The sequence below is a fragment of the Paenibacillus sp. 1_12 genome (assembly GCF_900114475.1).
Classification (GTDB): Bacteria; Bacillota; Bacilli; order Paenibacillales; family NBRC-103111; genus Paenibacillus_S.
Window position 1 is genome coordinate 57672 of record NZ_FOTE01000005.1, and the last position, 115343, is coordinate 173014.

A 115343-nucleotide genomic window follows, 5' to 3' on the forward strand; every position below is an offset into this window, starting at 1 on the left:
ACGGGGCGCCCCAGTTTCTCCGAAGCTAGCTTTGCTGAGCGAATCAAAGTAATCGCCTTATAAATAACAAGGGCTTGACCGCTGAACAAGCCTGCTTGCTGTCCACCCACGATACAAAGCGTCTCCTGCTGCTTCAGCTTTCCTATCGCATCCAAAGCTTGTGGAGCATTGCCGATAGCTTTATTGTAGCTATGCAAAACCTCAACGAGTTGTCCTCGGTCGGCTGCCAGAGGATTCCCGCGATCGAGCCAAGCCGCACGTTCAGCCCAAGATGATTCGTTCCAAGGGTCATGCTCGAATAAGTCACTCACCTTGTCATAATCTTGAACGTAATCCTCAGTTAAAGGCAGGCTGGATTTCCAATGAATCGATTCCACTTTCAACAACGGAAGCCGCCTCACTTTATTTATAATATGTATCTACTTGATTGTACACATGTTCGATGAAATCGTCAAAAGTCTGGAGCTCTAAATTACAACAAATTTTTGAGACTTCGTTTCAAAACGGGTCGGTTTGGGGTACTTTATAGAATGATTCGATGTAAGTCACGACTCAACCATCCAATAATCCACGAAGGGAGTTATTCTTATGGTACAGGGAGTTAAAGAAACGCAGCTTCAGGAAAAGATCGTTAAAGCACTCAGTGGAAATCCAATCTGCTCGTTCGCAACAATTGAGGGCAATAAACCCAAGGTCCGCTACATGGCGCTTTTCAATGACAATTTGTCCATTTATCTGGCTACCAATAAGAAAACACACAAAGTGGAGGAATTGCAAAAAAATCCTCATGTGCACATATTGACCGGCTTTGACGGCAAGCCGTCATCCGTCATTTTACAGGTAGAAGGAACTGCGAAGATCTCACAGAATGAAAGCTTGAAAGAAAAATTGTGGCAGGACGATTTCAAAGCATATTTTGACGGAAAACAAGACCCCAACTATGTCATTATAGAAATCACACCGTCGCAGATTGAATATATGAATGGTGACGGCCAGCCTGAGGTTTGGCACGGCTAGTAGCCGCTTAGTTGATATGAGAAGCTCGTCTCTCATGTGGAGTCTCTCCCATGAGAACGGGCGCTTTTTAAATTTAAAAGGGGGATGTGAGCACAGGTCATTCAGACCGCTGCCACATCCCCTTTTCTATCCGATTTAATTGTATAAATGACAAGCTGCATAATGATCCGGTTCAATCTCTTTAAACTCTGGCATGATTGCGGCACATACGTCCATAACATAAGGACACCGGGTCCGAAAAGGGCAGCCGCTTGGCGGATTCAAGGGACTTGGAATTTCGCCCTTTAGAATAATTCGCTCCCGCGTACGCTCGATCTCAGGATCAGGAATCGGGATCGCCGACAGCAGCGACTGTGTATAAGGGTGCAGCGGTTTGGCATACAAAGCATCCGAAGTGGTTACTTCAATCAGCTTTCCTAAATACATAACGCCAATCCGATCCGATATATGCTTAACCATCGCTAAATCATGAGCAATAAACAAATAGGTTAAATCCCGTTCCTTTTGTAGCCGTTTGAACAAGTTAACAACCTGCGCCTGTACCGAAACATCCAATGCGGATATAGGCTCGTCCGCGATAATAAATTGCGGATTAATGGCTAGTGCTCGCGCAATACCTATACGCTGCCGCTGACCTCCTGAGAATTCATGAGGGAATCGGCTAGCATGCTCTTCATTCAAGCCCACGTCCTGCAGCAGCTGCACAACGCGTTCTTTCCGTTTGCTACCCGTGTAGAGCTTATTAATATCCATGCCTTCAGCAATGATGTTCCCTACAGTCATTCGCGGATTAAGCGAAGCATAAGGATCTTGAAATACCATCTGCATCTGACTACGAAACTCCTGCAGTTGGCTTCCACGAAGCTGATGCACATGCTGTCCGTTAAACAGAACTTCCCCGCCAGTTGCTTCATACAGACGAATAATGGTACGTCCTGCCGTTGATTTACCGCAGCCGGACTCACCTACCAAACCAAACGTTTCACCACGTTTGATAGAGAAGCTCAAATCGTCTACAGCCTTCAGCAGCTTACCGCCGCCCAGGTTAAAATGCTTTTGCAATTTGCGGACCTCTAATAATGGAGCACTGCTCATCGGGTAACACCTCCCGCTTCTATCGGACGATCCACTTCTGGTGCATCGGGATGCAGCAGCCAACAGGCTGCAGATTGTGTGTCCGACACACTCCTATGTTCAGGATCGGTTTGTACACAAACCTTCATCGCATAAGGACATCTTGCTGCGAAGGCACAGCCAGTCGGAGGCGCAAACAAATCCGGCGGTGTCCCTGGAATAGGCACCAAGTCACTATTAGCAGGCTGATCCAGACGAGGGACAGAACGAAGCAAGCCCCACGTATAGGGATGCTGAGGATTGTAAAACAGTTCATCCACCGTCCCCTGCTCAACTACTTTCCCCGCGTACATCACGAGAACTCGCTGTGCCATCTCCGCCACCACGCCAAGATCATGCGTAATGAGGATGATCGAAGCCTCGGTCTGCTCAGCCAACCTTTTCATCAGCTCGATAATTTGCGCCTGAATCGTAACATCCAGTGCCGTTGTCGGCTCATCCGCGATTAGGAGCTTCGGACTACAAGCAAGCGCAATCGCTATCATCACACGCTGACGCATTCCGCCTGAAAATTCATGAGGGTACTGCAGCATACGACCGTCCGGATTGGAAATGCCTACAAGCTTCAATATCTCAACAGCACGCTTGTTGGCCTCTGCAACGCTTACCTTTTCATGCTTAACTATACCTTCTGTGATTTGCTTGCCTATCGTCATCGTTGGATTCAATGAGGTCATCGGGTCTTGAAAGATCATTCCGATTTCCGACCCGCGAATCGATTCCATCTGCTTATTCGAGCATGTCGTAATCTCAGTTTTTCCGTTAAAACGAATGGATCCGTCCTTGATCACACTTGGCGGCGATGGATTCAGTCTCATAATCGTTTGTGCTGTTACCGACTTGCCGCAGCCGGATTCCCCGACAATTGCAAGCACCTCTCCTTTTTGCAGATCAAAAGATACACCGCGCACGGCCTGTACCTCTCCGGCATAGGTTTGGAAGGATACCCTGAGGTTCTGGACCTCCAATATGTTGTCTTTCATCGTCGTGTCCTCCTTGATTGTGGCATCCTGCGTTATTTTCGCATTTTCGGATCAAGTGCATCGCGCAAGCCGTCCCCAAGCAAATTAAAGCTCATCAAGATGAAGCTGAAAATAACTGTCGGAAAAATAACTCTATGAGGATACAAACGGATCGAATTCGCTCCGTCCGATAACAATGCCCCCAGGGATGCAAGCGGTACTCTTATTCCCAATCCGATAAAGCTTAAAAACGCCTCAACGAAAATAGCCGATGGCACTATGAACGTAATTTGTACAATGATAAGTCCAAGTGCATTGGGAACGAGATGCTTCAAAATAATGCGAGCTCCACCCGCTCCCAGCGTGCGTGCAGCCAGCACATACTCCTGTTCCTTTAAAGAAAGCACCTGACCACGAACAAGTCTTGCCATGGGCACCCAACCTGTGATTGCATAAGCAATAATGATCGTTTTGAACCCGGGTCCAAGCACCACGATCAGCAAAATCGAGATCAGCAGGAAGGGAATCGAATAGATGATTTCGATCACGCGCTGCATCATATCATCGACCCGTCCCCCATAATAAGCAGAGATACCGCCGTACATGACACCGAACACCAGATCAAGCAATGCTGCAGTAAGTCCGATCGCTAATGAAATGCGTGTCCCCCACCATACGCGAACCCACAAGTCCCGACCAAAATCATCCGTTCCAAACCAATGTGCCCAGGAAGGCTTTTGATTTTTAATATCATAATTTTGCGTTGCATAATCAAAATGGGATAGCAGCGGGCCGGCAATAGATAGTACAGCCAACGTAATCAAAGTGATTAGGCCGAACATCGCCAGCTTATTTTTCTTAAGCCTTCTCCAGGCATCCTGCCAATAGGTCATAGATGGTCTTACTAGGACTTCACGCCCTGTATTCTCTTTGACAAGAGGCTCAAACAAATCTTTAGATTCCATCACTTGCTGCCTCCTTGAGTCAGACGAATGCGGGGATCGACGAATCCGTATATGATATCTGTTACAAACAATACCGCCACCAGCAGAAAGGAATAAAAGATAGTCAGACCGGTGATCATCGTATAATCATTGGAGTAAATCGACTGAACAAAATGCTTCCCGAGCCCAGGCACGACAAAGATTTGCTCCACTACTAGTGTTCCCGTTATTAAATTGACAAAAACCGGACCCAATACGGTTACAACTGGCAGGATTGCATTGCGAAGGGTATGACGTATGACGATCGTACGCTGCGGCAATCCTTTGGCTTTAGCCGTCTTGATATAATCTAGGCTCAGTACATCAAGCATTGACGTTCGCATCAAACGGGCTAATATCGCAATCGTCCCGAAGGAAAGCGCGATAGCAGGAAGCACCCGACTTGATGGCCCTGTCCACATCCCGGTAGGTAGCCAGCCCAGCTTTACTCCAATAAAGTAGGAGAGCAGCGGGCCCAATACAAAGGAAGGAATCGAAATACCGATAACCGCCGTGAACATAGCTCCGATATCGGCACCTTTGTTATGGTTCAAGGATGCAATAACCCCTAATATAAGACCGACAATAATAGCGATCACTAACGCCCACAGTCCCAATTCTAGAGAGGCCGGAAAGCCTTGTGCAATGATATCTGTCACCTTGCGGGTAGGAAAAGCGTACGAGACACCCAAATCACCGTGTATGACATTGTTCATATATTTCAGATACTGCTCCCACATCGGCTTATCCAAGCCGTATTGCGCATACAGCAGCGTTTTTTGTTCAGCTGTGAGTTTAAGCGACTCTTCCCCGAACGGGTCCCCCGGCAAATTCTTCATCAACACAAAAGTAAACGAAACAATCACCCACAAAGTGATTATCATATAAATAAAACGCCGGAACGCATAGCGCAGCATGTTTATGGACCTCCTTAAAGTTTTCCGAAGGAAAACTAACTTCGTAAGCATTAGAACCCAGCAGAGGGCCGCTCCAACAATTGTCAGAATGGCCCCCTATCGAGCATGTAAATGTGTCTCACCCTTATTTAATTGAAACCCACTTCAGTTCCCATTCCTTGGACATTGCCGGCAATATCAAGCCTTCTACATTGACACGTTTTGCATATGGTCTTGTACGGAAATAAAGCGGCACCAATGGTGAATCGGTCATTAATAGCTTCTCAGCATCGACCAGCATCTTCGAACGCTTCACTAAGTCAAGCTCCTTATCGGCACCTTTAACCAGATCGTCATAAGCCTTGCTGTTATATTCCATATAGTTAAATGATTTATTGTCAGACACCCACATGTCGAGGAACGTCATCGGATCATTATAATCCGCTCCCCATAGTCCGATCAGCGCATCAAAGTTATATTCCTGCATATTTTTCACGCGAAGTGCAAATGGCAGTGGTTCACCAGTCACATCAACGCCGAGATTTTGTTTCCATTGTGCCTGGATAAATTCAATTGTTTTCTTTGAAGTTTCCGTATCATCTGAAGTAAGCTTGAATTTAGGCAAAGCCGTCATATTCAGCTCTTTCAATCCTTCAGCAAGCAGTTCTTTTGCTTTAGCGGTATCATACTTCGGCTGTGCTTCACCAGCGACCTTACGAAACTCTGTTTTGTTTCCGTCTAGTACCGTTCCTGGTACAAGACCTGTTGACGGAATTGAGGAACCGCCAAGCACAACATCATTAAGTGCTTTACGATCAATTGCCATACCCAAAGCTTCACGTACCTTCACATTAGCAAAAGCTGGCACTTTGTTATTTTGAAGCATCACATAAGCCGAAACAAATTCCTTTTTGAGTGTCAGCTCAGGTTTGCCTTGAAACATTTGGTACTGATCACCCTTCAGCTCAGTCAAGTCCACCTGATTCGTATCAAACATGTTAAGCGACGTGTTAGGGTCCTTGACCACGTTAACCGTTACTTTATTCAGCTTCACATTCGCTGCATCCCAATACTTGTCATTTTTGACCATCACAAGCTGCTGTTCATGATCCCATTTCTCCAGCTTGAACGGACCCGCACCGATTACCTTATCGGCATCAGCACCATACTTATCTCCTTGTGTCTTTACAAAGTCAGGCATTTGTGGGAAAAAGGTTGGCATGGAAAGCTGGTCAGTAAAAAAGGCAACTGGACGTTCCAATGTAATTTCGAGTGTTTTGTCATCAATAGACTTTACTCCAAGCGCTGCTTTCTTCGCTTCCAGCTCTTCAGGCTTCGCTTTATTCATCGCAGCTCCACCTTTAATCCAAGCCAGCATCGTTGCATATTTGGCTTTCGTAGCAGGGTCCAGCGTCCGTTTGTAAGCAAATTCAAAATCACTAGCCTTAAGAGGCGTGCCGTCTGCCCAAGTTAATCCATCTTTCAAAGTGATCGTGTAAACGAGACCATCAGTGGAGATTTTCGGCAGTTCCTTAGCAAGCGCTGGCTGAGGTTTTCCATCCGCATCCAATCGGTATAACCCCTCATTAATTGCATTCAAAATTGTGAAGGTTGGATTAGTTGTCGCAATTGAGCTATCCAAAGCAGGCGGCTCTGCTGACAGATTAATTCTGAACTCCTGCGGTACTGAGGCTTTCCCATCTGTACCTGTCCCCCCGGCTTGCTCCTTATTATTCGTACACCCTGCTGCTACCGAACCAAACATGACTGCTGCGGTTGCAATAACCATAACCTTTTTCCACTTCATAAAATGCCCTCCTTTTATTTTTTATGTAATTTAATGGAATATTTTTTCATTCAAAAAGTAATTTCTGAACTTAAATCCATCCTAAATCGTTATCAAGACAAAATTATACAACCAAAGGTCAAATAAATCCAATTGTAAAAATATCCAGTTTTCCTGAACTTCGACATACAAAAAAAGAAGCCTACTCCTAGGCTCCCGTAAATTGGCTAAAATTATTCTTTTATCTCGCTTAAATCCGAAGGGCGTTCCGTTTGTAGAACTTTTTCGATGGCGTAGGATAACTCCCGATATACATCCGTTTCCATCTGCGATCTCAGCTGGGTTTTGGCAAAAACCTCACCTTGCTGTGTAGACACATATTTGGCAGGCAGCCGATTCAAGACAATCGCCATCACATCGCTCTGCTGCTTTTCTTCAAGTGCCGACGCACTTACCTGATGCTGCATCAAATCTTTTAAACAACCCTTCACAATATCTTCCATGAGATTATGTACTTCCATGATTTGAGTCCCCCTCTAGCTGAATATTAAGTATTTACCAATACTGATACACAAAAGCAGTACGTAGCTCCCCGACAAAAAAATAAAACCAAATCGAAGCAGCGTCTTTGTAATTTTCAGAGGATTTACTTTTCCCTTTTTTCTTTCCTGCAGGTTGCCTACAAGTCCACAAACAATGAGAAAAACTAGAATGATTCCCCAAAACCCTATATTCGAGTTGAACAAATACCTCGAAACGATAGAAACAGAACCAATTAAAAATAAGGTCGTGACATCAATCGCACGGTGTGTCGCTTTTCGCTTATCACTGGATATCCAAAAGACAAAACCCCAGATCAAAAAAAATGGAACAAGTGGTACCAAAGCCAAATATTTGTATACCAATTGCAGCCATTCTACCAACGCACTCATTGCAGACCACCTGCTTTATTTTATATTATTTCAATCTGCTGTTCAATCGAACGCACCATCGCATACATAGCGGAATGGGTAGGAAGCTGTAGATGGAGTCGCCTCGCTGCCTTCAGCAGCCCTCCAGTAATCGCTTCGATTTCTGTCTCCCTGCCTGCCATTACGTCCTGCAGCATGGAGGAATGATTATCAGCAGTCTGCTCGCAGACGAGTATGACCTGCTCCCATATATCAGCTGCTAGCTCTACACCCAGCATGTCCGCCAATAAGGATGCTTCGTCCAACAAAGAACGCATCAAAGGTAAGGCAGCCGGAGTACGGGGAAGCACACCGTTACGAACCCGCAAAACAGCTGTTACCGGATTAATAACCGCATTCATGAGCAGCTTATTCCAAACCTTGCTATTGATGTTGTTCGACGCCTTTGTGCTAAATCCTGCAAGATTCAGCAGATTTTGCAGAATCTGCATATCCATATTTGATGAAGCGTCAGGCTGTGCAGAACCAAGCCAAGTCAACCCTTTCCCTGTGTGCCTTACATGATGTTCAGCCTGCTTGAATGCGCCTTCTGTCGTTACAGCTATCCATATTTGCTCCATAGCTATATAACGGCTAAGAATATCGATATGTCCAATCCCGTTCTGAAAGCATACCAGCCGGGTTGAGATTGTGAGCTGCTTACTCAGCTCAAGTGCCAGTTCATCCGTGATCGAGGTTTGCTTTACCATTAGCAGGATATAATCAGGAGAGTCCAAAGAAGAGTCTGACCTGACTTTAAGCTCAGAAGAAGCGTCCGTCTGAGGCACACTGGATACTTCTATTGACAGCGTTGAATTCTGTGATAACAGTTCTTCGATAGTATAAGCATGTACAGGCAGAATCGTATCCTGCTCCTCTATTTGCAGCTTGTTTTCCGATAGCTTTAGTCCGTCTGTACGAATTTTAACCGCTTGTCCAAGTGTTCGCGCAACAAGCTCCACCTTTACTCCAGACTGAAACAACCTCGCCGCCACCAGCAGGCCCATGGCTCCAGCCCCAATAATTCTGACCTTCATTTTGGTTCCTCCTATTGCCCTTACCCATTTGCAACTCTTACTCTTCTTCCTTATCATAAACAGACTACCAGACACAAATAAACCCCGCAAGCATAATGCCTGCAGGGCCACTCTCAATCTATTCTTTCTAAATTCCCATTTGCATCCATTTTAAATCGTGCCTTATGCTCATCTTCTTCCTCTACAAGAAAAGCCAGCTTGCGAGCCCGATCCATTATTTGAATCAAAGCTTTGTAATCATCATTGACTACACGATAGTCCGTCTCTACCTCATTAACCTGCTTGTTCAATACATCATTATCTCTGCGAAGCCGATCTAGCTCATCCTGCTTTTCATAAAGCTCTTTCTCCAAATGGCGGATATGACGCGACATTTCATGGTAGCTCCCCTTCCACTGCCGTAGAAACCGTATCACCGCATCCATCGAGATCGATTCCTCCGTAAAAGGTTCATTAGCCCTTCTAGCTTCTCCATGATCCAAAATTGCCGTATTGCTGCTGGAAACGGAAGCGTAAGCCGTATGTTTTTTGAACTGATTTCGCTTTTGACGCTGTGTCTTGGAAATTTGTATCGCCTGCTCGTAATTTTTCCTTACATAGCTATTCCAGCGAAAGCCGCAGGCTGCGGGTGTCCTGCCTATCTTCTCGCCTACTTCCTCAAAAGCGGACAGCTGTGTGCTCCCCTCCCGTATGTGCCTCAGAGTTACCTCCGCCAAAATCAAATCATCCTCTTCGCTCCATGCATCCTGCCTAATTGCCGTCATATAATAGCAGTCCTCCCAGCTCTCGTTAATCAAGCATTCTTAAACATCCATCTATCGAATATGATACTTGGAATGCTGCATTATTTAATCTCTATGCCCATAATAGAATTCATAGAATCGTTTTCTACTATTTTGTATTGCCAATTTTGTCCACGTCCATACCTGTTGGCAGCAGATCAACAATCGTCCTTTACGTATGCTGAAATCAGGATTACACATAACCCTTCTTGTATGTCCCGATACTTCAATAAATGTTTAAATTTCGTCACGGATTGGGCGTTTACACCAATGGACTCAAAAGGTATAATGTGTAATAGTAAAGAACCTCTGTTTGACGAATGCTGTCACTGCGATAATCTCCATCGTTTGGGGAATACTTACGAGGTCAACTTTCTTCGAAAAGTGAATAACGAGAACAATAAGGGGGTGCAACAATGGATCGCATGTTTCGCGTTCTTGGCTTTTGGACACTCATTATCGGATTGATGGCATTAGCCGGTGGTATGATTCCAATGGCTATGATCTTTTTTGCTCAAACGGTTATCTTTATGCTTTTGGGATATTTGGGCTTATCCGAACGTACCTACATACTGCTGTTCTGGGGGTACATGATTGTTTCATTTACCGGCTTTACGTATTGGTCTTTCTTCAGAATGTCAATTTAATCCGTATGTACAGCACTAAAAAAGGTGGGCCGCTTTTACAGCAGCTCACCTTTTTTTAGTATCAACACCTTGAACAGCTCACTCATCTGATCGCTTAGCAGCAATTGGCGAATCGCTCGGTTCCGGCGAGCTACAGCACTGAATGGATCTGTGGAATATGAATCCTGCAGCTTATCCAGCAAACCATTCTCTACTAAAAACTGTTTTTGTGTTAACAACTTTTCAGCATCCAGACCCACCTCGTGTCCTGCACGAATGAGCTCTGTAAAATTGACATGAGCCGTCATATCCTGCTTTCCAGGCATATCATAAGGTTCATCAGATGCAATATGGTTATGGTAGCACATCAAGGTTCCATTCATCCGATGCTCTCCATAAATTTCTGTAGCGTAGTCACCATAATCGATCGTTACGATTTGCCCGCTATCCAGACTCCGACCGACACGGAGTATCCATGCAGGTGCTGCCAGATTAACTTCAAAACGCTGGTTTTCCTGCAGTCTCACTTCCGATTCCAGGGCTTTGATATACAGATCCAGTGAAGTTCCGGGCTTTACTGGAACCCATATCTCTTTAAACTTCTCCCCCGCTTCATCACAAGCTACCCATATTTCATGAGCCAGCCCCTGTTTCATCTGTATTTGGTGGACAGGTAAAGCATCGTGAAACTCATTAGAGAAAATCATCGTTCGCTGCCACGGTCCGCCAGCTTCCCAATCTTCTTCAGTCATCCAGCTTACTCGACCAGCGGCATAATGCTCAGCAAGCTTCTCCGCCTGTAGTCTGCGATGATGGGGGCTAATCTCTACTGAGATATATGAGATGCGGGCATATACATGTGCGTAGCTATGCTTCAGCTCGTCCAATAGCTGCTGGGCAAGCCCACCATTACCGCCACCCCATTCCACCAAAGTGAGCGGCTGATCCGAAGCACCCCAGGCTTCTTGGCTTGTTTCTTCTGCCACATATTGTGCAAGCACTTCTCCCAGAAGCCCACCAATCGAAGTACTCGTATAAAAGTCTCCGGTTTTTCCGACTTTATCTCTACTGCTTGTATAATATCCAAGCTCCGGGTGGTACAAGCACAGCTCCATATAATCCCGGAATGAAATCGCCTGCTGAGAGCTTTGCTCCATGATTCCACGAATGATTTCTTGCAGCTTGTGATCGTCCTGCATGCTCCTCATCACTCCTTAGCCTAACTCGACACATTCCAACAAAACCTACTATTTCAACCGAAATAAGTCAAGAATTATTTACTTTTTACCCTATGCCTACGCAAAGACTTGCGTTTGGTGACAAAGACAACTGTAGTCGTTATAATAATGAGATAACAAATTCATTATATCGGAAGGAGTCCATTGTTTTGTCACTATCAGCATCAAGAACACGCAAATTCTCTGTCTATGCCTCATTCCTATTATCACTCAGTCTACTTTTACTCATAACCGGATGCACCGATTATAAGCAGCTAAAAACAGATCTGCTTCAGGCAGTAGCCAAGCAGGAGCAGGTTACAAGCTACCAATTCAAAGGATCCATTGAGCTAAAAGCAGACCCTTCATTGCTCGGAGCAACTAGTCCTTTTACCGCGACATTGTTCGCATTCCTAAAAGATAGCAAGATCGATTATAATGGACTAACCGCAATGGATCCCGCACAGCTGGAAGCGAACTTCAAAGTCACACCGTCCGGTGGTACCGTAATGGATATTCCCGTTCTTATTAAGGAGAACAAGCTTTTTTTTCGAATTCCTGCTTTAAACAAGGATGATGAGTACCTCGTGTTTCCAATTACGGGTAAGACAAGTCCGGCTGCCGGCAGCACCGAGGCTTTGAAGAATACCAATCATTTGACTTCTACTATTTATGATCAGCTATTAAATGGGATTAACGCTGAATGGCTCCAAACATCCAAAGATCCCGTCACATTGGCTGATGGTACCATCACCAAACGAATTACACTGGACATTAACAATAAAAACGAACAAGCCTTTAATAGTATTTGGAAGCAGGCGATTCCCGGATTTACAGAACTGCTCAAAAGTAACGGCCTCGCTTCGACTGCAAGCATAGATGGATGGCAGACAGCACTCAAGGAGGTACAATTCCGAGCACCTTCCTCATTGGAGTTTTTGATAGATAACCAGGGCTTTATTCATGAGCAAAAATGGAGCCTCACCTTTTCAGCCAATGGCAGCACAAATGAAAATCATCTGCTATGGACACAATCATTATCTGAATTAAATAAGGCACCTGTGTTCACAAAAGAAATTCCTACCAAGCAAAAATCACTGGAGGACCTGCTCAAGCTCGTCAAGCCAGCTCCAGCAGCCAAGAAACCATAAGTAAATCTCGTTATCCTTTTACTTCTTCTTCGGAAGAAGTATTTTTTTATCATTTTTTCCATAGAGATATGATAATCTAACAGTAGTGCTTTCGTTGTCTCAACTAGCACTCCGTTGAATATTTACCGCTGCGCGGCCAAATAACCTTCTTGGGTTCAGCTTACGAAGCCAGTTTGCTAAAAGTAAATTCCTAGCTGTTGAAATCGTGAAATGGGATGAGGTTGAGGCTTTTATTCACGATTTCAAAGGTGAGCGCTTGTGCTTCTTCAGGATTATTCGGCTAATCCGCTCGTTCTTCAACGAGATTTTAGTACACGCTTTCGAAGTTAGTTTTGCCTACGGCAAAACTTAGTGTATGCTTTCGAAGTCAGTTTTGCCTACGGCAAAACTTTAAGGAGGGGACCATCCATGAGGCCTTGGTATCGGGCGGCCACCATCCTGTTGTTATGCATCTGGATTGGCATTAGCCCCTGCCTCCGTGTGCTCGCGGCAAACGATGAAGAGGTCAAGCTTTTGCTGCAAAAGGGACTTACCGTATACGAAATTGATCAAGAATTAGCCAGAATACAGCTCGAGGAAGCCAGTATTACGAAACAGAAAACAGCCACCGAGCAGGAGCTTCAGCTTCAGCTGATCCGCTCTGAAGAAACAAAACGTCATGCCGCCAAGGTGCTGCGCGCTTACTATATGGGGGATCGCGACTCGCTATGGATGCTGCTTTTTACCATTTCCTCTTTTAAAGATGCCATCACTACGTTGGATTATTTACAAATGATCGTTCGCAACGACCACGAAGCCCTGAAAATGTACAGTGAAAGTAAACGGCAGCTAACCGAGCTTCAGCAAACATTGGTCAGCTCCCAAACCACGCTACAGCAAACAAAGCAACGCTACATCACTCAAAGAGAGCAAATGATAAAACTGCAAAAACAACTCGATGAGGATTTGTCCAAGCAAAAGGATGCGGCTTTGATAATCCAACAAATGGCACAGCTAACTTTATCATGGAAGGAAAAAGGAATCCCGCTTTTCAAAACGTATTTTCAGGCTTTAGCCACAGCCCTTAAGCAGCTGCCCGAGATTATTTCTGAGGATAGCAAGGGCATAACGAAGCATTTAATTATTAACGGCTTTCAATATACGTTTCAAATCACGGATGATGAATTAAATCAGTTTTTAAGAACTAAAAATCCACTGTTTCAGAATATGACCTTCCGATTTACAGATACTGAATTGATTACTGCTGGCACTCAGGATGGCATTGATATTTCCATTAAAGGAAAATACGAGCTGGCGACAAAAGAAGAGGGCAAAGGCAAAGCCTATATTCGTTTTAATATGACGCAGCTCCAATTCAACGGATTTGATCTGCCGATCTCGACGGTGGAAGCTATGGAGCAGGAATTCGATTTGGGCATCTACCCACAAAATTTGGCACCATTTTTATCGGTAACCGGTCTAAAACTCGAAGCCGGCAAGCTGAGCATTATGCTGAAAATGTCACTGTAATCAGTCATGCCATTATCTATTTATTTAGTTGAAGGGTCTGGGTTTGCTGTAGCTCATTTGTAGTCATTTAGGAACAAGAGGATGTGTATTATTGTACATGAAAATTGAGCAAAAATTTGCTTTGGTTTCAGATACAAGCGAAATTAGTCTTTCTGAGGTATGGAGCGGCTTCAGCCCAATGTGGGAAGGTGCTCCCGCTCTTTTCGATCACGATCAGGACCTGCTTATCTTCTCAACCGTTGAACATGCTGAAGTTGTTCGTTTGGAGTTGGAGGCGCAGCTTCTGGCTCCTGTGGAATCACTTCATTTATTACTGCTTCCCTCTGCAATGCATATGCGTAAGGAATTTACCGACTATGGCTTTATTAGCCACTCTAATCAGATTTACGGCTATGCGGATAACATCTTTCTGTTTACAGTCCATAGTGAGGATTCACAGGCCCAACCATACCAAGCATTGGAGCAGATGGAAGAACACTTACTGGCATCCTGCAGCGAGAATGGACTGGCCATCTATCTAACCGATCATCATTCGGATGAACTGATGCTGAGAATTGCCCGGGCTTACCATTGCTCGATTGAGGCCCTCCACCTATAATCCGGAAACGAGAAAAAAGCGCAGAAGAGACGCCCCTAAGGCTTACTCTCCTGCGCTTTTTTTGCAAGTTGGTTTACTTCAATTACAGCAGATCGGCAGCAAGCTGTGCCAAATGGGAACGCTCGCCACGCTCCAGCGTAATATGACCACTAATATTTTGATCCTTAAACCGCTCTACGACATAAGTGAGACCATTACTGGAAGCATCCAGATAAGGATGATCAATTTGATCCGGATCGCCCAGCAGTACAATTTTACTGTTCTCGCCAACTCTGGAAACGATCGTTTTGATTTCATGCTTCGATAAATTTTGCGCTTCATCAATAATGATAAATTGGCCTGGTATCGAACGACCACGAATATATGTGAGCGCTTCGACCTGAATACTGCCAAGACCTGCTAATATCTTCTCAATATCCCCCGGCTTTTTCGTATCGAACAAAAACTCCAGATTGTCATAGATCGGTTGCATCCATGGACGCAGCTTTTCATCTTTCTCACCTGGCAAATATCCGATATCCTTACCCATAGGGACAACAGGCCTTGCAATCAGCAGCTTTTTGTATTTACGCTCATCCTCAACCTTCATGAGTCCTGCTGCCAAAGTGAGCAGCGTTTTCCCCGTTCCGGCTTTCCCGGTCAAAGTCACGATTGGAATATCGTCATTAAGCAGCAGTTCCAGAGCCATACGTTGCTGCGCATTTCTTGCACCTATACCCCAAATCGGATCATTGCTTAGAAATAACGGCTCCAGCTTCTTGCCGTCAGCATTCAGCTTCAACAACGCAGATTTCGAGGTACCCATTTCATCCTTCAAAATAACAAATTCATGGGGATGAAGCGGATATGCAAGGTTCAGCGAGCTGACGTTCAAATAACGATAGGTATAAAATTCGTCAATGATTGCCGGATGAGCAAGTATTGTCAAATAGCCTGTGTACATATCCGGCATATTCACAATTCGATCCGTTAAATAATCTTGAGCAGTTAAACCGAGCACATCCGCTTTAATACGTACAAGCATGTCCTTACTCACGATAGCAACCGGCCTTGGACTCGGTTTTTCTTGCTGCTCCATGTGATAATTTAATGCAACCGCTAAAATTCTATTGTCATTCGTCGCTTCTGCAAAGGTTTCCTGCAGCTTCGCAAAGCTCTTGTGATTCAACTCAACCTTGACACTTCCGCCGCTTGGCAGCGTGATACCCTCGTACAATCTGCCTTGTGTGCGCAGCCCATCCAGCATTCTTGAAATCTGCCGGGCATTGCGGCCAATCTCATCCGCATTCCGTTTTTTGGAATCAATTTCCTCCAATACCGTAGCCGGTATCACAACTTCATTATCTTCAAACGCATATATCGCATTCGGGTCCTGCAAAAGTACATTCGTATCCAACACAAATATTTTTTTCATAGTAAGTCCGTCCCCTCCCAAGTATGGTGTATGGCTCTATAACACATAGGAATCAGCTAGAAAGGACAAACTAAGGAAAACAACTATAAGGTAGAAAGGAACGATGACTAATGAGACTATTTGTCTATAGCATTCTCGTGCTGTCCGTCTTGGCTGGATGCAATCAAACCAAACAAAATGCTAACTCCGTTCCAGGGAATGAAGCTAAACGGCAAGTTCAGATCAACCAGGCCGCAACACAGAAAAAAGAAATTGTCAACTCGCCTACTGTTGCCGAACATTTGGAACAAATCGCCACCAGTATTCCTCAGGTTGAAAGTGCCAAATGCGTGGTTTTTGGTAATATAGCGGTAGTCGGCATTAATTTGCCTCCAGATATGGACCGTTCCAAGGTAGGGACCATCAAGCTGTCGGTTGCAGAAGCTCTTAAGAAAGATCCTTATGGAGTCGATGCAATCGTCACAGCTGATATGGATTTAGCTGCACGAATTCGAAAAGTTCGCGAAGAAATAAAGATCGGCAGACCTATCAGCGGATTTACTGAGGAAATGTCAGAAATTATCGGACGAATCATTCCTCAACTGCCGCGGGACGTAGCCCCGGTTCCTTCACCGGAAAGCAAAGAACCACAGATGCCTAACACCAATTTGTAGGCTATTCCAATAAATAGAGATCAAGAAAAAGCCTAGAATGCTCAACGTTTCTAGGCTTTTTTCATCGCATCAAACACTTGCGTGTCCAGCTTATCGGCCGCACGCTTGTCATAGGTTTTCTCATATTCCGGTGCGGCTGAAATACGTGCGCCATAAAACATGGCATCCCGAACCGCTGAAATTTCAATATCAAAACAAGTTAACTTGAAAGGAACATCATTTAGTGCTTCTGTTACGATCTTCGCAGTGCCATAAATGGCATGGACCGAACCCGCGCCAACAAAAGTCAGATTCACTTGCGAATTACTTTTAATATTACTGACAATACGTGAACGTGAATCTACCGCAAAACGAACAGTGCCAGAATCTAATGCGTACAACCACGAAATGGCATTCATAGAAGGTGCGCCGGATTCGAAATCAATGGTACTTAGCAGTGCAAAGGATTCCTTTTGCAAGGCTGTATACAGTTGCTCCGGCAGTGCTGAGATCGTTTCTGCCATAGGTTACCCCTCCTGCGTCTATTAGGTTATTGGCAAGCTGTGTGACAACCCTATTATATCATAGGAATGGTCAGTCAACCACAGACACTTGCAGCCATTCTGATGGGCGAAGCCTGATTTATAGACCTCTCCATTGAACCTTGATTCACAGAAATTTATGTAGTCGGCTGCAACTTGCTGAGACAACTAATGCTTGCAGAAGCCGATAATGTATTGTATCGATTTACAGCTTAAATATGTCATTCATTGTTGTATTTCGGGTTAGAATACAGGAGCGATGGACAATGAAGCAGACCGTTGAACAAATATCAGTAGAGGAACATATTTCTGACCTTCTGGGTTGGACAAGGCGGTTACGTGAACGACTATGATCGACATGGTTTTTGTGTGTATTAACCGGCATATATCGACAAAATCATTTGAATATAACCTCCCATTGCCGGGTAAACTAGCCTAAAACTTTATGGCGGGTGACTCCATTGGATCGCACAATTAAGCAGTTGACATTGATCATTGAATTGCTGAGGGTAGAACTTCACCATCTTGCCGAAAACAAAGATCTTGCTGACCCAGAGCTGGTTGCCGCTAGTAAAATGCTCGATGTTGTCTTGAATGAGTACGACCGGGTTTTAAAACGAAATACGAAGTAAACTCTGCTGAGAGGCGTAAGGAGTACATTTAAAGACCGTAAGGGTCTTTTTTATTTACGACCCAACGACCGATTGGACTCAGCATTGGGATACGAGCTTTATTTGCAATCGTTCGATCATAAAATAAAAATTCGAAATCCTTTCGAGAGCTTAGTAAAAAATGGCTTTAAATTAGAAAAGTCCCCTTGCAGTTCAGTCATTTTTGCTTGGGGACTTTCTTTGCCCGTGCTTTGGAATAAAAAACTATATCTGGTATTGAATTCTGTCGTGCGATAAGGCTCCCTTGTATTGCTGCAGCATCATTTGGAAAATTGTTGAAATAAGGTTATAGGTACTGACTCCGCTGAAAAAATTATTGTATTTTACCCGCCCCTGCTGAGGAAGTAACGTTAGACTTCACATTGCTGGTGGAGTCGATGGTTCCATAAAGCGAAGGTGTCCAGCCCACGCTAGTGCTGAGTCCAAAAGCGCTGGACACCGTCACGTTGGAACCGTTAAGCTGGCTTCCGGTATCGTATAGTTGGGTGCCGCTAAATACACTGCCCAAATTGGCGGTACTTGCTCCTGTGATGTTAAAGACATTGTTTTGAGCGTAAATTTTGGAGTTAATGCCTATACCCCAAGCATAAGAGAAGCTATACGACGAGGCGCTTTTGCTTCCTTCATAGTAGTTGTTATAAATGTGTACTTGACCATAACGCACCCGAGGCGCACGCTGAACGATGTTCTGATAATAGTTGTGATGGAAAGTCACTCTGAGGTGTCCGCTGTCCCCGGTTGCGCTGTCGCTACCGCCTAATAGCGTGGTTTTATCGTGATCATGGAAGTAGTTATAAGAAACGGTAACATAATCCGATGCATTTGTAATATCGACTGTGCCGTCATGGTGCTGGTATTCACGGCCAAAATAAGTGCCGTTCTGGCTATCTGGATGGGAACCGTCATCAAATGTGCAGTGATCGATCCAGACATGCGTTGCGCCTTTCAACGTAATACTATCGTATTGCGAATTCCAGTTGCCGCTGCTTCCGTCCGTCGGGTCCCATTGAGGGAAATAGTCGTAAGCATCTTGGAATTCAATATTGCGGATAATGACGTTGTCGACGTTCTGAACCATTAAATTGCCGCCGACAATTTTGGCGTTTGTGCCGGAACCAACAATGGTCGTATTGGGGCCGACGTTGATTTGAACCCGGGCGCCTTGATTTTTTTGGGATTTGACACGTGCGGATTCCAGTGTACCGGATGGGACTTTGGATGTCCCCCAAACGGAGGGATCGTAGGCAGCTAAATATTTGTTGAAATCATATGCTGGGTCCGCGTAATTACTGAGTCCTAGCGTTTTGTTATTGTCATCCACGTTCATATTGATAGTGCCTGAAATATTGATGATTTTCGCAGTGGAATTGGAGGCGTTCTTGGAGTTATCTCCACCTAATGCCGTGACCAACTGAGCTCTGTTTGTTACAGTAAATACATGCGACGAATCGGCTTTAATACCTCCCGTCGTTCCTGTCGTGGCAGCTGCCCATCCGTCATTGGTAGTGAGCGTTTGATGACCAAGGTCCGTTGCTGCGCTTGCTGGAACCACTGCTATCAATGATGCGGCTACGGATGCAGCCAAGAACATGCTAATCCATTTCTTTCTCATAAATAAATACCTCCCGTATAAGTTATTTTCGCAAAGCTTACTTCATGATTTCTGCCTGCGGTAATATAGACGCTGTACCCTCCAAACACCCCCTTATACAATGAAATCTGTTTAACATTGAAGCCCGTATGCTCTTATGTAAGGTTCTTTTTGTAAGGGCTTTCAAAAATAAACTTTTACTGCATGCTTCGATAAGTCAACTCAACTCAATGAGAATGAATTGGAAACATAAGGAAACAATAATTTAATATTACTTTTTTTTATTAATTTTAACATCATTTAATTGTTACTGAAGGTGAATACGCTGCAATCCGTTGAACAAATTTAGCGAGAAGCAACCAGTTTGCATTTGAATTATTAATCCCAGATAATTTGCTCCTTGAAGGAATGGGCATTCATAACGCCGCGGCTATCTGTGGAATGCCAAATGAGTTCTCCTATTTTAAAAGTATGCCGTCCCAATACCATTGGCAAAAAAAGAATGCCAGAAAAAGAAAAAACTCCCTTCGGGAGTCTGGGAGCATGATGGACGCTACACATATCGTTATAGCGTTGAATTCATTTAGAAGAAAGCTGGTGAGCATACATGGTTGAAAGATATCACCGACGATGACTATCAACGTTTCTTAAGGAGAAAATGATATTACATCATATAACAATGGGACATTGTAAGCTTGGACCCGATCGTTTTGAGCGAATCATGTTATCATAATCACGTGGGTAACGTGTGGTTAACCTATCCATAAAAAAGTGATTGATTCGCTCAAAGTAAGGCTTTGTCATTCATTGTTGTATTTCGGGTTAGAATTAATATCGGTGAGCAGCTGCTCTGCCAGCTCCCTGTCAAACATAAGAGTCTTGTTCATTCCCTCATGCTGATAAGATATCGTAATTCTCATTTCATCCGTGCTTGTAGTCAAATCCGTTAATAAATGATCATCACGTAATATCTCTTCAAAAAAAAGCTTTGTCTCCTCAGCAGCCATATCATCCGTTCTAGCCTCGGCAACAATCTTAATCTGCAGCCAGTTAAAAAGCGCATCCTCAAGCCTCAAGCTAATCATCCTCCCGCAGCAAAATAATTTGGCTTCCTTGTGACACCCAAGCCTGCATCGCCGACAACCAATCACTTTCGATGCCATTCTCAAGTTCTGGGTACGATGACAAACGATCTCTCGCAATCTGGAGCCATTCGGTCATCTCCCTGATCGAGGGCAATCTGTCCATATAAGCCTCCGCACAATGTGACAGCTCAATTCCGTCCTGTCCGAACAAGATCGGTTCTTCAATATCACCCAAATCAAAAGGCAGCTCATCCACTCCACAAGCTTCTTCCGCATCCTCACTTAACAGCATATGAGACTTGAATAACAGCAGCATGCCAGGATGCACAGATTTCATTAGCGACAGGAATAAACCTCTGGCCTCATCAGGTATGAGAGCAATACGCCCTGCTTCCAACACCACCGTATTTTCTTCCACTCGAATAGGTGATAACCAATGTGTACTTATCGCATTTCACCTCATGCCTGCAGATTACTTCTTATTTAATCTTCGATCTTGAAAATAATAACGAATTCGTACCATTAGCATCAATCCGATCGCTACCGCCAAACATGGCACTATCGGCAGCGCACCAAGCTGAAACAACAACAGCATCCCTGCACCAACACCCAGCAGCAGATAAATAATTGCTTCTTTCAGTATAGGAAGCTTACGCGTCTTGAATACTTTGTTGTAGACATATGTAATCATCACATAAATCAAGATAAAAGTGATGAGTGGATATTCACGAAACCATTCGGTCATTGAATTAAACCTCCTTTATTCGATAAGGATTAATATTCCGGAGAACCATCCTTATGTTGGTGTAAATTTTAAAAAGAAAGCTCTGAGTCATCAGAGCTTTCCTCAACTTATATTCAACTTTTTATATTTTACTTTGATACCCAAATTAAGGGTATCTTTCTGCCACAGGCAGACTCTTTAAATGTTTAATGTTTTGATATCTCGATGTGCTAGCCAACCCAAGTCAAGCGTGTCCCTCGGGGACGAAAGCGACCCGAGAACAGCCCGTCCGCACCTAATCAGCACTCCTAGCCAAAGCGTGTCCCCGCAGGGACGAAAAGCGATCCGAGAACACCAAAGTCACGCCACAGCATGGGAGTCCAGAGGGCAAAGCCCTTTGGGGCCCTCCCTTATAGGGAGGGTTTGGGAGGGTCAGTGTGTTACGCGTTTGCTTCAGCTGTTTTACGTTGCTTTGCAGCGCGCTCACGTTCGCTCTTGTTCAAAAGCTTTTTACGAAGACGGATCGACTTAGGTGTAATTTCACACAGCTCATCGTCATTCAAATACTCCAAAGCTTGCTCCAAGGTATAGATACGTGGAGTTTTCATTCTAACGGTATCATCTTTACCCGCGGAACGAATGTTATTCAATTGTTTTTCTTTACAGATATTAACAATGATGTCAGTATCACGTGTATGCTCACCAACAATCATACCTTCATAAACTTCAGCAGCCGGCTCCACGAACAAAATTCCGCGATCTTCAACTGACAGTATACCATATAAAGTGGAAACCCCTGCTTCACTCGATACAAGCACCCCTTCATGACGTCCACCAACATTAGCGCCATAATAAGGACCATAGCTATCAAAAGCATGATTCATGATGCCGTAACCGCGTGTTAAGGTCAGGAAGTACGTACGGTAACCGATCAAACCACGTGCAGGAATCAAGAACTCCAAGCGGACATTGCCTGTTCCAGCATTGATCATATTTACCATTTCTGCTTTACGGGAACCCAGACTTTCCATAACCGCGCCCATGCTTTCTTCAGGCAGGTCGATAATTAAATGCTCTACAGGCTCCATTTTTTGGCCATCAATCATCTTGATGATAACCTCAGGTTTGGATACTTGCATTTCGAAGCCTTCACGACGCATATTCTCGATCAAAATCGTCAAATGCAATTCACCGCGTCCTGAAACAACAAATGCATCCGGGCTATCTGTTTCATCAACACGCAAGCTCACATCGGTTTCCAACTCTTTAAACAGACGCTCACGCAGCTTACGGGAAGTTACCCATTTACCTTCACGTCCAGCAAAAGGACTGTTGTTCACGAGGAATGTCATTTGCAGTGTAGGCTCATCGATTTTCAAAACAGGCAGTGCTTCTGGATTAGCTGGATCAGCCATCGTTTCACCGATATTGATATCTTTAATTCCGGAAATCGCGACGATATCGCCAGCGCCGGCTTCTTCAATTTCAATTCTCTTCAAGCCTTGGAAGCCAAACAGCTTCTCAATACGCGCTGATTTAACAACACCTTCACGGTTAATAACAGCGATAGCTTGACCCTGCTTAACGACTCCACGGTTAACACGACCAATGGCAATACGGCCAAGGTATTCATTATAATCCATCAGAGTTACCAAGAATTGCAATGGCTCCTCAATACTTTCGGTTGGTGCAGGAATACGGCTAACCACTGTTTCAAAAATGGCTTGCATATTCGGCTCCTGCTTTTCGACTTCAGGATCCATACTGGAAGTACCCATAAGTGCAGATGCATATACAACAGTAAAATCCAGCTGCTCATCTGTAGCACCCAGTTCAATAAACAAGTCCAATACTTCATCCACTACCTCAGCTGGACGAGCAGCAGGACGGTCAATTTTGTTAAGAACTACAATTGGCTTCAGGTTTGATTCCAAAGCTTTACGAAGAACAAACTTAGTTTGCGGCATTGTGCCTTCGAACGCATCTACAATCAGCAATACACCATCAACCATTTTCATAATACGCTCTACTTCGCCGCCAAAATCAGCATGGCCCGGAGTATCCATAATATTGATCAAATAATCTTTATAGTTGATTGCTGTATTTTTAGCCAAAATGGTAATTCCACGTTCCCGTTCCAGGTCGTTAGAATCCATAGCCCGTTCTTGAACTGCTTCGTTATCACGAAAAGTTCCTGATTGTTGAAGCAATTTGTCTACCAGTGTTGTTTTGCCGTGGTCAACGTGTGCGATAATAGCGATGTTGCGGATTTTGTCTCTTGAATGCATGTTTTCCCTAACCTCTCCTTGTTGACCCTCTCGCCCTACTCATCGGGGAGCGGCTGGGGCCCGTTCATAAAACAAGCGTCGGACATAAGCGCCGACGCTTGACATTTAGCTATATTATACTGGCTGAAAAAAAAAAAAGCAAGACGAAACATGATATTATACTTCATACGCTTTCATTAGTCACGTGTGAGTTATTTTTTCGGGATGAAAGCAGTTGTTAGCTCAAGCTTATGCCTAGCGCCTGACGTATAAATTTCCCCGTTTCCCTCCAAACAAAAGCTAAGTTCAACCATAGCTGTATTAAAATGAAAGTTCACATGCCGGCTCTCTGTTAAACGATAATTGGATTCAATAATTTCAATCCCGGATTGGGTAATCACATGATTCACTTACCCTTCTCCATTGTGCTATCGAGCTTCATCGCTGCCGAACATTAAAAATGGTGCGTTCTCGGCTTCAGCAGGATTTTCTTCCAAAAACCTGCTCCGACAACGACTATCGTTGCTGCAATCGGAACGATCCAGTGCGGCACATCTGCCAACAAAACATCTGTGACTACTTTATCCTTAACGAACATTTCACCTGCCGTGTAACCAAGCAGCGCAGCGCCCAGGTAAACGAATATGGGATATTTAGTCAGCAGCTTCATCACCATCGTGCTGCCCCATATAATGATCGGAACGCTAAGCCCAATCCCGAGTATGATCACAGCAAGATTATTGTTAGCTTTGGCCGCTATCGCCAGCACATTATCCAGACTCATGACAAAATCAGCCACGATTATCGTGCGGATCGCTTTCCATAAGGTCGAGGCTTCCTTTACATCGGAAATCCCTTCCTCATCAATCAATAGCTTAACCGCAATCCAGAACAGCAGCACAGAGCCCAATGCTTGAACAAACGGTACACTTAGTATATACACAGCTATTATTGTCAATAAGACGCGCAGCGCAATTGCACCAAATGCACCCCACCATATCGCCAGCTTGCGCTGATCGATTGGCAGGTTTTTGCTAGCTAAAGCGATCACGACAGCATTGTCGCCACTGAGCACAATATTGATAAGCATGATCTGCAAGAATAATAAAATCCAATCCAGCATTCCTTCTTACCCCCCATACGATTACTCAGCCGCTAAGCATCTCCAGACGCGTGGTGTCTTACTATTTTGTTTACAGCATTCCTTAAAACAGCGCTGCAAATTCCGTCTTTTCATCTGCTTTGATCCATATCTGCTCCGTGAGTCTGACAGCTTCGTCCAATTCGGCGTCGAGCCAATCCATACTCTTTTCAATACTTTCCACAATACGCAAGCTTGGGTTGGTGCTGGGATAAGGAGGCATAAACAAAGTGCAGCAATCCTCATATGGCAAAATTGAAATTTCGAACGTATCAATATCTTCTGCAACACGGATAATTTCTTTTTTTTCCATACAAATGAGCGGCTGAATGATCGGAATTTCGACTGCACGACCAATGACATTCATGCTGTAAATCGTTTGGCTTGCCACCTGCCCCAAGCTTTCTCCTGTTACGATCGCGGATGCACTATAATTCTCTGCCAGCTTCTCCGTAATACGAAACATCGCACGTCGAAGCAGCGTAATGAACAAATCCTCCTTATAAACCTCATGAATTCGGGTTTGTATGCTCGTGAAAGGAACCATATGCAGTCTGATATCACCCGCATACCCGCACAGTTTGGCTGTCAGCTCTTTCACCTTTTGCTGTGACCTCTCACTCGTGTAGGGAAAGCTGTGAAAATGCACAGCATCAAGCTTCAGGCCTTGGCGAAGTGCCAGAAACCCTGCAACAGGGCTATCGATTCCGCCAGAAAGCATCAGCATCGCCTTCCCATTCGTACCGAGCGGAAACCCTCCCACACCTGTGATACTGTTAGAAAAAATCAATGCCTGTTTCTCTCGCAGCTCAACCTTAAGCTCTACCTCGGGCTGGTTAACATTGACTCTCAGACCTGGAATTGCCTTAAGGATGAAGCCAGCGACCAGCTTGTTCATCTCCTGTGAGTCATAAGGGAATTTTTTGTTGACGCGACGTACAGTCACCTTGAATTCGGCTTGTCCGTTGTCCAGCTTTTCCATGGCTGCCAAAGCCGTAGATTGTATCGCTTCAAGCTCCAAGGGCGCTGTATACACCGGACTAAACGAAGACAAGCCGAGCACCTTGCGTAGTCTTTCCTGAACTACTTCATAAGGCTCTTCATTTAAGTGTATGTACACCCTGCCGAATTCTAGTACAAAAGTAAGTCTTGAAAAACTTTGAACTGATTTTTTCACTTGCTCAAATACGACCTTCTCAAACTTGCTTCGGTTTTTCCCTTTTAGTGTTAGCTCGCCTAAACGAAGCATAATCATATTGGGCTTCATCTCTGTAGCTACCTCCTTCGGTTTGGCTGCTCTGTGATCGTGAGCTTCAAACGCTCAACAGCCTTTTTCAATTGTTCGCCAAAATATTGTATGTCCTCCACCGATTGAGTCAGTGAATAGCTTACGCGAATACCACTCATAGCTCGGGCATCATCATAGCCCATAGCTTTGAGGACACGGCTTGGTTTGTTGGCTGATGAAGAACAAGCCGAACGGCTGGATACATACATATCCGCTTCCTCTAAAGCATGAACGAGCACCTCGGATTTCATCCCAGGGAAGCAAAAATGCAGGATATGCGGTGCCATCTCATCCGCCATATCGGATCCGCTCAGCATTAACTCAGGAATATCCTGAATTGCAGCGGCCAATTGTTTTCGCAAAAGATGGGTATGAGTATACAACCGTTCCTGCTCCTCCACAGCCATCCTCACCGCCTTTGCCATTCCTACAAGTGACGGAACATTCTCCGTACCAGATCGAAGACCGCCCTCTTGTCCCCCTCCCCACAGTAGCGGAGGAAGCTCTAAACCTTTTCTAACGTATAAAAACCCGCTCCCCTTTGGACCCCGAAGCTTATGCGCAGAACAGGACAGCAGATCAATCTTTTGCTTCCCAGGGTGTAGAGGCAGTTTACCGACAGCTTGCACGGCATCTACATGAAATATAATTGTCCTTGACCGTTTGCGCAGCAGCTCCCCAATAGCCGTAATAGGCTGGATACGTCCCATTTCGTTATTGACGGCCATTATACTCACCAGGATCGTATCATCGCTGAGAGCCTTGTCCAGCTCGTCCAGCTTTACGGCTCCTGTTGCGTCTACGGGCAAATAAGTAACTCTGTAGCCCTGACGCTCAAGCTCACGAAAAGTCTCGTAAACCGAAGCATGTTCGATTTCAGTCGTTATTAAATGGCTGCCGCGGTGTCGATAACGGCGGGCGGCTGCCTGTATGGCCCAGTTATTGCTCTCCGTCCCACCTGAGGTGAAGCGGATTTCTTCCGGTAGACAGCTCAAGCTGCCCGCGATAACGGCTCTCGCTTGACTTACCAGCTGTTCAGCCACAACTCCCAAACGGTGTAAGGAAGATGGATTGCCATAGTGCTGCTTCATAACCTCAGCAACCGCATTGACGACTTCATCATAAGGGGGTGTTGTTGCGGCATAATCCAAATATAACATCGACCATTCTCCTTTTTTGTTGACAACCACAAAAAACAAGACCTAGGCAAGCCCCTCACGAGTAAGGGTACTTGCATTAGGTCTTGGATTTCTAATCGTTATCCCTCATAACTGCGTTGTAAATTCATGACCTTCGCAACGTAAGCTTGAGTTTCCTTGGGAAGTTGACTCATCTTGGCTGCCAAATCATTGTCGTTAGCAATGCCCAAGCGGTCGATACGACCGGAGCCTGCATTGTAGGCCGCTAGAGCCACACCCTGATTCCCATCATATTTCTTCAACAGATTCGATAAATACTTGGTTCCGCCCTGAACATTTTGTACAGGATCAAACGGATCGTTCACACCAACGCTTTTACCCGTTGCATCCATCAATTGCATCAAGCCCTTGGCGCCAGCTTGCGACACGGCCTTTGAGTTAAAGGACGACTCAGCGTCAATCACGGCTTTAACTAGGCTCGGTTGAACTTGATGACGTCGGCCCGCTTCTTGAATTAACGGGTCCAACTCCGCAGCTTGCAATGAACCTGCTGTTGTGCCCGTACGATATGAACTGGCGGAAGCAAATAAAGGACTTAGACCGCTAGGTTTTAGTGCAGTTTGAGTTACTGGAACAGATGCTGCACGGTTAAACATCGAATTATCCGTGTTTTGCGACAATAAATCATTTAGCAGTTCAGAAAATTCAGATTCATCATTGCCCGCACCTGAACTTTTGTCGGAAAGAATGTTCGTTTTGTACAGCAATTGCATACGCAAAAGCTCTTTAAGCATTCGTGGATCAATATTCATAGAAGACAATGCTCCTTAGTGTACAAGATGATACCTTATTGTACACTTTTTTGGTACGACCAGCTAGACAAATTTTAGAATAATGTCATTCATTCCCTTACTTTTTTGCTTTAAACGTATGACAACAGGTGTTTCGTGTGTTGTCTGCATAATCCTTGTGCTCTGTAGAACCATGTTCTCCAGCAAATTCCGTTGACACATCAACATTAGCATGCTGATCGATATCGATTAATATCGACTTCGCGTTGCATTTATTACCGTTTGCCCAATAAGTGCAATTGGCTACACTGCAGTTCACATCTGGCATTTTCATCACCCCTATATCAATGTACCCGGGGATTGAAAAGCCCATACTATTTAGCGAGTTGGTAATTAAGGACAAGGAACATCGCATGTGACCACAGCAATGGCGTCGCAGGTGTTCCCCAACGGCTCAGCCAGCTATGATAAACTTCCGAGTTGGTCTTATTATGAGGCGCCTGTTCTGGCAATCGTCCCAGTACATCCGCTTGATTTGCAATCCACTGAAGGGACTGCTCAGCTTCAAACCGTTTACCTGAGGCCGCGGACACCCAGCCATACCAAGCCGTAAGTAGAATCCATGAGCCACCACCATAATACTCATCCTCAGTATAACGTCTGATCCCGCCATCTTCTGTTTTCAAATCCGCTTCGATCTTGTTGATTGTAGCAGCCATAACAGGATGATCTGCAGTAAATACATGAAACGGCTCGCACAACCACAGCGTACTGGCATCTAGTCCAGCATAGCCAATTTCGTAATGATTCCCACTTGGCGCAGGACGTAAGCTTTTCACAACATATCCATCTTCAGGATGAATCATATGATCCACTATAAACTGCTTAATTTGCGAACATATATCCAGCAAATCCGAACGGTCATTGAATACTCCGACTGCTTGAAGCCCACCATAAATACATGCAAGAGTTGAAGGATGCAGTTGATCTCCGCGTTCCTCCCAGCAATCAAAATTCGGCTGTTTCCAAAATGCGCATATATAACGGACCACCAGATTGACACCGTTCAAGACAGACTCAGGCATCACAGTTTGACCAACTAATTGATAGTGCTGAACAAGCCCCCACAGCCAAGTCCCATAGCCATCAAGTTGAAAATGTCCCCACTCCGCATTATCATCATCCCGACCATCCAACTGGTATCGCGTATGTAAAAACTCATGCTGCTCTATGTATTCCCCACGCTCATGTTTTTCCAGAAGCAGCTCAATACGGCTTTCCAAGCGCAATACGATCTGGTTTACCCATACATAAAATTGAGCTGCACTCTCCGATTCTCCAGAAACATCCATCGCATTCGCAATAAAACTGCCATCTCTAAGCCAGCTGTAGGCATAATTTGCGAACAGCGGACATGCCGTGTACCCGCCGCTTGGATGCTGATTCCATAAAATGAGCTGCTTGCTTATTTGAGTCAACTGTTCTGTGGAAATCTTCGAATCCTTCTTTTGTCCATTCATCGCTACATTTCCTCCTAAAAAATAAAAAAAGATGCTACATAGCACCTTTTTTCATCATGACAATGAAGCGAGATTAGACTCTCTCACCTTGCATCCGTTTTTGGGTAATATAATCCGTTTCATAATAAGTCAAATCTTCCCGAAGCGTTTCAAAAATTTTAGATAGCTCGATAGTCAAATCACGTACCTCACGAACCGGTTTCTTGCGGAAGCGAATCGCATCCTGTCCAGTATACGCATAACGTCCATCCTCGGAATAGCATTCATGTTTCGGATAAAAAAAGCTGTTCACCGAACTATGATAAACTTCATAAAGAACTTTTTCCGCATATTCGACATTAAAGCTCGGACGACGCAAACTCATACCAAGCTTCTCATAGGCAACTTCACTGAAAACAAGCAAATGCCTGGTATCCGACAAGAATCCTTTGTAAAACTCATCCATCTCAGGTTCTTGCTCCTTATTGAGCTCTTGTAAGGAATGATCATTCAGAAATTTTTCGATTTTTGCAGTTGCTTCATTTAGCTTGTACTTCGTAGTTTCACATAAATTTTTCACATTAAGCACAGTCATGTCGCAGGACCTCCTTTAATCAACAACTTCATTTTTTTTAGCAGATCAGTTACACCTTTATCCTACCATAATTTCAGCTAAAAGTAACTCGTAAAGTGTCTGTTGTCCAAAATGTTAAAGGCGATGATTTCCGGTAGTAAAAAACCATCCTACGGAGACGCTAACGATATCATTATAAGGGAGGGGCCCACCCAATGTGGAAATATGCTTTAGCTTTTGTTATGGTGCTCGCTTTCGGCGTATTATTATTTCCTCGCAATGAGGATCCGCTCAAATTCGAGACATTATCGCCCGCTGCCGAGATGTTATCCAAGCAGAATTTGCTTCAGCAGGACCTGCAAATCACTGGTGAGCTATGCCGCAGCCAGTGCAATCTGGAGCTTGATCGTATGCTGCATTTGAAGGAAAAAGAAACTACCGAAGCCAAGCTATCGGGCATGCAGCAGCTTCAGGCGGAACATCCACACATGGAGAAACTGATCTGGACCGACCAAAGTAAATCTTTGGAAGAAGGAATTCAGTCCGGCAGTATCCATGATTCCGTGCAGGCAAAGGCACAAGCGGAATTGATGCAAGCCAAAACGAGCACAGCTCAAGGAAAATCTTACCAATCCGCACCATTTGATGTTAATGGCTCCACTTATTTTGTGCTTGGTGTCCCCTCAGCGGAATCCGGTGAGGCACTGCTGGGTGTGGTTAAACAAAGCATTTTGCAGCAGGTTGAAAACCATCAGCTTAACAATTTAAGGATCGTGACTTATCCGAGCGACAACCGTTATAAAATCGAATCCGTAGATTCCCGAACACTGAAGGACGTCAAAGTCGATCATCCTGAGCAAAATGAAGGCACCAGCCATTATCATGTCAATCAGGTTGTAGTCCGATTCAAGACTCAACCAAGCGATGCGGATTTATCACAAATTGAAACAGATATTGTAGCTTCAAAGCCTTACCGAAAGCTTGGGTATACTTATATATTTGAATCCAAGCAGATGGAAGCCAAGCAGTTGATGAGCTACTTTCAGAAACGGAACATCGAATATGTTGAGCCACACTTTTTGTATATGACGAATAGCGCTGTAAACAGCAATCCCACACGCAGCCCTCAGACGGCAACAACAGACAGCACGATACTGGCGCCAAATGATTCACTGTACCAGCGATATCAATGGAATCTTCCTTCCGTCGATACCGAGCTTGGCTGGGCAATAAGCAAAGGCTCCAAAGACGTTCGCGTTGCAATTGTTGACACTGGCGTAGATTTGGATCACCCTGATCTGAAGGATCAGCTTATTAGCGGCTACAATGTGGTCAACTCCGAAATGCAGCCGATGGACGATGTTGGCCATGGTACGCATGTCGCAGGTGTTATAGGAGCCATTGTGAACAATCGATTGGGTGTAGCAGGAATGAGCTGGTATAACCCGATCATGCCCGTCAAGGTGCTTGATCAAAGCGGTGCAGGCAGTACGTATGCGGTAGCGCAAGGAATTATCTGGGCAACGGATCATGGGGCTAAAGTTATCAATATGAGCCTGGGTAACTATGCCGATGCCAATTTTTTACATGATGCCATTCGTTATGCCTTTGATCATGATGTTGTGCTTATCGCGGCTAGTGGTAATGATAATTCGGAGCAGCCTGGATTCCCTGCGGCTTATCCGGAAGTGTTCGCAGTCGCTGCAACAGATGCAAACCGGAATAAGGCATCGTTCTCCAACTATGGAGACTACATCGATGTTGCAGCACCAGGAGTCAACATCGCCAGCACCTATCCACACAATCAATATGCAGCATTGTCCGGAACTTCAATGGCGAGCCCTCACGTGACTGCTCTGGCTGCGCTTATCCGCTCGGTCAATCCATCACTTAAAAATAAAGAAGTGATGCAAATAATGCGTGACACCGCCACAGACGCAGGACCCGCAGGCAAAGATAAATATTTTGGTTACGGCATAATCGATGTTGTGGCCGCGTTAAAGAGCGCAGTAAACCACAAGGGAGCCGCTATGACGGAGCAGACAACGCCTGCAGAACCTGCTCATCAAACTAAGGTTATAAGCGGACTCGATTACTGGACCTCATGGGCACAAAGGCTGCTCGAACGGATGCAAACTCCATGATCGAAATTACACAGATAACGCACAAAAACCGCCTCTAGAGGCGGTTTTTTCATTGGTAACAGGAAAGCTTGCACTTAAGCCGGGTTCTGTACTTCCAGTGGTCGTAACGGCTACCAGCCTCCCACCATTGAAGCAACAATCATCTATCTAGGCCAAACGTTGCCGTTTGGCTCAAGCGACCAACCCGAACGCGTCCCGGGCAAGGACTGTCCCCGGAGGGGCGTGCGTTCCATTAGGTCTTGCACCAGATGGGGTTTACCAGGACATATGTCACCATATCTCCTCGTGGTCTCTTACACCACGGTTCCACCCTTACCTGTTCGTGGAATCACTTCCACGTCATCGGCGGTCCATTTCTGTGGCACTAGCCTTCAGCTCGCGCTGACTGGACGTTATCCAGCATCCTGCCCTGCGGAGCCCGGACTTTCCTCTCGTGATTTCTCACCAGCGATTGTCTGTCAAGCTTTCCTGATGTGCAAAGGATAGTATACAGGGATTTGCTGCAAAATACAACAAGAATTCGTTGTTCCTCACATTTTACACAAATCGAAATGGCTCTGTATCGATTTGCGAAGCAAATACGCCAGTACCGGACTTCTTTTCCTGCAGTCTGGCAAATAAATAATCGGCTACGCCGCGCTTCATTATCTTTTCAACATTATGGCCTGGATCAATAATACTAAGCCCCGCAGCCATGGCGTCCTGGGCCATATGATAGTCGATATCTCCGGTTATAAGTACATCCGCACCTGCAAATAAAGCATGGCGTACATATCTGCCACCGGAACCGCCAAGAACAGCGATCTTCTGTACCCGTCGCTGTGGATCACCAACAAGACGGACCGCCGGAACCTCGTAGGAAGCTTTGACAAGCTCGCACAGCTGCTCTAAGGTAATAGGCTCCTGCAGCTTGCCGACCCTGCCCAGACCGTAAGCTCGGCCTTTTAAATCCAATGTATATAGATCATAGGCCACTTCCTCATAAGGATGAGCCTTGATCATCGCCTGAACCACTTTCCGTTCGACGCTTTGCGGCACGATTGTTTCCAGCCGCACCTCACGTACCTGCTCCAGTTTTCCCTGCTTTCCGATAAAGGGTTCACTTCCAGCCCCAGGCAAAAACGTTCCCGTTCCCTCATCAGCGAAGCTGCAGTGACTATACTTCCCTATTGAACCCGCGCCAGCGCGAAATATCGCCTCTCTGACTGGCTCCATGTGATGCTCAGGCACAAACACAACGAGTTTTTTGAGCTTATCAGTATGTAATTCTTCAAGCGGTGACAGCCCGGTTAAGCCAATAGCATTCGCCATCATATCATTGACTCCACCATCTGCCACATCTAGATTCGTATGTGATATATAGACAGAAATATCGTGTTTGATCAGCTTTTCATACAGCTTCCCTGCCACCGAATCGGTTTGTAAATGCGCAAGCGGCCTGAAAATAATCGCATGGTGCGCAATAATTAGATTAGCCTGCAGGCGTATCGCTTCATCAATCACCTCATCGTTCACATCAAGAGCCACCAACACATTACTGATTTCCTTTTGCAGGGTGCCCAATTGCAGACCGATCTTGTCATCAGGAACCGCATAATGCTTGGGTGCCAGTTCCTCCATTAGTTGAATAACGGTTTGTCCTTTTGCAAGCATGCCAGTACCTCCTTGATTCGTTCAATCTCCTGCTGGTATTCAAGCTCCTTCATTCTGGATTCTGGAAGTGTGGATAGTCCAAGCCGTTGTACTATCATGGCCAGCTTCTCTAGTTCAGACTCCCATTTTCGAAACCATACATCCTGAGGATTATCCAGCAACATTGGACCCAGCTTCAGCAGCATCTCATGATTAACCGTTACTCCATCTGAAAGATGGCGCTCACGATAAAGCACATCATTCGACATTTGACTCCTATGAGCCGGTACTGCTGACAAAATCTCATAGATCTTGCCATCCTCTTCAAGAATTTGTTCGTTTTGCAATATCCAATGATGCGCAATAAGCCACGAACGCACATTCGATTCGCCAACATTTGGCTGTAAAATAAGTACATTTACACCGGACAGCTTATCCTTGCCGGCTTCGAGAATATCGGCTATCAAGGCACCGCCCATACCCGCTATGGTTATCACGTCAATTTCTCCGGCCTCCACAACCTCAAGACCGTTTCCATGACGAACATCAATAACTTGATCGAGTGCAGATTCACGAACCTGCCTGGAGGCTGCCTGAAAGGGCCCCAAATTCACTTCTCCAGCGACTGCTTTCACAATCTGCTTTTGCTGAGCCAGATAAACCGGAAGCAGCGCGTGATCCGAGCCAATGTCAGCCAATCGACTTCCTGTTGGTACTTCATTAGCAATCATTTCCAAACGTTTTGAAATTCGCAGCATATTAGGTAACCCACTCTATCCATTTTTTTCTTAAAGCAAACAATAAGCTTGCTTCAATAAACAACTTGCTTATTAAAACGATTTGTACGATATCCTCACCGTACAGCTCGGAATACAGCATAGCATATAATTCAGGCATGAACCAAATGATGCAGCTCAACATCAAAAAAACGGTTCCCATCTGCTTGCTTTTATCATGTATCATCCAGCCCATCCAGCCAAACACGATACTGAGCGGTACCCAGCTAAGCTCCAGCGTAATCCAATTGGCCAAATCCAGTTGGTAATGCAGCAGCCAGCCGTAACAAAAGATAAGAACAACCCATCCACACAATTGAAAAAGCATGAATCTTGACAACAGCCCAGTTATTAACCAAATGATACTGCATACAGCCACATATCCAACAACCAGCACTGGCTTTTGTATCCCATGCAGCTTGAGCATGAATACACCAATGAACAGCAGAAATAGGGAGGCTACACCAAACAATATTTGAGCCCGTAGCGGCTCATTGGATCGCTGCAGGCTTCCTAACGTATAACAACAAAACAAAAGCAGCATCGAAAGGCCCATTTGCATTGGTAATTCAAAAGCGGTAAAATTAAGAGCAGCATAAGAAATAAGGGCAGTTATCACAAATATCAAAACCCATATTTCCCAATTACTGTCTTTCACAGCAGTTGGGGTAACGCCGAGAAATCCAGAACTGGACTTTGGTTTTTCAGATGAATCCTCCAAATAAATATTTAACAAAAAATCACAATAATGTTCCGGTAAAAGCTTACTTTTACGCCAATGCTCAATTTCCAAAATTAATATTCTTCTTTTTTCGTCCATTGCCATTGAACACGATCACCTCTTCAATACTGAGCAGCCATTTCCCTGATTTATATCATTTCTGTCATTTATTTATCGGTAATGCTCAGACAAAAAATTAGACCTAACTGCAATTGCAGAAAGGTCTAACCGGATTACTCTAGAAAATCTTTCAGACGTTTGCTGCGGCTTGGATGTCTCAGCTTCCGCAGAGCCTTGGCTTCGATCTGACGAATCCGCTCCCGGGTCACGCCAAACACCTTACCCACTTCCTCCAGCGTACGTGTACGTCCGTCATCGAGTCCAAAACGTAACCGAAGAACATTTTCTTCGCGTTCTGTCAACGTATCCAATACGTCCTCCAATTGTTCCTTCAACAGCTCGTAGGCAGCTGCATCAGCAGGAGCAAGTGCTTCCTGATCCTCGATAAAATCACCCAAATGGGAATCATCCTCTTCACCGATCGGAGTCTCCAACGATACCGGTTCCTGAGCGATTTTCATTATTTCCCGAACCTTATCCGTACTTAGATCCATTTCTTTAGCGATTTCTTCCGGTGTCGGTTCGCGCCCCAACTCTTGAAGCAATTGACGGGAAACACGAATGAGCTTGTTAATGGTTTCAACCATATGTACCGGAATCCGGATCGTCCTTGCCTGGTCGGCAATTGCGCGGGTTATCGCTTGACGAATCCACCAAGTCGCATACGTACTGAATTTAAAACCTTTATCATGATCAAACTTTTCTACTGCTTTAATCAAACCCATGTTGCCTTCCTGTATCAAATCCAGAAACAGCATACCGCGTCCAACATAACGCTTGGCAATACTAACTACCAGACGCAGGTTAGCTTCAGCCAGCCGCCGCTTGGCTTCTTCATCACCGAGTTCGATACGTTTTGCCAAATCGATCTCATCTTCAGCAGATAACAATGGCACTCGGCCGATTTCCTTCAAGTACATTCGAACCGGATCATTTATTTTAATTCCTGGAGGCAGCGAAATATCATCCTCAAAATTAAAATCGTCATGTTCCCGATCGCGATCACGATCTATCGGGCTGATTTCGTTATCTTCATCCGATTCATTCCCTACGTCAATACCCATTTCCGAAAGCTGTTCGAAAAACTCATCGATTTGTTCAGGATCCTGATCAAAAGGAGCCAGCTTCTCCATGATATCCTTATAAGTTAAAGATGAACGTTTTTTTCCAAGCTCTACTAGCTGGTCCTTTACCTGATCCAACGTCAACTCTGTCTCTATCTCCGTGTGTTGATCGTTCGCCATATGCTAACTCCCTCCTCCCTAGAGCCATCAAAGATAAATTCAAAGGACTTATCATGATGATTTTAATTGTTTGACTAGGGATGTAATCTCATTACCAATTTGACCGGCCATCTTCAGATCACCTGATCGTTCCGCAACTATCATTTCTTCTGTTTTTTGCTTGATGGATTGTTGAAGCTTATATTTTTTGATGGTGCTTATACAATCGTCGATAACCTGACCATTCACTCCATGAGAGTTGCCCATCATAGCAATCGAGCTTGCCAATCCCTCCAATTCTTCCTCCTGAAGCATCGCAATAAAGCTGCTAAAGTTTGGCTCATACCCTTGCCCAAAATATGCGTACAAATAAGCGGCTAAGGCATTATGAGCGTCCACATTGAATTGGTCTCCCAAGTTCCGCTCTACATAAAGCGTGATGTCAGCATCGAATAACATAATTGCGAGTAACTGACGCTCTGCATTGTAATAGGCTGGAAGCAAAGAGGGAGTTTGTTCCCGGGGTGTTCGTTCATTCCTAACATTATTCCACGCTTTCGCTTTATTATCCCCGGAGCTACTACTTTTTTCCGCTTGGAGCCTGATCTCGTTCAGGTTTTGCAAAGTCGTTTCAAAGGAATAACGAAATTCTGTAGACAGTTCCCTCACGTAGTGCTCTCTTTCAATTGGAGACGTAATGTCTGCAATAATCTTGAGCGCTTGCTGCATGTAGCGAAGCTTTTCCCCATCTTCCTGCAGTTTAAAATTTTTGCGAAAATAAAGAAGTTTGTATTTGATCGACGGTACGGCGGTTTCTATAACTTCCCGTACAAATCGTTCAGAACCATGATGGGTAATAAAATCATCCGGATCCTGCGCATTCGGAATCATGGCTATCTTGACCAAACAACCGGCCTGCTCCAAAATTGGTATGCTCTTATAGGCTGCATTTTGTCCCGCTGAGTCACCATCGTAGGCTACAGTCACTTGATCGGCTTGCTTGCGGATCACATCCGTGTGCTCTTCCGTTAATGCTGTGCCCATGGTTGCCACACCGTTCGTAATGCCGGCATCCCAAGCCTTGATTACATCCATATAGCCTTCAAATACTACAATTTGCTGCAGCTTGCGGATTTGCGGTCGGGCCAGATGCATATTGTACAAGCTTTTGCTTTTATGGAATAGCATCGATTCCGGGCTGTTTAAATATTTGGGCTGTGCCTCACCCATAGCTCTTCCCGCAAAAGCAATCAGTCGTCCCTTCCAGTCGTGGATAGGAAACATGATCCGGTCGCGAAACTTGTCAAAGTACCCTTGTCCTTCCTGTCTTGCAGACAAAAGTCCTCCTTTTTCCATAAGCGGTAAATCGTATTGACGCTTCTCCAGCAGCTGGGCCAATGTGTCCCAATTGGATGGTGCATAGCCAATACCAAACGTGTCAATCAGCTTATCATTTAACCCCCGTGAACGTAAATATTCCATTGCTTGCTTGCCTTGCTCGGTATTTTTCAAAATATGCTGATACAGCTTTCCAGTAAATTCATAAGCTTCATACAGCTTTGTTTTTTCCGGATTTTGCTGGGATGGAGTATCCGATCCAAGATCAATACCGAGATCCAGATTCGCTTCAGCAGCCATTTGATTAATCGCTTCGATGAAGGTAAAGCCTTCAATCTCCATTAAAAATCGTATAGCTCCGCCTCCGGCACCACAGCCGTAACAATGATAAATTTGCTTTTCAGGTGTGACGGTAAAGGAAGGAGTTTTCTCAGAATGAAAAGGACAAAGCCCTTTCATGTAGTGACCCTGCTTGCTTAAATGGACATAACGGCCTACGACATCGACAATATCATGATGCTTTAGTACCTTTTCGATGACTTCTTCTGGAATACGTCCGTTACTCATTCTATCCACCTTCATTCAAATTAACACGTAATAATATTCGCTAACTCTCGGAAATCTCCTGCAAGCCTTTCAAAACTTTTGTCAAAGATTGTAGAAAAAAATGTCTATCTTCTTCTGTGAAAGGCCTCGGGCCTTTAGTGTGTTTGCCTCCGCGCCGCTGCTTGGCCTGTTCATGCCTGCGGTCCAGCAAAAAATCAATCGTCAGATCTGTGTACTGCTGCCCCCGATTCGACAAGGCTATCGCTTTTTTGCCTAAGGCAAGAGCAGCTAAACCAAAGTCTTGGGTTACTAGTACGTCACCTGCCGCAATTCGATTCACAATATAAAGATCCACTGATTGATCGGAACGATCAACTTGTACAATCTCTACTCCGTCCATGGGAGCCAGTCTATGGTCATAGGAAGCAACCATCAGCACACCAACTCCAAAAGGAGCAGCCGCCTTTACAATTTCCGGCTTCACCGGGCAAGCGTCGGCATCCACAATAACTTTGTGTGCTTTAGGAATGTTGACCACATCTTTCTGAGTAAGCATAGCTTCACTTAGGTGCTAACAAATAGCACTATATCTAATATATACGCTGAAGAAAGAAAAAATCCTGCTTCCTGCTTTATAAAAAGCATTACCTGCTCCGATACCATTCCATGATCAAAGCAGCTGTTTCTTCCACAGCTCTATTGGATACATCAATCACGGTGCAGCCGATGCGTTTCATGATCCGGTCTGCGTATTCAAGCTCGAGATTGATTCTCTCCACATTGGCATAGGAAGCCGTTCGGGGCAGCCCAAGCATTTTTAAACGCTCCGTGCGGATGACATTAAGCTTGTCTGGATCAATGCGCAGTCCGACAATTTTTTTGTTCGAAACTGTGAACAATTGCTCGGGCGGCTGAATTTCCGGAACAAGCGGTACATTCGCAACCTTGAACTTTTTGTGTGCCAAATACATCGACAATGGAGTCTTGGACGTTCTCGATACGCCAACCAATACGATATCGGCCTGCAGCACGCCGGTATAATCTCGTCCGTCATCATATTTAACCGCAAACTCGACCGCTTCTACCTTTTTGAAGTAACCTTCGTCCAACAAATGGATCATGCCCGGTTGATGACGTGAGGTTTGCTGCATTTTCTGCTCTAAAGCGTTGAGCACAGGTCCCAGCAAATCAATATGTATCAATTGGTGCATCATCGCCTGCTGAATCAAATAGTCACGAAGCTCAGGAATAACAAGCGTAAAACAAATAATTCCATCACGTTCTGACGCAGTTTGAATCAATTTGTCGATGTCCTCCTGGTCTTCAAGAAAGGGCATAATACGCACATCTACCAAATGAGGATAAAATTGAACGGCAGCCGCGTGGACAACGGCTTCCCCTGTATCACCAGCAGCGTCGGAAGCAACAAAAATTATTGGATTGGATTTATCCGTCATCAGCACACATCTTCCTTCCTTTTCAAAAAAAGAACTCGCCAACAAGCCTGTGCGAGACTCATGACGAGGAATAATTTAATGTAATTTATTATATTAGCAAAACAGAAGAATAATGTCAAACCCCATATTTCTCCATTTGGTCCAGAAAGCCGCGCGTTTTTAGCGCCACTCCGATATGGGTATCGAAGTAAGCCCTCATCAATCTTTTGAGACTTGCTTTGGTTTCCGGTTTAACATCAATTTGTCCGAGTCTTCGTATATCCATTTGTGCAAATAAGCGAATGAGCTTGAGTGTTCCCGGGGATAGCGACAGCGCTTGAGGATCTTTATGCCGGCATTTCTCACAGAGCATACCGCCGAGTGCCGGACTGAAGGCCATTGTATGGCTATCGTTTCTGCACGCTACACAAACCTCAAGCTCTGGCAAATAACCCGATTGGGCCCATATTTTCATTTCATAAATGAATGCGACAATTTGCATATCCTTCTGCTCAATCAGCCCTTGGAAAGCTGAATTCAGTTGATCAAACAAGAAGGGATTCGCCTCATAATCAGCGAGTAAGCGATCAGTCAGCTCAGCCATATAGGAAGCGTATGCTGACAAATGAAGATCCTCCCGAATCCTATGGTGCGAATCTATAATTTCCGCATGTTTTAAGGTTCCCAGCTGGCCCGATCTAAAAAACAAATAGTCTCCGAAAGTAAACAGTTGGGAAACAGAACCATAACGACTTTTAAGCTTCTTGGCACCGCGGACGATCACTGCTACTTTGCCCATTTCACGAGTAAACAAGGTAATGATTTTGTTGCCTTCCCCATAATCCATGCTCCGTATGACGATTCCTTGTACTTGATACTGCATCGCCGATTTCCTCCAAGCCCACGTAAAAGGCTAATCTAACCCATCATCGGACTCTGATTCCAAGTCCTCCTCCGGTTCAATTGAATCGGAGTCATTATCGATCTCCTTATAAAGCAGATATGCACCCACATCACCTGTTAACGAAAAATATTGCCACGAAAAATCTCTCATGCTGCATCATCCCTCCGTAAGCCAAGCGTCTGCTAATAGCAGAAAAGCTTCCCTTTCAATCATGTGCTGGACGGTATCTGGCGATAGTATAGGATGATACGTTTGAGCGATAATTATGTTAAGCAATAACTGGCACCAATCGGCTATTCGTTACGGAACCCTAGGTCGCGCAAAACACGGTCCTGATTACGCCAATCCTTTTTCACTTTGACCCATAATTCAAGAAAAGTTTTGGAGCCGAGCAGCGCTTCAATGTCGTAACGCGCCTTTTGTCCGATTTCTTTAAGCAGTGCGCCTTTTTTCCCGATAACGATTCCTTTTTGTGAATCACGCTCCACATAAATAATAGCGGATATATGAACAACACCGTTGGGTTCAACCTTCATGTCTTCGATGCCAACAGCAATGGAATGCGGGATCTCCTCACGGGTTAGATGCAGAATTTTCTCGCGTATCAGCTCGGCGCATACGAATTGCTCAGGATGGTCCGTTACCTGATCTGCAGGATAATATTGTGGTCCTTCCGACAAATATTTCGTAATTTGCTCAAGAAGGGTATTAACATTGTTGCCTTTCATCGCGGATACCGGAATGATTTCTGCGAAATCATATAAATCTTTATATTGTGTAATAATCGGGAGCAGTGCCTCCGGCTGGATCTGGTCGATTTTGTTCATAACAAGAATAACCGGAGTAGTTACCTTTTTCAGATTCTCAATAATAAACCGATCCCCGCCGCCAAGCCCTTCCACGACATCGATAAGCATCAATATCGCATCTACTTCCTTGAGGGAGCTTTCTGCGACTTTCATCATATAATCGCCTAATTTGGATTGGGGTTTATGGATTCCGGGTGTATCAAGAAATACGATCTGTGCCTCATCGGTCGTATACACGCCGTGAATTTTATTGCGTGTCGTTTGCGGCTTATCTGACATAATGGCAATTTTTTGGCCAATGACCTGGTTCATCAAAGTCGATTTACCGACATTGGGACGTCCGATTATAGCAACAAAACCTGATTTGTAAACTTTCTTTGGGGTAGATGATGTCATTAGTCTGTTGTTCCTCCATTTAAATCGTTCTGGGTAAAAGCTCCAGGAAGCAGCTCGGCAACGGTCGTTTCTATAATGGCCCCCTGTAGATTCGCCATATAAACCGGCATATCCGGAGCGCATAATTCAATTAAAACCTGTCTGCATACACCACACGGGGTAATCGGGCTTGGTGTATCGCCAACGACAGCAATAGCACGGAATGTCCGAGGGGTTTTACCATCAGCAACAGCACGAAACAACGCTGTGCGCTCGGCACAGTTCGTCGGGCCATAGGCGGCATTTTCAATGTTGCAGCCCTGATGCACATGTCCGTCCGAATCCAGCAGAGCACTTCCTACTTTAAAATTGGAGTAAGGCACATATGCCTTCTCTCTTGCTTCCATTGCCAATCCAACCAACTGCTGCTTATCCATTTGCATCGTTCCTTTCTTAATTCACTAAATAATAGACACATACTGCTACAAAGCTTCCAATTAGTCCACCAAGGATCAGGGATGGAAAGGAACGACTGCGCTTGTCGTAAAGCACCAGCATAACAAGAAAGGCAAGTAAATAAGCTAATAATGCGACAAAAGTAATCGAAACATAAGAGGCAATAAAAGTAGCAATTGCAAAGGCCAACGCTGCGAGCAAGCTGAAACGGAACCGGGTACCCTTGGTCGAGAATCTCGTCTCCAGCACAATAATCGTCAGGATGACCAAACTGAGCAATATCCATACCATAGCTGCCGAAAAGCTGTGTCCTTCAGCCTTTCTCGCGCTGCGAACTAGATGGTCAATAGGCTCATAGAAAACGACCATCCCGACTATAGCTGCAAAAACCGCAGACACCAGTACGGAGGCTGCGGCCACATCCTTGGCTATTTTGGCAAGGGGATGACGATCGGGCATAGCTAGATCAACTGTTTTTTCAATCGCTGTATTGATAAGCTCGGTTACGATCATCAAGGTTACAGCCATTAATATAAACAGAATGTCCAGCTTGGGTAAACGCAAGTAAAGTGCTGACAGCAGTACGATAAAAGCGGCAAAAAAATGAAATTTCATATTGCGTTGTGTAGATAGAGCATACTTAATGCCCTCATACGCATACCGAAAGCTTCTACGCCACTTTACCTTTGAATTCATCTAATCAAACCTGCCTGCTGCAATATTTGCTCTTGCTTAGCAAACATGATTTTCTCTGCTTCTTCGTTATCATGATCATAGCCGATCAAATGTAGGAATCCGTGAACGAATAGAAAACCTAACTCACGCTCTACAGAATGCCCGTAATCCTCACTTTGCTCGATAGCTCTAGGTACAGAAATGATGATATCCCCAAGAGGTTCCTCAAAGATCGTGACAAGTCCATCCTCATCTTCGTCATCCTGAAGTTGGAATTCAACCTCATGTTCGTTAGAATCGTCGATTTCATCTGATTTGTCAAGTCGTTCAATATCATCCAAATCGTCTTCGTCTACATAATCATCCTCATCGTCACTCTCATCTACATAGATGATCTCCATTTCATCCTCTCCGATGTCATTCATGGCAAAGGAAAGCACATCGGTAGGTTTATCGAGTCCACGATATTCTTTATTTAAACGTTGAATTTCTGCATCGTCTACGAAGGTTAAAGCAACCTCGCCTTCTGCAACCTGCTCGGATTTCCCGGCAAGCTGCAGCAGCAGCTCCAGCTTTTCAACAAGCTCCGGTTTAATTTCATAATGCGTTTGCTCACTGCTCCATTCAAGTCGTAGTGACATGGGTTCAGCTCCTTTTTTCTTGATTTTGTAAATTTGGCGGCTGGTTCGATGTAGGAAGGTTCGTTGGATATTCAATTCTTGAATGAAAAATGCCTAATAAGGTTTCATTTAAGGTTCTTGCTATTTGATCCAATTCCTTGGTTGTCAGATCACAGTCATTGAATTGCCCGTCATCAAGCCTGCCTTTAATAATTTTGCGTACCATGGAGTCTATCTGTTCCATGTTAGGACTGCGTAACGATCGGACTGCCGCTTCCACACAATCGGCGATCCCGACAATGGCCACTTCCTTGGATTGTGCGAGTGGGCCATCATAACGGTAGTCCTGCTCCTCCACTGGAGTTGTATCACCGGATGCTTCTGCGATTTTCTTTGCTTTGTGGTAAAAGAATTGCAGCAGTGTCGTTCCATGATGCTGTTCGGCTATATCGCGAATCTGCTTTGGAATGTGGTATTCCTTCAGCATTTCGACGCCATCTCTGGCGTGCGCTACAATGATTGACTTACTAAGCTCAGGATCCATTTTATCATGCGGGTTTTCAATATTCGTCTGATTTTCGATAAAGTAAGCAGGCCGCTTCGTTTTCCCGATATCATGGTAGTAAGCGCCCACTCTGCACAGCAGTCCATCTGCGCCAATCGCTTCCGCAGCAGTTTCTGCCAGATTGCCAACCATAATACTGTGATGATACGTTCCAGGCGTTTCCGTCAGCAGCTTTCGCAGCAGTGGGTGATTCGGATTAGACAATTCCACAAGCTTCAAGGGTGATAAGATACCAAAAGCGGTCTCGAAAAAGGGTAAAAGTCCAATGACGAATACAGCTGTAAGCAATCCGCTGCCCACAATAAACGATAACGCAAACAGCATATTCCTCTTACTCTCATGATCTTCGATCATCATCAGAGAACCCATAAGCAGCATTCCCATCAAAGCTACGATAACCCCTGCTTTGAGAATGGCTGAACGCTGTCCTGCCCGCTGGATAGAGAAGATTGCCGCAAATGAGGTCGCAATCGTAATCAGACCATATCGAAAATCAAACAGCTGCAGGTGATCCATGTTAAAGATCATGCTTGCCATAATTGCAAACAGCATGGAACCCATAAACGCAAGCTTTTCATCCAATAAGATGACAATTAGCATGGCACCCATTGCGGTTGGAGCCAGAAGACCAATATAGGGATAATCCAAATTTTGCACAAGAGTAAAAAGCTTCATACCCATCAGATTAATAACTATGATCAGCAGCAGCATTAGTAGCTGCACATTATTGGCACTGATGGCGAGCGAGCTTTGTCTGACAAACATATAAACGGCTAATGCTAATAGCAGTACCATAATGACCAAGCCCACTCGCGGCCAATAACTGGCTTCGTCCTGAAGCATGTCAAGACTGCTCAATCGCTGGTAAATATCAGCTGTTATCGGTTCACCTTTACTTACAAGCACGTCGTTTTTATTGACAAAGACCGGCTTCACATTGTCTCTAGCATGGCCCTTAGCGGTTTCAGTGCCTTTTTGATCGAGAAATTTATTAGGCGTTATTGCAGCTCGTACAATTTCCTGTACCATTTCCCTTGACATACTTTTCGTAAGGGTTGAGCTGTTCACGAGTTCAGCAACCTTGGCGCGTACGGTCTGGGCATCCATGATCTGATCATTCATCAATCGTGTCACGATCTCTTTGGCGACCGGCTCCATCAAGGTGAGATCTTCTTTAGGCAAACGCGGCATTTTGTAAAAGGTTTCCTCAGGAATACGATACTGCTGCTCACTGATTTTTTTGCGCATCTCTTGCAATAAAGCATCGTTATATTGACCGCTGATCGTAAAGTTCTGTATCTGTCTATCCAAGTGATCCTGGGCAAGAACGGGAAACACCGATTTGAATATATTTACCTTATCCCCGATGGTTACCTCTGAGTCTGCATTGATTTGCTGCAGTTTCTCGAACATCGCTTCAATCAAAGCCTCGTTTTTCAAAGACACAATCCTGTATACAGGCTGTACGTGCTGTGCGGCATCCTCTTTGGCCTTTTCGGTCGCAATAGCGTTTTCAATGGCACGTGGCGCTAAAATATCCTTTTCTGCTGTCGTACCGACTCGAATATCATAGGTTTGCGGGATCATCCTGCTCGTCAGGGATGCATACAAAACGGCTGTAAGCAATACAAACAGAAGAAAGCGCACCAAGGCGCTATATTTCCAGCCAACGAGCGGATTTTGAAGTTTTCGTTGAATAGGGTTCATTGCGAAAGGTCATCCCTTTCTATACGCATCCTGATTGGAAAGCAGTATCAGGTTATTTGTCGTTATGTTCGTTGTAGGCAATAATGATTTTTTGAACCAATGCATGTCTGACAACATCTGCCTCGGAGAATTCGATAAATCCGATTTCTTCGATTCCTTTCAAAATGCGCTGTACCTCGATAAGACCCGATGATTTGCCGCGCGGTAGATCTATCTGCGTAACATCTCCAGTAATAACCATTTTCGAGCCAAAACCCAGACGCGTCAAGAACATCTTCATTTGCTCAGGTGTCGTGTTCTGCGCCTCATCCAAAATAATAAACGATTCATCCAGCGTCCGTCCACGCATATAAGCGAGCGGAGCAATTTCAATCAAGCCTCTTTCAAGCGATTTCAACACCTGCTCAGGCCCGAGAACATCGTTAAGTGCATCATACAATGGGCGAAGGTAGGGGTCAACCTTTTCCTGCAGATCACCCGGCAAAAAACCCAGACTTTCTCCAGCTTCGACCGCAGGTCTTGTCAGCACGATCCGTTTCACTTTACCTTCCTTAAGAGCTGTAACCGCGATAACGACAGCAAGATACGTTTTACCCGTACCTGCGGGACCGATGCCGAAGACGATATCTTTTTGTTTGATGGTCGACACGTATTGCTTTTGACCAATGGTTTTTACCCGGATAGGCTTGCCCTTGTGTGTAGTTGCAATGTCACCTTTAAATAAATCGAGGAGCTGATCTGCTTTCATTTGCTTGGATAGCTCAATAGCATACATTACATCGCGCTCGGTCAATATGTAATTGTTTCGAACGAGTTCCAGAAGTACGTCAAATAGCTGCTGAAGTGAATCCATTTCACCGGCTCCACCCCTAATGACGATTTCTTCACCTCGTGACTGAATGCTGGCTCGGGTCTGCTGCTCGATCAACTGCAAGAACTTGTCCTGCGGACCAAACAAAGCGAGTCCCTCAGTTGTATTCTTTAAAGATACTTTGATAAAACGTGAGTGGTCAGTCAACAGGCCTCTTCTCCTTAAAGTTTGCGTAGCAAACTAGCATCGTAAGCATTTACCTTCAAGCGAATACATTATGGTATAATAGCTTGTTCTTGGGCAATCATTTCTTCCACTTCCAAATGCACTTCCATATAAACTTTACCATTGTCCGTCTTTTCATGCAAAATTTTTTCATTTACGACCTTCGCGTCGCCACCAGCAGCGGCTATGATTTCAAGCTTGGCCTGCTCCATACCGAGTGCTCGAGCCTCCTGCAGATCCAAGGGACGCTCGATGTGCTGGATTTCCATAATTCGTTCGCGCAGCCAGCCTATGGGTAGAACGTAATCTCTCCATTGCAGTGTCTTTCGCTCCGGTATTGTCTCAAAGTGCTCGAAGCTCAAGGCACCATATCCCGTAAGCTGCAAGGCTCGACTACCCAATATCAGATAAGAACGGTTTTGTGTCGTACCTGTATAGGTCTTATACTGCCGAAGGAGTGGAACCTCGACCTGCGGTGTATACCAAACTATTCCTCTAACCTGACCGCTCGCAACTACCGTTTGCCGATGCGTTTCATCGCCCAGAATACCGGATATGAGGATATCTCCTTTTTTCACATATGTATTCGGCTTGGCAATCGGTCTTCCCTTTTCAGCAAAAATCGATGTCACCAGAGCGCTCTTGGAAGCCACCAGATGACGAGGATTCAGCAGCTGCGGCTTATCAGGCAAAGTTGCCTCCACAACCTTGATTACCACCTGCGTGCCCTGTATTTCAACACCCACCCATGCCGTTCCCTCCAGCTTTCCCTGCAGGTTTTTGGACAAAACATCCGCATCCTTAAGCCGGAACTTCCACTGCAGCTTGTAGATCCCTTCCTGCTTGGCTGTCTGTAAAATATCCTGCGTACTGATGAGTTCATTACCTTCAACTCGAACCTGCCAAACCAACGAAGACAGCAAATAGAGCCCAATAATAAAACCAATCAGGCCGATTGCAAAAAACTTACGTTTTTCCAACCTATGCAGCAAAAAAGGGAATCCAAACCGTTGAAGCACATGAACCCGACAGCCTGTCTCTTTTAAAAGCGGGCGAAGCCCGAAAAAATCTTTCAATGACAAATAGAGCTTCGCATGACCTTCATAAAAACCAATATCCCAAGCCATTATACGCTGCTCAACCAATCGATTAATGAATGCTTCCAAGTTCTGTCCGCGAACCTCTATTCGGACGTATCCTCTTACCGATAAAAAAATGGATGATTTCAAATCGGTGCACCTCTTTTATGGAATATATTTGAGTTCATGAACAATTCCCTCAATGAACACTTCCTCAGGATAAATAACCCGGATCACTAGCTCCTTCCCATGTACCTCAAGCTTTCCTTTGGATAAGCCGAGCCTCAGCAGTTCACTTGAAACATGCTGTACACCACGGTGATTTTCAATATATAGCTGAACATTGCCAATCATCGTTATACGGGGCAAGTCCGATGTGACATCCTGAGGAAGGTCCAGCAGTTGGGAGGTAAGTTTATGAATACCTCGAGTAATACTTCGCATACCGATCCCCCTTGAGAGCTTTTAGACGGATAGTGTACTTCCTAAGAGTCTCACGAATTATTGCGTTGTACTTCCTGAACGAATACATACTGTTTACAACATATGCGAATGAAACGCTGTTTATGAAAACATGCAAAAGAACCTCTAACTCCACTATTGAGCGGCATCAGAGGTTTCAAATGTTGTTGGCTATTATACGATATTTGCTGGAGCGGCTATTTGCTTAATGGGCTGCTTCCCTCTGGATGTTGGGTAGCTGCAGATCATGAAACCTTCTATTGGCAGGGCGATTTAAACCGAGATTTTGTCTTAATGTGGTTCCCTCGTAAGCGGTCCGGAACAAGCCGCGATTTTGCAATTCCGGTACTACCTTATTGACGAACGCATCCAGACCACTTGGGAAAATTTGCGGAAGTATGTTAAAGCCATCGGCTCCCCCGTTCTTAAACCATCCTTCAATGAAATCAGCGACCTGGAGTGTAGAGCCTGAAAAGGTCACATGCCCATGTCCACCAGCACTGCGACTCAGCAGCTGCCGAATCGTCATTCGAGAATCTCTACGCGCCGCGTCCATGATCACATCATGCCGACTGGTAATGCCCAAAGTAAACTCCTCCGATGGTCTAATATTTTGAACAGGCACGGGACCGTCAAGCGGGAATTCCGCTAAATCCACATTAAAATGTTGAGACATTTGCTTAAGCGCATTTGGTAAATTTATCAATGAGAATAACTCATCCTCGAGATCACGGGCTTCCGCTTCCGTATCTGCAACGATCGGGCTCAGTCCTGGCATAATGAGCAATTGCTCTGGAGTACGGCCGTGTTTAGCAAGCCGCGACTTCACATCGGAGTAAAATTCCTGTGCCGCACCAAGCGTTTGCTGTGCCGTAAAAATCACTTCTGCTGTCTTGGCCGCCAGTTCCTTACCTCGATCCGAAGAGCCCGCCTGAACCAGCACAGGATAGCCCTGAAGAGGACGTGGAATGTTAAGCGGCCCCTTCACCGAATAATAAGCACCGTTAAAGTTAATTTCTTGAACTTTGCTGGAATCCAATTGTTCAGATGACGATTTATCATAGAGCAAAGCATCATCATCCCAGCTGTCCCACAAACGCTTAACGACCTCAACGAATTCATCGCCAATCTCATAGCGTAATGCTACCTCCGGATGCGCTTCCCTGCTAAAATTAAATGCGGCAGATTGAGCGCCTGTGACAATATTCCAAGCTGCCCTCCCGCCGCTAATATGATCTAACGATGCGAATTTTCTAGCTACATGGAAAGGCTCATTGTACGTGGTTCCGACTGTTGCAATAAATCCGATATGCTTGGTCAAAGCAGCTAGGGCGGACATCATAGTGAAAGGCTCCAGCCTTCGGGATGCTCCTGAGTAGCCATCTGCTACGAACACAGCATCAAATAATCCTTTTTCCGCAGTTTGCGCCAAATTTGCGTAGTGTTGGATATCCATATCCTGCTTCGGGTTTGTCGAAGTATGACGCCAGGAGGCTGAATGGTGGCCTGATCCATTAATAAATACGTTAAAATGCAATTTTCTTTCTGCTTTACTCATCATAACACCTCATTTTCTTTAATATAAAACACAAAAAACCGAAGAGCAGCCATTCAGGCCGATCTCCGGTTGTCCGGTTTCTAATACACAATAATCCACATGTGTTTACTATGATTAAAATATATCATTGATTTTATTAACTGTCAATAATTTGAAGTATCCACCTGAATCCAAACAAAAAACACTCCTAAAAGGAGTGTTTTTTTGCTGCTATGATAATAGCTGTTGAACGGCTTGATTGACAATTTTGCCATCAGCACGTCCCTTCACCTTTGGCATCAATGCACCCATGACTTTTCCCATATCCGCTTTAGAAGAGGCACCCACTTCTTGGATGGTCTGCTGTACAATGGATTTCACTTCTTCTTCAGTAAGCTGCTGCGGTAAGTACTCGATCAGAATTTCAATTTCAGCCTTAACAGTTTCTGCCAGGTCATCACGACCGGCTTTTTCGAACTCTTGGAGGGAATCCCTACGTTGTTTTATCTCGCGACTTAGAACTTCAAGTACTTCTTGGTCATCTAAGGGTTTACGTTGATCTATCTCGATATTCTTGATAGAGGCACGAACCATACGGATTACGGAGAGTTTAAACTTGGCCTGGCTCTTCATCGCAAGCTTCATATCTTCATTGAGTTTTTCGCTTAAGCTCATCGTTTAAGCCCCCTAGAACTTTCTCTTACGAGCAGCCTCAGACTTTAACTTACGCTTAACGCTTGGTTTTTCATAATGCTTGCGTTTCTTTACCTCCGCTAACACGCCATCTTTTGCGATGGTGCGCTTAAAGCGACGAAGTGCAGCATCTATAGTTTCATTTTTGCGAACTCGAGTTTCTGACACCAGTTTTCCCTCCCTCCGAACAGACCGTCCAAGACAAAAAAAAGCAGTTTATCAACTACAATTATATTGCATACACAAACATAGGTCAACCTAGAAGAGGAAAAATTTATTTTGCGTTGAGCGCACCCAGTTTTTCACCAGCCAAAAGGTGATAATGAATGTGAAAAACCACTTGTCCGGAGTCCGCTCCACAGTTGTTAATCAACCTGTAGCCGCTGTCATAGACGCCTTCCTGTTTCGCAATCTCCTGGGCAGCGATATGTAAATCCCCGATCAATCCGCGGTCATCCGCCTCTACATCATTCATGGTAGCAATGTGTTTTTTGGGAATAATTAAAATATGTACGGGTGCCGCAGGCTGAATGTCGCGAAATGCCAATACGTGCTCGTTCTCATACACTTTGGTGGAAGGAATCGATCCTTCTACGATTTTGCAAAATATACAACTCACAAATGGAAACCTCCTTTGTACTAACGATCAGAAATACTTTTCTATAATACCGAATACAGGTCTGAAAATCCAGTTCGTGCTTTATGGCATTTGGATAAGAAGCTGATGATTTTTAAGAAGCGCTGTCATTTCAAAAGCTGGTAATGGTTTACTCAATAAATAACCTTGAGCTTCGTTACAATTCCTGCTTCGCAAAAATGCCATCTGTTCCTCCGTTTCGACTCCTTCAGCAACGACCTCCAAACCAAGTCTCCGGGCAAGCCCAATAATGGTTTTGGTAATGGCTGTATCTTTGGGCGCGAACGGGATATCTTTTACAAAGGAACGGTCTATTTTCAAAATATCAACCGGGAAATATTTTAAATAACTTAGTGAAGAAAACCCGGTTCCAAAATCATCGATTGAAATTCGGATACCTTGATCCCTGAGCTGCTTCATTTTGGAAATTGCCTGTGGTACATTAACCATGACAACGCTTTCTGTCAGCTCAAATTCAAGCTTATTCGGATCAAAATCGGACTCAGCCAAAATATCAGCGATATCTTGAATAAAATGCTCGCTTTGAAATTGAATACCGGATATGTTTACGGCCATTTTTACATCCGATATTCCCTCTGTACACCACAGGTTACTTTGTCTACACGCTGTTCGAAGCACCCATTCTCCAATGGGTTTAATTAAACCTGTTTCCTCTGCCAAGGGAATAAAAATCGAAGGAGCCACAAGTCCCAATTCCGGATGGTTCCAACGGATCAATGCCTCAACAGTAGTAAAGTGTCCATTTAGCAATTGAATACGCGGCTGGTAATATAGCGAAAACTCGTCTCTTTCCAGAGCCATGCGCAATTCCAATTCCATAGCTTGCTTTCGCTGCGCTTGTTCTTTTAACAGCGGGTGATACAACTGGTAACCGTTGCTTCCTTGCTTTTTGGCAACATACATTGACATATCTGCATTGACCAAAAGCTCCTGCAAGGTTTGTCCGTCAGATGGATATACACTAATGCCAATACTGGCAGAAGCTTTCATCTCGTAAGAATCCAGAATAATAGGCTGATCTAATATCGTGAGCATACGCTCTGCGATCGATATCGCTTCTTCTTTGGATTCAATGACTGGAATAATAGCTGTAAATTCATCGCCACCCATTCGGAAAACCTGACAGTTTACGAAATGCTCGTCCGATAAGCGGTTTGCTACGGTTTGAAGTAAAAGATCACCTGCTTTATGACCCAATGTATCGTTTACAATTTTAAACCGGTCCAAATCAATGAATAAAATAGCAAGCATCTGGTTTGACCGACCAGCTTCCCCAATGTGTGATTGTAGTTGCTCCTGAAAATTAACCCTATTGGGCAAGCCTGTAAGCTGATCATGATAAGCACGAAACTTCAGTTGTTCCTCGTGAGCTTTTCTTTCGCTCCAAATGCTCTCAAAAGCTTCTGCCATATGGTTATACGCCTTTCCCACGGAAAGTAATTCATCCTGTGAATTTAGCGTCACTCTGGCTGTCAGATCTCCCTCTGCCAGTCTGGAAGAAGCATGGTTCAAAGCATGCACGGAGTGAATGACGGATCGGTAAAGTCCTAGAAACAAATAAGCAACAACCAAGCAAGCAAATGTTAAAATAGCCAAAATCATCATTCTTTGCCGAGCCCATTTTTCTATACGTTCCTGTAAGATATGGTCTATGATCGACATACTGGTATGTTGAAGCTCAAAACCCATATGTATCGAGGAAGTGCCCATTTCATATATGGTCGGCGATGGTATCTCCACAGTACTAACAGTCATAATTTCAGTATCCAACCAGTAAATAAATTGATTAATTCCCTGCTCAATCGCATCCATTTGCTGCTTTATTGAAGGTTGTAACCAAGGAGCTTCTTCATAGATCATAGTTAAGCTTCCTTTTACAATGTCAAGTGCTGAACGTATCAGCCCCCTCAGAACGGTCAGCTGTGTTTTTAGATCCATTCCAAGCTGCTTATCAGCGGCAATACCGGAAGCTATACCTCGCGTTTGCCCCAAATGTTCAAGCATCGCAAGCAGCTTGCCAATCAGCCCATCGAACAAATAATAGCTTTCTTTATGTCGATCTATTTTCAGACCTGAAGTGTTGCTAACATGATCAATTAACGCTATAGATTGAGAAATGATTTCACTATGTAAAGCAAAGCTTAAGTTGGCATCACTGACTGTAGTAACATTTTTAATGAGCTCCCAGTTATCCACAATTTGATCAAATCGAGTCTCCGGTTGCAGAGTATCACGATAACGCTGATTAGCTTCTCTAAGTTGCGGAATATCTTTTTCAATGACCAGACGTTTGCTTATTAACTGCTGCTCAAAAGAATATTCACCATGCAAATAGGCATTATTCATCCCTCTATGCTGCTGTACATTTTCAATAAATTGACTGATTTTGGCTATATATTCGAGGCCTTGTCTTTCAGTGCTTAAAGTTTCAATCTCCTTGTTGATATTTCCAATCAGCAGGGTAATAAATAGTCCGCATGGCAGTACTAAAAGCAATCCAATCAAAAAAAACTTTTGCATATAATTCAAACGATTCATTAATGCGGTGGCCGGAAGCAACCAATTTTCCATTAAAGTCCTCCGTTGCTATATCTGCTGCTATGAACAAATCAATATACAAAAACATTTATTTTCTGCTAAAAATATACACCTTATTCCATAAATATTCAACTGACGTTTCATTGAATCTTCAAGGTTTTATGGTTATTTCGGGAACATATTTTCGATTTCGATTTATATATCCCGAAATAACGGATAAAACCTCTTCAAATTGATTTATTGTTCGTATTTCAAGAAACAGCCATGATGACGTTTTTCCATGTGAGCAATAACGCAGCAACCAGCTTGTCAGGCAAGTTCGATTTAACAAGGACAGGTCGTTGATCATGCTCGTCCTGCAGCATCGATGCCGTTGAAACTAGAGATTGTGAATCGTTCAACAAGGAAGTTTTGGCTGAGGTTTTGATCACAACATTACGACCCTTGCTGTCCCAGTCCAATACACCACCAAAAGCCTCTCCGATAAAACGGGCTGGCGCCATCGTATACCCGTTTATGAGCTGCGCAGGAACCTCCAGTTCTATTATCTGGCCGTTTTTGGTCACTTTTCGCTCACCCACACGTAGAGAAACGGAAGTCCCGCCCTTACGACCTGTAGCGGTCTGTGTACTTGGGTCCCAATCCACGGTGGCTCCCATTGCCTCAAATATGGCCCTCAACGGGGCAAGCGTATTGCCATCCCGAATAACAGGTGTTTGTTCGTACTTTTGCAGCTTGCCATCAATGGTTACAGAGATATCGGCGGATAATGGGTACGACTTGCTAGCCACCTGGTTGCCAGCACGATTGTAAACAATCATTTGCAGGATCGATCCTTCGGGTGCCTGATCTGCGTTCAGCTCGATACCAAAAGGTGGATTTTTCTGAGACTCAATCAATTTGCCATTTATTAAATAATCGATTTGATTGATATACAAATCCGGTATTTTCACCCATGGGGTGATGTGGGTTTTACCTTGAAACGTATTATGCTTATCATTCAGCTTCACATGACCAACATGATCTGCAGGTTTTGAACCCTGTTCAATCTTTTTCAAATAAAAGGGTGCGGCGATCATGCTGCTGTACAACTTTTTCATTGCTTCATTGTCGCCAAGCAGGTAATTATTGCGTGATTCGCGATCCTTCAGATCCACATTAAAGTAGTTGATCGATTTTAGACGCGGGTATTTAAGCGGCATGATTTGATATAAACGATGTAAATTGAGCAGCCCATAATCTGTAAACGATTCCTGCGGTATGTGGGCAAAATGCGATACAGCCGTTTCGCTGATCATGAGCGGCTTACGGTCTGAATACGTTTTGTACAAATAATCCAGACGTTCAATCGGACTGGTTGCTTGCATATTAGCCGTCGCCGGGTCCCCATTCTCATAAGGCTCCGTATACATATTGACTCCCACCCAGTCCACATAATCGTCCCCTGGATAGTACACATCCATTGAATAAGCAGGTACATCCCCAGGACTCCAGACCATAGCCACATTCGGAGCTTCCTCTGCCATTACATCATGCACTAGTCGAAATTTCTCTATATATTGTTGCGGATCGCCATGCCAGACTACCCAGTTGCCATTCATTTCACTCGCATAGCGTAAAAAGATGGGGATTCCGGTTGCTTTTGCCGCGCGAGCCCACTCTCTTAAATGTGCATTATCCTGTACGGAATCCAAACCATTGCTCGGTTCCCACGCAATCTGCAAACCTGCTCCAGCCTGCTTGGCATTAACCGCATACTGCTTGGGAAATGGTGCATCGTATGGGGTATAGGCTAAATAATGAGCATGCTTGCTGCCGAAAACGGATTCCGATTTGATAAAATTATTGTGCATCGCAGGGTCCTGTTCGGAATACATCCCAATATACATCCCATACTCAGGCTCGAATTTAGCCAGCTTGCCACTTGAGGGAGCTCCCTGCTTCTTGAGGATCTCAACATCAGTCGTAGACATATACACATCGGTAATCGTCCGAATCTGCTCGGCGCGCTGCAAATCGACGGCACCCCAATCCTTGCCGTCTTTCAGCCAATACATATTTTCCAGCTCATAATAATAAATGGCATTCTCATAGTCCTGAATCTTGTCGTAATACTCATCGAGCCACCCAGAAAATAACGCTGCCCCCTGCCAATCACCAATGGATGCATAATGATCAACGAGAAACTTCCAATGTGGAACAGCAAGCTCCGGATGTCCGTTCTTATTAGCCTTTTCTGCAGCCTGCCATCGATCCCAAATGGGATCCGCTTTGACAATAGTAGCTCCTGATAACAGCATAGATGCTGCCACGCATACTGCAATTCCTCTTTTGAAATGTGATGTATACTTGCGAAATGGTTCCATCCTAGTCTCCCCCTACCTTCTGAAAAAGGTGGTTATATATATGATCTGTACCCATTATACAGTAGATATGGGCAATGTTTGTAAGAAAAGCTTCTGATCGAAGCCTGTTCGGTGAAGATACATCCGTGACTAATCGGTTGCTTTTCTTGCGAGATCAGAATCCTTCAGCTTCACTGAAAACTTATAAATTCTGATCTCTTAAGAAAAGCTTCTGATCGAAGCCTGTTCGGTGAAGATACATCCGTGATTAAGCGGTTGGATCACAGCTCCAATAGCCTGGCACCATCAAATAAGAAAATATATTTCCCCTTAACCGGCCGTTTCCAAATCGTTTCCACTGCGTTTGCATACAATTCGATTTGCTTTCGATGTCGTTCTTTGATCAATTCTGCAGAAGTATCGCCGCCGTCAGGTACACGATCCGTTTTGAAATCGATCAGTACAAGTCCATCCGACTCTACGAACAAACAATCAATCATCCCTTGCAGCAAAACAATGTCCGACGACAGCGAATCCGATAAATCAGAATCCGCATAGGCCTCATTTGCAGGCATACCGAAGCTGAAGGGAATCTCTCGATATACCTCAGTCGATTGAAGAAGGCGTTGTCCCACATCGCTGCGAAAGAAGGCTGAGATGACCTCAGGCTCCACCACACGACTCTGCTCCATTGTGATCAGCTCTCTATGCACCATATCATCAAGAGTTGCTAACACATCCTGTACAGAAGGCTCATGCGTAATTGGAATATGCTGCATGACAGCATGAAAAACCGTACCACGTTCTACCGCATTCATCTTCTTCTGCTCCATAAATCGCGGACGCCGCACAATAACAGGCTGATAGACCGGGCTAACCATTTCCGCTTTATCTGGCAAAATAGTCTCACCGGACTCCTTTTCCAGCAGTTGGACATGCTCGGACTGCCGTTTCAGCTCAGTGACCGAGATTTTGGTGGGCAGGGAAGACGACTGGGCTTCAGGATATTTCCATGCCAACTTATGCGTAACCTCAAATTCCCAATATTGTCCTTCTTCAATATGCTCTAATCCAAGTACGGCCTGCTTGAGCTGTGCATCAACAGCTGCCGAAACAGCCGCTTGAAATAGCGCGGCAGCACTTTCCGGTTTAATGAGATGTACCTGCCATAAAGAGGTATCTTGGTTCAAAATGTCAGATGGATGGCTGGTGATACCCGCTTGATTGCGCAGCAATGCCCCACTCGGGTGACGCATGATCGCAGGTCCGATCCAATCCATATAGGAACGCGCGCTGGCAACAGCAGCATCTGGCAGCAGCATTCGATCATGTTCTACATACCTCGACCATTGATGCAGCAGCTTGTCAGATCCTTTGATTGTAGCTACAATATAAAGCTTCTCTCTTGCGCGCGTCAGCGCTACATAAAGCACACGCATCTCTTCAGCGATCATTTCCATTCTCTGCTTGCGCCGGATAGCGAGCCAAGGCAAAGTTGGATAGCTGATTCTTGCTGCTGCATCGGTAAATTTCGGTCCAAAGCCAAGATCCTTATGAACCATAAAAGCCTCAGTCAAATCGCGCATATTGAATCTTTTGGACATGGCAGCACAAAAGACAACGGGAAACTCCAAGCCTTTACTTTTATGAATCGACATGATCCTTACAACGTCTTCCTGTTCCCCCAAAGCTCGCGCAGTACCAAGATCTCCTCCGCTATCTTTCATTCGTTCAACAAAACGCAGAAATCGAAACAGCCCACGAAATGACGTTGCTTCATATTGTCGGGCACGATCATACAATGCCCTTAAATTGGCCTGACGCTGCTGCCCCCCGGGCAGTCCGGCAACAAAATCAAAGAAACCGGTGACCCGGAAAATATTCCAAATCAAATCTGCCAATGCACCGTGTCGCGCCTCTTCTCGCCAACCATCCAAAAGAGCCATAAACACTCGCAGCTTGTTTTGCAAGTCTCTATCCATCGTTTGTTTTCCGGCGAGTCCGGATTCATTGGCTCCCGCAACGGCATACAAGCACATCGCTTCGTAAAAAGAACCTTGGCTGCTGGCAATCCGAATACTTGCAAGCTGTTCCGTTGACAACTGAACGATTGGCGAGCGAAGCACGGAAGCAAGTGGAATATCCTGAAAAGGGTTATCTATTACCTTCAGCAAGGACAGTACGACCTCGACCTCCATCGCTGAAAAATACCCTGTATTCAGCTCTGCATAAGCTGGAATCCCCTGCTGCCGGAGCTCCTCAATCAAAACAGGAGACCACTGCTGGGTTGCTCTTAGTAAAATGACGATGTCTCGATACGTCACATCTCTTTGGCCTTTCGTCGATTTGTCAAACACCTGAAAGGTGCCCTCACCCGTTTCTCCAAGCAGTTTATGAATTTGAGCGGCAATCATTCTTGCCTCAAGCTGTACCGTTTCCATTTCACGGGCCTCTGCAGCGAGGTCCATACCTGCATCTGCATCATAACCGTCAGACAATCCGTCTGAACCCTGATCAGAGGAACCCGTTTCCTGTTCCACTTCCTCCGATGTCTTAGATGCTTCCAGATCCTCAGAGCGGTCTATGAGCAGCAGCTCGATAGCTTCCGAGCCATTGGTCTCTGAGTTCCATTGCGGGTAATAATCAGCGCCATGTTTAAGCTCAGCCCGGTCATCATAGCTAATTTCACCGACCGCTTCACCCATGATATGTTTAAATATATAGTTGACACCATTTACAACAGACGTACGGCTGCGAAAATTACGGGCCAGGTCAATACGCTGCCCTGGAACGGTATCGTCACTCGGATAGTTTTTATATTTGTCCAGAAACAAGCCCGGCTCCGCTAGTCGAAAGCGGTAAATACTCTGCTTCACATCTCCGACCATAAACCGATTTCCGGGCATCTCACGGGATATAAAAGCAACAATCGTTTCCTGCACTCGATTCGTATCCTGATATTCGTCCAGCAGTACTTCGACATAACGATCCCGATAGCCCTTAGCGATCTCAGACGGTCCCATTTTTCCGTTTACCGGATCAACATCCGACAGCAGCTGCAAACAAAAATGCTCCAGATCGCCAAAGTCAACAAGCCCCTTAGCTTGCTTGGCAGTCTGATACCGGTTGCCGAACTCAATAACCAATTCCACCAAAGCGCTCATTAATGGCGCCAGTACCAACAGCTCTTCCTCGTACTGCTCGGTTGTTCGACCGAAAAGCTCCTCAGTCAAATCGGACAGCTGATCCTTGGCCTTGTTTCGCAAATCCTTGACCTGCTCCTGCAGCAGCTTATCATAATCGGAGCCCTTACAGGGCTTGAGCTTCCCAAAGGAAGCGCCTTGAAAAGACTCGTAAAGGTGATCCCACGAATAGTCAGCTACCTGCTGCAAATAAGCTACCGTTTCCATATCCTCTTGCAAATTCACTAAATAGGGTGAAGGCCCACCAGGCTGCTCAGCCAATTGGACCGCTTCCTGAAGCATAGCGGTTATCCCTTCGAGTTCCATCTGGACAGAAGCCAGCAACCCTGGAATCCAGGGATTGGGCGTATCCGCATCCCGATCGAACATAGCTGCAGTCTCTCTCAGCCACATAGCAGGCCAAGGATGACTACGCGAATCATCATATAGCTTTTGTACGAGACGATAAAGCGCATCATCCGTTTTTTCTCCGCTAAACCATTCCGCCAGCTTCCAAAAATCGCTGTCCTCTGTAGAGCTTCCATACTGCTCCTCGAATAATTCTTCAATCAGATCCTGACGCATCAGATCACTTTCAGTTTCATTGGCAATACGAAAGCCTGGGTCCAGTCCTACCTGCTGGTAATGGGTGCGAATCACCTCAAGACAAAAGGAATGCAATGTCGTTATCGATGCCCTTCCCATTAGGGCCAGCTGTCTGCGGACATGATCGGAGCCAGGGTTACGCTCCAGCTCTTTCTCAAGAGCCTCGCTGATCCGATGTCTCATCTCTGCTGCTGCGGCATTGGTAAAGGTCGCTACCAGCAGCCTGTCTACATCAACAGGTTCTTGTTCAGATGAAATGCGGCGAATGATCCGTTCAACCAGTACCGCTGTTTTACCTGAACCGGCAGCAGCAGCAACGAGCATGTCATGCCCATGAATCGAAATCGCATCCCACTGATCTTCCGTCCATGAGGTTCCTTCCGGCTTTTCGGTTTTATTGATCATCGTTCACACCTCCTTTTACTTGTTTCACTTCAGACTGTTTCATAGACTGCACTATGTCGAGATCTTCCTGCTCATGAATATCAATAACTTGCTTCGTTTTCGTCCGTCGGAAAGGCACAACATGAAGCTCACCCTTTGCCTCCAGCCTTTCGTTCATTAGCTCCAAAGCACGCTCCTTAGCGACAGGTAGTAGGAGCTTGTACTCATTTGCTTCAAATTGGGTATCGAACTGACATACAGATTTATAGGAGCAATGCGTACAGGCCTTCTCCATACCCATCCGATACGGCTCAATACCAACATCTCCGCTCGTCATAGCACTGCCGATCCCTTCGATGGTATGGCGCACATAATCACGAAGTGTGCTCCACTGCGCATCGTCGGCAACCGAAGAAGATTTATAGAAGCTTCCGTCCTTTTTAAGCGCAACCGGTATAAGCTGCGAATGCCCGCTGGATTCAATCAATCCACCGTCCATCATCGTTGCTGTTTCGGCATCGGAGCGGATCAGACCCTTCATTTTATATCGTTTGCGAAGCTCTTCATCGGCTTTTTCAGTTGTAATTCTATTCTTCAGCTGCAGCAGAGGGTTATGTACATGAAAATACAGTACGCCTGCCGGCTTGGCTTCTATTCCTAGCCACGCTTTGGAATGGGTAAGAATCACGTCGAGATACGTCAGCATTTGCAGTGATAAGCCGTAGTAAACCTCCGAGAGCAGCAAGGCGGTCGGACTCGATTTATAATCTATGACACGAAGCAGTGTTCCCTGTTCCGTGTCAGCGCGATCCACCCGATCTATACGCCCCCGCACATCCATTCGTATACCGTTTTCGAGCATATACGATAAAGGAGGGATGGTTTGCCCGGTTCCGAATCCAATTTCCAAGCCCACCGGCTGAAACTTTCCACGCCGTGCATGCTCGCCCAGCATCATCGCAGCCCGACCTACCACCTGCTTCAGTTTGCGGGCTATATAATGGTGCCTGTTAGAGCTGAGCAGAATCTCGCTTTGCAACCTTGGGGCTAACAAATCCACCACATTACCGGCTAGATTCATGCAATCCTGCGGGCTAAGCTTTCCCCAATCGCTGCCTTGACTGGCCACCTCTGAGGCAAATGAGCTGAGCGCAGCATGAAACAGCTGCCCGATATCCGGCGATTCCAGCCGGTGAATACGGCGCTCCTGAAGCTTCAGACCGTGAGAAGTAAATTGCGAGAAGGGGCACGCAACAAAACGCTCCATACGGGAAACACTCGATAAAATATGCTCGCCATATAACAGCCTGCTTGTTGACGGGCTTAAAGTTTTGGCTTCATTAGTGAATTGCAGTGATTGCATCAACGCTTTTAACCGTCCACCCCATTCGGGCTGCTCAATAAGCCAATTGTAGACGGCCCACCAAACAGCCGACATCGGCTCCCCATTTAGCCATGACTTTAGCTTGGCAAGCAAATAGCTCAAAGCTTTGGATGGATGCTCCACATATTCCAATTGTTCCTTCAAGCTCATGGTCCCAACAGGCTCCATCACAAGCAGACGTTCCCCTACAAATGGAAACATTCGCTTCATTTGCCTGATGATCTCGGAAGGCAGCAGTGTTTTTCCTTCCTCGTCAGCGAGTGGATAACTCAGCCACAAGCAGCTTGAAGGTGTACAAAATGTACTATAGATCATAAACATTTCATCGAGCAGCTTACGCCGCGCACTATCTGCCATCATCAAACCCTGATCGGTCAGGGCTTCCCGCTCATGCTCAGACAGAACCCCATTCTCACTTATTTTGGCAGGCATGACGCCTTCGTTAACACCCAATACAAAGACATGCTTTACGGCTCCTGCCCGCGTACGGTCCATACTTCCAATCAGCACCTGGTCAAGAGAGGGCGGAACATGGCCCAAACGAATGCTTTCCATCCCCGCCTCCAGCAAGCTCGCGAACGTATCGGCAGATAACTCTTCATGCTGCAGAAGCTCGACCATCTGATCAAGCATGTCGATGATCCGTTCCCATATTTGTGCGTGCTCCCGTGCCTTCTCTGGATTCCCCTCCTGCAATGCCGACTGGCTCCAGCTCTCCAGCCTTTCGGGTACATGCAGATCAATTAATAGCTGGTACAAAGCAGTAACCTTATCCGTAATTTGTACCGCTTTCTTCATACGCTCTTGAAAAGCATGCAGGGGTTCCGCAACCATACGGCGGCATGCATTAATCTTGTGCAGCCGATCCGCTTCCCGATCCGTTGTTATGACATCCGGCTGTTCTACGCTTGAACGGAGTGAATAGGTCCATGGCTTCCCATCAAACCACTTGGCCCCTTGAATCCCAAAAGCGAGCACGTAATTCTCAAGTTGATCCAATTCGTTGCGATCCAACTGCTCCGAGCTTCCTTCTATCGGCAAAAAGAAGCCTGTTTTCACACAGCGAAATACAGCATCGTATCTCCAATAATGCAGAATAACCTCCATCGAAGAACGTATCAGCTCTACCAGCGGATGATGCATGACTGTTCGTTTGGAATCGAAAAAATGTGGTATACCACAATCGTCAAAGGTACCCGCCAACAATTCGCCGTAAGCCTCGGTATTTCGCAGCGTAACAGCAATATCACGATACCGTAATCCGTTTTCCCGAACCAGCCTCAGAATATCACGGGCAACCCCTTCCACTTCAGCTCTGCGATTAACGGCTGCTGATAATTGAAGCTGCTGAGTCTTCGTATCGGTGCTCACATTTTGGGTATGACCATAATTCCCTGATGATACGTATGGCGACTTCAGACGCTGCTCAAAGGATTTTTCCATATACGCCAGCATCGGGCTGTTCTCAAAACGAAATGGTGGCTGCGAAGGTAATACGATAGTCTCCTGCTCAGGTAGTCCCAAGTGCTCCAAGCGTTCCTGCAGCTTTAACATGGTTCTGGCCGTACGATGAAATAAGTCCAGCTCCTGCAGCTTGTCTCCCAGCTTGTAAGCCTTATCCAGAGTCAAAGTAATCTTAACGTCACTGCACGCAGCAGCCAGGCCTTCGATAGCGGCCATTTCTTGCGGCGTGAAGCCATGAAACCCATCAATCCAGCACACTGCGCCCTTTACATATTGAGACAGAGGAAGTTGATCAGCCAGTAGTGTCAAGTAATCTTCCCCATCCAGATATGCCCGGGATAGCTCAGCTTCGAACTCTCCGTATACCAGCTGCAGATCGTGCAGCTTGTCAGCCAGCATTGGAGAAGCCTGACCATTGCCTGAGGTCCCTGATACAAACACAGCAAGACCTTCCGAGGTGACACAATGACGTTTGAACTCATTAAATAAATCAGCCAATTTTTCAATAAAACCCATCTGATCAGCTGAGGATTGAAACAGCTTAAGCCGTTCACGATGTTTATGTAAAATGTGATGCAGCAATAGTCTTTTCCCCGTATCATCAATCGGCAATCTCGCCATTCCGCCTACTTCCTGCATAATACGCAGAGCAAGCCTGCGAAAACTGAGCACCTGGGCCCGCATCGTTCCTCCAAGCTCCGGTGAAGATGCCAGTGCATATTCAGCTTGAAAGGTAGCCTGCTCCGGTACTAATAAAATAAGCGGTTTCCCGCCGGGATGTTCAATCAATTGGTCGGTCATGCTGCGCAGGCAATATGTACTTTTGCCAGTACCTGCTCTACCCAGTATAAATTGCACAGCCATGGTGCTTCTCCTCCTAGCCTTATTGCAGTTCTACTCATTGTATCAAAATTCGAAGTCATACCAAAAGGAATCTAATGGATTTATTATACCACACGATTAAATATAGAACACTTGTTCTTATTATGCAAAAATAAAAGCTCCGCTATCCTTTTCAGAGGACACGGAGCCATAAATTCATCTTTATAACCTTCTTATAAATCTTTTCTCTGAAATATCCACATCCCAAGCCCAAGAGCCGCCAAGGTATAACAAGCGGTATATAGCAAAAAAAGGTTTGTTGGCTCCTGACCGAATCCGAACGGTCCCAGCGATTGATTAATATTCATCAAACCTGTTATATCCGATAATGAGAACATTTCAGACAGCATTCGCTGTTGAATGGAATCCGCAGGCATAACCAAGGACATCAGCCCCGCTATCGTTTTGAGCGGCTGTAGAGAGGCATCCCTTCGCAGTAAGCTTCCAGATACCTTTTCTATCATTCCACCCAACCAACCCGATCCAAACAGCATGGTCATAAATACGCCATTACCAAGTGCGGAAAACAGACATGAGCCGAGCATAGATACCGATACCAGCAAGGGCACAACCCATGCAAAAAGCACAAATGACTTCAAGAGGAGCAGCCAGTCCAAAGGAATCGCTGCATGATAACGCGCTACGAGCATAATAGAAACAAATAGCAGAAGAGCATAACCAATCCCCAGTGTAACGTAGCCGATCCATCTGCCTGCGTACCAGCGCCATCTGGTTATAGGCCGCGGAAGCAGAGCAAGCAGTACTCCTTGCTCTGCTTCACCCGCTACAGAAGAAAAGGAACTGAATATCGATAGAAAAGCGGTTACGAAGGAGCCAAAGAAAAATCCAAGTGCAAGAATCATCGTACCCATCCTGAAACGTTCAATTAGATAGGAAATCGATTGTTCTGTCCCAGCTCCATATGTCCGCAGATCTCCACCAATCGTTTGCGCTACGAACCAAAAAGCCACCATGAACACTGTAGTCATCAGTAACGTTAATAGCATCACACGTTTGCGCAGCATTACTTTCCAGGTCATAGCAATAATCGTTGTCAACTGTGCTCCCCCCTATGACTGATTCCGGTGAGCGCACCTACAAACCACTCATCCAAACGGGCTTTCACTTTATGTACTTCATATAAGGTCAGCCCCTGCTCTACGACCAGATTGTTCAACCAGCCGATCTGCTCGTCATCTTCAAGCTCTGCTTCCAGCCAAACGAGATCACCCTCCGAATCAGAGGGATGGTCCACCTGTACGATTGACAATCCGGTATTCTCCACAAGCCAAGTTAATAAAAACGGCGTAAATCCGCCGACGCGCAAGCGCCAACGGATCGATTCCTGCAAAACCTCTGCAACCGTACCTGTTTGCATGATGTCACCATTATTCAATAAGGCAACACGGTCACACAACAGCTCGACATCCTCAAGCAAATGCGAGTTAAGAAAAATAGTTTTCCCTTGACTGCGCAACCGCTGCAGCATCATTCTTACTTCATTACGGCCTATCGGATCAAGTGCCGAAGAGGGCTCATCAAGAAAAATAATCTGTGGATCATTGACCATAGCGCAAGCCAAACCCAGACGCTGCTGCATACCTTTTGAATAATGCTTCACACGATCTCGCCCGCGAAGGCCAATTCCCACTTCATCAAGCAGCCGTTTGATAGACGGCTTGGATTCCGAATCCTTCATTCCGCATAGTCGGGCATGAAGCTGTAATACTTCCTCACCGCTCAGCCATTCCTGATAGCGGTAAAGCTCGGGCAAGTAACCGATATGTCTGCGTGCCTCCAAAGAGCCTATAGGCTCTCCGAGAATAAATGCACGACCTCCACTTGGACGAATTAATCCAACCAGCATTTTAACAAATGTACTTTTACCAGCTCCATTCGGACCGAGGAATCCAAATGCCTCACCCTGACCAATCTGAATCGTAATGTCGCGGCAGCCGCGGCCGTTGCCGTAATCCTTCGTCAAGCCTCTTGCATCTACTACAGCATTTTTCATAATTTAGTCAGCTCTGTTGCTTGATCAAGTAGGGCTTGACGGCTTGCAAATACTTCTTGCCCGCCATTCAATGTAAATAATTGACCATTTTTCACCCACGTTGCCATATAATTAACATACCTTCCTGTGCTAATTGTCGTAACAATAACATCAAGGTTATTCAGTTTTAATTTCTCCGACTGACCGTTAGTAACGACTGGCAGCGGAACGGTTCCCCCGCTTAGCACATTCGTTTGCTGCAGGCTTTCCTTCAAACTATCAGGCAAAAGTGGGAAGTGAAGAACTGCATCATACGCTTCGGCTAACGGGATTCCTGGATCTACGATGAGAACCGGTACCGGCTGCTGTGTAAATGAGTAACCTGGGCGTTCCTTTGCACTTGTATAAATATGCACGGATTCACCAATTTCAAGCGTGATCGGCTTACCGTCAATCGATTGTGGAAGCAGCTTTTTGGCTCCCAGGCGACTCATGGTTTTGTTCACTTCATCTACCTTCAGCTTGAGTGTAATTGCATTGGATGGGGAGATATGCAGCTTTTGCTCCTTGGCATCCCAATCCTTTGGAACAACGATACTGCGTCCCAGCAGCTTGGAGCCTTCAACAGCAGTCAGATCGCCCGATTTATTGCCAGAAACCTGTGTAAAGTCACCAAACTTATTGACGGATTCACGAGTTTCTCCTTTAGTGGCACTGTAAAAAAGCTGCAAATCATTTTCATCCACAACAGTAATCTGCTGCATACGGAATTTGTTCAATATGGAGGCAAGCGCCTCATTTCCTATTGGTGTAGCGATAACGCCAACCAATAGGCATGCTGCTGTTGCGATGCAAATTCGTTTATTGTTGCGGCGTACCCAACTGCTGAAGGCTCCTGCACGTTTTTGCATCTTCATTTCCCCAGTCGATCGCATGACATCCGACTCATTCAAAGCTGTTTGAATGGTGTTTAGTGGCGTTTGTATCGCTTGTCCTCCTGTAAGCGTCTGAGCCTGTTGAGTTTCCTGCTCATACCCCTCTGCAGCTTCCTGACTACGATCAACTGCTGCTCTTTGCCCTAAAAGCAACCATTCCGGTTGTTCGTCCTCTTCTTCAAGGGCTGCTTGCAGCCTCGCCCAGGCAGCGTTCGTCATTTCCTGTTCATCCTTCGGATCATTCGCTTTGGATGGTTTGAATCTTGTCAACAGCTTTCGCCTCCTTGATAGTTCACATTTCTAGATTTTCTGTTCAATAAATTATGCTTTTATGGATTATCCTTCAACCTTCAATCAGGTATGCGTACGTGCTTCTGCGTGTCGTTTAAGCTTGGCGGTTGCCCTGTTTAACAAAGTTCCTACGAGCGGCGGATTTACTTGCAACTGCTCTGCTATTTCAGCATAACTATATCCGGAGTAGCGAAGCAGCAGCGCACTGCGGTCACGCTCAGACAGCTGATCCAGCCAATCACGAACTTCCTCCTGATCCAACTGGCGAATAAAGGTCTGTTCGTTCGATGCACTCAGTTGTTCGGTAGTCTGCATATACTGCTCTTGTTTTTCCTGGAGCTTTCGCTCACGTGCTTGTTTATTCAAATAATCGTAACCAATACGAGTCAGCACACGATGCAGCCATGCACCAATAACTTTTGGCTCCTCAGGTGGATTGCGATACAATCTGAGAAAAACCTCCTGTGCCAAGTCCTCTGCTATAGCTTCGTCACGCACAAGTGCCACCAGCTTTCGGCGCACAGACGGATAATGGGTATGAAAAACTTCTTTAAAGTAATCGTTTGTAGGATGTTGCAATCGATTATCCTCCTTTCAGCTGCAGCTATATATAAGACGAGCGCCAAGCTTAATTTGTATCCATTCTTCAAAAAACAAATAAAGTATCGCTCACCTCAGCCTGAGCTGATCTTGCACATGATGATAAGTAACGCCAAACAGACTCCTCTGTCAAAGAGCAGCCTGCTGTGAGTGCTTATAGAAAAATCACCATGTATTATACATAACCATTTCATACAATTACAAGATATCGTATTGATGTATTAGTTACTATACCTTTTATTGAATCGCTATTCATGCCTTAATCCTGCGTTTTTTCCTTATTCATTTGATATCCAAACGGTTTTAGACGCATAAGACTCCCTTTTGCCTATAGGCTGACGCATATCCGGATAACCAATATAGATGAGACCTACCAGCTCTTCCGACTCGGTAAGTCCAAAGGCCTGCTTCATACGATTGTGATACATCGGATCACCTGAACGCCAAACTGCGCCTAAACCCAAAGCATGTGCAGCAAGCAGCATATTTTGTGCAGCTGAATGGGCAGCAGCAAACTCCTCCATTCGGTTAACCTTAGGCGATGTGGATGGGGATACGGCAATTGCGATTACCAGCGGAGCACGAAAAGCCTTCGCTCTTGACTTGCTTCGAATCGACTCCAGCTCCTCGGGTTCCAGTCCTTGAGCATCCTCTGTAGCAATATCCGCATAAGCTTGACCCAGCACACCTCTACCTTCACCTGTCAGCACAAAAAAACGCCAAGGTTCTGTCATATGGTGACTAGGCGCCCAGGCAGCCACTTCGAGCAATAGTTCAATCTGTTCGCGATCAATCGGATCCTGCTTAACTCTCCCGATACTGCGCCTTTCTCGAATTGCTTCCCATATGTTCATCGAAATTTCGATCGATTGTTTCATCTTAAATCCTCCCTTAATATGTAAACTCGATTTTGCAAACCTCTTAGCTGGCACCATGAAGGAATCAGCACCTTCATTTGAGAATGATTATCAATATAATCTATTATATAAGTCCTATCCTTATAATTCAACCGTTATCTATAGCTAACGCTCTCCAAAGATTACTTCTCATATTTAAAAAAAAAACCGCCGCTCTCCAAATGAAAGCGACGGCTTATATTCATCTTATTTACTTCTCACTTCAAAGATAGCAAACTTCAAATAATGACCTTCATCTACACCCAGTATACGCGGGTGATCTTTGCCTGCTGCCCGAAACTCAATCAACCTAAGAATTTTTTTAGCGTCCACTGCCGCTGCATGAATAGCTTCAAGAAATAAATCCGGTTTCATATGATAGGAACAGCTTGCTGTAACGAGATATCCACCTTCATTGACAAGCTTCATCCCGTGCAGGTTGATATCCTTATATCCCCTGATTGCACCTTCGACAGCGGTTCTTGTCTTGGCAAAGGCAGGTGGATCCAAAATGACGACATCCCAGGTTCGACCGCCTGACTGCAGTGGTTGAGAAGTATCAAGCTTCTTGCGATCGGCAAGAGACCTCTCCTGCCGATCATCCAATCCCTTCGTCTGTGTGCGCAAATATTCAAATGCATCGGCGACCACGAACTCCACACGATCCTCGAATCCATTAAGCTGGACATTGTTTCGGGCACTTTCTATCGCATGCTCGGAAATGTCTAGGCAGGTTACTTTCTTGGCGCCATATTTGCAAGCATTCAAGGTAAAACTGCCTGTATGGGAGAAGCACTCCAATACCGTCGCACCATCCCAGAGGGGAAAGGTTACAGCTTTGCCGTTGGCATTGACTGGAGTCTTCACAAGCGCACCAGAGCCATCCGGGTCAGGCAGTTCCTTTAATTCGATGCCGCTGCGCTTACCCCAGCCAACCATCAATGGGGCTATAGCCGCACGGTTTTCGCGCTGATCGAAGAAATAGCCGGTTTTTTGGCCCTCCATAATGTCGATCTCCAAGCTCAGCCCATTTTCCATGATTCGAACATGTCTTGGACACTCGCCATACAATAAGCCTTTTTGCTGCTGTAATCCCTCCAGTTCGCGGACTGACACATCACTGCGTTCATAAATCCCTGATGGTTGAACGACTTCAACCAAAGCAGAAATGATCTCTTCGCGTACTCGATCCATACCCAGCGTCAGCAGTTGGACGACAAGAACATCCTCAAAACGGTCCACGATCAGCCCTGGCAGCCTGTCCGCTTCTCCATATACAAGTCTGTACGAACGTGCACCGGGCACAAAACGCTCTCGATGCTCCAAACAAATTTTAAATTTCTCTACAAAAAAAGCATGCGTCATTTTCTCCAGCGGTTCATACGAAACGATCCTCACCACGATTTGCGAGGATGGGTTCCAATAGCCAGTAGCCAGATATTGTCCGTTATGCGCATGTACAGAAAGCAATTGACCTGCAACAGGCTCGCCTTCGGTTCGTTCTACTTCGGACTGAAAAATCCACGGATGTCCCGCTTCAAGCCGTTTTTTACGTTTTTTATCCAAATATACGGCAGCCATTCGGGGCCTCCTGTTCCTGAATACATCTGTTATCATTGATTAGTTAATAAGACGACGAGCTTGAAGTTCCTTTCATAATTGCAACACCAGAGCTGGTTCCCAAACGTGTTGCTCCAGCCTCGATCATGTTCAGAGCTGTTTCCAAATCACGGACAGCACCGGAAGCCTTTACCCCTATAGACGCCGATACGTTTGCACGCATCAAGCGGATATCCTCAACCAAAGCGCCACCAGCTCCAAATCCAGTTGAAGTTTTTACATAATGCGCTCCCGCTTCTTCAGAAAGTCGGCAGGCTGTGATCTTTTGCTGCTCATTCAAAAAGCCTGTTTCAAAAATCACCTTCACGATAGCGCGGCCCTCTACTGCCTTCACCACGCCGCGGATATCCTCACGAACTGCGTCCTCGTTACCTTCAAGCAATTGTCCAACCTGCAGTACCATATCGATTTCTGAAGCACCAGCCTCAACCGCTTTGGCTGCTTCGTATGCCTTGACTGCTGGATCGCTTGCACCTAATGGAAAGCCGCATACCACACTGATCCCCACACTGCTTCCTGCGAGTGCTTTTTTACAAAAAGGCACCCAAACCCCGTTCACACAAACACTGTAAAAACCATACTCCATCGCTTCTTCACATAGCTTTTGCACAGCTGAGGACGTAGCGTCAGCTTTTAAAAGCGTATGATCGATATAAGACGGCAATTGCTTTTGATCAAATTGAAACCCTTCTTTTCCGCTCATGCAATCCACCCCGGTTTCTTATAAAATGTTTTAGAAAAAAGAAAGACTTCACTCTTATACCAGAATGAAATCCTCCGTTCTATCTGCATGCTCAAATACTTACCTTAACCGATAGCCCGTACTATTTCCGGCCTTTGCACCAGTTCCCCGCGACATTCGTTGACTCCGGCTTCCACAATCTTAACTTGACAAATAGTACCGATGGACTCCTTGCTGCCTTCATACACAACCTGCAAATAGTTGTCCGAATAACCCATAATGATGCTATCTGCCCGGCCTTTATTGCCGTTCTCCGGAATTACATCCAATACATGACCGACGAACTTCTGTGCATAGGTCAATTGCATGTGCTCAGACAAATCAATCAGCTCATGGACACGAGTATTTTTCAACTCTTCATCCACTTGATCCTCCATGCGAGCAGCAGGCGTTCCCGTTCTTTGGGAATAAGGGAACACGTGCATTTCGGAGAACTGCATCTGCTCCATAAACCGTTTGCCATTCATGAACATTTCGTCCGTCTCACCAGGGAAACCAACAATCACATCCGTAGTAATCGCGACGTCTGGCATAATTTCACGAATTCGTCTAATCTTCTCACCAAACTCAGCGGTTGTATATTTACGGCGCATTCTCGCCAACACCTGATCATCGCCGGCTTGAAGCGGAATATGCAGGTGACGGCACATTTTGTCCGAGTTTTTCAATACATCCAGCACTTCATCCGTGATTTGGCTCGCTTCAATGGAAGAGATACGAATGCGTTTCAGCCCTTGTACCTTGTCCAAATCCCAGAGCAGCTTCGCCAGACTGTAATTCTCAATATCCTCACCATAGCCGCCCGTATGGATACCTGTCAGCACAATCTCCTGATACCCTGCATCAACAAGCATTCTGGCCTGCTTCAACACACTCTGCGGCTCTCTGCTGCGCATGAGTCCACGCGACCAAGGGATAATACAGAACGTACAGAAGTTGTTGCAGCCCTCCTGAATTTTTAGAAAAGCTCTGGTGTGATCCGCAAAATCCGGTACATCCAGCTCTTCGAACTGACGGGTTTTCATAATATTGCGAACCGCATTAATCGGCTGACGCTCCTGAACCAGCTGCTGCACATACGGTATGATTTTATCCCGATCCTGCGTACCAATGACCAAATCAACACCCGGTATCGCCAAAATTTCCGCAGGAGACGTTTGTGCATAACAGCCAGTTACAGCAACAATGGCTTCAGGATTACGTCGAATCGCACGTCGGATCATCTGTCTACTTTTTTTATCGCCCGTATTGGTTACCGTACAAGTATTAATGACATATATGTCTGCGGAAGCTTCAAAATCAATCTGCTCATAGCCTTCGTGCTTAAATAGCTGCCAGATCGCTTCCGTATCATAAAAATTCACTTTACAGCCTAATGTATGAAATGCTACTGTAGGCATTCTCAAATTCCTCCCATCTCACCGGATTCGTACAAAATACAGGTTAAGCCGACCATCGCAGCCGTTTCTGTTCGCAAAATACGTTTTCCCAAGCTGATCGAACGGCACCCTGCCGCCTCCGCTGCTTCAATCTCTCGTTCACTAAAGCCACCCTCTGGCCCTACAATGAGCAGCAGCTTTATTTTGTTAGTTCCAGTCCCATCTTCGTGTCTATTGGACAAGGCCGCTTGAATTTGCTGTCTCAGCTGCAAGCCATTTTCTTTCTCATAACAAATCCAGGCCGCATCAGCCAATTCAGCCTGCTGAAGCAAAGCTTTCCAGGATAAAGGAGTGTCCACTACGGGAACACGATTGCGATGGGCCTGCTCAGCCGCTTCCTTGGCAATTTTTTGCCAGCGTTCAACACGCTTACCTTCTTTTTTGGCATCAAGCTGGACTACCGTCCGTTCCGATATAAAAGGAATGAACCGGGCAGCACCGATTTCCGTACCTTTTTGGATAACGGTCTCCATCTTATCGCCCTTTGGCAAGCTTTGCGCAATCCATACTTCAACGTCTGCCTCATGGTTCATCGGCAGCAGTTCAATAATATCCGCTATGACTTGATCTTTATCCAACTGCCGAATACGCACTAAGGCCTCACGGCTTTCACCATCGCTGACGATAACCTGCTCGCCTTCTTTTGCCCGCATAACTCTGACCAAATGATGGGCGTCATCGCCGGAAATCGTAACCATGGATTCAGTAAACTGCTCAGGTGCAATAAAATAACGCTGCATGTGCTTCTCTACTTTCTATTTTACAAAATATCAACCTACATCATACTATGATTAGCTGCAAAAATCTACACTATTCGACCTCGGTTACATGCGCAGCACAGCGCCTCCAAAGATGTGTACGGCAACCCAATTAAATGCAGCAAGAATGGTCCATTGAAATTCAAATATCGGTCCAATCGTCACATTCCGAATCGGCGGTATAAAGAACATAAGCAGGATTGCGTAAAACAGCCATTGCTGATAGGATCTCATCTTTTCCGCCCAAGTACGCGGCAGCAGATCCTCCAAAATCCGGTAACCATCAAGCGGCGGAAAAGGAATCAGATTCAGAATGAACAGGAAAATATTTTGCATGATCATCAGGCTGAAAAATAATTTAATGGCTTTTACCGTTCCGACAGAAAAACCGTCAATGACATGACCCTGAAGCAGCGCGTAAAATATGATTAAACTGATGAAAGCCAGCACCAAATTGCTCAACGGACCTACCAGAGAAACAATAATGCCCATGACCCGCGGACTTTTGAAACGGGCTCGATTGACGAGTACCGGCTTCGCCCAGCCCACACCGATCACAAGGAAAAAGATCATCCCCAGCCAATCGATATGTGACCGCGGATTCAGTGTTACCCTGCCCATAGAACGAGGTGTCTCATCTCCAAAACGGGTTGCAACGATCGCATGGGAAAATTCGTGAACCGTAAAGCCTATTAATAAAACAAGGAAAACAAATGGCATTTGATCAACAGGAAATGCTAAAAAATTACTAAAATCCATATACTCACCTACAGCTTTCTAGCTATTATAACGACCCAGTCTTGGTCCTCAACCCGTTCTGTAACGGTAAAGCCGACGGCTGTAAGTCCTTGCTCCACAAGCTCTGCTTTGCTGCTGATCACACCGGAAACGACATAAACGCCTCCTTGCTCCAATACATCATACACTTCCTGAACGAACAAAAGAATAATTTCAGCCAAAATATTGGCAACTACGACCTGTACAGGTACACGTACACCAAGAGCTGAGGCTTTTTCAATGTCACCTGATGCACTCTCATTCAAAACCTGAAGCAAATCACTTTGCTTGACCGTAATTCGATTTGCAAGGCCATTAAGCGTCGTGTTATCCAAGGCACTCTCTACCGCAACAGGGTCCAAATCGACTGCTAGCACATGGCGAGCACCCAGCTTGGCCGCAGCTATCGATAGTATGCCTGAACCCGTTCCGACATCAATTACATCGTCGCCTTCTTTGATCACGGTTTCCAATGCACGCAGGCACAGTGAGGTTGTTGCATGAGTTCCCGTTCCAAAGGCCATTCCCGGATCTAGCTCAATGATCAGCTCTTCTGCTTCCGGTGTATATTCCTCCCAGGTCGGCTTTATCGTCAGACGCTCGGAAATCCGCACTGGCTTAAAATATTGTTTCCACGCATCCGCCCAATCCTCATCATCAACTTCCTTCAGCCCGAAAGTCGGATTACCCGTGTCAATATCATACTCGCTTAATTGAGCCACGGACGCCTGCAGCTTTTCCATCACATCTGCCATATCAACATCTTTGGAAAAGTACCCCTGAATCACCGCAAATCCCTCCGGAATATCATTCAAAGGCCGATCATACAGCTGCCCGAACGATGTATCCCGTTCTTTGTTCAACGTCCCCGACTCTTCAATCGATACGCCTCCAGCACCTAACTCATGAATAAAATTTGAAACCATTTCAATTGCCTCTTCGGTTGTATTAACCGTTACCTCATGCCACCGCATGTTTGAATCCTCCCTTGAGCTTTGCACGGCAAAGCTTTCTTCGTAGAACTGTTCTGTTGTTTGTGTATTGGCAAAACCAGCATCGCAAGCATTATTAGCTTTAGCTTTGAGCAGCAAATCTCTCGAATGCACATTGTTCCCAGTATACAACACTTCGGCACAACAAAAAAGCTTCCATCTAGGAAGCTCTGTCTATTAGTTACACGACACCACCACCACTGCGAATCACTCGTAGTGCCTGTTCATAACTCATCTCATCAATAAGTACCGTTAAAAGGGTATCCAACCTGCCATCCCCGTTAGAAATGGTACTCTCTCTTTCAAAGCTAGCGGTGTTTACCATCTCGGTATCTGCATTATGCTCAGCTGATGTACTCCACTCCATTGCCTCATTAGAAACAAGATTGGAGCCCAGCTGTTTTATTTGCATATCCCTCACCCGTAATGCATTAAGCTTTGAAATAATACTTTGAGCTTCGGCAGGCGAATGAAAATAGGCCTGCATGCTTTTTTCAGCCAAGCTGCCTCCTCCTCACAACATCAAATTAGGATTCCTGTCGCTTATCTGCCTCGGCAGCACGATCTACTGCATTCTTATCGTTTTCATCCGCAAACTCACTACTATAATCTACATCTTCTTTTTTGGCGATAGGTAACTGGTTTCTCGTTGATTTTTCATCTTTTTGCTGCTTTGCCATTTGTTTTCCCTACTTTCATCTCTCAATTGGTATCCGTTACACCTCATTATTGTTTACCAAGTCCATTTAACTATACAAAAAAAGCACATCAAGCTGAAATCCGCCTGAGGTGCTACTGTAAATGTATTCTACAATTTCATTGCGTATATGGTTATCATTCACCTAAAATAGCTTTTTTCACTTTTTCGAAAAAGGATTGATTCTGCTCGTGTGTATGTTCACCACTTTGTCGTGAAAATTCACGCAGCAGTTCTCTTTGCTCTTCATTCAGGCTGGTTGGTGTTACAATAATAACCTTGACATGCTGGTCGCCTTGACCATAGCCGCGCAAACGAGGAACGCCTTTCCCTTTTAAACGGAAATAGGTGTCTGTTTGGGTACCGGCAGGGATTTTCAGCTTGACTTTCTCGGTCAACGTCGGAATCTCAATTTCATCTCCGAGTGCAGCCTGAGTAAACGTAAGCGGAATTTCGCAATAAATATCATCATTTTCACGTTCAAAGAAGTCATGTGGTTTTACGCGAATGACAACATACAGATCACCTGCAGGACCACCCTTGGAGCCGGCTTCACCTTCACCAGTCACACGCAGCTGTGCGCCATCATCTACCCCGGCAGGGATGTTCAGATGAATCGTACGCTGCTTCTTCACTTTACCTGCACCATGGCAGGTTCCGCATTTGTCCTTGATCGTTTGGCCTTGACCATTACAAGCTGAACAAACGCGACGGTTCACGATTCTGCCGAACGCCGTGTTTTGCACGACCTCCTGCTGCCCGCTTCCTTTACAAACTGTACATGTATCAGGCTTCGTTCCAGGCTTCGCCCCATTACCATGACACGTGTCACAAGTTTCCGTACGTGGAATTTGAATATCCATTTCCTTGCCAAATACCGCTTCCTTGAACTCGATCGTCATCGTATACTGCAGATCGTTACCACGCTGCGGTGCATTCGGATTACGTCGTTGTCCTCCACCTTGACCACCGAAGAACATATCGAACAAATCGCCAAAGCCTCCGCCAAAATCGGCACCGCCTCCGCCGCCCATGCCCTGATTCGGATCTACGTGACCGAAGCGGTCATATTGCGCTTTTTTCTGATCATCGCCCAATACATCATACGCTTCTTTGGCTTCCTTGAACTTGCTTTCCGCATCCGCTGCTTTATTCACATCGGGATGATACTGGCGAGCCATTTGGCGATATGCTTTTTTGATCTCGTCCTGCGAGGCATTCTTGCTTAGTCCAAGAACCTCGTAATAATCACGTTTACTCATCGTTCCACTCCTATTCTTCTAACCACAAACGGAAAGTCAAAGCCTGTAAACGGCTTTGACCTTCATCTTGCCTATGTTTTTCAAGAATAAATTAAGGCTTTTTGTTCTCGTCAACAACCTCGTAGTCAGCATCTACTACGTTGTCTTTTTTAGCTGAATCGGCATTTCCCTGAGCATCTGGCTGGCCAGCTTGCTCTTGTTGAGCAGCCTGCTCATACAGCTTCACGGAAAGCTGTTGAACGATCTCCGTCAGTTCGTCAGTTGCTGCTTTGATTTCGTCCAGGTTGTCGCCTTCCAGCGCTTTTTTAACTTTTTCCTTGCCTTCGTTCGCTTTGTCGATTTCAGCCTGATCTACCTTGTCTCCAAGATCCTTGATCGTTTTATCTACGGAATAAACCAATTGATCTGCTGTGTTGCGTGCTTCAACAAGCTCTTTACGCTTACGATCTTCGTCTGCATTAGCTTCTGCATCTTTCATCATACGATCAATTTCCTCATCCGACAAGCCACTGGAAGAAGTTATAGTAATTTTGTGACTTTTGCCTGTTCCTTTATCTGTTGCATTAACATTAACAATCCCGTTGGAGTCAATGTCAAAGGTAACTTCAATTTGCGGAATACCGCGCGGAGCAGGAGGAATATCACCAAGCATAAAACGGCCCAATGTTTTATTGTCATTAGCCATAGCGCGTTCACCTTGAAGCACATGAATTTCTACGCTTGGCTGATTATCTGCATAAGTTGTATAAACTTGAGATTTCGTAGTAGGAATCGTCGTATTCCGATCGATCATCTTAGTAAATACGCCACCTGCTGTTTCAATACCCAATGATAATGGAGTTACATCCAGCAATACGATGTCTTTTACATCACCAGTCAGTACGCCCGCTTGGATCGCTGCACCAAGTGCAACAACTTCATCCGGGTTCACGCCTTTGGATGGATCTTTACCGATTAGACGTTTAACCGCTTCTTGTACGGCAGGAATCCGTGTGGAGCCACCAACCAGAACCACTTTATCAATTTGGTTAGCTGATAAACCAGCATCACTCAATGCTTGACGTGTTGGTCCTAAAGTTCTTTCTACCAAAGCAGATGTAATTTCATCGAACTTGGCACGAGTCAGGTTGATCTCCAAATGCTGAGGAACTCCGTCTACTACCGTAATAAACGGCAAGGAAATCGTAGTTGTCAATACACCGGAAAGCTCTTTCTTCGCTTTTTCTGCGGCATCCTTCAAGCGTTGTACAGCAGCTTTATCCTTGCTCAGGTCGATACCTTGCTCTTTTTTAAATTCAGCTACCAAATGATTGATAACCAATTGGTCAAAGTCGTCACCACCTAGACGGTTGTCACCGCTAGTTGCTTTAACTTCAAAGATTCCATCCCCCAACTCCAGGATCGAAACGTCAAAAGTACCGCCGCCGAGGTCATAAACCAGGATCGTATGGTCTTCGGATCTCTCAATACCGTATGCAAGTGCAGATGCAGTTGGTTCATTAACGATACGAAGAACCTCAAGACCTGCGATTTTACCAGCGTCCTTAGTAGCTTGACGTTGGCTATCATTAAAGTATGCAGGAACGGTAATAACCGCTTGCGATACTGAAGTTCCCAGATAAGCCTCAGCGTCCGCTTTCAACTTTTGCAGAATAATTGCGGAAATTTCCTGAGGTGTATAGTCAGTGCCGTCAATGGTTTCTTTATGATTCGTACCAATGTGGCGTTTGATCGAGCTGATAGTACGATCCGGGTTCGTAATTGCTTGACGTTTAGCAGTTTCTCCAACGATCCGTTCGCCGTCTTTCTTGAAGCCTACAACAGATGGTGTTGTACGATTGCCTTCAGCGTTAGGGATAACAACGGCTTCGCCGCCTTCCATTACCGCTACGCAAGAGTTAGTTGTTCCTAAGTCAATTCCGATTACTTTACTCATATTAATGAACCTCCTAATAGTTTTTACGCCAGTAAAAGCTGGCTTCGTTAGCATTCGCTTAGTTTTCCACCAAAAAAGAGGCTTCATAAGCATTTGCATTTGCAGATGATAGATAGATCGTTCGATTGCTCACGAACACAATAACTATACAAACAGTCCGCATTCCTACGGTTATGCTTTTTTAGATACTGGAATGAATTCTTGTTTAATAAATCCTAAGAGCTTACTTGAACCATTGCCGGGCGCAGCACCCGATCTTTGAGCAGGTAGCCTTTTTGAATTTCACTTACAACAATACCCTCTTCATGCTCATCAGAATCAACTTGCATAATGGCTTGATGGAACTCTGGATTAAATGGCTGTCCGATGGATTCCATTTGCTTCAGGCCTTCACCTGAAAGGGCTTGGTCCAGCTGACGGTAGATCATATCTACACCCTTCAGCAAAGCTTCATAATCATTGCCTTCTCTGCCTGCAGCCAGAGCGCGTTCAAAGTTATCCATAACAGGTAAAAGCTGCTCAATAACCTTTTGGGAGGCGTATTTCGCAAACTCCTCCTTCTCTAGACGGGTTCTTCTTCTAAAGTTGTCATAATCAGCTTGTGTCCGTAAAGAACGTTGGTAGTTTTCTTCCGATTGTTGGCGGAGCTGCAGCAGCTCCTGTTCTTGAGGATCAGCTTGCTCGGATTGAGCCGCTTCATTATCAAAGGAAGTGTTAACTGTTTCTTCGGTATATTTAGCATCTGCTTGCTCAGCATCTGCGTTACCTTCAAATGGTTTTTTTTGTTCTGTACTCAATGTCTGTCACCTCCTTAATCGAATCTACTTGACTCTATATTAACCATGCATGTGAGCTTTAAGCAAGTTTGGACTTCCACTCACGATGCTGATGGGTAGCTACTCTTCTGCGCGCGGCTTCATCTTGATGACTGTATGTATACGCAGAATGGCAGCCGCAACCTCACCAGCAGCATGCAGCGCATGCAATTTCACATCAGCCGGATCGACAATGCCATATTCAAGCATATCGATAATCGTGCCATTATCACAATTCACACCCAATGAATCCGAACCGGAAGCGATTTGCGCTGCTTTGACTTCCTCCACCTTTTCCAGTGGATTGTAACCCGCATTCACAACAATTTGGGCAAGTGGCTTACGTAAGGCTTGGGCAACAGCTGTAATCCCGAAGCCCTCCATCCCTTGGACGGTCTCACGCAGGCGGTCCAATTCATAAGCAGCAGACAATTCTGCAGCACCACCGCCAGGCAAGCACCCGCCGCGCAGCGCAGCCTGCATGGCAGCTGCAGCATCCTTGGCGATACGCAGACGCTCGCCAACTACCTCGCTCGTGCTTGCGCCTACAATAACGGTCACCTGCGCGCGTCCTTTGCCTTCGGATATGCGAACACATTCCAGACGCTCGTCGTAGGATACTCGACCAGCGTAGCCCAGATAACCGGCAAGCTCATTCGCCGGTTTATACAATCCGCTGCGGCGTATAGGACGAGCTTCGGTATACTCGCATACGAGTCGAAGCTCGCGGCGCGGAACCCGCTGCACGACCATGATTCCGTGGTCGGTGCAGAACTGCTCTGCTTCCGCGTTGACTCCGCGGTCAGCGAGAATAAGACCGATCTTCAGCTCGACTAGCTTGTCGAGCGACTGACGAAATTGCTCCTTCAGCTGCATCTGCTTCTGAAAGCCCGCTTCAGTCATCAATGCTTCTTCATCAATGACTTCAGGCTCAAAAGCATCCTGAATAATCAGTACAGATGCGGGTACTGGCGGAAAATCGGTTTGTGTGTTAGCAGGTATCTTTTGTATAAGCAGCCCAGGCCATACCTCACTAACTGCTTTTTTATGAGAAATCACCACATCCGCAAAGCGGAAGCTGTCTTCTTGAAGCTTATTGGCGCCTAATTGATTTGCACCCTCAAGAATAAGCTTCGCCAAATCGGTATGCTCACGTCCGGCTATATAACCGATCCGGTACAGAAGCGGGTCATCCAAACCATTAATCATTCGGCTGCGCCTAGCAAGAAGCTTTATTGCAGCTGAAATTCCTTCTTGAATACCTTTGACGATTTTGGCAACGGGTACTCCCCTTGTCACCTGAGCTACGCCTTCTGCCACAAGGGCTCCAGCGAGCACAGTAGCTGTTGTAGTCCCATCGCCAACATGCTCTTGCTGTGAACGTGCAACCTGTATCAGTAAACGCGCAGCAGGGTGTGTAACGTCCATCTTTTCCAAAATGGTAACACCATCATTTGTAATGATTACCTCTCCCTGTGCACCCACGAGCATCGTATCAAGCCCTTTGGGACCAAGAGTTCCCTCAACAGCTGAGCAAATAGCTCGAATCGCCCCTGCATTGTTGAGTATAGTAGCAAACGCGTCATCGCCTTCGCTTGATATCGGCTTTACCGGATTCATTTGTACCATCGCTCCAAAACCAACGTCATATCTTTGGATAAATGAGTCAGCAGATTCATAACCTTGCCATAATCCATACGGGTTGGACCCAGAATACCTATTGTACCCAGATTTTTACCTTCAATCGTATAAGAAGCGGTAATCAAGCTGCAGTCATTGATCGCGGCCACCGAGTTCTCGCTGCCGATTCTCACCTGGATACCTGCTCCAGTTCCCGTAAACAGCTTCACCAAAGCGGGTGTTTCTGCCAGCAGATCGAGAATGTTTTTAACCTTTTCCATATCCCGAAATTCTGGCTGAGTCAGCATGTTCGTTGTGCCACCGAGAAATATTCGGTCTTCCTCACCCTGATCAATAACACTGTTAAGCATAGTAAGCAGTTCCTCATATCCTGACACATAGCTGCGCATTTCCTCTCCAATCTCTGTATAGAGCTTGGATTTGAATTGCAGCAAAGGGATGTTCTGCATACGTGCATTCAATAGATTGACGAACTTTTCAATTTCAGACATCGGAATGCCTTCAGGAATCGTCACGGTTTTGTTCTCAACCTGCCCGCTGTTCGTAACAATAATCGCAACTGCCGTCCGATCGCTCAAAGGCACGATCTGTAAGTGTCGCAGTGTTGTATTGAACATTTCGGGACCCATAACTATGGATGTATAATTCGTTAAGTTTGACAATATAGAGGCAACATGTTGAATGACTTGCTCCATTTCCTGCATTTTTTCAGCAAAAAACAGCTTTAACACATCGACCTCTTGATTGGCAATGCCGTAAGGAATCAGATGATCCACATAATAACGGTAGCCTTTGTGAGAAGGAATACGGCCTGCCGAAGTATGCGGCTGCTCTAGAAATCCCATTTCTTCCAAATCCGACATTTCATTACGTATCGTAGCAGGGCTGAATCCTACATTTCCTCGTTTGGAAATGCTTCTGGAGCCAACCGGTTCTGCCGAACGGATGTAGTCGTCTACGATGGCACTGAGAATTTGACGTTGGCGTTCGGTTAGCATGTTCAACCCTCCAAAGTTTTTAAAAGTGAAATGATCCTTCAATCAATCATGTTTGATTTCAGATGTTAGCACTCATATCTGTCGAGTGCTAATTCATAATACAAAAATAACAGACCCGGAGGTCTGTGTCAAGTCAATCCAGCCGCTTCAAAACGGCAATTTCGTCACAGCAGTGCTGCTTTTTACAATGAATACAGTCTCTCCATACTTTCTCGGGGAAAATTTCCTTCTCCACGACCGTAAAGCCGTTTCTTTCGAAGAACCTCACCTCATAAGTCAAAGCCATAACCTTAGGTATATGCTGAGCCCTCGCCTCTTCAATCAGAAAATCGACAAGCGCGTTTCCGATTCCCTGACCCTTGTAGCCCTGCGTTACCCCAAGCGAGCGGATCTCCACTAAATCTTGACCAAGACGGGTAAGAGAACCGCAACCAACCAAACGTTCCTCTATGAAAGCCACAACAAAGGTATCAATCTGTGCAATAAGCACCTCTCGGGACCTTGGCAGCATAATTCCTTGTTCCGCATATCCCTGTATAATATCAAATAAAATATCAACGTCCTCAGGCGTTGCCTTTCTGCACACAACAGTCATAGAAAAACCACCATTCACAAAAAAATTATTATGAATAAATATACAACAAAACGTATAAAATATCCATAAAAAATTTTGCTGCAAACTTTCTATTCTACCGGAATGCTTAAAAATTCACCGAATACCTCATTGCCCAATAATACACCCTTCTCGGTTAACTGGTATCCATCCTCCGTAGCAGCCAGCAGCTTTTGATCCATCAATTTATTCAAATGGCCGCCAAACACCGCTTCCAGCTCCAGACCAAATTGACGCCTGAAGTCAGTACGCTTCACACCACTCAACAACCTCAGACCTACCATCATAAAATCCTCAATCGCTTCCTGCTCGCTGATCGCATATTCCTCCAATAAAGGCCGACCCTTCTGTGTTGCATCAATATACGCCTGAACGCCTTTGATGTTCACATGTCGATTCCCATGCATATAGCCATGCGCCCCGGCTCCCAAACCGTAGTAGCTGCGGTTCAGCCAGTACATGCTGTTATGGCGGCTCTCCTTACCTGGTTTGGAAAAATTACTGATTTCGTATTGCGAATAGCCCGCCTCTTTCAATCGCTTCATAATCAGCAGGAACATATCCAACTCATCATCTTCATCAGGAAGAGGCAGCAGGTTCTTTTGATACAGATTGTGGAACAACGTGTTTTCCTCAACCTTAAGACCATAAATCGAATAGTGCGGCAGCCCCAGCGCAAGTGCTTTGTCCAGAGTATCATTCATAACGGGAACCGTCTGATTAGGCAGCCCAAACATTAAGTCGATCGACATATTCGTGAAGCCAACCTCCCGCGCATTCTCAATACTACGATATACATCATCAGTATTGTGAATCCGACCGATTCCTTCCAGCAGCGCATTATCGAACGATTGAACACCAAAGCTGATTCGATTCACGCCGCCCTCCTTCATGGCCTGCAGCTTTTCCTTGTCAGTGGTGCCTGGATTGGCCTCCATTGAAAATTCCAGCTCAGCAGACTTTTCAGGAAAATACGTGTGCACTCGTTTCAGGAAGCTTTCCATCTGATCTGGCAGCAATACGGTCGGTGTGCCCCCTCCAACGAATATCGTTTGGATTTCACCAGGTGGAATCAGCTTTACGGTTCGTTCCATTTCCCGCTCCAGCGCATCTAGATAGTCCATCACAGGCTGGCCTTTCAATATATAGGAATTAAAATCGCAATAGTGACACTTATTGGTACAAAATGGAATGTGTATATATAACGCTTGTGGTGTTTCTTCACGTTGAATCATCGGATATCTCCTTTCCATTACGACTGCACCATTTTAGCCGGTCGACCTTCAATGACGTCAAAAGCAGGTGCTTGACCAAGCACCTGCTCCCAGCGACTTACCAGCTACTCATCGAGTCTTAACACGGCCATGAACGCTTCTTGTGGTACTTCAACGTTACCAACCTGCTTCATCCGTTTTTTACCTTCTTTTTGCTTATCCAACAGCTTACGCTTACGGGAAATATCACCGCCGTAGCATTTGGCAAGTACGTTTTTACGCATCGCTTTAACGGTTTCACGAGAAATGATTTTTTGACCGATAGCTGCTTGAATAGGTACTTCAAACATTTGCCGCGGTATAAGCTCCTTCAGCTTTTCACAAATGATGCGTCCGCGATTGAAGGCGCGATCTCTATGCACGATGAAAGAAAGAGCATCCACCTGTTCGCCATTGAGCATGATGTCCATTTTGACCAGATTGGATTGCTTGTACCCTGACACTACATAGTCAAACGAAGCATAACCTTTCGTGCTTGATTTGAGTTGATCAAAAAAATCATATACAATCTCGGACAACGGAATGTTATATGAAAGCGTAACACGCGTAGTATCCAAATATTCCATATTTATAAATTCGCCACGTTTATTTTGACATAGCTCCATAATCGCGCCTACATAGTCATTAGGTACAATTACAGACGCCACTACGTAAGGCTCTTCCACATAATCGATTTTTCCTGTTTCTGGGAACATCGATGGATTGTCGATCGTTAGTACTTCACCGTTCGTCTGCGTCACTTTGAATATAACGCTTGGTGCTGTCGTTATTAACGGGATATTGAACTCACGCTCAATCCGCTCTTGAATAACATCCATGTGCAGCAAGCCGAGAAAGCCACAGCGGAAGCCGAAGCCCAGTGCCGTCGAGCTCTCGGGCTCAAAGCTTAACGAAGCATCATTCAGCTGCAGCTTGCCAAGCGCTTCACGAAGATCGTTATATTCCGTACTTTCAATCGGATACAAGCCGCAGAATACCATCGGATTGATCTTCCGGTAACCAGGAAGCGCCTCTAGTGCAGGATTTTTGGCATCTGTAACGGTATCCCCTACACGTGTATCGCCAACATGTTTAATCCCTGCGACTATGAAACCAACATCCCCGATATTCAATGTATCGACAATCGTCATTCTTGGCATAAAGGCCCCGACCTCGATGACCTCGAATACTTTTTCCGTAGCCATAAATTTAATCTTCGAGCCTGCTTTAATCGCTCCGTCCATGACACGAACATACACGATAACACCTTTATAAGGATCATAATGAGAGTCGAAAATAAGCGCCTTGAGCGGCTGATCCGTATCACCCGACGGTGCCGGAACTTTTTTGACCACCTGCTCCAAAATTTCCTTAATCCCGATGCCTGCCTTGGCAGATGCTAACACTGCCTCGCTTGTGTCCAGTCCAATTACATCCTCGATCTCCTGCTTGACCCGTTCAGGATCAGCACTCGGCAAATCGATTTTATTGATCACTGGTAAAATTTCAAGGTTGTTGTCCAATGCCAGATACACATTTGCCAGCGTTTGAGCTTCTATACCCTGTGCAGCATCTACAACTAGCAGCGCACCCTCACAGGCTGCAAGACTCCGCGACACCTCATACGTAAAGTCGACATGTCCGGGTGTATCGATTAAATTTAAAATATAGTTTTCCCCGTCATCTGCACGATACTCCAATCGAACGGCCTGCAGCTTAATGGTAATACCCCGCTCACGCTCCAGATCCATTTGATCCAGTACCTGTTCCTGCATTTCTCTAGATGAAAGAGCACCCGTATATTCCAATATCCGGTCGGCCAATGTCGATTTCCCGTGGTCGATATGGGCAATTATTGAAAAGTTTCTAATCATTTTCTGTCTGGCATGAATATCCATGTAAGTTGACCCTCACTAACCTGCAAATTTAACAATTCTTCTAATTATAGCAGGTGTGCGGTTATGCGGCAATGGAGTCCGGCATCGTAATCACATCCGTGGTTCTAAAGACTTCCGCTGGAGGCCATTAACAATCCGAGCTATGAGCATTCACTTAAGCGGTAATCGCCTCAAACAAAGCGACAATTCCCTGTATACCATAATGCGCCAGTATTTGCAGCAGGCCGCCAATCTTGTTTCCCAACCTTCCAACACCCGTTGCCTTACTGATTACAGCGCGTGTTTCTTCGACTTCCTCTTTCCCTTTCACGGCAATGTCTTGAGGCGCTTCATGAGTAGTCCCTTTATCAGGCTCGGCTTTTACCTGTATGTTTGCTGCCACATACGCAGGTTCCATCTTCTGGGTCGCCTCCATGACTACGGGCTTCTGATTGTTTACAACCCCGCGATTCGCCAGCACTATTCCCATAAATATGCAATAGCCGACCACAAACCCAATCACCATAAGCTTGATATCAAGCTTGTCCATTCTGCTGCTCCCCCATTACTTAACTTTCTGAAGCAATACTAACGTCCGTCAACCTTCTTCACGTTAAGTACGACCTCTGCGATGGCTGCTGCCAGCGCATCTGCAGTTCTGTAGCACTCTTCCAGGGAATTATCAACACCGCCCACCTCAATGAGCACACTATTCGCAGAAAAATTTTGATTATACACACCATTGCCTTCCGCCGCTTTCGCAAAAGATCCTTTGGAAATCCCCGGAAACTTAGCTTCAATAGCTTGATGAATTTGAGAAGCAAATTGTTCATTTTCCTTCCAATTCGGGTTTTTGCCTCCAATAATAAAATAAAGCTGCGCATAATCCTTCCCGTTGATCCGAACTGTCGTCTTTTCCCGTCTCTGTGAATCCCGATGAATGTCAAAATAGTATTTCAGATCCGGATGGGAGGAGCTTGCTTCCTGCAGCGTTTTTAATGAATATTTATAGGAAAAATAATAATTAAAGCCCTTTTCAATAGCAGGATAGTTTTTGTCAGAATGAACCGCTCCGATACCTTCTTGCTCCAGCTTTTGCGCTAATCGCAAACCAACCTTTGTCACGTTAGTCTGAGGATCGTAGGCCTTATCAGGATCCTTTACACCATCCAGCTCCGGTAAATAAGATTCCTGATTATGGGATTGATAAATAAAGGCGACATTTCTGCCTGCTGTTCGTGGAGGCTGAGCCGTCGGGGGGATCACCTTGGTCTCTCCTTGAGCCGTTTCGCCCACTTCTTGAAGTGGTGATGGATTGGCTGTAATGGAGCCTTCACCGCCTTCGCCATTTTTTGGAATAACGTCCGCCTTAGGTCCATAATCCTCAGGTCCGTCATCCCCTGTCTGCACTCCCTTGCGCAGCACAACCGAACGATCCTGAGACATACCAGGCATTTCACGGGAAATAAATGTTTTCGGATCTTTCCAATTCAAATCCGTAACAAGTGTAAATAGGAATCCCGAAACATTCGATTGCGAGAACGTAAATGTTTGACGATCTGTCTGCATATGCGGCATTTCCATCCCAAGCATGTCCAGAAAAAATCGGCTGGAAACCGATGAAGCCATACCCTTCATTGATGAGTTTGGTGTCGTATTCGTCAGTTTGGCTTGCACAAAGCCCAAGAGACCAAGTGCCGCAAAAAACATCATACACCCCATTAGAAGTGTGGTCATTATGCGAAAATATACAGCCAGACCTTGTCCTATTTTACGATATTTGTTTACATCCAAAGTAACCTCTGTCCATTTCAATTGTGCATCCTCCTCCACCCTGAAACCCGTCATGGATTTGTAGTTGTGCCCCACTCTCTAGTAACAAATCTATGAGCAGATGGTAGGATGTAGAACGAAAAGATTTCAATTCTCACTCTAGTAAGTCTCGAATAGTCTCTTATTCGTGAAATAATAGATACACAAATACATCAAACACCAAGCAGCGCGGTATTCAGGCCGCAGGCTTGGCGTTTGGTCATGACAATCGATTACAATCAAAAATGGACTAATGTGTATAGGCAGCTACATTGTTCATCCCAACCACTTCATGCAAGGCAGCATTCAGTCCGCTGGCAATAATATTAGCGATATCCTCAATAAACTCGTCAATTTCCTTTGGAGTTACCAACAAATCGTGCCCCAATGGACTTAAGACTTCCTTAACCAGCAGCAGCCGCTCATCTTCTTTCATTTGATCCAGCATGCCGAGAATTTCACCAGTATGAGCGGTCTGTTGTTGAAAGTGCTTATGCATCAGCTCAAATGCATTATTCACAATGGTAGAAGCGAATACAACGGTAGGCACTCCCACGGCAATGACAGGAACTCCAAGTGTGTCTAAGGTCAAGCCCTTGCGTTTGTTGCCAATTCCCGAGCCCGGATGAATGCCTGTATCGGCTATTTGGATAGTCGTATTCACTCTCTCCAGAGAGCGTGAGGCAAGTGCGTCGATGGCAATAACCAGATCGGGCTTCGATTTTTCAACGATTCCCTGTATGATTTCACCGGTTTCGATTCCCGTCGTGCCCAAAACTCCTGGTGCTATAGCGCTCACAGGACGGTATCCAGGGCTCACTTCTCCCGGCATCAGCTCAAAATAATGGCGAGTAACCATCACATTCTCCACAACTAGCGGCCCCAAGGCATCTGGAGTAACGTTCCAATTACCTAAACCAACGATCAGTACCTTGGACATGGAGCCGATCTGAAGCTTAGCCATAAAGGATTCGAACTCTTTGGCAAAGACGGCTGCTACTCGATCCTGAAGCACACTGTCTTTTTTCCTTAACTGAGGAACTTCTATGGTAATATAATGTCCAGGCAGCTTACCTAATGCAAGTGAACCTTCCTTAGACGTAATATCGGTGGTGCTAATTGTGATACCTTCATGCGTTTCGGATGACATATGAACACCGGGGATGGTCTGACCGGAGTTCGATGCCATATCATGCGCCTCCAAAGCCAAGTCCGTACGAATTGCATAAGCGCTTAAATCCATGCTGACATCTCCTTTTACATAGATATGCCCGTATAGTGTGTGAATGAACAGCCAGCCTTATGCAACAATTGTCGGAATCGTTACGGATTGATCTATTGCATTTTAAAATGGGTCGTGTTAGAATATCTAGAGTTGTCAACAAAAGGATCTTTCAAACAAGCACTATGGTTGATGCAAGTTGTATTAGGAGGTGAACGTCAATGCCGAACATTAAATCCGCGATTAAAAGAGTGAAAGTAAATGAGAAGCGTCGTCTACGCAACGCATCCCAGAAATCAAACCTTCGCACAGCAGTAAAAAGCTTTGAAACAGCTGCTGCTAGCAGCAATGTGGAAACTGCAACTGCAGCCCTAGTCACTGCCAGCCAAAAGCTGGATAAAGCAGCGTCTAAAGGCTTAATCCATAAAAATGCCGCAGCCCGTAAAAAGTCCCGCTTAGCGAAAAGACTTAACGCGCTTTCAGCACAAGCTTAATAACTAATGCGAACAAGTAAAAACGACCGCTCCCTTGGGAGTAGGTCGTTTTTTTGATGACTGCATAAGCAAAAGTTCGTAACGGGAACATATAGACAACCGGCGCGTGTAGGTTTCAAGATTAGCAATATGATGCCTTCAAATTCATATAGCACCTTCAAGCGACAAGCTTTAATAAAAAAAGCTCCAGACCGAGCGCTTTATCGATTTTACCACTTTTCATTTGATAATCGAGATCAGATAATTGATCCAGAATATTTAACAGCTGGCTCACCTCAAAACGGTTGCTCTGCCCTGCAGCGATCTTGACTGCATATGGATGCAGACTGATTTGCGAAGCAATTTGCTGCTGTGAATAGCCTTGCTGCTGCAAATCCTTGACCTGATACATAATGCGGAACTGTCGGGCTATCAGCGCCATGATCTTGATAGGCTCTTCCTTGCGCCGAAGAAGCTCTGCCAGCATCGTGAACGCCTTGTCCAATTTGAGCTGCACAATATGCTCGATAAGCAAAAAAATATTTTGCTCAATGCTTCGCGTTACCAACTGATCCAAAATCTCTGTCGTTATCGTTCCCCCACGTCCTACAAACATCGCGCATTTATCCAGCTCACTCGATAAGGTTTGGAGATTCGTCCCGGTGTACATAATAAACTGCTCCTGTACGCCTGAGGCAAATGTAATGCCAGCCTTATCAGCCTCTCCCTTCAACCACTGTCCAAGCTCGTCCGCAGATAAAGAAGCGCACGATATCAAGTAGTCCTTTTCCTTCAGCGATTTCACGAGTTTCTTTCGTTCATCAAGCTTTTCAGCACCTACAGTGAGAACGATAACGCTAAAATCAGCAGGTGATTTCAAGTATTCCAGCAGCCGCTCAGGCTTGTGCTCAACCTTTGAACTATCCTTAGCTCCTGTCAGAAACAGTGCATTTGTAGCAACCAGCAGCTTACGTGGCCCTATAAAAGGAAGTTCTTCGGCTTCTTCTATAACCCTATCTATCGAAGTCTCGGCCAAATCGTATCTGGATACAGCAAATGCAGCATCCTGCGGGTCTATGAGGTTACTCGTAAGCTTCTGTAAAAACTCTTGAATTAAATAGGACTCTGTACCGAAACACACATACAACGGTGCAAACGTCCCTTTCTGAATACTCCTTAATGCGGTCTTAAAATCCATTGCTGCTCACCCATTTCCCTCTAACCCAGTTTATATCAGCATTGTAACAACAACAAAGGGATTACGTCAAAACCTTACGGTTCAGACGTAACCCCCTTGCTTCTAATCCCATCTATATAAACAACCGGGTTAAGGCTCTAGAAACCATTCCCCGAGAGGTCATACGACGTAATTTCACCTTTTTTTACCTACCCTATCATACGCAAGTGATGCGCAATGTGTGTTTTATTTTCATACAAAATATTTATAAAAGATTACTTGGCTGCTTCCGTTAAATTAACTGCGTTGATACTGAAGGTCCTCGATCTTGTTTGATTGCCTATCTGATAGGTCAACTTGTAATCAGCTGTCCATTCAAGCAATGTTATTTGTTCGGTATCCGCCGCTGCATTCATTGAGGTGAAAATAAGTTTTCCATTCTTATCAATAATGACAACGCGATTCTCATTGATGGCTGCCGTATACGTCTTATCAACAGCAGCAAGACTGCTGGCAGGTGCCACTTTCATTGAAGAAAAACTTTGTTCCCCCGCTGGAGCTGCACCTATCTTCGATTTGTCAGTGCCGCTATCATTTGTTGGGGCTGTATTGCTGGTACTTTGCTGGGCAGAATCTGCTGCAAAACCACCGAATGAGCCTGGTGCTGCTAAGCTGCTGCGTGGTATTTCTGTCGGCGGAGCCGTTCCTTTGGCAGTCGGACTATCCGTCTTAGCCGCTGGCGGCTGTGCTCCGAAGGTAAGAGGTTCTTTCAACTGACCATCACCCGTACCCGCTTGCAGCGGAGTGGAAGATGACTTTTGTTGAGTACTCTCACCCGTGCTTGGCACAGCCATGATCTGACTGTCGGCCGCCGAGCTCCTTGGGCTAGATGTTTGTGGCACAGCCCCACCTATTTTATTGGAGCCCATATTCGGTGCTGGAGTCGTCGTGTTGCCTGGAGCACTCGTGATGGGAGCTGACGACGGCGGGACCAAATCTTTAGAAGCTTGGGACGTACCGATTTCATTCTGCTTAGATAGAGGTTCACCACTGCCGGCATCCGGCGAAACAGCCGCAGGAGCAGTACTATTCAACTCACCTATGCCAGATGCTGCGGGAGTTGAACTTTTTTCCCTAGAGCTAGCACTGCTGGTTGAAGCAGATTTGGAATCTATCATGGCACTATCTGCGTTTTCCATATTGTGTTGATCTTGTTGATTAAATACAAAGAAACCGAGAATCAAACCTGCTGCTACCACGCCGCCAACGATTTTAGCTGAAACAAAGCCGCGTGTCCGACTGCGCCAATCGTTCATTCGGCTTACAGTCACAGTATCCTTGCGCACAGGTTGAGCAGTAGTTGGTACAGGCTCTCTCTGTATGGAGGAAGAGATGCCACGTGAAGTGTATGCAGAAGCATCCTCCGTAGCCGAAGAAGTTAAAGCCATATCCATTTGCTGCAGCTTAGGTAGAATCGCATCTACCAAACTGAATGCTGGCGTGACTTTTGGCAAGCTTTCCAATTGATCTGACACATTCAACAATCGTTGGAACAGCTCCGTACATTCCGGGCAATCCTCTAAATGATAGAGCATTTGATTATATTCTATTTTATCGAGATCCTGATCGAGATATCTCTGCATCAATTCGATCACCTCATGGCAATTCATCCCGCACACTACCTTTCTAAAAGATTCACAACTGATATATGTCAGTCGCATAACGCTTTGCAGTAGAACCGGTTGGACCTGAGAGTCAAGACTGTTACCACTTATCCCCGGGTCGATTCGGTAGATGTTTTTTTGTAATCCTGCAACAACATTTGCAACTGCTGCCTGGCCCTAAATAAATATGATTTAACCGTGTTGATGGGCAAATCAAGTGATTCGGCAATTTCATTGTAGGAAAAATCCTGCAAATACCTAAGCACGACGACTGATCGATGATGTTCTGGCAGTTTATCAATGGCCTCTTTAATATCTTCGGCAATATATGCGGACATAACCTCTTGTTCAACTGTTTGTGTTTCTGTAAAAGTCAGATCAAACTGCTCAATGGATACTGTGGGCTTATTTTTCCTGAATTTATCAATACACAAATTGGTAACAATCCGCTGGACCCATGTCTTGAACTGCGCTTTTTCTTCGTAAGAATTAATTTTTGTATAAATGCGTATTAAAGCTTCCTGCGCGGCATCCAAAGCGTCCTGCTCATTACCCAAAATGTAATATGCGGTTCGGTAAACATGATTTTCAATCTCACGCAGCAGGGTAATTAGAGCGTCGCGATCGCCCGACTGGGCAGCCTTTATCAAATCTGGCGCTACCACTGGGATCCCCCTCTCTTGCAACTATATAAACGAAAACATAATTGATAATGTTGCACGTCCAAGATAATTAGCTGTACTAAGAATATCAAATTTGTTCGCTAACGTATACTCTCGCTAATTTTAACTGTATAAAAGGCTATATTACGCGTTTTGTTGTTTATATCATACAAACTATACATGTTCTACAGGCAGCCTGCCAATAGTAAAAAATCACAGGCAACCTCTCACCTCTCTTGCAATCTTTACCCATAACTTCATTTACTTCCATTATTTATGCACAAATAATATTCTTTATAATTTTTACACAAAGATAATTGTCATGTTCACCAATGACCCATGTATTTTTTTGTTATAAAATGATCAAAAGAAGACCTTGCTGTCGAAACTATTTTGGAGGGAACCACATCATGCCGGAAGCTCATGAAGATCGAATTTATTGGATAGATACATTAAGTAGAATAGCACAACCTGTGCTGTATCATTTGACCAACCGCCAGCTAAAAGAAAAAATGCCCGTCGAAGCAAAGATCGATGACAGGCCGATGTATACATATTTGGAAGCTTTGGCGCGCCTTCTAACAGGAATGGCTCCTTGGCTTGAGACAGGCAGTCGTGAGGGTGAGGAAGGACGCTTGAGGCAGCATTATGCTGATTTGGCTAGGCAAGCCATTGATGCGGGTACAGACCCTTCCTCACCTGATTTCATGAATTTTTCCGAAGGTAATCAGCCGATTGTGGATGCAGCCTTTTTGGCCCATGCCATTCTGAGAGCACCTGGAGAGCTGTGGGATCAGTTGGAGCCACGGGTACAGAAGCAAGTCGTAAATGCTCTAAAAGCAACTCGTACTCGTAAACCGGGTTTTAACAATTGGCTCTTATTCGCGGCGATGATTGAAACTGCTCTTTTCCGTGCAGGTGAAGATTGGGATCGGATGCGTGTCGATTATGCAATCAGACAGCATGAGCTTTGGTATAAAGGGGACGGCATCTACGGAGACGGGCCGGAGTATCATGCGGATTATTACAATAGCTTTGTTATCCAACCGATGCTGGTTGATATTATTGAAGCAGTTGCCAGTGAAGAGGAGGATTGGGCTGCATTAAAAGAGCGGATTGTAAAGCGGGCTCAAAGATATGCTGTTCAACAAGAGCGACTGATCTCGCCTGAAGGAACCTTTCCGGCACATGGACGCTCACTTGCTTACCGTTTTGGTGCTTTCCAAGTGTTAAGTCAAGTTGCGCTGCGGGATGAACTGGATGCAAGCTTAGAACCTGCTCAAGTCCGCTGTGCTTTAACTGCAGTCATACGACGTATGATTGAAGCTCCCGGTACATTCGATGAGAACGGATGGCTGACTATCGGATTCTGCGGCCATCAGCCTGAGATTGGCGAAACGTATATATCTACAGGCAGCTTATATTTATGTTCTGCCGTATTTTTAGCGCTGGGATTGAGCGCGTCGGATCCTTTCTGGCAGGGACAAGCGGATTGGACAGGTAAGAAGGCATGGTCTGGTCAAACGTTTAATATTGATAAGGCTTTGAGGGGCTAAGATATATAAAGCTCGAAACTCGCTCAAAAATACGAGCGAGTTTTTTGTTATGCATTATACTTCTTTCAACAAAATACGTAGCTGCCGATCTATCTTAAAAGATATATGCCGGTTCTCACCATTCTATCTTGCAATCCTTTCCACATTTTGATTACTATTCAAGCTTTGTCTTCACCTTAATTTTTCCGTTGTTAACGGTCATTTGTATTTCTCCCATCTTATCCGTACGTACGATTTGAATGCCGTTTTGCTGTAAACGCTCCACTACGGTTGGATGTGGATGACCATAAACATTGCTCGCACCTACAGATATAACAGCCATTTTAGGCTTGTAGGCCTGCAGCCAGTTATTCGATGTAGAGGTCTTGCTGCCGTGGTGAGCAACCTTCAGTACATCAATCGTCCCTTGCTGCATCAGTTCAGGCAATTTGAATGGAAGTCCGTTAGTCTCAATGAGACTTGCCGTCAAATTGTCCTGAGGCTTGGCAGCAGTCATTTGAGCGACAGCCGTTTCTGCAGCTTGTTCCATATCCCCTGTAAATAACCACCTCGTATTGTCCATTCGCATCATAAAAACAACAGATTGACCGTTTTGCTCTTTCTCTAAATGCAGCTCCTCTACAGCCGCATCCTGTATGGGATGAAGCACCACAAGCTCCGTAGAAGTGTCTAGCTTCAATGTGCTACCTGCACTTGCCTTAACGAGCTTTACCTGTTTATCCAAGGCAGTCTGAAACAATTTTTCAACCGCAGCCCCCGGTTTGATGGTCCCGTTATATACAAGCTGTTTTACCGGAATTTGTTCCAATACAGCCTGTAAGCCACCAATATGATCAGCATCCTCATGAGTGATCACTAAATAATCAATCTGCTGAATGCCTCATTTTTTTAATAAGGGTACCAGCAGCTTGCGCCCTACTTCATATGGATTCTTGCGCAGCTTCCATTCGTCACCGGGTTTGTGAAAGCTCACTGTACCTCCACCGTCAACCAGAACCACACTACGACTTATTGGTGAGCGTATAAGAATGCTGTCTCCTTGGCCCACATCGATAAAATCGACTCGCCCCTCTCCGACTGATTGCCAACGGTCAGGAAAATAGGCATACACTAACAACGCTATCAAACTCATACTTGCCAGAGGCAGCGGCATTTTTTTCATTATCCAATCCCACGTTAAATGTCCGTTCTTGTTAATCTGCCATCTAGGTCGAACTGCCTTAAGCATAGGTTCATCCGCTTTACGATGTTCGTTTTTCAAACGAGAAAGCACCCCTACCAGAATAGCAAGCACCATATAGTACCCAACCATCCAACTGATGCTGGGACTAGGCCAAATCGTTTGAAAGCCATCCCATTTACTGGAGATCGATACGATAATGAACACCCATTCATTGACCTTGGCTACAATCCAGGCTATCGCCTGACCTGCGGGAACATAGATGAAGCCGATAACCAGAGCTGCCGTGCCTCCCGGCATCGTGACCATACTGAATACAGGGACTAGACAAAGATTGGCAGCCAATGAGAGTAGTGATAATTGATTAAAATAATAAATCGAAACAGGAAAGGAGATCAACTGAGCTACAAGCGAGATCGAGAGTGTATTTTTCCATAGCTGAGATCGGATGGGCAATAATGTGTTAACAGGCGGTACTCCAATAATTAATCCAATGGTCACCAAAAAAGAGAGCTGAAAGCTGACATCGAGCAAATAATAAGGCTCCCATATGAGCATAACAAAGCCTACTAGCAGAACAGAATGCAAGCCATCCTTCAAGGTATGTCGATAAGCGGCGTATAATCCTATCATCGCCATTAACCCAGCGCGTACAATAGATGGGGAGCCTCCTGTTAGTGCAATATATAACGGCATAAGTGCAATAGCTGTGAGTATACAGGTCTCTCTTGTTAAGCGTAATTTACGCAACACCCACAATAAACAAGCAAGAAATACGGCAACATTCAATCCTGATACCGCTAATATGTGTGTTAATCCAAGCTGTGAAAATTGCTGAAATTGAACAGGGTCCATATCATCGGTTAAACCAATCAGCATACTTTGCATAAATCCTCCCTGATCATCAGGGAATATTTCTGAAATCCGCTGTGCGAGAACCATTCGAAATTGATCATTCCAACGTAATATAGACACCCATGTCCACGTTTGTGGCTGCGTCACCTGTATCGATGCAATCCCCTTGACGCTCACCGTCCAATGTATATGTTGAAGCCGCAAATAATCCCGATAATCGAATCCGTCAAAATTTCGCGCTTCCGAGGGGAGCTTGACCATCCCATGCAGAACGACTCGGTCCCCACGCAGCCATAATTTAGCACGCTGCTGCTCCTCACGGCTTAACAGCTTTAGGACTACAGCCACCTGCTCATTTATGGGCTTAGGCTTATTAAGGTGTTGGCTATGTTCTTCAGTCTTCACTTCCTGCTGCTGGCTTTCAACCGTTAGAGTAAAGGATGCTTTATCTCCGTCAATATCTACTCGTGATGCAATGAAACCTGCCAGAACCATACTGGCTTCATCATTGCCTACGGTATGAGGCGGCAGAGAAATTTCGCTGTGGTTCGATTGGTCATAGCTTTCATAATATCCTGCACCAATCAACACTAGAAGTACTGCACATACACCTATTCTGAACCTCAAGCCCATGCTCCAATAAATAACCATAGCTATCGCTAAAAAAAAGCTTACATATAGGGATAACCAGTCCAGATGGAATAAATACGCCACTGCATAACCGCTTATCCACAGCAGCGTACATACAACGAGCGGTCTATTCATTCCGCGGCCTCCTTCACACTATTAAGGTAATCACCGATACAACGAAAAAAAACCTCTTGCACCCAATGGCGCATTAAGAGGTTCCTCCTCATAACAGCTGGCTTATTGATATTCTTGTGTACCTTAATATTTACGCGTAAGCTCGCTCCTGTCCATCAATCCGTACTATCTATAACAGTATCACTTGTGCCTGAAGGCGGTAAATAAGACTCCAGCCTGCGAAATACGATCCCTTTTTGTTCCATCAACGCCGTTACCTTGGCACTGTCCTTATTGTATGGACGATGGTACACAATTTCGGTAATTCCACTGTTGGCCAACATGTTGGAGCAGGTCCAGCATGGCTGGTCGGTTACATAAACGACGGAATTTTCGCGATCCTTAGGGTCTGTAAACAGCAGCAGATTCTGCTCGGCATGGATCGTGCGGATGCAGCGTTGTTTTTTGAGAACCTGTTCGGTGCCTTCAAGATTTAAAAGTTCATATTCCTCCACAAGCATGCAGCCTGCTTCCGAACAATCCGGTACCCCCATAGGCGCGCCATTATAAGCGGCACCGAGGAGTTTTTTTCCCTGCACCAGTACGGCACCGACATGTCTGCGGTTACATCGTGAACGAGTAGAAGCCATGTAAGCCATATCCAAAAAGTAAGTATCCCAATCTTTGCGGGTTGTCATTAGTAGATTCTCCATAAGTTATAATAGAATAGGTATCCTTGTTATTTTCTCATACTTTTCATGAAAACAAAAGGCTGCATTAAGGCTCCAGCACTAGATAGGGCTTCATTTTCTCCAGCACCTTCACCCCAATCCCCTTGACATCCAGCAATTGCTCTATGCTTTGAAAGCTACCTATTTGTTTGCGATGGGCAATAATGGCTTTTGCTTTACTTTCACCAATGCCCGGTATTGTGATCAACTGCGTCTGCGTGGCTTTGTTGAGATTTATCATTCCTTTTGTTGACGCGGGCTTAGTATTATTATCAGGCAATTCTTTGTCGGGCTTGTTTACGGCGGGAGCGGCTTCTGCCAAGGATGGCTCTGAACTTGTTTGGGAGTTGGCTGTTGTGTCCTTGAGAACATTTTTATCCGTGTTTGTTTGTGAAAGAGCCGCGGCATTTTTACTTTGCTCAGAGAACTCCGCTTTCTTCAGCTTTTCTTCTGACTGCTTAAGCAAAAATGTTTTCATTTCATCATTAGCGGTTTGCCATCCCGTGGTCTGAGCAAAACTACGTTCATATAACGAAAACCCCCACCAACCAACTACCAAAATAATAGCCGCAGTTACAATCCATACTACCCATTTAATGCTCGATCCGCCGTTAACGTACAAAAGTAAATTCCCTCCATTCTGAAAAGTATATTTAACAGGATAATCACTGCAGACCTCTGCAATTATGCTTAAAGCGTCATCCCATTCGTTGCCCTATCCACTTAATAGGTATAATCCAAACCTCCACCGCATAGGGATAAAGGAAGGTTTACTGATCAAGGGGGGATGGCTATGCAAGTTGGATTCATCGGTACGGGCAGCATGGGCAGCATATTAATCGAAGCGTTCATTCAAGCGGGTGCGCTCCTGCCGGAGCAAATTACGATCACAAACCGTACCCTGTCCAAAGCAGAACGATTAGCAGCTGCCTATCCCGGTATCCAAGTTTCCCAATCCAGCGCTGATGTTTTACAGCTTTCCGAAATTTTGTTTATATGCGTGAAACCATTGGAATATAAAACCGTTATTCAAGATCTTAAGGACAAGACAAAACCCTCGCAGATTATTGTATCCATAACAAGTCCAGTGCTTATTAATCATTTGGAGGGACAGCTTAACTGTAAAATTGCCAAAATCATACCCAGCATTACCAACTATGTATCCAGCGGTGCGACCCTATGCATGTATAGCGATCGTATGTCTGAGCCAGATATTGAGCTTCTTGACAATTTACTCTCCTTCATCAGTACACCGATACGTGTTTCTGAGGAGCATACGCGGATTTCATCCGATCTGACAAGTTGTGGACCTGCATTTATATCCTATTTTTTACAAAAGTTTGTGGATGCCGCTGTTGAAGAAACCGGCATTTCCGAGTCTGAAGCGACCCGGCTGGCATGTGAAATGCTTCTTGGAACAGGCAAACTCCTGACCGTTGGCGGATTCAATCCTCTTTCCTTGCAAAAGAAGGTTGCAGTGCCGGGTGGTATTACGGCGGAAGGACTCCGTATAATGGAAAATGAGCTGCACGGGATGTTTAATAAACTGATCCGCACAACTCATTCCAAATATGAAGAAGATGTGGAAAAAGTGGAAGCACGGTTTTTGGGCACAGATGCCGACTAACGTGATGCTTTCACGTTTTCCTCTTATGAACCGTCCGTGCATTCGGACGGTTATTTGATATGATGATTTTTAGCCAACTACAATGTTAACCAGCTTTCCTTTAACCGCGATGACTTTACGTACCGTTTTGCCGGCCATAGCTTCCTGGACCTTCTCGGAGCCCATCGCCAATTCCTGCAGAGCCGCTTCATCAGCGTCCTTGGACACAAGCGCACGCTCCACGATTTTTCCATTTACCTGTACAACGATTTCGATCTCATTATCTACTGTCCATGCTTCATCATACTCAGGCCATACGGCATATGAAACGGAATCCGTGTGCCCCAGCTTTTCCCACAGCTCTTCAGCGATGTGAGGTGCTATCGGGGAAAGCATTTGTACAAAATGCTCCATCGCTGCTTTAGGCAGACGATCTGTTTTATAAGCCTCGTTCGTAAAAATCATCAATTGGCTGATCGCTGTATTAAACCGCAGCGCTTCTAAATCCTCAGTAATTTTTTTGATCGAACGATGCCATGTACGTTTAAATGACTCACTGCCCAAGGTCTCGTCAGAAGAAATTTTGGAATGCAGCTGACCATTATCGCCGACAAACATCCGCCATATCCGATTCAAGAACCGGAAGTTCCCCTCTACACCGTTAATATTCCAAGGCTTTGTTGCTTCCAACGGTCCCATAAACATTTCGTACATCCGCAGCGTATCGGCACCGAATTCATTGACGATCTCATCCGGGTTGATCACGTTACCACGCGATTTACTCATTTTTTCATTGTTTTCGCCCAAAATCATACCTTGATTGACCAGCTTGTGGAATGGCTCCTTCGTTGCAACAACACCCAAGTCGTACAATACTTTATGCCAAAATCTTGCATACAGCAAGTGAAGCACCGCATGCTCGGCACCGCCAATATATAGATCCACAGGCAGCCATTTTTGCTGAAGCTCCTGAGAACACAGCTCCTTGTCATTCTTTGGATCAATAAAACGCAGATAGTACCAGCAGCTGCCTGCCCATTGCGGCATTGTGTTCGTCTCGCGGCGAGCTTTCATACCGGTTTCAGGATCAACAGTTTCCACCCAATCGGTCACAACCGCGAGTGGCGATTCGCCTGTACCTGATGGAGCAATCTGCTCGATATCCGGCAGCAGCAGGGGCAATTGATCAACAGGAACGGTTTTCATCGTTCCGTCCTCCAGATGAAGAATAGGGATCGGCTCACCCCAATAGCGCTGACGGCTGAACAGCCAGTCACGTAATCGATAAGTGACCTTGCCGTGACCTTTGCCGTTCGACTCCAGCCATTCAATCATCGTGGCGATCGCCTGGACATTCGTTAATCCGTTCAGCAGCTCGGAATTCACATGTGCTCCATCTCCTGAATAAGCTTCCTTCGTAATATCTCCGCCAGTAATGACCTCAACAATCGGCAGATCAAACTGCTTGGCGAACTCCCAGTCACGTTGATCATGTCCAGGTACTGCCATAATTGCACCTGTTCCATAACCCGCAAGTACATAATCGGAAATCCAGATCGGCACCTTTGCCCCATTGACCGGGTTGACCGCATATGAACCCGTGAATACACCGGATTTATCTTTGGCCAGATCGGTTCTCTCCAGATCGCTTTTGTGTGAAGCCTTCTCCTGATAAGCCTTCACCGCTGCATCTTGCTCAGGTGTAGTTATGCTTGATACCAAATCATGCTCAGGGGCCATTACGCAGTAGGTAGCACCGAATAAGGTATCTGGACGAGTTGTAAATACCTTCAGGCCTTCACCTTGATGACCGTCAATAGCAAATACAACCTCAGCACCCTTGGACTTGCCAATCCAGTTCCGCTGCATATCTTTAATCGACTCGGACCAGTCCAGCTCTTCCAGATCATCCAGCAGTCGCTCTGCGTACTCCGTAATTCGCAGCACCCATTGCCTCATGGGTTTACGAACTACCGGATGATTACCGCGTTCACTCAAGCCGTTTATGACCTCTTCATTAGCCAATACTGTTCCCAAAGCTGGGCACCAGTTTACGGCAACCTCATCTACATAGGCAAGTCCTTTGTTATACAGCTGAATAAAGATCCACTGTGTCCATTTATAATAATCGGGGTCGGTCGTACTGATTTCACGGTCCCAATCGTAAGAGAAGCCCAGTGACTTGATTTGACGGCGAAAATTATTAATATTTTTGATCGTTATATCACGGGGATGTTGTCCCGTATCCAATGCATGCTGTTCGGCAGGAAGGCCGAACGCATCCCAGCCCATCGGGTGCAGCACGTTGTAGCCGCGCATTCTTTTATAGCGTGAAACAATATCCGTAGCTGTGTAACCCTCCGGATGCCCTACGTGAAGCCCGGCTCCTGACGGATACGGAAACATATCCAACGCATAAAACTTCGGCTTGCTATCATCCTCTAGCACTTTGAATGATTTATTTTCATCCCAATATGCCTGCCATTTCGGCTCGATGGCCTGCGGGTTATATCCCTGTTGTTCTTTGATTTCCTCTGTCATTCTGTTAATCCCCTTTCATTATGTCCAAACAAAAAAGCCCCTCATCGCTAGCGCAACGGCTAGGGACGAGAGGCGTGCTTCCCGTGGTACCACCCTAGTTAACATCAGGCATGCTTTGCCCGTGTTCACTCTTCCCCTTAACGCGGGGGCAACGATCCGGTTAGACTTGACTTTGCCCTGCCCTATTGAACGTATCCAACATCAGCAGCATTCAAGCTTTAGCCTTCTGGCTCCAAGACGAGTTCACTCTTCCCATATGCCAGCTCTCACCCTAACACTGACTCTCTGAAAAATGGTACGTAGCTACTACTTCCTATCACAGCCGCTTTTTCATATAAGGCGATTATATGTAAAAAACGGCATTCGTGTCAAGTCACGCCTGCTTGTTCACTCTGTTTTTTAATAAAATAACCATTTGATGATGGCAAGAATCAATAAATGACCGGGATAAAACGATAACCACAGCCACCGCGGAATAGTAAATGGGATGGGTCTTGCTTTGGCTCCCCAAATCAGCCCTAACGTAGAAACCATACTTATAAATTGATAAATAACGCCGCCAGTCCAGTAATAATACAGGTTCAAGAAAAAATGCAAAAGCAGAGCAAAATAAGAGGTCGTATACCTGAAGATCAAAATCATCATCAGCGCATATGTACCGTAATCAGTTGGAATCCAACTAAACAGCAGAAAAGCAATACAAGCGATAAAAATTTGCAATAAAATAATCCGGGTACGGTCCATCGCTATCAGGGTCAATATACATATAAAAAAGGTCGCAATTACATTCAATTCCATATAGTCGAAGGCCCACATAAAAGGGAATTGGGAAACGAGCGCTAATATCCCCAATCGCAGCACATATTTTTGAATATTGCGGGTATGTAGAAAACCTTGAACAATACCAAAAGCATACAGAGGAAAGGCCAGTCGTCCAATAAAACGCAAGAACAGAAATTGATCTGGATATAAAGCTGCTCCTATATGATCGATGAGCATGCTCAGCATGGCTACGATTTGAAGCAGCTCTCGCTGCATTCCCATCGGATTCGCCTTGACCATGGGCTGCACGCTGCTGTTTTCATTGCTCAATAGGGATACCTTCTTTCTCTGTTTAGATAAAATACTCCATGTCATGAATAAACCTCGATAACCACTATATGAAGCGGAATCGAGGTCTATTTGGAGAAAGTAAAAATGATTAGAGAATTTCCCAAATGGAAAAGATAACAATATTAGCTGCCAGTGTAACGTCGGCAACTCCGATCAACTAGAACGAGGTGGGCCACATGTTGGGTATTATGAACGGAATTTTGTTAGCTTTACCACTATGGGGAATCATTTTATGTATATGGAGCCTGTTTATGAAGCTGTAACAGGCTTTTATTCTAGTCCAATGGCTTCCTCGCTACAAAAAAAGCACGCTGCGTTGTGTCTGTTGCCGGCTTCCATACAAAATCACCGTAGCAAGCCACATCATTAAAACCAACAGCCATTAGCTGCTGCTTTAACCAGGAAAGTGAATACGCACGCTGCACATGATATTCCTCCAAACGCAGAAAATGATTACCATGCTCAGAGCCTGATTTTCCGCCGCTGCTCGGAGGTACCTGACTAAATATCGTCAGCGCGTGCTCGATTTCACAACGTTCTTCGTCCAATTCGCTCGTCCAAATATAAGCAATATCGTCTTCATTCAGAAAAAAGGGCTGTTCCTCCGCATAGCTTTGCAGTTGTAAGGGTGTATGCACATCGAATACAAATATGCCACCAGCTTTGAGACCCTCGAATGCTTGCATAAAAGCCTGCTGCACATCCTCCTGCTCCAGCAAATAGTTCACACAATCACACAAAGAGATAACTGCATCAACCTGGATCGGCAAGGACCAATCGCGTAAATCCTGCTGCAGCCATGTCACTCGACCTTTTCCCTGGAAAAGATGCTGAGACTCAGCTTCTTGTGCCTTTTGCTGTGCTACCGCCAACATATCCTCGGACAAATCGATTCCAAACACTTCATAGCCCTGCTGTGCAAGCGGCAGTGCTATACTGCCTGTACCGCATCCGAGATCTGCAATGGTTTGTGGAAGACCATATTGTTTCCAGCATTTTTGCAAAAATTCCAGCCACTCAGCGTAAGGCATATCTTCCATCAGTCGATCATAATAATACGCAAATTGGTTGTAAGCCACTATCGTTCAACACCTTTGCTAATTGACAATTCATTGCAATTTATTCTGTATCCGACTTACTCTGAGACGTAGGCTCCTGATTTTCCTCAGGCTGTTGCTCTTGCTTCAGATGGGTCCAGCTTCCTTCTTGATAGACAAGACCTTCACGCATTAATTTGCCGATAGCCCGCTTAAAAGCCGATTTACTGATCTGAAACCGTTCATTAATTGCATCTGCCGGAGATTCATCCGAATAAGGCATCGAGCCGTTAGGTCTTTCGCGCAGAAAAGCAAGCAGCTTCTCCGAGTCCTCATCACGTCCAACTTCTTTCACAGCTTTCATTGAACAGTTCACATTGCCATCCTCACGAACAAAGCTTACCCGCACATCAACCTGCTCGCCAAGACGCAGCTTCCTTGTACGATCAGTGGAGTGGATCATGCCAATGACTCCAAAACCAACAACACCTCCGTCACAAACCACAAAGGTTCCCATCTGCAGCGGCTTGTACACTCTTGCGCTAACCCAAGTGTTCTTCCAGCTAGTCGGAGCATCAAAGCACATCGGCTTCAATTCAGCCTCACCGGCAACTCTGGCCAGCAATCGACCTTGGCGGTCATGGGCAAGCTCAACAAACACCTTGTCTCCTACTTGTGGCCGAAGCTCACGCAGATCAGGCTGTTCCCTGAATGGAAGCAGCAGGTTGCGGCCTAAGCCCATTTCCAGAAAACAACCGAACCGTGGATGAATATCAACAACTTCCAAAAGAGCAATCTCACCCAGTTGGATTAATGGTTTTTTCATCGTACTGGCAAGACGATCCTGTGTATCGTAGAACAAAAATACATCTACGGAATCACCGGGTTTAATCGTGCCCACGACCTCGCTGTAATGGAGCAATACTTCTTGATTGCCATCCGTTACAAAATAACCGTGTGGAGCGATTTCCTTAGCAACTTTGAGTTTGTAAGTTTTTCCTGCATCCAAGATCATACGCGTTCAACCACCTTGGCATCCGACCAAAGACGCTCAATATTGTAATATTCCCGATCTTCGCGATGGAAAACATGAACAATAACGTCCCCTAAGTCAACCAGCACCCAACGTGCTGTATCCATACCTTCTAATCCACGTACACGTCCACCATTTTGTTCAGCTTTTTTACGAATTTCCGTAGCGATAGCTTGAACCTGTGTTTCTGAATTACCATGACAAATAACGAAATAATCCGTAATCAGCGAAACCCCCTGCAGGTTTAACGCGATTAAATTCATTGCTTTTTTATCTTCAGCCGCTTCAACAACAAGATCTACTAATTTTTCTGGTGTAAGACTCATTTCATTTCCTCCTCTATCTCACTGTATTGCAAATTATTCAATTCAACTGATTTATTTCATCAACCAGGCTATTTCTAGCCAATAACGTTAATGGATAAACCTTTTTTCCTTTTTCCAGCAAAAAAATAATCGTACCATCAAACGCCGTCAAGAGTGCTTTCTCCATACTATATTCGGCGATTTCACGAATCTTATGCACGCCCGGAAAATCTCTTCCAGGTTCGATATAGTCTGCCAGACAAACGATTTTTTCCAGCTGAGTCATGTGTTTACGTCCAGTCGTATGGTAACGGATCGCATCCAACACCTCTTCGTCGTCAACCTCATAATCCCGCTGAGCAATAAAAGCACCTGCATGAGCATGCCAGATTTCCTTATCATAATCCAACAAATCCGCAGGTAAGCCATGATCGCGAATCACATTGCCCTGTTCCTTGACTGGCCAATATTTACAAACATCATGCAGCACTGCAGCCATGTGAGCCTTGTCAGCATCACCTTGATAGCTTCTTGCGAGTAAAACGGCTGTCTCCATCACACCTAACGTGTGCTCCCAACGGGCAGCAGGCATTTGTGACTTTACCGCATCAATCAGCTGCTTGCGATTCATAAATCCGATTCACCACCATATATTCATTTACTCGATCCGGAACTAAATAACGAACCGATAGCCCTTTGGATTGACGCAATCGAATCATGCTCGAAGAAAGCTCGATCAAGGGCATTTCTACAGGAATAACCGCTTTGCGAATAGCTTCTGGCAGCAAACTCAAATCCCACACATAACCTGGACGCTGAAGACCGATAAACGCAATTTTCTGCACCAATTCATCAATCCTGTACCATTTGGGCAAATACTGTACCATATCCGCACCGATAATATAAGCAAAATGAACGTCTGGATGCACTTGAAGAAGCTCGGTTACGGTGTCAAAGCTGTAGGAAATGCCGCCCTTCCTCAGTTCGAAATCAAAAGGGCGAAAATGGGAGTGGTCCTCAACCGCACGGCACACCATGTCCCAACGCTGCTCCGGAGTAGCCATAGGCCCTTTCTCTTTATGAGGAGGCACATTCGTTGGCATAAACCAGACCTCATCCAACAGCGCTTGCTCACAAGCATGCTGGGCAGCAATTAAATGTCCGATATGTATAGGATCAAAGGTTCCTCCCATGATTCCAACCTTCATACATTCACCTCTTCTAGCTCAAAAATCTAAACCGGCAGTACAATCGTTTTATGATCTTTCGACTCTTTGTACAGCACGATAATTTTGCCTATTACCTGTACGAGCTCAGCATCTGCTTGCTCTGCCAATTGTTCACCGACCTCTTTGCGGTCCTCGCCACTGTTATTGAGCACCGTAACCTTGATCAGCTCGCGTACTTCCAATGCTTCATTGATATGTCTGATCAGATGCTCGTTCACGCCACCCTTACCCACCTGGAAAATCGGGTTCAAATGATGCGCTAAAGCGCGTAAATGTCTTGTTTGTTTACCTGTTAGCATAATTATCGTTATCCTCTATTCTTGATTTAATAAAAGTTATGGGTGATCTTGCTAGTCGTTGTAAGCGGTAAGCTGCGAGTTTCATCTATGCGTTAAATGAATCGATTACAGCTTGACGCATGGCAGCAACCGGAGCCGTAGTACCTGTCCAATACTCGAAAGCGAACGCACCCTGGTAAATAAACATACCCAAGCCGCTGTGAATGGCTGCACCCCGAGCCTCGGATTCACAAAGGAATTTTGTAACCAGTGGGTTGTAAACCAGATCACTGACTACAGTAGAATCCAGGATCAATGAAGTATCCATCGGTACAGCATCAACATTTGGATACATGCCAACGGAAGTATTATTCACAATCAAACCAACCTTGCCAACCATATCGCCAATCTCATCCATCCCTAAGCCGGTGGCTGTGGTGAAGCTGGATATGGTTTGCGCCAGTTCAATGGCTTTATCGCGAGTACGATTGGCTATATAAATATGGGCTGCACCTTCCATGGCTAATGCATACGCAACACCACGTGCTGCGCCCCCTGCACCAAGCATCAATACATGTTTGCCTCGCAAATCGATTCCTGTTTCTTCCTTCAATGATCTCACGTAACCGATACCATCCGTATTACGGCCAATAAGCCGTCCATCTTCATTAATAATCGTGTTGACTGCACCAATGATCCGGGCGCCTTCATCGATTTCATCCATGTATTCCATGACCTCTACCTTATGCGGAATGGTAACATTGACACCGCGAAATTGCAGGGTGCGGATTCCATCAATAGCCGCCTTAAGCTGCCCCTGTTTAATATGAAATGCCGCGTAGACCGCGTTTATCCCCGATTCTTCAAAAGCCCGATTCAACATGATCGGCGATTTCGAATGGTGAATCGGATCTCCGAAGACACCATACAGAATGGTGTTGCTATCCAGTTTCAGTTTCCCCATTATTATTCGTTCCTTCCACTCTATATCATGGATTCGCGCACAGCAACCTTAACCCCTTTGGGAACATGCACTGCCAAATCGGCGCCGCTATCGCTGTTAATTTTAATCCAGCCCAAACCCGAGATCGAAACATCGTATATTTTGCCTTTCGGAATACGCACAGGTACCTTGGTCAGCTTCGGCAATAACTCCAAAGCCTCAAGTGTCGGAGGTGCTAGCATGACACCCTTGTGCTCTGCATACAGCTCATCGGCGCGTTCCAGCTTGGTCCGGTGCGGTGTAAGGGCATTGGATACATAAAAAGTAAACGACTGACGCGCACCTTGAATAAAATCAAACCGTACAAAGCTGCCAAAAAATATCGTCTGCTTCTCATTTAATTGAAATACGAGCGGCTTGACGACCTTATCAGGCATGAGCGTAGTTAAATCTTTTTTGCTTACGAGCTCTGTCAATCGGTGCGGGTATACAATACCTGGTGTGTCAATAATAAAGGTCCCATCATCCATGGGTATTTTCACCAGGTCAAGAGTCGTTCCCGGGTACTGGGACGTTGTCAGCTCGGCTTCCAGATCGCTGTAATCACGAATCAACCGATTAATCAGTGTCGATTTGCCAACGTTCGTAGCCCCAACGACATATATATCGCGTCCACCCCTATGCTCGTCCAATGCTTGGATGACACGATCAAAGCCCATATTCATTTTTGCCGAACATAATACAACTTCAACAACCTTAAGGCCAAATTCACTGGCCTGCTTACGTATCCAATTGACAATTCTGTTATAATTGGTCACCTTCGGTAGCAAATCAATTTTGTTAACTACCAACACAATCGGATTATCTCCGACAAAGCGAGGCAGACCGCTGATCAAAGTACCTTCAAAATCGAATATGTCGACAATATTGACGACCAGTGATTTTGTATGCCCAACGTGACTCAACAGCTTCAAAAAGTCATTGTGGTCTAAAGTAATACCTGAGGACTCGTTATAATTTTTCATGCGAAAACAACGCTGGCATATGATCGGCGAACGATCCAATGCTTGCGCCGGAACATAACCCAGCTTGTCAGCATGCTCCGTTTGCAGCTTCACACCGCATCCGGCACAGGCCTGTGATTCAAAAATCTTTTCTGTCATGGTTTACCTACCTTTTCATCCAACTTGTAGCTACTTTCTCGAGCGAGCGATTGACAACTTTCGTAAAAAAACCTTCATCTCCCTTTGCAATTGGAAGCACCAGAATCGTAAATAAGCCAATCCGGTTCCCGCCAAGCACGTCGGTCATCATTTGATCGCCAATAACCACTGTTTGACTAGGCAGCAGATTCATCATACCTAATGCTTTGTGGAAAGCTGCACTGGTCGGCTTTTTGGCCCGATAAATAAAAGGCAGAAGCAGCGGTTCAGCGAATTTACTAACCCGTAGCTTGTTATTGTTGGAAACAATCACGACCTGAAAACCGATTTGTGCAACAACCTTGAGCCACTCAATTAATTCTGGTGTGGCTAATGGCGCTTTGGCTCCTACGAGCGTATTATCAAGATCCGTAATTATGCCACGAACACCTTTGGCCCATAGATCATTGAGGTCAATATCATATATCGTGTTCACTTGTAATTGTGGAAGCAGCCTTTTTAACAAAGAAATCACCTCGGGAACGATCATACCTACATACGTCAAACTATACCACAGCCTGATAGGTGTGGCAAAATAATAATAACGATCTACAACAAAAAGCCTGACAGCAAGCTGCCAGGCCAGAGCTTAAAGCTTCTTTCTCAATCAAAATTGCGAACGCAGCTTCTCGACGAGCTGAGTCGTGCTCTGCCAGTCATCCTCTGTTATTTCTGCATTGCTGTACTTGGCTTTCTCAAAGATAGATAGCACCTGCTCCAAATCTGCCTTCATCCATTTGCTCTGCTTGATCCATCTGCGGGTTGCTTCACGCAGGGTTTCATGCTCATCACGGGTATAGCCATTGCGTCGGCAAATTCTCAGCATTCGTTCACATTCTACGATGACCTTTTGCTTCAGAAGCGATGCTCTTCGACGCTCGATCCGTTCTTTGATAAGTTCTATTACCTGCAGCTTCCATACTAGAAAAGCCACTAACGCTATCGCTAACAGCACCAATCCGCTAATACTGGCAACATGGCCTGGATTTGAAAAAACAGCCGTTTCTTCCGCTGTTTCCGGTATTTCGGGTAATGTTGACATATCGATTACAGTTTCCTGTAATTGCGCGGCACGCGGCAGTACAAATCCAGAGGTAGGCTCAAAAGGAATCCAACCATAGCCACTAAAATAAATTTCCACCCAGGAATGCGCATCCGCATTACGAACGGTATACACACCAGCAGCATCGGGATCCAACATACCCTGCTCAACCGACATATTCAAATATTCATCAGGTACTGTTGTAGAACCAGATGCATAGCCCTTCACCCATCGAGTAGGAAGTCCAGATGATCTAGAGAGCACCGCCATCGCTGATGAGAAATAATCACAATAGCCTTCCTTGATTTCAAATAAGAAACGCTCTACAAAGTCTCGACTCCGTCCTTTGGTAAGATCAGGCTTGTTCGTATAAGGGTAGGTTTGACGCAAATATTGCTCAATCTTCTTAGCCTTGTCATAAGGGCTCACCGTATCTTTGGTAATATCCGCCGCTAATTGACGGACACGATTCGGTGTATTGTCAGGCAGTTGTAAATATTCAGCCAGCTCTACACGATTCGGCAGCTCGGCAGGCACTTGACGCAAGACTTCCTCATCCACTATCGGCATTTGTGAGACAACTGTGTACGATTTGGGGAATGCTTGACGCTGCTGCTCATTAAACCGCATCTCAGATTGCGATGGCGCCCATAGCAAGGGCTCAAAACCTGTCTTGACACCTCCGAGATCGACTACCTTTTGCAAGCTGAAGGCTCCGAATAACACAGGATATTTTTCCTCAGACAAAATCGTAACCGTTTGGGTAACCTCTATTGTTTTCAGCTTGCTGCCAGCAGTTCTTGGATCAGAAGTCAGCGGGACATCCGCACGTACACTGCTCACCTGAGCACGTCTGTCTCCTTCTCCGAGCTCCCAGCCTTTACCACTGTAAAAACTCCTCGTCTCTCCACGCCAATAGCTTCGATGTGAGGTTTCCACGGTCATGACAGGGGTAAAATCGAATTCAAATCCCCCACCCAGAGACGTGTCATTGCGGCTATATCCGGAAGAAGAATCACCTGCAGCCGCAGCGACCTCAACCCCTTTACCCGTAGTAAAGTTAACCGGCTGACCTTGAAAATTGCGCCACGCTGTATAAGGATCGGTCAATAAGGGACTGACCTCCGGCATAATGGAACCAATAGATAATGTCAGACAAACCAATGTAATGACTGGTACTGAAATTGACATCGGATAATCAGCCAAATAGCTCCATGCTGTTGGATCTTTTCGACGAAGCCGCTGAAAGTGACACAAAATCAGCAGAAATAATCCGCAGCCCAGCACCATTACCACTTGAGGCCACAAATACACATTCGAAAAAGAATCACGTATACACATGGCGAGTACACTAACGATCATGAGTAGATAAATTCTCCACTTCACCTCTACCCACCAGATCAAAGCCAGATAAATGACCCATGTGCTTAACGCAAACCATAGATATGGAGTCAACTGGTATAAGTTCAGAAACAGCTGTGAAGAAAAATAGCTGGATACAGATACATCATCAATGATTTTATAATCGCGTAAAACATGTGCATTGAGCGCGATCACCGCAATCATTTGTATGAATCCACGTGCAAGCCAATGAAGCCTCGGAACATGCTCAATCAGGAAGGTTACAAGCAGCGTTAACTGAACAATTCGAACCGTCTCCGGCAGCCACACTCCATTTTCTTTGGTAATCCAGGTTACAAATTGCAATAATAACAAGCCCACCAGTAAAGCGGTCAAACGATGCGGCCAATCCGTCCAAAGCATACGCTGCCATACAGGTGTCTTTTCATACATCAGCTCGCTCATCCACTTCTCCCTCCCAGCACAACCGGAAGCTCATGAAGGGAATGGATAGCATACCCGACCACACCAACCGATTGCAGTCTTTTCAACCAAGCTTCTTGATCGGCAGCGTCCGAGCATATCCACAGGTGGCAAGGGTTTAATTGCAGCTGCTTGAGCCAATTAAAAATTTGTATAATGGGTTCACCGTACTGCGGTGTAATCAAGGTAATAAAACTGCCTGGAACCAGATGCTGGACCTTTTCCCTTAATACTTGGCGAAGGTTATACGAGCCGTCGGCCTCCACATGGATAAAATGCTGTTGAACCGCTTTAAGTAAATTTTGTCCTGGTTTTGGCTCAAAATACACATCATCCGCTCCCGTAGACACGAGTCCCAGAGCTAAACTGCGTCCGGCTCCGTATTGAAACAAAGATGCCGCTATAGAAACAGCGAGCTCAAATTCCTCCGATTCTCCATAAGCCTTGCGTTCACGATCAAGAATCAAATAGGTTTTGGGTAAGGATTCACGTTCAAATTCCTTAGATTTCCATGTTCCTGTTTTGGCTGTCGCATTCCAGTGAATACGTGACAATCGATCCCCATAAATATACTCTCGTACACCATTGATCTGTGTCGTTTCGCGGACTGCACGTGTCGTAGTAGAATGGTGGTTTGTCCCTTTCATCATTTGATGATATTGCTGCCATTCGCGAATCTGTATGGTTTGCGGCAGTACGACGATACTATTAGGCAGCTTGAGGGTACCTCTGTGCTCAAATAAACCAAATATATCTTCAGTAACACATTCGGTAGTGCCGAAAGTATACGAACCTCTACGCAGTGCAGGTGTCCGGTATTCCCAATCTCCACGTCTTCTCCAATCCGGAACTATGGTCGATTCAAATGCAAGCTCACTGCCGTTTTTGTGAGTCAATCGATCCTTTACGAATATATAAGGCATGGGCCAAAATCCGGGAATTTGCAGTTGAATAGTCACTGTGAGTGAGCTTCCTGCCTCTAGTGTACTATTCGTTTCCGCATTATGCAGCGTCCGTGCTCCCTGTGTCCGTTTGATGCCGCTCCACTGCCCCAGCAATAAATAAATGCTTAACACGAGCATGACCACAAACAGCATTAGTGCGAGTTTCCCACCTTGAAACAACAGAAAACCCAAGCTCCCCAGTAAGCTTAACAGTACCGCCCAAAATTGTTTGCTCATACGTGGTAATTCGGTAAGCTTCTGAACGATGGCTTCACGCATCCTGCTCACTTCTCCATTCGTACGGGTACTCTCACCTGTTGAAACACAGACTGTAGTACGGATTGCACCGTAGCGCCGTCCATCCGGGCTTCAGCATTCAGAATGAGGCGATGCCCCAACACGTATGGAGCCAAAAACTTGATGTCGTCTGGAATGACATAATCCCTTTCCTGAAGCAATGCATAGGCCTTAGATGCCTGTACCAGTGCTAAAGTTGCACGAGGACTTGCACCAAGGAAAATTGCAGTATGCTCACGGGTTTGTCTTGTGATCGAAACCAGATAGCTTGCGACTGCATCATCCAGATGTACACGCTTCGCTCTCTGCTGCATACCGAGAATGTGCTCGATGTCCGCTACCGGCTCCAGCTTTTCAATTGGATGCACAATACTTTGTGAAATAATCATCTTCGTTTCTGTTGCTTCATCCGGGTATCCCAGACTAAATTTCATCATGAAACGGTCCAGCTGCGCTTCCGGCAATGTATATGTGCCTTCAAAATCAATCGGATTTTGTGTGGCCAGCATCATAAATGGCTGAGGAAGCTCATGCGTGGCACCATCCACTGTAATATGACGTTCTTCCATGGCTTCCAACAAAGCAGATTGTGTCTTGGTTGTGGCGCGGTTAATCTCATCAGCCAGCAAAATGTGTGTCATAATCGGGCCTGGTCTGAATATGAATACTTCATCTTTCGGATGATATATCGAAACTCCAGTAATATCGGTGGGAAGCAAATCAGGATTGCATTGGATACGTCGGAATTGACCACGAATCGATTTAGCTAATGATTTGATCAAAATTGTTTTTCCGGTACCTGGTACATCCTCCAAAAGTACGTGTCCACCTGCTAACATGGCTGTCATGAGTAGTTTTATTTCATCTGTCTTACCGAGGATGCAAGACTCCAAATTCGCTTGTATGCGCTTTAGCATTCCTATATCTTCACTGACAATGGCCTCCATGTTCCTGATCCTCCTTAGGGTGTATGTAATGAGTGGGCAGAATGATTCACTTTCTATTTTACATGATTAAAAAAAGGCCGTATACGTGCAAATACGCTAAAATTGTTTGTAAAATTACACATTTGGAGACATTTTGAAAACAAAAAAAACTCCATAGGGCTAGCCCCTGGAGCAGAACGGACCTTACTAAGGATACGTACAAAACCTTTATACGGTTTCATCAAATGGGAACTTTACCCGCGAGGCCTGCAAAAGAGAGCTGCCAGAAATGAAAAGATAATCGCTGCCGAAATACCTGCGCTTGTCACATTGAAAATACCTGTGATAATACCTATAGCTCCGTCTTCCTTGAGCTCCTGCAGTGCTCCGTGAACAAGTGCATTCCCAAAGCTTGTAATCGGCACCGTTGCGCCAGCACCAGCGAATCGAATTAACGGATCATACCAGCCTATTCCATCCAAAACTGCACCGCTTACGACAAGTGTACT

108 protein-coding genes and 1 other RNA gene (2 of these 109 cut by a window edge) are annotated in these 115343 nt (G+C 45.4%); 11 read left to right on the top strand and 98 right to left on the bottom strand.

Annotated features, from left to right (window positions below; all coding sequences use genetic code 11):
• Positions 1–377, bottom strand: partial view of a bacillithiol biosynthesis cysteine-adding enzyme BshC gene (bshC, locus tag BM210_RS12855; RefSeq protein ID WP_256223608.1) — the 5' portion only. The gene continues 1255 nt to the left of window position 1, outside the view; only the first 377 of its 1632 coding nucleotides appear in the window; the start codon lies at positions 375–377; its stop codon lies off the left edge, out of view.
• Between the two features lie 211 nt (positions 378–588).
• Between bshC and BM210_RS12860 the strand changes: the two genes are divergently transcribed.
• Entirely contained in the window at positions 589–1017 is a 429-nt protein-coding gene (locus BM210_RS12860; protein WP_091168632.1) for a pyridoxamine 5'-phosphate oxidase family protein, read from the top strand.
• Between the two features lie 135 nt (positions 1018–1152).
• Here the strand turns inward: BM210_RS12860 and BM210_RS12865 are convergent, their stop codons facing one another.
• From BM210_RS12865 to BM210_RS12905, 9 genes are all read right to left on the bottom strand, one after another.
• Complete coding sequence (locus tag BM210_RS12865; protein WP_091168634.1) at positions 1153–2112, bottom strand: ABC transporter ATP-binding protein; 960 nt, start codon at positions 2110–2112, stop codon at positions 1153–1155.
• Entirely contained in the window at positions 2109–3134 is a 1026-nt protein-coding gene (locus BM210_RS12870; protein WP_091168636.1) for an ABC transporter ATP-binding protein, read from the bottom strand. Before BM210_RS12870 ends, BM210_RS12865 begins: the two co-directional genes overlap by 4 nt.
• A 32-nt stretch (positions 3135–3166) precedes the next feature.
• Positions 3167–4078 (bottom strand): ABC transporter permease, encoded by a 912-nt coding sequence (locus tag BM210_RS12875; protein WP_091168639.1) that lies wholly within the window; start codon positions 4076–4078, stop codon positions 3167–3169.
• On the bottom strand, positions 4078–5013 hold the full coding sequence (locus BM210_RS12880) for an ABC transporter permease (RefSeq protein ID WP_091168640.1): 936 nt from the start codon (positions 5011–5013) through the stop codon (positions 4078–4080). Before BM210_RS12880 ends, BM210_RS12875 begins: the two co-directional genes overlap by 1 nt.
• Positions 5014–5137: 124 nt before the next feature.
• Entirely contained in the window at positions 5138–6799 is a 1662-nt protein-coding gene (locus BM210_RS12885; RefSeq protein ID WP_091168643.1) for a peptide ABC transporter substrate-binding protein, read from the bottom strand.
• A gap of 212 nt (positions 6800–7011) precedes the next feature.
• Complete coding sequence (locus BM210_RS12890) at positions 7012–7299, bottom strand: late competence development ComFB family protein (RefSeq protein ID WP_091168645.1); 288 nt, start codon at positions 7297–7299, stop codon at positions 7012–7014.
• 15 nt (positions 7300–7314) lie between these two features.
• Positions 7315–7710, bottom strand: a complete 396-nt coding sequence (locus tag BM210_RS12895) for a DUF3397 domain-containing protein (RefSeq protein WP_091168648.1) — start codon at positions 7708–7710, stop codon at positions 7315–7317.
• 20 nt (positions 7711–7730) lie between these two features.
• A complete protein-coding gene (locus tag BM210_RS12900) occupies positions 7731–8765 on the bottom strand; it encodes a ketopantoate reductase family protein (RefSeq protein WP_177237788.1) in 1035 nt (344 codons plus the stop codon).
• A 113-nt stretch (positions 8766–8878) separates the two neighbouring features.
• Positions 8879–9529 carry an RsfA family transcriptional regulator gene (locus BM210_RS12905; protein WP_091168652.1) on the bottom strand — a complete coding sequence of 217 codons (651 nt, stop codon included), beginning with the start codon at positions 9527–9529 and terminating at the stop codon, positions 8879–8881.
• Between the two features lie 434 nt (positions 9530–9963).
• Here BM210_RS12905 and BM210_RS12910 point away from each other — a divergent pair, with 434 nt between their 5' ends.
• Entirely contained in the window at positions 9964–10194 is a 231-nt protein-coding gene (locus tag BM210_RS12910) for a DUF2626 domain-containing protein (RefSeq protein WP_091168653.1), read from the top strand.
• 35 nt (positions 10195–10229) lie between these two features.
• Here BM210_RS12910 and BM210_RS12915 read toward each other — a convergent pair whose 3' ends face one another.
• Positions 10230–11372 carry a class I SAM-dependent methyltransferase gene (locus tag BM210_RS12915; protein WP_256223577.1) on the bottom strand — a complete coding sequence of 381 codons (1143 nt, stop codon included), beginning with the start codon at positions 11370–11372 and terminating at the stop codon, positions 10230–10232.
• Positions 11373–11560: 188 nt separating this feature from the next.
• Between BM210_RS12915 and BM210_RS12920 the strand changes: the two genes are divergently transcribed.
• From BM210_RS12920 to BM210_RS12930, 3 genes are all read left to right on the top strand, one after another.
• Positions 11561–12541, top strand: a complete 981-nt coding sequence (locus BM210_RS12920) for a hypothetical protein (protein ID WP_091168658.1) — start codon at positions 11561–11563, stop codon at positions 12539–12541.
• Positions 12542–12949: 408 nt separating this feature from the next.
• Positions 12950–14050 carry a hypothetical protein gene (locus BM210_RS12925; protein ID WP_091168660.1) on the top strand — a complete coding sequence of 367 codons (1101 nt, stop codon included), beginning with the start codon at positions 12950–12952 and terminating at the stop codon, positions 14048–14050.
• 97 nt (positions 14051–14147) lie between these two features.
• Positions 14148–14648, top strand: coding sequence for a hypothetical protein (locus BM210_RS12930; RefSeq protein ID WP_143101045.1), 501 nt, complete (start codon positions 14148–14150; stop codon positions 14646–14648).
• A gap of 82 nt (positions 14649–14730) precedes the next feature.
• Here the strand turns inward: BM210_RS12930 and BM210_RS12935 are convergent, their stop codons facing one another.
• A complete protein-coding gene (locus BM210_RS12935) occupies positions 14731–16062 on the bottom strand; it encodes a PhoH family protein (protein WP_091168665.1) in 1332 nt (443 codons plus the stop codon).
• A 110-nt stretch (positions 16063–16172) separates the two neighbouring features.
• Between BM210_RS12935 and BM210_RS12940 the strand changes: the two genes are divergently transcribed.
• Complete coding sequence (locus BM210_RS12940; RefSeq protein WP_091168667.1) at positions 16173–16715, top strand: YhcN/YlaJ family sporulation lipoprotein; 543 nt, start codon at positions 16173–16175, stop codon at positions 16713–16715.
• A 50-nt stretch (positions 16716–16765) separates the two neighbouring features.
• Here BM210_RS12940 and BM210_RS12945 read toward each other — a convergent pair whose 3' ends face one another.
• The gene (locus BM210_RS12945; protein ID WP_091168669.1) at positions 16766–17218 is read right to left on the bottom strand and encodes a pyridoxamine 5'-phosphate oxidase family protein; all 453 of its coding nucleotides are present in this window, start codon (positions 17216–17218) and stop codon (positions 16766–16768) included.
• A gap of 479 nt (positions 17219–17697) precedes the next feature.
• Here BM210_RS12945 and BM210_RS12950 point away from each other — a divergent pair, with 479 nt between their 5' ends.
• On the top strand, positions 17698–17868 hold the full coding sequence (locus BM210_RS12950; RefSeq protein ID WP_218184927.1) for an aspartyl-phosphate phosphatase Spo0E family protein: 171 nt from the start codon (positions 17698–17700) through the stop codon (positions 17866–17868).
• A gap of 352 nt (positions 17869–18220) precedes the next feature.
• Here BM210_RS12950 and BM210_RS12955 read toward each other — a convergent pair whose 3' ends face one another.
• From BM210_RS12955 to BM210_RS13015, 13 genes are all read right to left on the bottom strand, one after another.
• Positions 18221–19519: a pectate lyase family protein gene (locus BM210_RS12955; RefSeq protein WP_371263465.1), complete on the bottom strand. Its 1299-nt coding sequence runs from the start codon at positions 19517–19519 to the stop codon at positions 18221–18223.
• Between the two features lie 779 nt (positions 19520–20298).
• Complete coding sequence (locus BM210_RS12960) at positions 20299–20583, bottom strand: hypothetical protein (protein ID WP_371263466.1); 285 nt, start codon at positions 20581–20583, stop codon at positions 20299–20301.
• Positions 20576–20986: a hypothetical protein gene (locus BM210_RS12965; RefSeq protein ID WP_091168674.1), complete on the bottom strand. Its 411-nt coding sequence runs from the start codon at positions 20984–20986 to the stop codon at positions 20576–20578. Before BM210_RS12965 ends, BM210_RS12960 begins: the two co-directional genes overlap by 8 nt.
• 69 nt (positions 20987–21055) lie before the next feature.
• On the bottom strand, positions 21056–21328 hold the full coding sequence (locus tag BM210_RS12970) for a YlaH-like family protein (protein WP_091168675.1): 273 nt from the start codon (positions 21326–21328) through the stop codon (positions 21056–21058).
• Between the two features lie 419 nt (positions 21329–21747).
• Complete coding sequence (typA, locus tag BM210_RS12975) at positions 21748–23595, bottom strand: translational GTPase TypA (protein WP_091168678.1); 1848 nt, start codon at positions 23593–23595, stop codon at positions 21748–21750.
• Between the two features lie 191 nt (positions 23596–23786).
• Complete coding sequence (locus BM210_RS12980) at positions 23787–23984, bottom strand: hypothetical protein (protein ID WP_091168679.1); 198 nt, start codon at positions 23982–23984, stop codon at positions 23787–23789.
• Positions 23985–24028: 44 nt separating this feature from the next.
• Positions 24029–24697, bottom strand: coding sequence for a TerC family protein (locus tag BM210_RS12985; RefSeq protein ID WP_091168682.1), 669 nt, complete (start codon positions 24695–24697; stop codon positions 24029–24031).
• An 82-nt stretch (positions 24698–24779) separates the two neighbouring features.
• Complete coding sequence (gene thiI, locus BM210_RS12990; protein ID WP_091168684.1) at positions 24780–25982, bottom strand: tRNA uracil 4-sulfurtransferase ThiI; 1203 nt, start codon at positions 25980–25982, stop codon at positions 24780–24782.
• An 8-nt stretch (positions 25983–25990) separates the two neighbouring features.
• The gene (locus BM210_RS12995; protein WP_091168686.1) at positions 25991–27163 is read right to left on the bottom strand and encodes a cysteine desulfurase family protein; all 1173 of its coding nucleotides are present in this window, start codon (positions 27161–27163) and stop codon (positions 25991–25993) included.
• 98 nt (positions 27164–27261) lie between these two features.
• On the bottom strand, positions 27262–27954 hold the full coding sequence (locus tag BM210_RS13000; protein ID WP_091168688.1) for a lytic transglycosylase domain-containing protein: 693 nt from the start codon (positions 27952–27954) through the stop codon (positions 27262–27264).
• Between the two features lie 97 nt (positions 27955–28051).
• Positions 28052–28261 carry a DUF1540 domain-containing protein gene (locus tag BM210_RS13005; protein ID WP_091168690.1) on the bottom strand — a complete coding sequence of 70 codons (210 nt, stop codon included), beginning with the start codon at positions 28259–28261 and terminating at the stop codon, positions 28052–28054.
• A 46-nt stretch (positions 28262–28307) separates the two neighbouring features.
• Positions 28308–29453: a glycoside hydrolase family 15 protein gene (locus tag BM210_RS13010; RefSeq protein WP_091168692.1), complete on the bottom strand. Its 1146-nt coding sequence runs from the start codon at positions 29451–29453 to the stop codon at positions 28308–28310.
• Positions 29454–29526: 73 nt separating this feature from the next.
• Positions 29527–30027: a DUF3907 family protein gene (locus tag BM210_RS13015; RefSeq protein WP_091168695.1), complete on the bottom strand. Its 501-nt coding sequence runs from the start codon at positions 30025–30027 to the stop codon at positions 29527–29529.
• A 194-nt stretch (positions 30028–30221) separates the two neighbouring features.
• Here BM210_RS13015 and BM210_RS13020 point away from each other — a divergent pair, with 194 nt between their 5' ends.
• Positions 30222–32150: a S8 family peptidase gene (locus tag BM210_RS13020; RefSeq protein WP_091168698.1), complete on the top strand. Its 1929-nt coding sequence runs from the start codon at positions 30222–30224 to the stop codon at positions 32148–32150.
• Between the two features lie 59 nt (positions 32151–32209).
• Here BM210_RS13020 and rnpB read toward each other — a convergent pair.
• The 50 genes from rnpB to gpr all read right to left on the bottom strand — a co-directional run bounded on the left by rnpB (position 32210) and on the right by gpr (position 89493).
• Positions 32210–32617: RNase P RNA component class A (rnpB, locus tag BM210_RS13025), an RNA gene on the bottom strand.
• 70 nt (positions 32618–32687) lie between these two features.
• Positions 32688–33803: a Nif3-like dinuclear metal center hexameric protein gene (locus BM210_RS13030; RefSeq protein ID WP_091168700.1), complete on the bottom strand. Its 1116-nt coding sequence runs from the start codon at positions 33801–33803 to the stop codon at positions 32688–32690.
• Positions 33770–34540 carry a tRNA (adenine(22)-N(1))-methyltransferase gene (locus tag BM210_RS13035; protein WP_091168703.1) on the bottom strand — a complete coding sequence of 257 codons (771 nt, stop codon included), beginning with the start codon at positions 34538–34540 and terminating at the stop codon, positions 33770–33772. Before BM210_RS13035 ends, BM210_RS13030 begins: the two co-directional genes overlap by 34 nt.
• A 1-nt stretch (position 34541) precedes the next feature.
• The gene (locus BM210_RS13040; RefSeq protein ID WP_256223582.1) at positions 34542–35384 is read right to left on the bottom strand and encodes a hypothetical protein; all 843 of its coding nucleotides are present in this window, start codon (positions 35382–35384) and stop codon (positions 34542–34544) included.
• A 128-nt stretch (positions 35385–35512) separates the two neighbouring features.
• Positions 35513–36643: an RNA polymerase sigma factor RpoD gene (rpoD, locus tag BM210_RS13045; RefSeq protein WP_076230131.1), complete on the bottom strand. Its 1131-nt coding sequence runs from the start codon at positions 36641–36643 to the stop codon at positions 35513–35515.
• Positions 36644–36694: 51 nt separating this feature from the next.
• On the bottom strand, positions 36695–38527 hold the full coding sequence (dnaG, locus tag BM210_RS13050; protein WP_091168706.1) for a DNA primase: 1833 nt from the start codon (positions 38525–38527) through the stop codon (positions 36695–36697).
• 40 nt (positions 38528–38567) lie between these two features.
• Positions 38568–39062 (bottom strand): YaiI/YqxD family protein, encoded by a 495-nt coding sequence (locus BM210_RS13055; RefSeq protein ID WP_091168709.1) that lies wholly within the window; start codon positions 39060–39062, stop codon positions 38568–38570.
• 88 nt (positions 39063–39150) lie between these two features.
• The gene (locus BM210_RS13060; RefSeq protein ID WP_091168711.1) at positions 39151–39963 is read right to left on the bottom strand and encodes a pyruvate, water dikinase regulatory protein; all 813 of its coding nucleotides are present in this window, start codon (positions 39961–39963) and stop codon (positions 39151–39153) included.
• 115 nt (positions 39964–40078) lie between these two features.
• Entirely contained in the window at positions 40079–40825 is a 747-nt protein-coding gene (gene recO / locus BM210_RS13065; RefSeq protein ID WP_091168713.1) for a DNA repair protein RecO, read from the bottom strand.
• Between the two features lie 30 nt (positions 40826–40855).
• Positions 40856–40996, bottom strand: coding sequence for a YqzL family protein (locus BM210_RS13070; RefSeq protein WP_091168715.1), 141 nt, complete (start codon positions 40994–40996; stop codon positions 40856–40858).
• A gap of 143 nt (positions 40997–41139) precedes the next feature.
• Complete coding sequence (era, locus tag BM210_RS13075) at positions 41140–42051, bottom strand: GTPase Era (RefSeq protein WP_091168718.1); 912 nt, start codon at positions 42049–42051, stop codon at positions 41140–41142.
• Entirely contained in the window at positions 42051–42467 is a 417-nt protein-coding gene (locus BM210_RS13080) for a cytidine deaminase (protein ID WP_091168720.1), read from the bottom strand. The genes era and BM210_RS13080 overlap by 1 nt, the downstream gene beginning before the upstream one ends.
• Before the next feature lie 16 nt (positions 42468–42483).
• On the bottom strand, positions 42484–43182 hold the full coding sequence (locus BM210_RS13085; RefSeq protein ID WP_091168723.1) for a diacylglycerol kinase family protein: 699 nt from the start codon (positions 43180–43182) through the stop codon (positions 42484–42486).
• Entirely contained in the window at positions 43179–43802 is a 624-nt protein-coding gene (gene ybeY / locus BM210_RS13090) for an rRNA maturation RNase YbeY (protein ID WP_091168726.1), read from the bottom strand. The genes BM210_RS13085 and ybeY overlap by 4 nt, the downstream gene beginning before the upstream one ends.
• 4 nt (positions 43803–43806) lie before the next feature.
• Positions 43807–46053, bottom strand: a complete 2247-nt coding sequence (locus BM210_RS13095) for an HD family phosphohydrolase (RefSeq protein WP_091168727.1) — start codon at positions 46051–46053, stop codon at positions 43807–43809.
• 52 nt (positions 46054–46105) lie between these two features.
• Entirely contained in the window at positions 46106–47071 is a 966-nt protein-coding gene (locus BM210_RS13100) for a PhoH family protein (protein WP_091168730.1), read from the bottom strand.
• A gap of 68 nt (positions 47072–47139) precedes the next feature.
• On the bottom strand, positions 47140–48318 hold the full coding sequence (gene yqfD, locus BM210_RS13105) for a sporulation protein YqfD (protein ID WP_091168732.1): 1179 nt from the start codon (positions 48316–48318) through the stop codon (positions 47140–47142).
• A 15-nt stretch (positions 48319–48333) separates the two neighbouring features.
• Entirely contained in the window at positions 48334–48612 is a 279-nt protein-coding gene (gene yqfC, locus BM210_RS13110; protein ID WP_091168735.1) for a sporulation protein YqfC, read from the bottom strand.
• A 223-nt stretch (positions 48613–48835) separates the two neighbouring features.
• Positions 48836–50188 carry an LLM class flavin-dependent oxidoreductase gene (locus BM210_RS13115; protein WP_091168737.1) on the bottom strand — a complete coding sequence of 451 codons (1353 nt, stop codon included), beginning with the start codon at positions 50186–50188 and terminating at the stop codon, positions 48836–48838.
• 210 nt (positions 50189–50398) lie between these two features.
• The gene (locus BM210_RS13120) at positions 50399–50842 is read right to left on the bottom strand and encodes a GatB/YqeY domain-containing protein (RefSeq protein WP_076230117.1); all 444 of its coding nucleotides are present in this window, start codon (positions 50840–50842) and stop codon (positions 50399–50401) included.
• 12 nt (positions 50843–50854) lie between these two features.
• A complete protein-coding gene (gene rpsU / locus BM210_RS13125) occupies positions 50855–51028 on the bottom strand; it encodes a 30S ribosomal protein S21 (protein ID WP_076230116.1) in 174 nt (57 codons plus the stop codon).
• 106 nt (positions 51029–51134) lie between these two features.
• A complete protein-coding gene (locus BM210_RS13130; protein ID WP_091168740.1) occupies positions 51135–51479 on the bottom strand; it encodes a histidine triad nucleotide-binding protein in 345 nt (114 codons plus the stop codon).
• 81 nt (positions 51480–51560) lie between these two features.
• Positions 51561–54089, bottom strand: a complete 2529-nt coding sequence (locus BM210_RS13135) for an EAL domain-containing protein (protein WP_091168742.1) — start codon at positions 54087–54089, stop codon at positions 51561–51563.
• Between the two features lie 218 nt (positions 54090–54307).
• Positions 54308–56422 (bottom strand): stalk domain-containing protein, encoded by a 2115-nt coding sequence (locus BM210_RS13140; protein WP_091168744.1) that lies wholly within the window; start codon positions 56420–56422, stop codon positions 54308–54310.
• Between the two features lie 260 nt (positions 56423–56682).
• Positions 56683–60594, bottom strand: a complete 3912-nt coding sequence (addA, locus tag BM210_RS13145; protein WP_091168746.1) for a helicase-exonuclease AddAB subunit AddA — start codon at positions 60592–60594, stop codon at positions 56683–56685.
• A complete protein-coding gene (gene addB, locus BM210_RS13150) occupies positions 60584–64285 on the bottom strand; it encodes a helicase-exonuclease AddAB subunit AddB (RefSeq protein ID WP_091168749.1) in 3702 nt (1233 codons plus the stop codon). The genes addA and addB overlap by 11 nt, the downstream gene beginning before the upstream one ends.
• 191 nt (positions 64286–64476) lie before the next feature.
• Positions 64477–65361: an ABC transporter permease subunit gene (locus BM210_RS13155; RefSeq protein ID WP_256223585.1), complete on the bottom strand. Its 885-nt coding sequence runs from the start codon at positions 65359–65361 to the stop codon at positions 64477–64479.
• Entirely contained in the window at positions 65358–66317 is a 960-nt protein-coding gene (locus BM210_RS13160; protein ID WP_091168752.1) for an ABC transporter ATP-binding protein, read from the bottom strand. The genes BM210_RS13155 and BM210_RS13160 overlap by 4 nt, the downstream gene beginning before the upstream one ends.
• Positions 66314–67501, bottom strand: coding sequence for a hypothetical protein (locus BM210_RS13165; RefSeq protein WP_091168755.1), 1188 nt, complete (start codon positions 67499–67501; stop codon positions 66314–66316). Before BM210_RS13165 ends, BM210_RS13160 begins: the two co-directional genes overlap by 4 nt.
• 84 nt (positions 67502–67585) lie before the next feature.
• The gene (locus BM210_RS13170; RefSeq protein ID WP_091168757.1) at positions 67586–68101 is read right to left on the bottom strand and encodes a sigma-70 family RNA polymerase sigma factor; all 516 of its coding nucleotides are present in this window, start codon (positions 68099–68101) and stop codon (positions 67586–67588) included.
• Between the two features lie 299 nt (positions 68102–68400).
• Positions 68401–69000 carry a nitroreductase family protein gene (locus tag BM210_RS13175; protein WP_256223587.1) on the bottom strand — a complete coding sequence of 200 codons (600 nt, stop codon included), beginning with the start codon at positions 68998–69000 and terminating at the stop codon, positions 68401–68403.
• A 225-nt stretch (positions 69001–69225) separates the two neighbouring features.
• Complete coding sequence (locus tag BM210_RS13180; RefSeq protein ID WP_091168760.1) at positions 69226–70599, bottom strand: class I SAM-dependent rRNA methyltransferase; 1374 nt, start codon at positions 70597–70599, stop codon at positions 69226–69228.
• 43 nt (positions 70600–70642) lie between these two features.
• Entirely contained in the window at positions 70643–71341 is a 699-nt protein-coding gene (gene deoC / locus BM210_RS13185) for a deoxyribose-phosphate aldolase (protein ID WP_091168763.1), read from the bottom strand.
• 104 nt (positions 71342–71445) lie between these two features.
• Positions 71446–72780, bottom strand: a complete 1335-nt coding sequence (gene mtaB / locus BM210_RS13190; RefSeq protein WP_091168766.1) for a tRNA (N(6)-L-threonylcarbamoyladenosine(37)-C(2))-methylthiotransferase MtaB — start codon at positions 72778–72780, stop codon at positions 71446–71448.
• Between the two features lie 2 nt (positions 72781–72782).
• Positions 72783–73559: a 16S rRNA (uracil(1498)-N(3))-methyltransferase gene (locus BM210_RS13195; protein ID WP_091168769.1), complete on the bottom strand. Its 777-nt coding sequence runs from the start codon at positions 73557–73559 to the stop codon at positions 72783–72785.
• Positions 73560–73643: 84 nt separating this feature from the next.
• Positions 73644–74336 (bottom strand): site-2 protease family protein, encoded by a 693-nt coding sequence (locus BM210_RS13200; RefSeq protein ID WP_091168772.1) that lies wholly within the window; start codon positions 74334–74336, stop codon positions 73644–73646.
• Positions 74337–74344: 8 nt separating this feature from the next.
• On the bottom strand, positions 74345–75328 hold the full coding sequence (gene prmA / locus BM210_RS13205) for a 50S ribosomal protein L11 methyltransferase (protein ID WP_091169374.1): 984 nt from the start codon (positions 75326–75328) through the stop codon (positions 74345–74347).
• Between the two features lie 199 nt (positions 75329–75527).
• On the bottom strand, positions 75528–75848 hold the full coding sequence (locus tag BM210_RS13210; RefSeq protein ID WP_091168776.1) for a hypothetical protein: 321 nt from the start codon (positions 75846–75848) through the stop codon (positions 75528–75530).
• Between the two features lie 25 nt (positions 75849–75873).
• On the bottom strand, positions 75874–76026 hold the full coding sequence (locus tag BM210_RS13215) for a YfhD family protein (protein WP_091168777.1): 153 nt from the start codon (positions 76024–76026) through the stop codon (positions 75874–75876).
• A gap of 154 nt (positions 76027–76180) precedes the next feature.
• Complete coding sequence (gene dnaJ, locus BM210_RS13220) at positions 76181–77305, bottom strand: molecular chaperone DnaJ (RefSeq protein WP_091168780.1); 1125 nt, start codon at positions 77303–77305, stop codon at positions 76181–76183.
• 91 nt (positions 77306–77396) lie between these two features.
• Positions 77397–79241, bottom strand: a complete 1845-nt coding sequence (gene dnaK / locus BM210_RS13225) for a molecular chaperone DnaK (RefSeq protein ID WP_091168783.1) — start codon at positions 79239–79241, stop codon at positions 77397–77399.
• Positions 79242–79456: 215 nt separating this feature from the next.
• Positions 79457–80038: a nucleotide exchange factor GrpE gene (gene grpE / locus BM210_RS13230; protein WP_091168785.1), complete on the bottom strand. Its 582-nt coding sequence runs from the start codon at positions 80036–80038 to the stop codon at positions 79457–79459.
• Positions 80039–80137: 99 nt separating this feature from the next.
• Complete coding sequence (locus BM210_RS13235; RefSeq protein WP_091168788.1) at positions 80138–81676, bottom strand: TCP-1/cpn60 chaperonin family protein; 1539 nt, start codon at positions 81674–81676, stop codon at positions 80138–80140.
• The gene (gene hrcA / locus BM210_RS13240) at positions 81673–82695 is read right to left on the bottom strand and encodes a heat-inducible transcriptional repressor HrcA (RefSeq protein WP_091168790.1); all 1023 of its coding nucleotides are present in this window, start codon (positions 82693–82695) and stop codon (positions 81673–81675) included. Before hrcA ends, BM210_RS13235 begins: the two co-directional genes overlap by 4 nt.
• Before the next feature lie 133 nt (positions 82696–82828).
• On the bottom strand, positions 82829–83290 hold the full coding sequence (locus tag BM210_RS13245; protein ID WP_091168792.1) for an N-acetyltransferase: 462 nt from the start codon (positions 83288–83290) through the stop codon (positions 82829–82831).
• 89 nt (positions 83291–83379) lie between these two features.
• Positions 83380–84543, bottom strand: a complete 1164-nt coding sequence (gene hemW / locus BM210_RS13250) for a radical SAM family heme chaperone HemW (RefSeq protein ID WP_091168795.1) — start codon at positions 84541–84543, stop codon at positions 83380–83382.
• 104 nt (positions 84544–84647) lie between these two features.
• Positions 84648–86459, bottom strand: coding sequence for a translation elongation factor 4 (gene lepA / locus BM210_RS13255; RefSeq protein ID WP_091168798.1), 1812 nt, complete (start codon positions 86457–86459; stop codon positions 84648–84650).
• Positions 86460–86613: 154 nt separating this feature from the next.
• Complete coding sequence (locus tag BM210_RS13260; protein ID WP_091168800.1) at positions 86614–86988, bottom strand: hypothetical protein; 375 nt, start codon at positions 86986–86988, stop codon at positions 86614–86616.
• A 38-nt stretch (positions 86989–87026) separates the two neighbouring features.
• The gene (locus BM210_RS13265) at positions 87027–88253 is read right to left on the bottom strand and encodes a stage II sporulation protein P (protein ID WP_177237790.1); all 1227 of its coding nucleotides are present in this window, start codon (positions 88251–88253) and stop codon (positions 87027–87029) included.
• 247 nt (positions 88254–88500) lie between these two features.
• Positions 88501–89493, bottom strand: a complete 993-nt coding sequence (gene gpr / locus BM210_RS13270) for a GPR endopeptidase (RefSeq protein WP_091168805.1) — start codon at positions 89491–89493, stop codon at positions 88501–88503.
• A 200-nt stretch (positions 89494–89693) separates the two neighbouring features.
• Between gpr and rpsT the strand changes: the two genes are divergently transcribed.
• Positions 89694–89966, top strand: a complete 273-nt coding sequence (gene rpsT, locus BM210_RS13275; RefSeq protein ID WP_076230087.1) for a 30S ribosomal protein S20 — start codon at positions 89694–89696, stop codon at positions 89964–89966.
• Between the two features lie 157 nt (positions 89967–90123).
• On the opposite strand, the gene holA is transcribed toward rpsT, so the two are convergent.
• The 3 genes from holA to BM210_RS13290 form a co-directional block, all read right to left on the bottom strand.
• Positions 90124–91143, bottom strand: a complete 1020-nt coding sequence (holA, locus tag BM210_RS13280) for a DNA polymerase III subunit delta (RefSeq protein ID WP_091168807.1) — start codon at positions 91141–91143, stop codon at positions 90124–90126.
• Positions 91144–91397: 254 nt separating this feature from the next.
• Positions 91398–92792, bottom strand: coding sequence for an anti-sigma factor family protein (locus BM210_RS13285; protein WP_177237791.1), 1395 nt, complete (start codon positions 92790–92792; stop codon positions 91398–91400).
• A gap of 101 nt (positions 92793–92893) precedes the next feature.
• A complete protein-coding gene (locus BM210_RS13290) occupies positions 92894–93451 on the bottom strand; it encodes an RNA polymerase sigma factor (protein ID WP_091168812.1) in 558 nt (185 codons plus the stop codon).
• Between the two features lie 407 nt (positions 93452–93858).
• On the opposite strand from BM210_RS13290, the gene BM210_RS13295 reads away from it, so the two are divergent.
• Complete coding sequence (locus BM210_RS13295; protein ID WP_091168814.1) at positions 93859–95004, top strand: DUF2264 domain-containing protein; 1146 nt, start codon at positions 93859–93861, stop codon at positions 95002–95004.
• A 154-nt stretch (positions 95005–95158) separates the two neighbouring features.
• On the opposite strand, the gene BM210_RS35675 is transcribed toward BM210_RS13295, so the two are convergent.
• From BM210_RS35675 to BM210_RS13310, 4 genes are all read right to left on the bottom strand, one after another.
• The gene (locus tag BM210_RS35675) at positions 95159–95881 is read right to left on the bottom strand and encodes a ComEC/Rec2 family competence protein (RefSeq protein ID WP_371263480.1); all 723 of its coding nucleotides are present in this window, start codon (positions 95879–95881) and stop codon (positions 95159–95161) included.
• Positions 95882–95884: 3 nt separating this feature from the next.
• Positions 95885–97804: a ComEC/Rec2 family competence protein gene (locus tag BM210_RS13300; RefSeq protein ID WP_256223589.1), complete on the bottom strand. Its 1920-nt coding sequence runs from the start codon at positions 97802–97804 to the stop codon at positions 95885–95887.
• Positions 97805–97959: 155 nt separating this feature from the next.
• A complete protein-coding gene (locus tag BM210_RS13305; protein ID WP_091168817.1) occupies positions 97960–98481 on the bottom strand; it encodes a deoxycytidylate deaminase in 522 nt (173 codons plus the stop codon).
• A gap of 79 nt (positions 98482–98560) precedes the next feature.
• On the bottom strand, positions 98561–99136 hold the full coding sequence (locus BM210_RS13310; protein WP_256223590.1) for a ComEA family DNA-binding protein: 576 nt from the start codon (positions 99134–99136) through the stop codon (positions 98561–98563).
• Positions 99137–99307: 171 nt separating this feature from the next.
• Between BM210_RS13310 and comER the strand changes: the two genes are divergently transcribed.
• The gene (gene comER / locus BM210_RS13315) at positions 99308–100141 is read left to right on the top strand and encodes a late competence protein ComER (protein ID WP_091168819.1); all 834 of its coding nucleotides are present in this window, start codon (positions 99308–99310) and stop codon (positions 100139–100141) included.
• A gap of 69 nt (positions 100142–100210) precedes the next feature.
• On the opposite strand, the gene leuS is transcribed toward comER, so the two are convergent.
• The 15 genes from leuS to spoVAE form a co-directional block, all read right to left on the bottom strand.
• On the bottom strand, positions 100211–102661 hold the full coding sequence (gene leuS / locus BM210_RS13320; protein WP_091168821.1) for a leucine--tRNA ligase: 2451 nt from the start codon (positions 102659–102661) through the stop codon (positions 100211–100213).
• A gap of 399 nt (positions 102662–103060) precedes the next feature.
• Entirely contained in the window at positions 103061–103753 is a 693-nt protein-coding gene (locus tag BM210_RS13325; RefSeq protein WP_177237792.1) for a TraX family protein, read from the bottom strand.
• Positions 103754–104049: 296 nt separating this feature from the next.
• Entirely contained in the window at positions 104050–104856 is an 807-nt protein-coding gene (locus BM210_RS13330) for a class I SAM-dependent DNA methyltransferase (protein ID WP_177237822.1), read from the bottom strand.
• Between the two features lie 37 nt (positions 104857–104893).
• On the bottom strand, positions 104894–105826 hold the full coding sequence (locus BM210_RS13335; RefSeq protein WP_091168830.1) for a CvfB family protein: 933 nt from the start codon (positions 105824–105826) through the stop codon (positions 104894–104896).
• Positions 105823–106170, bottom strand: coding sequence for a ribosome silencing factor (gene rsfS, locus BM210_RS13340; RefSeq protein WP_076230075.1), 348 nt, complete (start codon positions 106168–106170; stop codon positions 105823–105825). The genes BM210_RS13335 and rsfS overlap by 4 nt, the downstream gene beginning before the upstream one ends.
• 37 nt (positions 106171–106207) lie before the next feature.
• Positions 106208–106780 (bottom strand): bis(5'-nucleosyl)-tetraphosphatase (symmetrical) YqeK, encoded by a 573-nt coding sequence (gene yqeK / locus BM210_RS13345; RefSeq protein ID WP_091168832.1) that lies wholly within the window; start codon positions 106778–106780, stop codon positions 106208–106210.
• On the bottom strand, positions 106758–107357 hold the full coding sequence (locus tag BM210_RS13350; protein WP_091168835.1) for a nicotinate-nucleotide adenylyltransferase: 600 nt from the start codon (positions 107355–107357) through the stop codon (positions 106758–106760). Before BM210_RS13350 ends, yqeK begins: the two co-directional genes overlap by 23 nt.
• Before the next feature lie 26 nt (positions 107358–107383).
• Positions 107384–107677 (bottom strand): ribosome assembly RNA-binding protein YhbY, encoded by a 294-nt coding sequence (gene yhbY, locus BM210_RS13355; protein WP_091168836.1) that lies wholly within the window; start codon positions 107675–107677, stop codon positions 107384–107386.
• An 85-nt stretch (positions 107678–107762) separates the two neighbouring features.
• The gene (locus tag BM210_RS13360; protein ID WP_091168839.1) at positions 107763–108620 is read right to left on the bottom strand and encodes a shikimate dehydrogenase; all 858 of its coding nucleotides are present in this window, start codon (positions 108618–108620) and stop codon (positions 107763–107765) included.
• Positions 108621–108640: 20 nt separating this feature from the next.
• Positions 108641–109762, bottom strand: coding sequence for a ribosome biogenesis GTPase YqeH (gene yqeH, locus BM210_RS13365; RefSeq protein ID WP_091168841.1), 1122 nt, complete (start codon positions 109760–109762; stop codon positions 108641–108643).
• 7 nt (positions 109763–109769) lie between these two features.
• A complete protein-coding gene (locus BM210_RS13370) occupies positions 109770–110267 on the bottom strand; it encodes a YqeG family HAD IIIA-type phosphatase (RefSeq protein WP_091169379.1) in 498 nt (165 codons plus the stop codon).
• Between the two features lie 141 nt (positions 110268–110408).
• The gene (locus BM210_RS13375; RefSeq protein ID WP_091168844.1) at positions 110409–112649 is read right to left on the bottom strand and encodes a transglutaminase TgpA family protein; all 2241 of its coding nucleotides are present in this window, start codon (positions 112647–112649) and stop codon (positions 110409–110411) included.
• The gene (locus BM210_RS13380; protein WP_091168845.1) at positions 112646–113890 is read right to left on the bottom strand and encodes a DUF58 domain-containing protein; all 1245 of its coding nucleotides are present in this window, start codon (positions 113888–113890) and stop codon (positions 112646–112648) included. Before BM210_RS13380 ends, BM210_RS13375 begins: the two co-directional genes overlap by 4 nt.
• Before the next feature lie 5 nt (positions 113891–113895).
• Positions 113896–114855: an AAA family ATPase gene (locus BM210_RS13385; RefSeq protein WP_091168848.1), complete on the bottom strand. Its 960-nt coding sequence runs from the start codon at positions 114853–114855 to the stop codon at positions 113896–113898.
• Positions 114856–115088: 233 nt separating this feature from the next.
• Positions 115089–115343, bottom strand: partial view of a stage V sporulation protein AE gene (spoVAE, locus tag BM210_RS13390; RefSeq protein WP_091169382.1) — the 3' portion only. The gene runs 96 nt beyond the window's last position; the window shows 255 of its 351 coding nt (coding positions 97–351); the start codon falls outside the window, past its right edge; the stop codon is at positions 115089–115091.

Bases quoted from the DNA above. Each gene is read 5' to 3' on its own strand.
- BM210_RS12860 (WP_091168632.1), top strand. From the start codon at position 589: ATGGTACAGGGAGTTAAAGAAACGCAGCTTCAGGAAAAGATCGTTAAA.
- BM210_RS12865 (WP_091168634.1), bottom strand. From the start codon at position 2,112: ATGAGCAGTGCTCCATTATTAGAGGTCCGCAAATTGCAAAAGCATTTT.
- BM210_RS12870 (WP_091168636.1), bottom strand. From the start codon at position 3,134: ATGAAAGACAACATATTGGAGGTCCAGAACCTCAGGGTATCCTTCCAA.
- BM210_RS12875 (WP_091168639.1), bottom strand. From the start codon at position 4,078: ATGGAATCTAAAGATTTGTTTGAGCCTCTTGTCAAAGAGAATACAGGG.
- BM210_RS12880 (WP_091168640.1), bottom strand. From the start codon at position 5,013: ATGCTGCGCTATGCGTTCCGGCGTTTTATTTATATGATAATCACTTTG.
- BM210_RS12885 (WP_091168643.1), bottom strand. From the start codon at position 6,799: ATGAAGTGGAAAAAGGTTATGGTTATTGCAACCGCAGCAGTCATGTTT.
- BM210_RS12890 (WP_091168645.1), bottom strand. From the start codon at position 7,299: ATGGAAGTACATAATCTCATGGAAGATATTGTGAAGGGTTGTTTAAAA.
- BM210_RS12895 (WP_091168648.1), bottom strand. From the start codon at position 7,710: ATGAGTGCGTTGGTAGAATGGCTGCAATTGGTATACAAATATTTGGCT.
- BM210_RS12900 (WP_177237788.1), bottom strand. From the start codon at position 8,765: ATGAAGGTCAGAATTATTGGGGCTGGAGCCATGGGCCTGCTGGTGGCG.
- BM210_RS12905 (WP_091168652.1), bottom strand. From the start codon at position 9,529: ATGACGGCAATTAGGCAGGATGCATGGAGCGAAGAGGATGATTTGATT.
- BM210_RS12910 (WP_091168653.1), top strand. From the start codon at position 9,964: ATGGATCGCATGTTTCGCGTTCTTGGCTTTTGGACACTCATTATCGGA.
- BM210_RS12915 (WP_256223577.1), bottom strand. From the start codon at position 11,372: ATGCAGGACGATCACAAGCTGCAAGAAATCATTCGTGGAATCATGGAG.
- BM210_RS12925 (WP_091168660.1), top strand. From the start codon at position 12,950: ATGAGGCCTTGGTATCGGGCGGCCACCATCCTGTTGTTATGCATCTGG.
- BM210_RS12930 (WP_143101045.1), top strand. From the start codon at position 14,148: ATGAAAATTGAGCAAAAATTTGCTTTGGTTTCAGATACAAGCGAAATT.
- BM210_RS12935 (WP_091168665.1), bottom strand. From the start codon at position 16,062: ATGAAAAAAATATTTGTGTTGGATACGAATGTACTTTTGCAGGACCCG.
- BM210_RS12940 (WP_091168667.1), top strand. From the start codon at position 16,173: ATGAGACTATTTGTCTATAGCATTCTCGTGCTGTCCGTCTTGGCTGGA.
- BM210_RS12945 (WP_091168669.1), bottom strand. From the start codon at position 17,218: ATGGCAGAAACGATCTCAGCACTGCCGGAGCAACTGTATACAGCCTTG.
- BM210_RS12955 (WP_371263465.1), bottom strand. From the start codon at position 19,519: ATGAGAAAGAAATGGATTAGCATGTTCTTGGCTGCATCCGTAGCCGCA.
- BM210_RS12960 (WP_371263466.1), bottom strand. From the start codon at position 20,583: ATGATTAGCTTGAGGCTTGAGGATGCGCTTTTTAACTGGCTGCAGATT.
- BM210_RS12970 (WP_091168675.1), bottom strand. From the start codon at position 21,328: ATGACCGAATGGTTTCGTGAATATCCACTCATCACTTTTATCTTGATT.
- typA (WP_091168678.1), bottom strand. From the start codon at position 23,595: ATGCATTCAAGAGACAAAATCCGCAACATCGCTATTATCGCACACGTT.
- BM210_RS12985 (WP_091168682.1), bottom strand. From the start codon at position 24,697: ATGCTGGATTGGATTTTATTATTCTTGCAGATCATGCTTATCAATATT.
- thiI (WP_091168684.1), bottom strand. From the start codon at position 25,982: ATGAAGCCCAATATGATTATGCTTCGTTTAGGCGAGCTAACACTAAAA.
- BM210_RS12995 (WP_091168686.1), bottom strand. From the start codon at position 27,163: ATGTTATATTTGGATTATGCCGCAACAACACCCCCTTATGATGAAGTC.
- BM210_RS13000 (WP_091168688.1), bottom strand. From the start codon at position 27,954: ATGAATATTGATCCACGAATGCTTAAAGAGCTTTTGCGTATGCAATTG.
- BM210_RS13005 (WP_091168690.1), bottom strand. From the start codon at position 28,261: ATGCCAGATGTGAACTGCAGTGTAGCCAATTGCACTTATTGGGCAAAC.
- BM210_RS13010 (WP_091168692.1), bottom strand. From the start codon at position 29,453: ATGAATGGACAAAAGAAGGATTCGAAGATTTCCACAGAACAGTTGACT.
- BM210_RS13015 (WP_091168695.1), bottom strand. From the start codon at position 30,027: ATGACTGTGCTTAATGTGAAAAATTTATGTGAAACTACGAAGTACAAG.
- BM210_RS13020 (WP_091168698.1), top strand. From the start codon at position 30,222: ATGTGGAAATATGCTTTAGCTTTTGTTATGGTGCTCGCTTTCGGCGTA.
- BM210_RS13030 (WP_091168700.1), bottom strand. From the start codon at position 33,803: ATGCTTGCAAAAGGACAAACCGTTATTCAACTAATGGAGGAACTGGCA.
- BM210_RS13035 (WP_091168703.1), bottom strand. From the start codon at position 34,540: ATGCTGCGAATTTCAAAACGTTTGGAAATGATTGCTAATGAAGTACCA.
- BM210_RS13040 (WP_256223582.1), bottom strand. From the start codon at position 35,384: ATGGCAATGGACGAAAAAAGAAGAATATTAATTTTGGAAATTGAGCAT.
- rpoD (WP_076230131.1), bottom strand. From the start codon at position 36,643: ATGGCGAACGATCAACACACGGAGATAGAGACAGAGTTGACGTTGGAT.
- dnaG (WP_091168706.1), bottom strand. From the start codon at position 38,527: ATGAGTAACGGACGTATTCCAGAAGAAGTCATCGAAAAGGTACTAAAG.
- BM210_RS13055 (WP_091168709.1), bottom strand. From the start codon at position 39,062: ATGCTTACTCAGAAAGATGTGGTCAACATTCCTAAAGCACACAAAGTT.
- BM210_RS13060 (WP_091168711.1), bottom strand. From the start codon at position 39,963: ATGACGGATAAATCCAATCCAATAATTTTTGTTGCTTCCGACGCTGCT.
- recO (WP_091168713.1), bottom strand. From the start codon at position 40,825: ATGCAGTATCAAGTACAAGGAATCGTCATACGGAGCATGGATTATGGG.
- BM210_RS13070 (WP_091168715.1), bottom strand. From the start codon at position 40,996: ATGAGAGATTTTTCGTGGCAATATTTTTCGTTAACAGGTGATGTGGGT.
- era (WP_091168718.1), bottom strand. From the start codon at position 42,051: ATGACATCATCTACCCCAAAGAAAGTTTACAAATCAGGTTTTGTTGCT.
- BM210_RS13080 (WP_091168720.1), bottom strand. From the start codon at position 42,467: ATGGATAAGCAGCAGTTGGTTGGATTGGCAATGGAAGCAAGAGAGAAG.
- BM210_RS13085 (WP_091168723.1), bottom strand. From the start codon at position 43,182: ATGAATTCAAAGGTAAAGTGGCGTAGAAGCTTTCGGTATGCGTATGAG.
- ybeY (WP_091168726.1), bottom strand. From the start codon at position 43,802: ATGTCACTACGACTTGAATGGAGCAGTGAGCAAACGCATTATGAAATT.
- BM210_RS13095 (WP_091168727.1), bottom strand. From the start codon at position 46,053: ATGAACCCTATTCAACGAAAACTTCAAAATCCGCTCGTTGGCTGGAAA.
- yqfC (WP_091168735.1), bottom strand. From the start codon at position 48,612: ATGCGAAGTATTACTCGAGGTATTCATAAACTTACCTCCCAACTGCTG.
- BM210_RS13115 (WP_091168737.1), bottom strand. From the start codon at position 50,188: ATGAGTAAAGCAGAAAGAAAATTGCATTTTAACGTATTTATTAATGGA.
- BM210_RS13120 (WP_076230117.1), bottom strand. From the start codon at position 50,842: ATGAGCTTAAGCGAAAAACTCAATGAAGATATGAAGCTTGCGATGAAG.
- BM210_RS13135 (WP_091168742.1), bottom strand. From the start codon at position 54,089: ATGGAAAATTGGTTGCTTCCGGCCACCGCATTAATGAATCGTTTGAAT.
- BM210_RS13140 (WP_091168744.1), bottom strand. From the start codon at position 56,422: ATGGAACCATTTCGCAAGTATACATCACATTTCAAAAGAGGAATTGCA.
- addA (WP_091168746.1), bottom strand. From the start codon at position 60,594: ATGATCAATAAAACCGAAAAGCCGGAAGGAACCTCATGGACGGAAGAT.
- addB (WP_091168749.1), bottom strand. From the start codon at position 64,285: ATGGCTGTGCAATTTATACTGGGTAGAGCAGGTACTGGCAAAAGTACA.
- BM210_RS13160 (WP_091168752.1), bottom strand. From the start codon at position 66,317: ATGAAAAATGCTGTAGTAGATGCAAGAGGCTTGACGAAGGATTACGGC.
- BM210_RS13175 (WP_256223587.1), bottom strand. From the start codon at position 69,000: ATGAAACAATCGATCGAAATTTCGATGAACATATGGGAAGCAATTCGA.
- BM210_RS13180 (WP_091168760.1), bottom strand. From the start codon at position 70,599: ATGGCTGCCGTATATTTGGATAAAAAACGTAAAAAACGGCTTGAAGCG.
- deoC (WP_091168763.1), bottom strand. From the start codon at position 71,341: ATGAGCGGAAAAGAAGGGTTTCAATTTGATCAAAAGCAATTGCCGTCT.
- mtaB (WP_091168766.1), bottom strand. From the start codon at position 72,780: ATGCCTACAGTAGCATTTCATACATTAGGCTGTAAAGTGAATTTTTAT.
- BM210_RS13195 (WP_091168769.1), bottom strand. From the start codon at position 73,559: ATGCAGCGTTATTTTATTGCACCTGAGCAGTTTACTGAATCCATGGTT.
- BM210_RS13200 (WP_091168772.1), bottom strand. From the start codon at position 74,336: ATGGATTTTAGTAATTTTTTAGCATTTCCTGTTGATCAAATGCCATTT.
- prmA (WP_091169374.1), bottom strand. From the start codon at position 75,328: ATGCGGTGGCATGAGGTAACGGTTAATACAACCGAAGAGGCAATTGAA.
- BM210_RS13215 (WP_091168777.1), bottom strand. From the start codon at position 76,026: ATGGCAAAGCAGCAAAAAGATGAAAAATCAACGAGAAACCAGTTACCT.
- dnaJ (WP_091168780.1), bottom strand. From the start codon at position 77,305: ATGAGTAAACGTGATTATTACGAGGTTCTTGGACTAAGCAAGAATGCC.
- dnaK (WP_091168783.1), bottom strand. From the start codon at position 79,241: ATGAGTAAAGTAATCGGAATTGACTTAGGAACAACTAACTCTTGCGTA.
- BM210_RS13235 (WP_091168788.1), bottom strand. From the start codon at position 81,676: ATGAATCCGGTAAAGCCGATATCAAGCGAAGGCGATGACGCGTTTGCT.
- hrcA (WP_091168790.1), bottom strand. From the start codon at position 82,695: ATGCTAACCGAACGCCAACGTCAAATTCTCAGTGCCATCGTAGACGAC.
- BM210_RS13245 (WP_091168792.1), bottom strand. From the start codon at position 83,290: ATGACTGTTGTGTGCAGAAAGGCAACGCCTGAGGACGTTGATATTTTA.
- hemW (WP_091168795.1), bottom strand. From the start codon at position 84,543: ATGATTCAACGTGAAGAAACACCACAAGCGTTATATATACACATTCCA.
- lepA (WP_091168798.1), bottom strand. From the start codon at position 86,459: ATGGATATTCATGCCAGACAGAAAATGATTAGAAACTTTTCAATAATT.
- BM210_RS13260 (WP_091168800.1), bottom strand. From the start codon at position 86,988: ATGGACAAGCTTGATATCAAGCTTATGGTGATTGGGTTTGTGGTCGGC.
- gpr (WP_091168805.1), bottom strand. From the start codon at position 89,493: ATGGATTTAAGCGCTTATGCAATTCGTACGGACTTGGCTTTGGAGGCG.
- rpsT (WP_076230087.1), top strand. From the start codon at position 89,694: ATGCCGAACATTAAATCCGCGATTAAAAGAGTGAAAGTAAATGAGAAG.
- holA (WP_091168807.1), bottom strand. From the start codon at position 91,143: ATGGATTTTAAGACCGCATTAAGGAGTATTCAGAAAGGGACGTTTGCA.
- BM210_RS13285 (WP_177237791.1), bottom strand. From the start codon at position 92,792: ATGAATTGCCATGAGGTGATCGAATTGATGCAGAGATATCTCGATCAG.
- BM210_RS13295 (WP_091168814.1), top strand. From the start codon at position 93,859: ATGCCGGAAGCTCATGAAGATCGAATTTATTGGATAGATACATTAAGT.
- BM210_RS13300 (WP_256223589.1), bottom strand. From the start codon at position 97,804: ATGAATAGACCGCTCGTTGTATGTACGCTGCTGTGGATAAGCGGTTAT.
- BM210_RS13305 (WP_091168817.1), bottom strand. From the start codon at position 98,481: ATGACAACCCGCAAAGATTGGGATACTTACTTTTTGGATATGGCTTAC.
- comER (WP_091168819.1), top strand. From the start codon at position 99,308: ATGCAAGTTGGATTCATCGGTACGGGCAGCATGGGCAGCATATTAATC.
- leuS (WP_091168821.1), bottom strand. From the start codon at position 102,661: ATGACAGAGGAAATCAAAGAACAACAGGGATATAACCCGCAGGCCATC.
- BM210_RS13335 (WP_091168830.1), bottom strand. From the start codon at position 105,826: ATGATCTTGGATGCAGGAAAAACTTACAAACTCAAAGTTGCTAAGGAA.
- rsfS (WP_076230075.1), bottom strand. From the start codon at position 106,170: ATGAGTCTTACACCAGAAAAATTAGTAGATCTTGTTGTTGAAGCGGCT.
- yqeK (WP_091168832.1), bottom strand. From the start codon at position 106,780: ATGAATCGCAAGCAGCTGATTGATGCGGTAAAGTCACAAATGCCTGCT.
- BM210_RS13350 (WP_091168835.1), bottom strand. From the start codon at position 107,357: ATGAAGGTTGGAATCATGGGAGGAACCTTTGATCCTATACATATCGGA.
- yhbY (WP_091168836.1), bottom strand. From the start codon at position 107,677: ATGCTAACAGGTAAACAAACAAGACATTTACGCGCTTTAGCGCATCAT.
- BM210_RS13360 (WP_091168839.1), bottom strand. From the start codon at position 108,620: ATGGGGAAACTGAAACTGGATAGCAACACCATTCTGTATGGTGTCTTC.
- yqeH (WP_091168841.1), bottom strand. From the start codon at position 109,762: ATGACAGAAAAGATTTTTGAATCACAGGCCTGTGCCGGATGCGGTGTG.
- BM210_RS13375 (WP_091168844.1), bottom strand. From the start codon at position 112,649: ATGAGCGAGCTGATGTATGAAAAGACACCTGTATGGCAGCGTATGCTT.
- BM210_RS13380 (WP_091168845.1), bottom strand. From the start codon at position 113,890: ATGCGTGAAGCCATCGTTCAGAAGCTTACCGAATTACCACGTATGAGC.
- BM210_RS13385 (WP_091168848.1), bottom strand. From the start codon at position 114,855: ATGGAGGCCATTGTCAGTGAAGATATAGGAATGCTAAAGCGCATACAA.